The organism is Mesorhizobium sp. M0166 (assembly GCF_040322255.1).
GTDB lineage: Bacteria > Pseudomonadota > Alphaproteobacteria > Rhizobiales > Rhizobiaceae > Mesorhizobium.
Window position 1 is genome coordinate 1 of record NZ_JAMYTD010000010.1, and the last position, 112,282, is coordinate 112,282.

At 63.2% G+C, this 112,282-nt stretch carries 106 protein-coding genes and 3 tRNA genes; 55 read left to right on the forward strand and 54 right to left on the reverse strand.

All coding sequences use genetic code 11. The annotated features are described in order from the left end of the window. Window positions 1-103: 103 nt before the first annotated feature. Window positions 104-859, reverse strand: a complete 756-nt coding sequence (locus tag NKJ46_RS13640; protein ID WP_352665487.1) for an SDR family oxidoreductase — start codon at window positions 857-859, stop codon at window positions 104-106. Between the two features lie 211 nt (window positions 860-1,070). Beyond that, entirely contained in the window at window positions 1,071-1,823 is a 753-nt protein-coding gene (locus NKJ46_RS13645; protein ID WP_352665488.1) for a tellurite resistance TerB family protein, read from the reverse strand. 276 nt (window positions 1,824-2,099) lie between these two features. Between NKJ46_RS13645 and NKJ46_RS13650 the strand changes: the two genes are divergently transcribed. Further along, window positions 2,100-2,459, forward strand: coding sequence for a YybH family protein (locus NKJ46_RS13650; protein WP_352665489.1), 360 nt, complete (start codon window positions 2,100-2,102; stop codon window positions 2,457-2,459). 21 nt (window positions 2,460-2,480) lie between these two features. Here NKJ46_RS13650 and trhO read toward each other — a convergent pair whose 3' ends face one another. Then, on the reverse strand, window positions 2,481-3,401 hold the full coding sequence (gene trhO / locus NKJ46_RS13655; RefSeq protein WP_502903399.1) for an oxygen-dependent tRNA uridine(34) hydroxylase TrhO: 921 nt from the start codon (window positions 3,399-3,401) through the stop codon (window positions 2,481-2,483). Window positions 3,402-3,571: 170 nt separating this feature from the next. On the opposite strand from trhO, the gene NKJ46_RS13660 reads away from it, so the two are divergent. Further along, the gene (locus NKJ46_RS13660) at window positions 3,572-4,210 is read left to right on the forward strand and encodes a 2-dehydro-3-deoxy-phosphogluconate aldolase (protein WP_352665491.1); all 639 of its coding nucleotides are present in this window, start codon (window positions 3,572-3,574) and stop codon (window positions 4,208-4,210) included. 42 nt (window positions 4,211-4,252) lie between these two features. Here NKJ46_RS13660 and NKJ46_RS13665 read toward each other — a convergent pair. From NKJ46_RS13665 to NKJ46_RS13675, 3 genes are all read right to left on the reverse strand, one after another. Next, window positions 4,253-4,326 (reverse strand) — tRNA-Gln (locus NKJ46_RS13665). Between the two features lie 82 nt (window positions 4,327-4,408). Next, window positions 4,409-6,262 (reverse strand): peptidoglycan L,D-endopeptidase MepK, encoded by a 1,854-nt coding sequence (mepK, locus tag NKJ46_RS13670; protein ID WP_352665494.1) that lies wholly within the window; start codon window positions 6,260-6,262, stop codon window positions 4,409-4,411. A gap of 360 nt (window positions 6,263-6,622) precedes the next feature. Next, the gene (locus NKJ46_RS13675) at window positions 6,623-8,200 is read right to left on the reverse strand and encodes a sigma-54-dependent transcriptional regulator (RefSeq protein ID WP_352665496.1); all 1,578 of its coding nucleotides are present in this window, start codon (window positions 8,198-8,200) and stop codon (window positions 6,623-6,625) included. A gap of 152 nt (window positions 8,201-8,352) precedes the next feature. Here NKJ46_RS13675 and NKJ46_RS13680 point away from each other — a divergent pair, with 152 nt between their 5' ends. Further along, window positions 8,353-10,188, forward strand: coding sequence for a M3 family oligoendopeptidase (locus tag NKJ46_RS13680; protein WP_352665497.1), 1,836 nt, complete (start codon window positions 8,353-8,355; stop codon window positions 10,186-10,188). 81 nt (window positions 10,189-10,269) lie between these two features. Here the strand turns inward: NKJ46_RS13680 and NKJ46_RS13685 are convergent, their stop codons facing one another. Further along, window positions 10,270-10,509 carry a hypothetical protein gene (locus NKJ46_RS13685; protein WP_352665499.1) on the reverse strand — a complete coding sequence of 80 codons (240 nt, stop codon included), beginning with the start codon at window positions 10,507-10,509 and terminating at the stop codon, window positions 10,270-10,272. 71 nt (window positions 10,510-10,580) lie between these two features. Here NKJ46_RS13685 and NKJ46_RS13690 point away from each other — a divergent pair, with 71 nt between their 5' ends. From NKJ46_RS13690 to NKJ46_RS13745, 12 genes are all read left to right on the forward strand, one after another. After that, on the forward strand, window positions 10,581-11,390 hold the full coding sequence (locus tag NKJ46_RS13690) for a helix-hairpin-helix domain-containing protein (protein WP_352665500.1): 810 nt from the start codon (window positions 10,581-10,583) through the stop codon (window positions 11,388-11,390). A 157-nt stretch (window positions 11,391-11,547) separates the two neighbouring features. Beyond that, the gene (locus NKJ46_RS13695) at window positions 11,548-12,699 is read left to right on the forward strand and encodes an aminodeoxychorismate synthase component I (RefSeq protein ID WP_352665502.1); all 1,152 of its coding nucleotides are present in this window, start codon (window positions 11,548-11,550) and stop codon (window positions 12,697-12,699) included. Beyond that, window positions 12,648-13,310: an aminotransferase class IV family protein gene (locus tag NKJ46_RS13700; protein WP_352665503.1), complete on the forward strand. Its 663-nt coding sequence runs from the start codon at window positions 12,648-12,650 to the stop codon at window positions 13,308-13,310. The genes NKJ46_RS13695 and NKJ46_RS13700 overlap by 52 nt, the downstream gene beginning before the upstream one ends. A 16-nt stretch (window positions 13,311-13,326) precedes the next feature. Continuing rightward, window positions 13,327-13,614 carry a YciI family protein gene (locus NKJ46_RS13705; RefSeq protein WP_352665505.1) on the forward strand — a complete coding sequence of 96 codons (288 nt, stop codon included), beginning with the start codon at window positions 13,327-13,329 and terminating at the stop codon, window positions 13,612-13,614. Further along, window positions 13,611-14,567: a heme-dependent oxidative N-demethylase family protein gene (locus NKJ46_RS13710; protein WP_352665507.1), complete on the forward strand. Its 957-nt coding sequence runs from the start codon at window positions 13,611-13,613 to the stop codon at window positions 14,565-14,567. The genes NKJ46_RS13705 and NKJ46_RS13710 overlap by 4 nt, the downstream gene beginning before the upstream one ends. Next, complete coding sequence (locus tag NKJ46_RS13715; RefSeq protein ID WP_352665509.1) at window positions 14,551-15,789, forward strand: hypothetical protein; 1,239 nt, start codon at window positions 14,551-14,553, stop codon at window positions 15,787-15,789. The genes NKJ46_RS13710 and NKJ46_RS13715 overlap by 17 nt, the downstream gene beginning before the upstream one ends. A 122-nt stretch (window positions 15,790-15,911) precedes the next feature. Then, window positions 15,912-17,357: a homospermidine synthase gene (locus tag NKJ46_RS13720; RefSeq protein ID WP_352665511.1), complete on the forward strand. Its 1,446-nt coding sequence runs from the start codon at window positions 15,912-15,914 to the stop codon at window positions 17,355-17,357. Window positions 17,358-17,442: 85 nt separating this feature from the next. Continuing rightward, a complete protein-coding gene (gene omp10, locus NKJ46_RS13725; protein WP_352665656.1) occupies window positions 17,443-17,817 on the forward strand; it encodes an outer membrane lipoprotein Omp10 in 375 nt (124 codons plus the stop codon). A gap of 189 nt (window positions 17,818-18,006) precedes the next feature. Continuing rightward, window positions 18,007-20,118 carry a 5'-nucleotidase C-terminal domain-containing protein gene (locus NKJ46_RS13730; RefSeq protein ID WP_352665512.1) on the forward strand — a complete coding sequence of 704 codons (2,112 nt, stop codon included), beginning with the start codon at window positions 18,007-18,009 and terminating at the stop codon, window positions 20,116-20,118. A gap of 150 nt (window positions 20,119-20,268) precedes the next feature. Continuing rightward, the gene (gene hemH / locus NKJ46_RS13735) at window positions 20,269-21,333 is read left to right on the forward strand and encodes a ferrochelatase (RefSeq protein ID WP_352665513.1); all 1,065 of its coding nucleotides are present in this window, start codon (window positions 20,269-20,271) and stop codon (window positions 21,331-21,333) included. Between the two features lie 130 nt (window positions 21,334-21,463). Then, window positions 21,464-22,414, forward strand: coding sequence for an SPFH domain-containing protein (locus NKJ46_RS13740; RefSeq protein ID WP_352665515.1), 951 nt, complete (start codon window positions 21,464-21,466; stop codon window positions 22,412-22,414). Between the two features lie 10 nt (window positions 22,415-22,424). Continuing rightward, window positions 22,425-22,889, forward strand: a complete 465-nt coding sequence (locus NKJ46_RS13745; RefSeq protein ID WP_352454064.1) for an NfeD family protein — start codon at window positions 22,425-22,427, stop codon at window positions 22,887-22,889. 7 nt (window positions 22,890-22,896) lie between these two features. Here NKJ46_RS13745 and NKJ46_RS13750 read toward each other — a convergent pair whose 3' ends face one another. Continuing rightward, complete coding sequence (locus NKJ46_RS13750; RefSeq protein WP_292664673.1) at window positions 22,897-23,898, reverse strand: KpsF/GutQ family sugar-phosphate isomerase; 1,002 nt, start codon at window positions 23,896-23,898, stop codon at window positions 22,897-22,899. Window positions 23,899-24,075: 177 nt separating this feature from the next. Here NKJ46_RS13750 and NKJ46_RS13755 point away from each other — a divergent pair, with 177 nt between their 5' ends. Next, window positions 24,076-25,815, forward strand: a complete 1,740-nt coding sequence (locus NKJ46_RS13755) for an outer membrane beta-barrel protein (protein WP_502903400.1) — start codon at window positions 24,076-24,078, stop codon at window positions 25,813-25,815. Window positions 25,816-25,947: 132 nt separating this feature from the next. Here NKJ46_RS13755 and galU read toward each other — a convergent pair whose 3' ends face one another. Further along, entirely contained in the window at window positions 25,948-26,853 is a 906-nt protein-coding gene (gene galU / locus NKJ46_RS13760) for a UTP--glucose-1-phosphate uridylyltransferase GalU (RefSeq protein WP_352665519.1), read from the reverse strand. Window positions 26,854-27,060: 207 nt separating this feature from the next. Here galU and NKJ46_RS13765 point away from each other — a divergent pair, with 207 nt between their 5' ends. Together NKJ46_RS13765 and NKJ46_RS13770 are read left to right on the forward strand one after the other, a co-directional pair. Then, window positions 27,061-28,287, forward strand: coding sequence for a lytic murein transglycosylase (locus tag NKJ46_RS13765; RefSeq protein WP_352665520.1), 1,227 nt, complete (start codon window positions 27,061-27,063; stop codon window positions 28,285-28,287). A 26-nt stretch (window positions 28,288-28,313) separates the two neighbouring features. Next, entirely contained in the window at window positions 28,314-29,561 is a 1,248-nt protein-coding gene (locus NKJ46_RS13770) for an SGNH/GDSL hydrolase family protein (protein ID WP_352665522.1), read from the forward strand. A gap of 22 nt (window positions 29,562-29,583) precedes the next feature. Here the strand turns inward: NKJ46_RS13770 and NKJ46_RS13775 are convergent, their stop codons facing one another. Then, window positions 29,584-31,038 (reverse strand): glutamate synthase subunit beta, encoded by a 1,455-nt coding sequence (locus tag NKJ46_RS13775; protein WP_352665524.1) that lies wholly within the window; start codon window positions 31,036-31,038, stop codon window positions 29,584-29,586. 143 nt (window positions 31,039-31,181) lie between these two features. Next, entirely contained in the window at window positions 31,182-35,912 is a 4,731-nt protein-coding gene (gene gltB, locus NKJ46_RS13780; protein WP_352665525.1) for a glutamate synthase large subunit, read from the reverse strand. Window positions 35,913-36,387: 475 nt separating this feature from the next. Here gltB and NKJ46_RS13785 point away from each other — a divergent pair, with 475 nt between their 5' ends. Next, a complete protein-coding gene (locus NKJ46_RS13785) occupies window positions 36,388-37,440 on the forward strand; it encodes a threonine aldolase family protein (protein ID WP_352665526.1) in 1,053 nt (350 codons plus the stop codon). Between the two features lie 92 nt (window positions 37,441-37,532). Here the strand turns inward: NKJ46_RS13785 and NKJ46_RS13790 are convergent, their stop codons facing one another. Further along, window positions 37,533-37,997: an Hsp20 family protein gene (locus NKJ46_RS13790; RefSeq protein ID WP_023675381.1), complete on the reverse strand. Its 465-nt coding sequence runs from the start codon at window positions 37,995-37,997 to the stop codon at window positions 37,533-37,535. Between the two features lie 473 nt (window positions 37,998-38,470). On the opposite strand from NKJ46_RS13790, the gene NKJ46_RS13795 reads away from it, so the two are divergent. After that, a complete protein-coding gene (locus NKJ46_RS13795) occupies window positions 38,471-39,445 on the forward strand; it encodes an alpha/beta fold hydrolase (RefSeq protein WP_352665527.1) in 975 nt (324 codons plus the stop codon). 130 nt (window positions 39,446-39,575) lie between these two features. Further along, complete coding sequence (locus NKJ46_RS13800; RefSeq protein ID WP_352665528.1) at window positions 39,576-40,034, forward strand: styrene oxide isomerase; 459 nt, start codon at window positions 39,576-39,578, stop codon at window positions 40,032-40,034. A 64-nt stretch (window positions 40,035-40,098) separates the two neighbouring features. On the opposite strand, the gene hisN is transcribed toward NKJ46_RS13800, so the two are convergent. Both hisN and NKJ46_RS13810 read right to left on the reverse strand, forming a co-directional pair. Next, complete coding sequence (hisN, locus tag NKJ46_RS13805) at window positions 40,099-40,872, reverse strand: histidinol-phosphatase (protein ID WP_352665529.1); 774 nt, start codon at window positions 40,870-40,872, stop codon at window positions 40,099-40,101. Between the two features lie 347 nt (window positions 40,873-41,219). Continuing rightward, window positions 41,220-42,161 (reverse strand): N-formylglutamate amidohydrolase, encoded by a 942-nt coding sequence (locus NKJ46_RS13810; protein WP_352665531.1) that lies wholly within the window; start codon window positions 42,159-42,161, stop codon window positions 41,220-41,222. 153 nt (window positions 42,162-42,314) lie between these two features. Between NKJ46_RS13810 and cpdR the strand changes: the two genes are divergently transcribed. Together cpdR and NKJ46_RS13820 are read left to right on the forward strand one after the other, a co-directional pair. Continuing rightward, window positions 42,315-42,677 carry a cell cycle two-component system response regulator CpdR gene (gene cpdR / locus NKJ46_RS13815; RefSeq protein ID WP_006199474.1) on the forward strand — a complete coding sequence of 121 codons (363 nt, stop codon included), beginning with the start codon at window positions 42,315-42,317 and terminating at the stop codon, window positions 42,675-42,677. Between the two features lie 162 nt (window positions 42,678-42,839). Further along, a tRNA-Val gene (locus tag NKJ46_RS13820) sits at window positions 42,840-42,914 on the forward strand. 66 nt (window positions 42,915-42,980) lie between these two features. Here the strand turns inward: NKJ46_RS13820 and fcl are convergent. Then, window positions 42,981-43,943, reverse strand: a complete 963-nt coding sequence (gene fcl / locus NKJ46_RS13825; protein ID WP_352665657.1) for a GDP-L-fucose synthase — start codon at window positions 43,941-43,943, stop codon at window positions 42,981-42,983. A 158-nt stretch (window positions 43,944-44,101) separates the two neighbouring features. Next, complete coding sequence (locus tag NKJ46_RS13830; RefSeq protein WP_352665532.1) at window positions 44,102-45,256, reverse strand: dihydrodipicolinate synthase family protein; 1,155 nt, start codon at window positions 45,254-45,256, stop codon at window positions 44,102-44,104. Window positions 45,257-45,498: 242 nt separating this feature from the next. On the opposite strand from NKJ46_RS13830, the gene NKJ46_RS13835 reads away from it, so the two are divergent. From NKJ46_RS13835 to NKJ46_RS13895, 13 genes are all read left to right on the forward strand, one after another. Continuing rightward, window positions 45,499-46,554 (forward strand): LacI family DNA-binding transcriptional regulator, encoded by a 1,056-nt coding sequence (locus NKJ46_RS13835; RefSeq protein WP_352665534.1) that lies wholly within the window; start codon window positions 45,499-45,501, stop codon window positions 46,552-46,554. Continuing rightward, complete coding sequence (locus NKJ46_RS13840) at window positions 46,551-47,567, forward strand: Gfo/Idh/MocA family protein (protein WP_352665535.1); 1,017 nt, start codon at window positions 46,551-46,553, stop codon at window positions 47,565-47,567. The genes NKJ46_RS13835 and NKJ46_RS13840 overlap by 4 nt, the downstream gene beginning before the upstream one ends. Continuing rightward, entirely contained in the window at window positions 47,564-49,165 is a 1,602-nt protein-coding gene (locus tag NKJ46_RS13845) for an acyl CoA:acetate/3-ketoacid CoA transferase (RefSeq protein WP_352665536.1), read from the forward strand. The genes NKJ46_RS13840 and NKJ46_RS13845 overlap by 4 nt, the downstream gene beginning before the upstream one ends. Then, window positions 49,158-49,934: an enoyl-CoA hydratase/isomerase family protein gene (locus tag NKJ46_RS13850; RefSeq protein ID WP_352665537.1), complete on the forward strand. Its 777-nt coding sequence runs from the start codon at window positions 49,158-49,160 to the stop codon at window positions 49,932-49,934. Before NKJ46_RS13845 ends, NKJ46_RS13850 begins: the two co-directional genes overlap by 8 nt. A 15-nt stretch (window positions 49,935-49,949) precedes the next feature. Then, window positions 49,950-51,461, forward strand: coding sequence for an aldehyde dehydrogenase family protein (locus tag NKJ46_RS13855; protein ID WP_352665538.1), 1,512 nt, complete (start codon window positions 49,950-49,952; stop codon window positions 51,459-51,461). 59 nt (window positions 51,462-51,520) lie between these two features. Continuing rightward, window positions 51,521-52,774, forward strand: a complete 1,254-nt coding sequence (locus NKJ46_RS13860; RefSeq protein ID WP_352665540.1) for an ABC transporter substrate-binding protein — start codon at window positions 51,521-51,523, stop codon at window positions 52,772-52,774. A gap of 143 nt (window positions 52,775-52,917) precedes the next feature. Then, on the forward strand, window positions 52,918-53,877 hold the full coding sequence (locus NKJ46_RS13865) for a carbohydrate ABC transporter permease (RefSeq protein ID WP_352665541.1): 960 nt from the start codon (window positions 52,918-52,920) through the stop codon (window positions 53,875-53,877). Further along, window positions 53,874-54,818 (forward strand): carbohydrate ABC transporter permease, encoded by a 945-nt coding sequence (locus NKJ46_RS13870; RefSeq protein ID WP_352665542.1) that lies wholly within the window; start codon window positions 53,874-53,876, stop codon window positions 54,816-54,818. The genes NKJ46_RS13865 and NKJ46_RS13870 overlap by 4 nt, the downstream gene beginning before the upstream one ends. A 4-nt stretch (window positions 54,819-54,822) precedes the next feature. After that, window positions 54,823-55,938, forward strand: a complete 1,116-nt coding sequence (locus NKJ46_RS13875) for an ABC transporter ATP-binding protein (protein WP_023675366.1) — start codon at window positions 54,823-54,825, stop codon at window positions 55,936-55,938. 5 nt (window positions 55,939-55,943) lie between these two features. After that, window positions 55,944-57,458, forward strand: coding sequence for a GMC oxidoreductase (locus NKJ46_RS13880; RefSeq protein WP_352665544.1), 1,515 nt, complete (start codon window positions 55,944-55,946; stop codon window positions 57,456-57,458). Beyond that, window positions 57,455-58,216, forward strand: a complete 762-nt coding sequence (locus NKJ46_RS13885) for a 3-ketoacyl-ACP reductase (RefSeq protein ID WP_352665545.1) — start codon at window positions 57,455-57,457, stop codon at window positions 58,214-58,216. Before NKJ46_RS13880 ends, NKJ46_RS13885 begins: the two co-directional genes overlap by 4 nt. Before the next feature lie 29 nt (window positions 58,217-58,245). Continuing rightward, window positions 58,246-59,874 (forward strand): GMC family oxidoreductase, encoded by a 1,629-nt coding sequence (locus NKJ46_RS13890; protein WP_352665546.1) that lies wholly within the window; start codon window positions 58,246-58,248, stop codon window positions 59,872-59,874. Between the two features lie 10 nt (window positions 59,875-59,884). Continuing rightward, window positions 59,885-60,196 (forward strand): Dabb family protein, encoded by a 312-nt coding sequence (locus NKJ46_RS13895; RefSeq protein ID WP_352665548.1) that lies wholly within the window; start codon window positions 59,885-59,887, stop codon window positions 60,194-60,196. Here NKJ46_RS13895 and NKJ46_RS13900 read toward each other — a convergent pair whose 3' ends face one another. The 14 genes from NKJ46_RS13900 to NKJ46_RS13965 all read right to left on the reverse strand — a co-directional run bounded on the left by NKJ46_RS13900 (window position 60,197) and on the right by NKJ46_RS13965 (window position 75,435). Further along, entirely contained in the window at window positions 60,197-61,042 is an 846-nt protein-coding gene (locus tag NKJ46_RS13900) for an EamA family transporter (protein ID WP_352665549.1), read from the reverse strand. 7 nt (window positions 61,043-61,049) lie between these two features. Beyond that, on the reverse strand, window positions 61,050-61,964 hold the full coding sequence (locus NKJ46_RS13905) for an endonuclease/exonuclease/phosphatase family protein (RefSeq protein WP_352665551.1): 915 nt from the start codon (window positions 61,962-61,964) through the stop codon (window positions 61,050-61,052). 193 nt (window positions 61,965-62,157) lie between these two features. Beyond that, complete coding sequence (locus tag NKJ46_RS13910) at window positions 62,158-63,708, reverse strand: cation:proton antiporter (protein WP_352665552.1); 1,551 nt, start codon at window positions 63,706-63,708, stop codon at window positions 62,158-62,160. Between the two features lie 146 nt (window positions 63,709-63,854). Beyond that, window positions 63,855-64,919 (reverse strand): ABC transporter ATP-binding protein, encoded by a 1,065-nt coding sequence (locus NKJ46_RS13915; RefSeq protein WP_352665553.1) that lies wholly within the window; start codon window positions 64,917-64,919, stop codon window positions 63,855-63,857. A gap of 16 nt (window positions 64,920-64,935) precedes the next feature. Further along, window positions 64,936-65,727 (reverse strand): ABC transporter permease, encoded by a 792-nt coding sequence (locus NKJ46_RS13920; protein ID WP_352665554.1) that lies wholly within the window; start codon window positions 65,725-65,727, stop codon window positions 64,936-64,938. Beyond that, window positions 65,724-66,638, reverse strand: a complete 915-nt coding sequence (locus tag NKJ46_RS13925; RefSeq protein ID WP_352665555.1) for an ABC transporter permease — start codon at window positions 66,636-66,638, stop codon at window positions 65,724-65,726. Before NKJ46_RS13925 ends, NKJ46_RS13920 begins: the two co-directional genes overlap by 4 nt. 64 nt (window positions 66,639-66,702) lie before the next feature. Next, entirely contained in the window at window positions 66,703-67,809 is a 1,107-nt protein-coding gene (locus tag NKJ46_RS13930) for an ABC transporter substrate-binding protein (RefSeq protein WP_352665556.1), read from the reverse strand. Between the two features lie 242 nt (window positions 67,810-68,051). After that, window positions 68,052-69,224 (reverse strand): iron-containing alcohol dehydrogenase, encoded by a 1,173-nt coding sequence (locus NKJ46_RS13935; RefSeq protein WP_352665557.1) that lies wholly within the window; start codon window positions 69,222-69,224, stop codon window positions 68,052-68,054. 18 nt (window positions 69,225-69,242) lie between these two features. Then, window positions 69,243-70,664, reverse strand: coding sequence for an aldehyde dehydrogenase family protein (locus tag NKJ46_RS13940; protein ID WP_352665559.1), 1,422 nt, complete (start codon window positions 70,662-70,664; stop codon window positions 69,243-69,245). Beyond that, window positions 70,642-71,067 (reverse strand): type II toxin-antitoxin system VapC family toxin, encoded by a 426-nt coding sequence (locus tag NKJ46_RS13945; protein ID WP_352665560.1) that lies wholly within the window; start codon window positions 71,065-71,067, stop codon window positions 70,642-70,644. The genes NKJ46_RS13940 and NKJ46_RS13945 overlap by 23 nt, the downstream gene beginning before the upstream one ends. Then, window positions 71,051-71,455, reverse strand: coding sequence for a helix-turn-helix domain-containing protein (locus NKJ46_RS13950; protein ID WP_352665561.1), 405 nt, complete (start codon window positions 71,453-71,455; stop codon window positions 71,051-71,053). Before NKJ46_RS13950 ends, NKJ46_RS13945 begins: the two co-directional genes overlap by 17 nt. A gap of 100 nt (window positions 71,456-71,555) precedes the next feature. Next, window positions 71,556-72,926, reverse strand: a complete 1,371-nt coding sequence (locus tag NKJ46_RS13955) for a glutamine synthetase family protein (protein ID WP_352665563.1) — start codon at window positions 72,924-72,926, stop codon at window positions 71,556-71,558. A 105-nt stretch (window positions 72,927-73,031) separates the two neighbouring features. Then, window positions 73,032-74,588, reverse strand: coding sequence for an amino acid permease (locus tag NKJ46_RS13960; RefSeq protein WP_352665564.1), 1,557 nt, complete (start codon window positions 74,586-74,588; stop codon window positions 73,032-73,034). A gap of 22 nt (window positions 74,589-74,610) precedes the next feature. Then, window positions 74,611-75,435, reverse strand: a complete 825-nt coding sequence (locus NKJ46_RS13965) for an N-formylglutamate amidohydrolase (protein WP_352665566.1) — start codon at window positions 75,433-75,435, stop codon at window positions 74,611-74,613. 145 nt (window positions 75,436-75,580) lie between these two features. Between NKJ46_RS13965 and NKJ46_RS13970 the strand changes: the two genes are divergently transcribed. Further along, window positions 75,581-76,408 (forward strand): MurR/RpiR family transcriptional regulator, encoded by an 828-nt coding sequence (locus NKJ46_RS13970; RefSeq protein ID WP_352665568.1) that lies wholly within the window; start codon window positions 75,581-75,583, stop codon window positions 76,406-76,408. A 35-nt stretch (window positions 76,409-76,443) separates the two neighbouring features. Here NKJ46_RS13970 and NKJ46_RS13975 read toward each other — a convergent pair whose 3' ends face one another. Then, window positions 76,444-76,584, reverse strand: coding sequence for a hypothetical protein (locus NKJ46_RS13975; RefSeq protein WP_352665570.1), 141 nt, complete (start codon window positions 76,582-76,584; stop codon window positions 76,444-76,446). Window positions 76,585-76,930: 346 nt separating this feature from the next. Here NKJ46_RS13975 and NKJ46_RS13980 point away from each other — a divergent pair, with 346 nt between their 5' ends. The 4 genes from NKJ46_RS13980 (at window position 76,931) to NKJ46_RS13995 (ending at window position 79,563) form a co-directional block, all read left to right on the forward strand. Continuing rightward, window positions 76,931-77,746, forward strand: coding sequence for an SDR family oxidoreductase (locus NKJ46_RS13980; RefSeq protein ID WP_352665571.1), 816 nt, complete (start codon window positions 76,931-76,933; stop codon window positions 77,744-77,746). 40 nt (window positions 77,747-77,786) lie between these two features. Then, window positions 77,787-78,281, forward strand: coding sequence for a MaoC family dehydratase (locus NKJ46_RS13985; protein WP_031211357.1), 495 nt, complete (start codon window positions 77,787-77,789; stop codon window positions 78,279-78,281). 211 nt (window positions 78,282-78,492) lie between these two features. Continuing rightward, window positions 78,493-79,134 carry a TetR/AcrR family transcriptional regulator gene (locus tag NKJ46_RS13990; protein ID WP_352665572.1) on the forward strand — a complete coding sequence of 214 codons (642 nt, stop codon included), beginning with the start codon at window positions 78,493-78,495 and terminating at the stop codon, window positions 79,132-79,134. A 189-nt stretch (window positions 79,135-79,323) separates the two neighbouring features. Further along, a complete protein-coding gene (locus tag NKJ46_RS13995; RefSeq protein WP_352665573.1) occupies window positions 79,324-79,563 on the forward strand; it encodes a DUF680 domain-containing protein in 240 nt (79 codons plus the stop codon). Between the two features lie 157 nt (window positions 79,564-79,720). Here NKJ46_RS13995 and NKJ46_RS14000 read toward each other — a convergent pair whose 3' ends face one another. Genes NKJ46_RS14000 through NKJ46_RS14025 form a run of 6 tightly spaced genes read right to left on the reverse strand, consistent with a single transcriptional unit; the run spans window position 79,721 to window position 85,540 of the window. Next, window positions 79,721-79,945 (reverse strand): hypothetical protein, encoded by a 225-nt coding sequence (locus tag NKJ46_RS14000; RefSeq protein WP_352665575.1) that lies wholly within the window; start codon window positions 79,943-79,945, stop codon window positions 79,721-79,723. Window positions 79,946-79,998: 53 nt separating this feature from the next. After that, a complete protein-coding gene (locus NKJ46_RS14005) occupies window positions 79,999-80,577 on the reverse strand; it encodes a sarcosine oxidase subunit gamma (RefSeq protein WP_352665576.1) in 579 nt (192 codons plus the stop codon). Then, complete coding sequence (locus NKJ46_RS14010; RefSeq protein WP_352665578.1) at window positions 80,570-83,563, reverse strand: sarcosine oxidase subunit alpha; 2,994 nt, start codon at window positions 83,561-83,563, stop codon at window positions 80,570-80,572. The genes NKJ46_RS14005 and NKJ46_RS14010 overlap by 8 nt, the downstream gene beginning before the upstream one ends. Continuing rightward, entirely contained in the window at window positions 83,560-83,856 is a 297-nt protein-coding gene (locus NKJ46_RS14015) for a sarcosine oxidase subunit delta (RefSeq protein ID WP_023719025.1), read from the reverse strand. The genes NKJ46_RS14010 and NKJ46_RS14015 overlap by 4 nt, the downstream gene beginning before the upstream one ends. An 8-nt stretch (window positions 83,857-83,864) precedes the next feature. Further along, a complete protein-coding gene (locus NKJ46_RS14020) occupies window positions 83,865-84,287 on the reverse strand; it encodes a hypothetical protein (RefSeq protein ID WP_023675337.1) in 423 nt (140 codons plus the stop codon). Next, a complete protein-coding gene (locus tag NKJ46_RS14025; protein ID WP_352665579.1) occupies window positions 84,287-85,540 on the reverse strand; it encodes a sarcosine oxidase subunit beta in 1,254 nt (417 codons plus the stop codon). The genes NKJ46_RS14020 and NKJ46_RS14025 overlap by 1 nt, the downstream gene beginning before the upstream one ends. A gap of 266 nt (window positions 85,541-85,806) precedes the next feature. Here NKJ46_RS14025 and NKJ46_RS14030 point away from each other — a divergent pair, with 266 nt between their 5' ends. The 6 genes from NKJ46_RS14030 (at window position 85,807) to NKJ46_RS14055 (ending at window position 91,089) form a co-directional block, all read left to right on the forward strand. Continuing rightward, on the forward strand, window positions 85,807-86,565 hold the full coding sequence (locus NKJ46_RS14030; RefSeq protein ID WP_352665581.1) for an SDR family oxidoreductase: 759 nt from the start codon (window positions 85,807-85,809) through the stop codon (window positions 86,563-86,565). A gap of 109 nt (window positions 86,566-86,674) precedes the next feature. Beyond that, a complete protein-coding gene (locus NKJ46_RS14035; protein ID WP_352665582.1) occupies window positions 86,675-87,061 on the forward strand; it encodes an SET domain-containing protein in 387 nt (128 codons plus the stop codon). Between the two features lie 265 nt (window positions 87,062-87,326). Next, complete coding sequence (rpsU, locus tag NKJ46_RS14040; protein ID WP_023675331.1) at window positions 87,327-87,599, forward strand: 30S ribosomal protein S21; 273 nt, start codon at window positions 87,327-87,329, stop codon at window positions 87,597-87,599. Between the two features lie 161 nt (window positions 87,600-87,760). Further along, a complete protein-coding gene (locus tag NKJ46_RS14045) occupies window positions 87,761-88,606 on the forward strand; it encodes a tetratricopeptide repeat protein (protein ID WP_352665583.1) in 846 nt (281 codons plus the stop codon). A gap of 137 nt (window positions 88,607-88,743) precedes the next feature. Further along, a complete protein-coding gene (locus NKJ46_RS14050) occupies window positions 88,744-89,217 on the forward strand; it encodes a DUF992 domain-containing protein (protein ID WP_352665584.1) in 474 nt (157 codons plus the stop codon). A 414-nt stretch (window positions 89,218-89,631) separates the two neighbouring features. Then, window positions 89,632-91,089 carry an MFS transporter gene (locus tag NKJ46_RS14055; protein WP_352665585.1) on the forward strand — a complete coding sequence of 486 codons (1,458 nt, stop codon included), beginning with the start codon at window positions 89,632-89,634 and terminating at the stop codon, window positions 91,087-91,089. Here NKJ46_RS14055 and coaBC read toward each other — a convergent pair. From coaBC to ubiE, 3 genes are all read right to left on the reverse strand, one after another. Continuing rightward, the gene (gene coaBC, locus NKJ46_RS14060; RefSeq protein ID WP_352665586.1) at window positions 91,086-92,549 is read right to left on the reverse strand and encodes a bifunctional phosphopantothenoylcysteine decarboxylase/phosphopantothenate--cysteine ligase CoaBC; all 1,464 of its coding nucleotides are present in this window, start codon (window positions 92,547-92,549) and stop codon (window positions 91,086-91,088) included. The genes NKJ46_RS14055 and coaBC overlap by 4 nt on opposite strands. Before the next feature lie 66 nt (window positions 92,550-92,615). Further along, a complete protein-coding gene (ubiB, locus tag NKJ46_RS14065) occupies window positions 92,616-94,190 on the reverse strand; it encodes a 2-polyprenylphenol 6-hydroxylase (protein ID WP_352665587.1) in 1,575 nt (524 codons plus the stop codon). 70 nt (window positions 94,191-94,260) lie between these two features. Beyond that, window positions 94,261-95,037 (reverse strand): bifunctional demethylmenaquinone methyltransferase/2-methoxy-6-polyprenyl-1,4-benzoquinol methylase UbiE, encoded by a 777-nt coding sequence (gene ubiE / locus NKJ46_RS14070; RefSeq protein ID WP_352665588.1) that lies wholly within the window; start codon window positions 95,035-95,037, stop codon window positions 94,261-94,263. A gap of 167 nt (window positions 95,038-95,204) precedes the next feature. Here ubiE and NKJ46_RS14075 point away from each other — a divergent pair, with 167 nt between their 5' ends. The 3 genes from NKJ46_RS14075 to NKJ46_RS14085 all read left to right on the forward strand — a co-directional run bounded on the left by NKJ46_RS14075 (window position 95,205) and on the right by NKJ46_RS14085 (window position 97,597). Next, a complete protein-coding gene (locus NKJ46_RS14075; RefSeq protein WP_352665589.1) occupies window positions 95,205-96,179 on the forward strand; it encodes an adenosine deaminase in 975 nt (324 codons plus the stop codon). Window positions 96,180-96,306: 127 nt separating this feature from the next. Then, window positions 96,307-96,936: a uracil phosphoribosyltransferase gene (gene upp, locus NKJ46_RS14080; protein WP_023675320.1), complete on the forward strand. Its 630-nt coding sequence runs from the start codon at window positions 96,307-96,309 to the stop codon at window positions 96,934-96,936. A gap of 100 nt (window positions 96,937-97,036) precedes the next feature. Further along, on the forward strand, window positions 97,037-97,597 hold the full coding sequence (locus NKJ46_RS14085) for a TIGR02281 family clan AA aspartic protease (RefSeq protein ID WP_352665590.1): 561 nt from the start codon (window positions 97,037-97,039) through the stop codon (window positions 97,595-97,597). 68 nt (window positions 97,598-97,665) lie between these two features. On the opposite strand, the gene deoA is transcribed toward NKJ46_RS14085, so the two are convergent. The 6 genes from deoA to NKJ46_RS14115 are packed head-to-tail and all read right to left on the reverse strand — an operon-like array spanning window position 97,666 to window position 103,840. Then, window positions 97,666-98,985 (reverse strand): thymidine phosphorylase, encoded by a 1,320-nt coding sequence (gene deoA, locus NKJ46_RS14090; RefSeq protein WP_352665591.1) that lies wholly within the window; start codon window positions 98,983-98,985, stop codon window positions 97,666-97,668. Then, window positions 98,985-99,803 carry a purine-nucleoside phosphorylase gene (locus NKJ46_RS14095; RefSeq protein ID WP_352665593.1) on the reverse strand — a complete coding sequence of 273 codons (819 nt, stop codon included), beginning with the start codon at window positions 99,801-99,803 and terminating at the stop codon, window positions 98,985-98,987. Before NKJ46_RS14095 ends, deoA begins: the two co-directional genes overlap by 1 nt. Beyond that, a complete protein-coding gene (gene cdd / locus NKJ46_RS14100; RefSeq protein ID WP_352488680.1) occupies window positions 99,800-100,192 on the reverse strand; it encodes a cytidine deaminase in 393 nt (130 codons plus the stop codon). Before cdd ends, NKJ46_RS14095 begins: the two co-directional genes overlap by 4 nt. A 6-nt stretch (window positions 100,193-100,198) precedes the next feature. Further along, window positions 100,199-101,170 (reverse strand): ABC transporter permease, encoded by a 972-nt coding sequence (locus NKJ46_RS14105; protein ID WP_352516902.1) that lies wholly within the window; start codon window positions 101,168-101,170, stop codon window positions 100,199-100,201. 1 nt (window position 101,171) lies between these two features. Next, window positions 101,172-102,311 carry an ABC transporter permease gene (locus NKJ46_RS14110; protein WP_352665594.1) on the reverse strand — a complete coding sequence of 380 codons (1,140 nt, stop codon included), beginning with the start codon at window positions 102,309-102,311 and terminating at the stop codon, window positions 101,172-101,174. After that, window positions 102,308-103,840 carry an ABC transporter ATP-binding protein gene (locus tag NKJ46_RS14115; RefSeq protein WP_352665595.1) on the reverse strand — a complete coding sequence of 511 codons (1,533 nt, stop codon included), beginning with the start codon at window positions 103,838-103,840 and terminating at the stop codon, window positions 102,308-102,310. The genes NKJ46_RS14110 and NKJ46_RS14115 overlap by 4 nt, the downstream gene beginning before the upstream one ends. Window positions 103,841-104,021: 181 nt before the next feature. On the opposite strand from NKJ46_RS14115, the gene NKJ46_RS14120 reads away from it, so the two are divergent. Beyond that, a complete protein-coding gene (locus NKJ46_RS14120) occupies window positions 104,022-104,231 on the forward strand; it encodes a SlyX family protein (protein ID WP_352665596.1) in 210 nt (69 codons plus the stop codon). 65 nt (window positions 104,232-104,296) lie between these two features. On the opposite strand, the gene NKJ46_RS14125 is transcribed toward NKJ46_RS14120, so the two are convergent. The 3 genes from NKJ46_RS14125 to NKJ46_RS14135 all read right to left on the reverse strand — a co-directional run bounded on the left by NKJ46_RS14125 (window position 104,297) and on the right by NKJ46_RS14135 (window position 106,553). Next, window positions 104,297-105,286, reverse strand: a complete 990-nt coding sequence (locus NKJ46_RS14125; RefSeq protein WP_352488676.1) for a BMP family lipoprotein — start codon at window positions 105,284-105,286, stop codon at window positions 104,297-104,299. A gap of 214 nt (window positions 105,287-105,500) precedes the next feature. After that, the gene (msrA, locus tag NKJ46_RS14130) at window positions 105,501-106,163 is read right to left on the reverse strand and encodes a peptide-methionine (S)-S-oxide reductase MsrA (protein WP_352665597.1); all 663 of its coding nucleotides are present in this window, start codon (window positions 106,161-106,163) and stop codon (window positions 105,501-105,503) included. Between the two features lie 66 nt (window positions 106,164-106,229). After that, a complete protein-coding gene (locus NKJ46_RS14135; protein ID WP_352665598.1) occupies window positions 106,230-106,553 on the reverse strand; it encodes a hypothetical protein in 324 nt (107 codons plus the stop codon). A gap of 424 nt (window positions 106,554-106,977) precedes the next feature. On the opposite strand from NKJ46_RS14135, the gene NKJ46_RS14140 reads away from it, so the two are divergent. After that, window positions 106,978-107,067 (forward strand) — tRNA-Ser (locus tag NKJ46_RS14140). A 185-nt stretch (window positions 107,068-107,252) separates the two neighbouring features. Continuing rightward, entirely contained in the window at window positions 107,253-107,741 is a 489-nt protein-coding gene (locus NKJ46_RS14145) for a GNAT family N-acetyltransferase (protein ID WP_352665599.1), read from the forward strand. A 361-nt stretch (window positions 107,742-108,102) separates the two neighbouring features. On the opposite strand, the gene NKJ46_RS14150 is transcribed toward NKJ46_RS14145, so the two are convergent. After that, window positions 108,103-108,267: a hypothetical protein gene (locus NKJ46_RS14150; RefSeq protein ID WP_352665600.1), complete on the reverse strand. Its 165-nt coding sequence runs from the start codon at window positions 108,265-108,267 to the stop codon at window positions 108,103-108,105. 78 nt (window positions 108,268-108,345) lie between these two features. Continuing rightward, window positions 108,346-109,062, reverse strand: coding sequence for a pentapeptide repeat-containing protein (locus NKJ46_RS14155; protein WP_352588401.1), 717 nt, complete (start codon window positions 109,060-109,062; stop codon window positions 108,346-108,348). A gap of 365 nt (window positions 109,063-109,427) precedes the next feature. On the opposite strand from NKJ46_RS14155, the gene NKJ46_RS14160 reads away from it, so the two are divergent. After that, entirely contained in the window at window positions 109,428-109,634 is a 207-nt protein-coding gene (locus tag NKJ46_RS14160; RefSeq protein ID WP_352665601.1) for a hypothetical protein, read from the forward strand. Window positions 109,635-109,637: 3 nt separating this feature from the next. Next, window positions 109,638-109,829: a hypothetical protein gene (locus tag NKJ46_RS14165; RefSeq protein ID WP_254816854.1), complete on the forward strand. Its 192-nt coding sequence runs from the start codon at window positions 109,638-109,640 to the stop codon at window positions 109,827-109,829. 345 nt (window positions 109,830-110,174) lie between these two features. Here NKJ46_RS14165 and NKJ46_RS14170 read toward each other — a convergent pair whose 3' ends face one another. From NKJ46_RS14170 to NKJ46_RS14180, 3 genes are all read right to left on the reverse strand, one after another. After that, the gene (locus NKJ46_RS14170) at window positions 110,175-110,582 is read right to left on the reverse strand and encodes a hypothetical protein (RefSeq protein WP_352665602.1); all 408 of its coding nucleotides are present in this window, start codon (window positions 110,580-110,582) and stop codon (window positions 110,175-110,177) included. A 271-nt stretch (window positions 110,583-110,853) separates the two neighbouring features. Then, a complete protein-coding gene (locus NKJ46_RS14175) occupies window positions 110,854-111,126 on the reverse strand; it encodes a hypothetical protein (RefSeq protein ID WP_352665603.1) in 273 nt (90 codons plus the stop codon). 462 nt (window positions 111,127-111,588) lie between these two features. Beyond that, window positions 111,589-112,197 (reverse strand): YdeI/OmpD-associated family protein, encoded by a 609-nt coding sequence (locus NKJ46_RS14180; protein WP_352665604.1) that lies wholly within the window; start codon window positions 112,195-112,197, stop codon window positions 111,589-111,591. Window positions 112,198-112,282 lie beyond the last annotated feature (85 nt).

Genomic DNA, 112,282 nt, shown 5'->3' on the forward strand with positions numbered 1-112,282 from the left:
GCTCCCATGCAGAACCTGGCCCATAGTGCATCCTTTGATTCGGACGACAATGATGAACCATCAAAGCCTGGGATCAAACATCTAGGACCCGGTTGAGACTAATTTAGCCTCGCCCGACAAACGGCATCTTCGTCGCCATCACGGTCATGAACAGCACGTTGGCGTCGAGCGGCAGGCTGGCCATATGGAGGACGGCGTCGGCGACGCGCTCGACATCCATCACCGCTTCGGCGGCAATGGTGCCGTTGGCTTGCGGCACGCCGACCGTCATCGCTTGCGCCATGTCGGTCAGTGCGTTGCCGATGTCGATCTGGCCGCAAGCAATGTCGAAGGGCCTGCCGTCCAGCGCCAGCGTCTTGGTCAGCCCGGTGATGGCGTGCTTGGTCGCCGTATAGGGCACCGAGCCCGGCCGTGGCGCATAGGCCGATACCGAGCCGTTGTTGATGATGCGGCCGCCCATCGGCTGCTGCCTGCGCATGGCGCCGAAGGCGGCGCGAGCACACAGGAACGAGCCGGTGAGATTGACCCCGACGATGTCGTTCCATACCTCGACCGGGATGTCGTCGATCAATGTCGATTTGTAGCTCGTGCCGGCATTGTTGAAGAGCAGGTCGACGCGCCCGAAAGCTGCAGCCACCGTCTCGAACAGATCGTCGACCTGATCGGCCTTGCTGATGTCGCAGGCGAAGGCCAATGCCTTGGCCTGCGTCGGCCCGGCCGCGGCAATCGCCTCATCCAGCACCGGCTTGCGGCGGCCGCAGAAGACCGTGTTCCAGCCGGCCTTGAGCAGGGCCGTGGCGACGCTTTTGCCGATGCCCGTGCCGGCGCCGGTGACGATGGCGGTTTTATAGTCGGTCATGGCTGTACTCCCTGAAAGGGATGAGCCATCGCAAATGACGGGAAGCATGGCAAGCCGGGCCAAAGCCTGTGCTCACAAAAAGGGCGGCCATTGGCGACCGCCCCTGTCCGAACCGGGCTTGGGAGGAGGAAAGCCGATCCGACTATGTAAAATCATGCGCTTCCTCGGTTAACGAGAAGCTAACGTCGGACGGCCGTGTCGCAGCCCGCTTTTACCAGCGCGAATTGACGGCCGGCTTGGCTGCCTCGCCCGTGGATGCCGCCGGTACCTTCGCCGCCGTCACCGTCGCTTCGACATGGTCGACCAGCGCGTCCGGCAGGCCGAGGCGGCCGGCAAGCAGGTCGAGATAGCCGCGTTCGGCCCGCGTGTCCGGATCGATGGCAAGACGCGAGGCGGTGTAGAGTTCCAGCTTTTGCGCATCGGTCTTGGCGCCGGCGATCAGCACATCCAGATCGAGCGGCGCCTCCAGTTCCGACATCAGGAATTTCTCCGCTTCGGCGCCGACGCCGGCGAGGCTGAGCTTGCCGGCGATCTTCTGCCGCTCTTCGTCATCGACATGACCGTCGGCCTTCGCCGCCGAGATCATCGCCCTGACCAGCGTCAGCGTGAATTCGTCTTCGCCCTGCGGCGCTTGCGACGGATGGAAGGCGGTATCGGCCGGCGGCGGCAGCAATTCCGGTTCGCCTGCAACTTGCGTCTCGGCCGGCGCGTTGCCGTTCTTGTAGTTCTGGTAGGCCTTGTAGGCGAGGCCGCCGATCGCAGCCAACCCACCAAGCTTCACCGCCGCACCGGTGACCTGACGGCCTGGGCCGGTTCCGAGCAGCACCGCGGCCAGCGCACCGGCGGCAAGCGGATTGTCCTTGGCCATCTGCACCGCCTGCCCGGCCTTGTCGCGGACGGTCGATCCGGTACCGGGAACTTGCGAGCCGAGCAGATCGTCGAGGAGCTTCTTGGGATCGAACATCTATGCCTCCAGAATTGGCCCGGCCGAAGGTGCGCGGGCAGGTTTGGACGTCGAAGACCTAGGTCCCGCAGTTTGACATTACAATGACGGGGTGCATCCTTTTGCCCGCTGCCACGCATGACCTCGCACCGACATCTGCTGGGATTTCACGCGAAATCAAAGTGCTGCAGCCTCCTTCCGCGCCCGAACAACACGCGGCGCTGTGGACATTGGATGTGTCGAAACCGCCCTCGACTTCGACTAATGTCGCGGCATGTCGCTTGGGAGGAGCCTGGCATGACCGATGAGACAGACCGCCAGCCGGCACGCGATCCCCAGGAGCTGGAGCGCCTGCTGATTTCGCGGCAATGGGTCGGAGACATTGATGGCATGGCGGCGCTTTTTGAGCCGCATGCAGTCATCGACAGCGGTGGCGGACAACTGACGCTCGGGCGCGAAGCCATCCGAACGCTGTTCGCGGAGATCACCGCAACCGGCCGAAAATTTCAGTCCGGAGATCAGCGTCCGGCTGTCATCAATGGCGACCTGGCGCTCACCTCGACCCGGCTTCCCGACGGCACGATTACCACCGAGGTCGCGCGCCGGCAGAACGACGGGACATGGATGTGGGTCATCGATCGCTTCTCTGTTGCCTGACGTGAAGTTGCTTCACGTCAGCTAACTTCCGATGTGGCGGTCGCCGCGTGCCTGCGCCAGCTCGACCTGTCGCTGGCGCTCGGCATAACGGGAGCGATCTTCATCCGAGCGGGCATCGAAGCAATGCGGGCATGAAACGCCGGTAGCATATTTCGGCGACAGCCGGTCTTCTGCCGCCAGCGGATGCCGGCAGGCGCGGCAGAGTTCCGCCTCGCCTGCGACCAGCCCGTGCGATACCGAAACGCGCTCGTCGAAGACGAAGCATTCGCCTTGCCACAGGCTCTGTTCGGCGGGGACGTCCTCGAGATATTTCAGAATGCCGCCCTTGAGATGGAACACAGCCTCGAAGCCGAGCGACTTCACATAGGCCGTCGCCTTCTCGCAGCGTATGCCGCCGGTGCAGAACATCGCGACCTTTCGCCCCTCGAGCTCATGCCGATACTGCTCGACCCAGGCCGGGAATTCGCGGAAGCTGGTGGTGGCGGGATCGACAGCGCCCTTAAAGGTGCCGAGCGACACCTCGTAGGCGTTACGCGTGTCGATGACGATGGTGCCTGTATCCGAGATCAGTGCGTTCCAGTCGGCTGGCGCAACATAGGTGCCTGCACCTGCCGCCGGATCGATATTGTCCACGCCCATGGTGACGATCTCGCGCTTCAACCGCACCTTCATGCGGTGGAACGGCATCGCTGCGGCGCTGCTGTATTTGATCTCGAGGCCGGCGAGACCGTCGATGGATTCGAGATGACCGATGAGCGCCGTGATTGCCGCTTCACTGCCGGCGACCGTGCCGTTGATGCCCTCACGCGCCAGCAGCAGCGTGCCCTTGATGCCGCGTGCGCGGCAGAAGGCGGCGAGCGGCGCGCGCAGCGCCTCGAAGGTGTCGAGCCGGGCGAAGCGGTAAAGCGCGGCAACGCGGAAGCCTTGGCTGGGCAGTGTCATCACCAAGCCACTAAACGCTCACGACAGCCGGATCAAGGCAGAGCCGGGAGCGGTCTGACCGCGGGTGCGTTTCGAACACCACGCGTGACATCGCGACACGCCGCGTTTCGTGGACAGAAAAACCGCCTTCTGCTAACCGGTCGACTTGATCAACAGAGGAGAGACGACGAATGCCCAGCACGACCGAAAAGCTCCTGTCGCTCCTCAACGGCCAGCCGGTCATACCGGTGCTGAAGATCGCCAATCCCGCCGATGCGGCGCCGCTGGCCCGGGCGCTGGCCCGCGGTGGCCTGCCGGCGATCGAAATCACGCTGCGCACCGCCGACGCGCTGGAGGCGATCCGCCGGGTGGCAGGCGAGGTCGAAGACGCCGTCGTCGGCGCCGGCACCATCCTGGACGCCCGCCAGTTCGGCGAGGCGGCGGCCGCCGGCTCGAAGTTCATCGTCAGCCCCGGCATCACCCGCGAGCTTCTCGCGGCAGCCAGGGACAGCGATGTGCCGTTGCTGCCTGGCGCCATCACGCCGGGAGAGGTCATGGCCGCGCGCGAAGCCGGCCTGCGCTTTCTGAAATTCTTCCCGGCCGAACAGTCGGGCGGCATCGCCTCGCTCAAGGCTTTCGCCTCGCCGCTTGCCGACGTGAAATTCTGCCCGACCGGCGGTATCACCGGCAAGAACGCCGCCGACTACCTCAGCCTGCCCAACGTCATCTGCGTCGGCGGTTCCTGGGTGGCGCCGGACGATCTGGTCAAGGCCGGCAGATGGGACGAGATCGAAGCCTTGGCGCGCGCTGCAAGCAAGCTCGGGCGCTAACATCGCCGCCGATCTGGCCTGCCGCCGATCTGGTTCGCCGGCTGGTTCCCGCTCATGGGCTCGAACCACGATTCACGCCTTCAAAGGGCGCTGTCCTACCATTAGACGAAGCGGGAGAATGCCGACCATTGGTTAGCATCCCGGGATGAAGGAAGCCAGTGCCGGCGGTGAAGGCCGCGCGGGGATGCCGAGCGCGGCCTACTCGGTCTTGAAGCGGGCCACTGACATGAACTTGACGGCCTTACCGGTGAACCGGTTGGCGTCGGCCATTTCGTTGCCCGGCTGGAAGCCCACGGTATAGACCTCGCTCGGTGCCGTACGGACGAAGTCGTAGGCGTAGCGCGGCGCCGTTGTCGCATCCGAAACGGTTGCGACATACTCACCGCTGTGCAGCGCCCAGCGGGCGGCCTGCGGCGCGGCGGCGACCACCACCGGCTTGGGGCCGGGCTTCAGGTCGCGGGCGGTGGCCCTGGGTTCCTTGCGTGTGGTCTTCACGCCTGCTCCGATGACGGCAGCCGGATCGGAGCCGGCCGGGCGGGCAACGATGGCGTCTCGCGGCGATGCGCCGTCGTCGTTCGCCGGTTCCTCGAACACCGATGCTTGCTCGGAAAGCGACGCGACCTTGTATTCGTCGGTCGCGCTGACCCGTTCCAGAACGGCCTTGACCTCGTCGGGCTGCGAACTGTCTGGCCGCGCCGACGGCAATACGGAGAATGCGTCGGTGGCGGTATTGCTCCTCTCGGCTGCACTCGCCAGCGCCAGCAACACTTGCTTGTCCTGCGGTGCAAGACCCGCCTGCGAAAGATCGGCCGGCAGCGAATGATCGGGCCGCCAGCTCGGCACGGGAATGGTATTGGCCGCGGCCTGCACCGGGCCGGCTGCGGCAGACGGGTCTGCCACGCCGAACGGAACGTTTTCAGGTGCCACGCTTGCCGGCGCCGCACTTGCCGACGCTTGCGCGGTCGCCACCGCCTGTTCGGTCGATCCAGCCGCATCCGCCACGCCGAACGGAACATTTTCAGGCGGCTGGGCGCCGACGTCGGTCTTCGGGCGCGGAGCAAAATCCGGCAGCGGGATACTGCGCGCCGGCAATGCCGCGATGATCGTCTCCGGCGTGTCATTCTCCGGTTCAGGCGCAGGCGCCGGAGCATCGGCGACTTCCGGAATCTCGGCGCGCTTGGCATCCTGAGGCGCCACGATGGCAATGCCAGGCAGGTTGCTGCTCTTGGCGGACGGCGCCGGCTTCACGTTACGGGGCTTTGGCGCTGGCTCGGCCATCGCCACATCGGCGCTGTCGTCCGCCTCGTCGTCGCCGCCGCCGAAGAGGGCTGCCAGGAACCCGCGGGATTTTTTTGCACCGCCGCTTGCGCTGGCCAGTTCGATGGCCGGCGCGCCGGCGCCCTTGCGGGCCTTATAGGAGGCGAGCGCCTGTTGATAACCAGGCAGCGGCTTGCCGTCGCTCGGTACATGCAGCGTCTTGCCGTTGGGGAACACGCGCGCCAGTTCCTGGCGGCTGATGCCGGGCCAGTGGCGCACATTGCCGACATCCATATGCACGAAGGGCGAGCCGGAACTGGGATAGTAGCCGACGCCGCCGCCCTGCATCCTGAGGCCGATGTCACGCAGCTTCTTCAGCGGCACGCCGGGAATGTAGAAATCCATCGCCCTGCCGAGCATGTGCTGGCTCTTCTCGGCGACGCCCCTGCTGCGGCTGCGCAGCATCGAATTCGTGGCCGGCGAACGATAGCCGCAGACGACCTGGATGTAATCGGTGGCGCCGCTCTCCCGATACGCCTCCCAGACCAGGTCCAGCAGGCGCGGATCCATCTTGGTCGGCTCGTTGCGGCGCCAGTCGCGCAGGATGATGTTGATCTTTCGCAAGCCCGCCTGGTCGTAGCGGCCATTGCGCTTGTAGACGATCTCCGCCTTTTCATGCGTGTGGAGATGATAGAGCTTCAGCGAACGTGTCTCGGCATTGGCGCCGGTTGCCGCCGCTGCAAGGAACCCGACGGCAACAATCACCGCTGCCAGCCATCTCGGCCAGACGCTCATGTGATAATGCCGCCCGTTTTTGTGTCGTTCGATTCTGTTCAAATCAAAAGGCCTTGCAGGCTGCCGTTTTGTCCCCGGATTTGACCAAACGGATGCGTGGTGTATGCATCCGAATATCGATCCTAATGGTTAATCATCGCTTATTGAAGCCGAAATGCGGTAACACGGTGGCGATATCCCGCCAAAAATATTGCGCAGGATATCGTGGTAAACCGCTGGTTTAGATCATGTTTTGGCGCCAGCTCGAAACACGATCTGTTACCGTCCGCCTTAATACGTGAACACTGCGGCGGATACCTCGTTTCGAGGCGTGCTTGCTTCGAATGGATGCCCGGATGAGAACCAGCTTGGCCCTGTGACTCAGGAAGCGAGCCGTTCGACGCGGCCGGTTTCCGGGTCGATGCCGTATTCCTTGAGCTTGCGGTAGAGCGTCGACCGGCCGATGCCGAGGCGGCGGGCGACTTCGCTCATCTGGCCGTTGTAGTGGTCGATGGCGAGCTTGATCATTTCGAGTTCGACGTCGGCCAGAGCACGCACATTGCCGCGCTCGTCGAGCGCCCGCAGTGTGCCGAAGCGAGGCCTGGCCGGCGCGTCGGGATCGGCGGTTGCTATGCCGCCAGCGGCCGGCAAGTTGTCGCGCGGCTGGCTGCCCGAAGCCAAGCCGGAAGCTGGCCACCCTGGGGCTGCCCCCCCCGAAGCTGGCCCCCCTGAATCTGGCAAGGCAATACCCGAATCGAGATTGACCGTGCCCTCGACCTGCGCCCGGATCTGCGGGAATTCTTCTTCGGTCAGCATGTCGCCGTCGGCAAGCACCGAAGCCCGGAAGACGGCGTTTTCGAGCTGCCTTATGTTGCCCGGCCAGTCATAGGCCTGCAGCATGGCAACCGCCGCAGCCGAGATGCCTCGCAGGCGATGGCGCGGATCGTTGGGCGCCACCTTCTCCATGAAGTGCTCGACCAGATAGGGGATGTCGTCGCGACGGTCGCGCAATGGCGGCACGAAGATCGGATAGACGTTCAGCCGATAGAACAGGTCCTCGCGGAACTTGCCGTCTTTGACCTGCTGCAGCAGGTTGCGATGGGTTGCCGAGATCAGCCTGATGTCGACCCTGACGGTCGAGCGCCCGCCAACCGGATCGACTTCGCCATCCTGCACGGCGCGCAACAGCTTGACCTGCGCGTCGAGCGGCAGGTCGCCGATTTCGTCAAGGAACAGCGTGCCGGTATGCGCTTCGACGAACTTGCCGGTATGTTTTTCGGTGGCGCCGGTGAACGAGCCCTTCTCGTGCCCGAACAGGATCGATTCGACCAGATTGTCGGGGATGGCGCCGCAATTCACGGTGACGAACGGTTTCGAGCGGCGGTCGCCGCTGCCCTGGATGGCGCGCGCCACCAGTTCCTTGCCGACGCCGGATTCACCCTCGATCAGGATCGGAATGTTGGACGCCGCAGCCTTGCGGCCGAGCCGGATCACCCGATCCATCGCCGGACTTTGGGTGATCATGTCCTTGAACGTCAGATGGCCGCCGCGCTGCCGTGACGAGCGCTTCACTTCGCCTTCGAGCGCTTCGACCTTGAGGGCGTTGCCGATCGACGCCTGCAGCCTGTCGGGAGAGGCCGGCTTGACGACGAAATCGAAGGCGCCGTGACGCATTGCCGAAACGACGGTTTCGATGCCGCCCTGCGCGGTCTGCACGATGACGGGAATGTGGATGCCACGCTCGCGCATCGCCTTCAGCACGCCGATGCCGTCGAGGCCGGGCATCATCAGATCGAGGATGACCACCGACACGTCGCGCGCATTGGGTCCGTCGACGAGATCAAGACCGGCCTCGCCGCCATCGGCGACGATCGCGGTGTGGCCGAATTTCGTCACCGCCGCCTCGAGCAGCCGGCGCTGCACGGGATCGTCATCGACTATGAGTATGGAAGCTGCCATGACTGATCCGCCCGTGCCCGCCCGAGAATGCGCCCTATGGATCATCTTGGCACAGGGTTCTAAATAAGCTTTCAAAAAACCCGGTGAATGAATTCCTTAGGATTTGACCGGCTTCTCGTTTCCTCGAATTTTCGTATCTGGAAGGATCGGCAATGCGCATGGTTTTTGCTCGAAAGCTGGCGGCAGCGCCCGGTCAGGGCGTGGCGGAGCTTGGCGACCTGCCGGAATGGAATCTGGCCGATCTCTATTCGGGCATGGAAGCGCCCGAGCTGAAGCGCGACATCGTCCAGGCCGCCGCCGATGCCATCGCCTTCGAAAGCCGTTGGAAAGGCACGCTCGCCGCCGAGGCAGGGCGTGGCAGCGCCGGCAGGCTGGGCGAGGTGCTTCAGGCCTATGAAGCGCTGGAGGAGTTGATCGGCCGCATCGTCTCCTATGCCGGGCTTGTCTATGCCGGCAACACGTCGGATCCGCAGCGCGCCAAGCTCTATGGCGACATCCAGGAAAAGATGGCCGATGCCAGCGCGCACCTGCTATTTTTCGCGCTCGAGCTGAACCTCATCGACGATGGCGCGATCGAAAATGCGCTCGCCGCCGATTCGGCCTTCGCCCATTACCGGCCCTGGGTGCTCGATCTGCGCAAGGACAAGCCCTATCAGCTCGAAGACCGCATCGAGCAGCTCTTCCATGAAAAGTCGATCACCGGGCGCGGGGCCTGGAACCGCCTGTTCGACGAGACGATGACCGATTTGCGCTTCGACGTCGACGGCGAGGAGCTGACGCTGGAGCCGGCGCTCAATCGCCTGCAGGACGCCGATGGCGAGGTGCGCCGCCGGGCGTCCGAGGCGCTGGCCACGACCTTCCGCAAGAATTTGCGCGTCTTTACGCTGGTCACCAACACGCTGGCCAAGGACAAGGAGATCTCCGACCGCTGGCGCGGCTTCGAGGACATTGCCGATTCCCGTCATCTCGCCAACCGCGTCGAACGCAGCGTAGTGGATGCGCTCGCCGCCGCAGTCCGTGACGCCTATCCGCGCCTGTCGCATCGCTATTATGCGATGAAGGCGCGCTGGCTCGGCATGCAGGTGATGAACCACTGGGACCGAAACGCGCCATTGCCCGAGACCCCACAGGCGGTCATCGGCTGGGACGAGGCCAAGAACACCGTGCTTTCCGCCTACCAGCGCTTTTCGCCCGACATGGCGGAGATCGCCAGAACCTTCTTCGACCGCAACTGGATCGATGCACCGGTGAGACCCGGCAAGTCGCCTGGTGCCTTCGCGCATCCGACCGTGCCTTCGGCGCATCCCTATGTGCTGCTCAACTACATGGGCAAGCCGCGCGACGTGATGACGCTGGCGCACGAGCTCGGCCACGGCGTGCACCAGGTGCTGGCCGGCGGCCAGGGCGCCTTGATGGCATCGACGCCACTGACGCTGGCCGAAACCGCATCGGTGTTCGGCGAGATGCTGACGTTCCGCTCGCTGCTCGAGCAGACCACCGACAAGCGCGAACGCAAGGCCATGCTCGCCCAGAAGGTCGAGGACATGATCAACACGGTCGTGCGCCAGATCGCCTTCTACGAGTTCGAGCGCAAGGTGCATGCCGAGCGCAAGAGCGGCGAATTGACCTCCGACAGGCTCGGCCAGTTCTGGTTGGAAGTGCAGGCGGAAAGCCTCGGGCCGGCGATCAAGCTGCGCGACGGGTACGAGGTTTTCTGGACCTATATCCCGCACTTCATCCACTCGCCTTTCTATGTCTATGCCTATGCATTCGGCGATTGCCTGGTGAACTCGCTCTACGCGGTCTACCAGAACGCCGAGCGCGGTTTTCAGGAGAAATATTTTGCCATGCTGCGCGCCGGCGGCACCAAGCATCATTCCGAGCTTCTGGCGCCGTTCGGCCTCGACGCGGCCGACCCTGCCTTCTGGCAGATCGGGCTTGGTGTGATCAGCGGACTGATCGACGAGCTGGAAGCACTGGACAATTGATGCGCAACACTGGGCGATGCGCAACGCGGGGTGACCGGGTTTTCCAGAACAGTTTAGCTGCAATGCATATTGGCGACGATTCTATTCTTGTCTTGGATATTTGTTCTTAAATAACTTTCCATGGAAGTTTTCCGTTAGATTCCCGTAAGCTGTATGATAGCGTCCGCCCTCAAGCTCAGCCGGGCACGAATGGGTCTGGTCGGAAAGTCCCGACCCGTTCGTGGCGTGCCGGCGGATGCGACAACGGTTGTTGGCCAGGGGCAAACCGGTCGCCGACAGCTCGATCGAAGCCGGCTGTTCTGCAAATTGCGGAATCACCATCGAATGATCCTTCGCCGAGGTCATGGCTCCACAGGCCAGGGCGGACGGATCGGACTGGAGAGAGAAAGACAATGGGCACTTTTTTCTACATGCTCCTGGCGTTCTTGGTAGGTGTGTTGGTTGGCTGGTTCATTTGGGGACGCCTGCGTGGCGAACTCGATAGTTTGCGCGGCGATCTCGACCGCACGCGCAGCGAACGAGACAGGTTGCGGGCCGATAGCGACCGTCTGACCGGTGAGTTGGATGCATGCGGCCGGGCCCGCGCCGATCTCGAACGCCGGCTGGGCGAGGCGAAAACCACCCAGGCGCCAACCGCGAAGGCGGCAACAGCCAAGGCGCCAGCCGCCAAGGCCGGCGCGACCAAGGCGGCGATGCAGGCGCCGTCAACCCTGATGTCGACATCCGCACCAGCCAAACCGGCGCCGAAGAAATCTCCGACGGCAAAGGCCGTGACCGCGCCACGCGCAAGTGCCGCGAAAACGGCAACGCCGAAACCGCCTGCATCGAAAGCGAGCGCCGCACCCAGGAGCGCGCCAGCGGCAAGCAAGGCTGCGCCGGCGGCGAGCAAGGCCGCGCCAGCTGCAAAGAAAGCCGCGAGCGGCAAGGCAACAGCCACTGCTCCAGGCAAAGCCAATGATCTGCGTCGCCTGATCGGCATCGGCCCGACCAACGAGCGGCTGCTCAAAGGGCTTGGGGTCACGACCTATGCCCAGATCGCCGCCTGGACGCCCGACGATGTCAAGCGGATCGAGGCGACATTGAATTTCGACGGCCGCATCGAACGTGAACGCTGGATCGAGCAGGCGAAACTGCTTGCCGCCGGTGACGAGAAGGAATTTGCGCGCCGCTTCCCGACTGCGGGAGAAGCCAGCAATACCTGAGCCATTGCAAGGCGGCATCTGGAACAAGGCGGCGCCCTCTGGCGCCGCTTTTGTTTTTGCCCCCCGCGCCTTTGCGTCTTGAGACGCCGTTCCCTCGATTGCGCACGGTCGAGCCCCCATATAGATCGATCGCTGGTGACCGCAGCATCCGAGCCTTATGTCCCTGCCCCTGCCCTTTGCAATTTTCCGGAACGACGAGACCGCGCGTCAGCTCGTTTTCGACCGGCCGGCCGAGGTCATCGCAGTGCATGGCGAGGCGGATTTTTTGCCGGCGCTGGAAGCCGCGCAGGCTGCACATGACGGCGGCAAATGGCTGGCCGGTTATTTCTCCTACGAGGCCGGTTACCTGCTCGAACCCAAGCTCGTTCCGCTGCTGCCGGCCGGCCGCCGCGCCCCGCTTTTCTGCCTCGGCGTGTTCGACGCGCCGGTCGAGGAGACGGTCGCGCCAGGCGATCTGCCGGCTAGCAACGGCCCGATCTTCGACGCCAAGGCAGCCTGGTCTTCGGACGACTACGCCAAACGCTTTGCCAGGCTGCATGACCACATCCGCAAGGGCGACTGCTACCAGGGCAATCTGACCTTTCCGGTCCATGCGCAATGGTCGGGCGATCCGCTGGTCGCCTTCAACGCGCTGACCGAACGCCAGCCGGTGAAGTATGGCGCGCTGGTCGCGCTTGGCGATCCAATCGTCTTGTCGCGATCGCCGGAACTGTTCTTCGAGGTCGACGCGGAAGGCATGATCGAGACGCATCCGATGAAGGGCACCGCGCCGCGCGGCGCAACAAAAGCCGAGGACGATCGCCTGAAAGCGTTCTTGCGCAACGACGAGAAGAACCAGGCCGAGAACCGGATGATCGTCGATCTCCTGCGCAACGACATCTCACTGATCAGCGAGATTGGCACGCTCGATGTGCCGGAGCTTTTCCGCATCGAGAGCTACCCGACCGTCCACCAGATGGTGAGCCGCGTGCGGGCAAAACTTTTGCCCGGCCTCTCCATCCGCCAGATTTTCGCCGCGCTATTCCCCTGCGGCTCGATCACCGGCGCGCCGAAGATCCGCGCCATGGAAATCCTGCGCGAGCTGGAAAGTGGTCCGCGCGATGTCTATTGCGGCGCCATAGGCTGGATCGCGCCCGGCGGCCGGATGCGTTTTTCCGTGGCGATCCGCACCATCTCGCTCTTTGCCAATGGCGAGGCGGTCTACAATGTCGGCGGCGGTGTCGTCTTCGATTCGACAGCCGAAGAGGAGTACCAGGAGTGTCTGCTGAAAGCCCGTTTCGCGACGGGAACAGTGCCGATTTCGAACTGATCGAAACAATGCGCTGGGAACCCGGCTCGGGTTTCCTTCGTTTCGACCGCCATCTCGCGCGGCTTTACGGCTCGGCAAACGAACTCGGCTTCGCCTGCGACCCGCAAAGGGTCGGCGAAGCACTGATGAATGCGGTTGGTCACCAACAGATCGCGTTGCGCACACGCCTCGTCCTGTCGCGCAATGGCGAAGTCGCGGTTTCGGTGCAGCCCTACGAGCCGCTTGCCGCCGACAAGGTCTGGACACTGCAGCTGGCACGGGTGCGGCTTGATTCGAGCGACACGCTGCTGCGCCACAAGACCAGCCGCCGCCAAACCTTTACGCGCGCCCGCGCCGAATATCTTGCCGGCCGGGCCGACGAGGTGCTGCTCGCCAATGAGCGCGGCGAAATCTGCGAGGGCACGATCACCAACGTCTTTGCCGATTTCGGCGAGGGCGTGCTGGCCACGCCCCGGCTCGATTGCGGCCTGCTGCCTGGCGTCCTGCGCGGTGAACTGCTGGATCAAGGCCGCGCCGGTGAAGCGGTCTACACGTGGAACGAACTGAAATCGGCCAAGGCGCTGTTCGTCGGCAACTCGCTGCGCGGATTGATCCCGGCGCGGCTGGGCTGAAGCATCGGAGACAACAATGTTCGTGGTTTCGCTGAACTACAAGGTGCCGCTGACCGAGATCGACCGCCTGCAGCAAGCGCATGTCGAGTGGCTGAAGGCCTGCTACGCGCAAGGTATCTTTGTCGCCTCGGGGCCAAAGCGGCCAAGGACCGGCGGCATCATCATCGCGCACGGTCCACGCGAAGTGCTCGATGCCAGACTGGCTGACGATCCCTTCGCCAAGGCAGGTGCCGCCGATTACGAAATCACCGAATTCACGGCGAGAATGGCCACTGCCGCACTGGAAGCCTACAAAGAAGCATGAGTTTCCGCCCACCGACCCACACACCCTATGACGGCTCGTCGAAACTGTTCACCATCGGGCTGAAACCGCTCAATCTCGATAGCTGGATCGAGGTCGACGAATATCTGCTGCCCTATCTTGCCGAGAAACGCCGGCTTTACGCGGAAATTCCCGGCAAGGTTTTTGTCGAGGAGCAAACAACGCGCGAGGCCCAGCGCGAAGTGCTCGATCTGCTCGGTGCGCATTTGGCGGCGAACTTTCCTGAGACCCACAGGCGTACCGACAACGCGATCGAGGTGATCGGCGGCACCGACAATCTCGAGGGCTCAGGCACCTCAGCTCCTTTCAGCGATGCGCCGCTTGTCGCGGCCTCGTTACTCGTCCAGGAGGATTTGATCCTGATGCGCCGCGACGAGAGCGGCTGGCGCCTGGCGGCCGGCTCGCTCTGCTTCCCCTCGTCATGGTCGCTGATCGAAAAATTCGGCAAGCCGCTGCAGCAGATCCACGCGCCGGTACCGGGTTTCGGTCCTGGCACACGGCCGGCCGATCTCATCAACCGCATGTTCGACGGCCTCCAGGGCCAAGCCGTCGAGCGCTACAACTGGTCGATCCAGGCGGGCAATGCGCTCTACCATCCGCTCTCCAACCTCGAGCGCATCGACCGTGCCAGCAGTCGCCCGTCGAGATTCCCGGACGGCGACATCGACGCCCATGCCTTTATTCGCGTCGAGCGGCAGACCCTGAGAAAGCTCCCCGTTTCGGGCGACATACTCTTCACCATTCGCATCCATCTCGATCCGCTCGCCGTGCTGGAACGCCATCGCGACCGCGCGGCGCTCTCAGCGTCCTTGGCCGAACAACTTCTGGCGCTGGACGAGGCACAGCTCGACTACAAGGGGATGACCGCCGACCGTGACCGGCTGACGGAACGACTGAAAGTCATGGCTTGGGGGAACAATGATCCAGCATCTTAGCAGTCCGGTCACGTTCATGGCCGCGATCCTGGTACTGTCGACAGCAGCCGAAGCGGAGCCGGTGACTTATGCCGGCAAGCTTGGAAAAAGCGATATCGTCGTCGAATTCACCGGCGATCCGGCGGCCACCGACGGCCCGCTGGCCGGCCGCTACTTCTACCGCTCGAAGGGCGTCGACATCCCGCTGCAAGCCAGGTCGCAGAAGGGCAGCAAGTTCGAACTGGCCGAGGAGGAGGCATGCGGCGCCGATAATTGCGATGACGGAAAGGCCGCGCCGATCGCCGCTGTGTGGCGCCTGGCCTCATCCAGTAACGGCAAGACCCTTGAAGGCAGCTGGAACGGAAAGAAGGCGCTGCCGCTCAGATTGGAACGGGTCGCAAGTCGGCAGGTGACTGGGAGCGAGCCCAGCACCCCGCTCGATCTCTACGATTTCAGCTTCATGAAGTTCTTCGGCAATGACACGCCGCTCACCATGGAAACGTCCCCCTATGACTATCTGCGGATGGACACTCAGCTCGATAACGGCAAGACCACTGGTTGGCCGGACGCGACCTACCGCTACGTCGTCGACCCCCGCACCAAATTCGCCACGCCGCGCATTGTCGAACTGTCCGGCAACGTTTCGGTCGAGGCCGCGAATGCTCTGCTGCAAGACAGGCACTGGCGCGCAAACATCGGCGCACTGGGCTGCGTGGCTGCGCAATACGCCGGTTTCAACGAAGGCGGGCCGATTGACGGTGTGAACGACGGCACGCTCGGCGGCTATGAGGACAGCACATTCGAAGTGAGCTCGCTGACGCCGCGGCTGATGAGCTGGCGGGAGTCCGGCAGCATCTTCTGCGGCGGAGCGCATCCGACCAACTATTCGGACGCCTACATCATGGATGTGCGGCGCGGCGTCCTGCTTGGCCTTCAGGACATTTTCTCGGATACGGTGGATGGCAAGCCCGGTCCTTCCCTCGCCTCCTTGGTCAAGCAGCGGCGCAAGAAACCGACCGATCAGACCGACATCCATCACGAAGCCGAATGCGGCATGGACGATCTCATCGGCGAATATCTGGCGGTCAGCCTCTGGCGGGAGGGCGACAAGCAGGTTCTGGTGTTCGGGCTCCAGACCCTTCCGCATGCCATCCAGGCCTGCGCCGACGATCTGCTGGAACTACCGGTCTCCGAGGCACGTGACCTCTTCAAGCCTGAATTCGCAAGACTGGTCGAGCCGTAGCCGGGATGGCGCGGCGTGAGGCCGGCCGTCCGCTTTTCGCTTTATTGTGACAATGATCTATGGTTTGTCGCGCCGCGGCCAAGCCGCTGTTCCGAAGCGTTTTTTGAGGGAGTAATCGATAAATGGCGAATGAAAACTGGCCCGTTTACGGTGAGATCACCGGCCCTGTCGTGATGATCGGCTTCGGCTCGATCGGACGGGGAACGCTGCCGCTGATCGAGCGCCATTTCAAATTCGACAAGTCGCGCATGACGGTCATCGACCCGCGCGACGCCGACCGCAAATTGCTCGACGAGCGCGGCATCACCTTCATGCAGGATGCGGTGACCAAAAAGAACTACAAGAAGCTGCTGACACCGCTTTTGACCAATGGCGGCGGCCAGGGCTTTTGCGTCAACCTGTCGGTCGACACTTCCTCGCTCGAGCTGATGAAGCTCTGCCGCAAGCTTGGCGTCCTCTACGTCGACACGGTGGTCGAGCCTTGGCTCGGCTTCTATTTCGACGAAAAGGCCGACAATGCCTCACGCACCAACTATGCGCTGCGCGAGACGGTGCGTACTGAAATCGCGAAGAACCCGGGCGGCACCACGGCGATCTCGTGCTGCGGCGCCAATCCCGGCATGGTCTCGTGGTTCGTCAAGCAGGCACTGGTCAACCTCGCCACAGATCTTGGCCTCGACTTCTCGGAACCCGCGCAGCACGATCGCGAAGGCTGGGCCAGGCTGATGAAGAAGGCCGGCGTCAAGGGCATCCATATCGCCGAGCGCGACACCCAGCGCACCAAGAAACCCAAGCCGATGAACGTGTTCTGGAACACCTGGTCGGTCGAAGGCTTCATTTCGGAAGGCCTGCAGCCGGCCGAGCTCGGTTGGGGCACGCATGAGACGTGGATGCCGAAGAACGCCAAAAAGCACAAGAACGGCTCGAAGGCCGCGATCTTTCTGGAGCAGCCCGGCGCCAACACGCGCGTGCGCACATGGTGCCCGACGTCCGGTCCGCAATACGGCTTCCTGGTGACGCATAATGAGGCGATTTCGATTGCCGATTTCTTCACTTTGTACAGCAAGAAGGGCAAGGTGCAGTACCGGCCGACCTGCCATTACGCCTATCATCCCTGCAACGACGCCGTGCTGTCACTGCACGAGATGTTCGGTGCCGCCGGCGAGGCTCAGCCCGTACATCACGTGCTCGACGAAAACGAACTGGTCGATGGCATCGACGAACTCGGCGTGCTGCTCTACGGCCACGCCAAGAACGCCTACTGGTACGGCTCGCAGCTGTCGCTGGCCGAGGCGCGCAAGCTGGCGCCCTACCAGAACGCCACCGGCATGCAGGTCACGTCGGCGGTGCTGGCCGGCATGGTCTGGGCGCTGGAAAATCCCGAGGCCGGCATCGTCGAAGCCGACGAGATGGATTACAAGCGCTGCCTCGACGTGCAGAACCCATATCTCGGGCCGGTCAGGAGCTATTATACGGACTGGACACCGCTCGACAATCGGCCTGGTCTGTTTTCCGAGGACCTCGACACCAAAGACCCGTGGCAATTCCGCAACATCCTCGTTCGATAGCAGCGTTGCCTCGACACTCCGCCAGCTTGCAATCGCCCGGAAATCGGGCGATTGAAGAGGGCGGACCGAGGAGAGGAATTTGATGATGACGATTGTGCAAAGGTTGCTTTCGGCTGGCGTTGCCGCAGCCGCTGCCGTCACGTTGGCGGCCTGCACCACCACCGGCCCAGGCGAGCCGCCGGTGATCACGGCCAAAGGGGTCGAAGGCTCCTGGATCGACGCGCAGGGCACGGGCTTGTCCACCTTCAGGGGCGGCAGCTTCGCGACCGTCGCCACCGATACCGGCCAGAAGCTTGCCGATGGCAGCTACACCATGACCGGCGGCACCTCAGTCGAGATCCATGGCACTTCGCTGATCCGCCAGACGCCGATCAGCTTCAACTGCTTGATGGTCTCCACCAGCCAGCTCAATTGCACCAGCGCGAGCGGGCAGAATTTTGTGCTGACCAGGCGCACCTGAAATTCGATTCCGACTTGACTTTGCAAAGGGCGGCGGCTTCAAGCCGCCGTCTTCTTGCGCCGGCAAAGCTGATGCCGATTTCCGCTTGCATCGACTGAAACGCGATGTGAACATGGCCCGAGAGGGCTGTTACATCCCAGTCAAACAAGAGCGTTAAACGCGTCTGGTCCAGTTATCCGGGAGACGAGAATGAAGAAGATCGCTGCCATCGCCGCGCTGTCGGCATCGGCGCTTGGCCTGTCGGCAGGGGTATCCTTTGCCGACTACACGCTGAACATCCTGCACATCAACGACTGGCACAGCCGCATCGAGAGCAACAACAAGTATGAATCGACCTGCTCGGCCGAGGAGGAGACCAAGGGCGAATGCGTCGGCGGCGCCGGCCGCCTGGTCACCGCGATCGCCCAGGAGCGCAAGAAGCTGCAAGGCCAGAACGTGCTGCTGCTCAGCGCCGGCGACAATTTCCAGGGCTCGCTCTTCTACACGACCTACAAGGGTAAGACCGAAGGCGAATTCCTCAACCAGATGAAATTCGATGCCGAGGTGGTCGGCAACCATGAGTTCGACGATGGCGAGTCGGCGCTGGCGCCGTTTCTCGACATGATCCAGTTTCCGGTGCTCGGCGCCAACGTGAAGGCCAATGCGCAATCCAAGCTCGGCGACCGCGTCAAGCCGTCGATCGTGGTCGAGGTCGGCGGCCAGAAGATCGGCATCGTCGGCGCGGTCACCAACGACACGCCGGAGCTTGCCTCCCCTGGCCCGAACATCGCCATTGAAGACGACGTCAAGTCGATCACCGCTGAGGTCGAGAAACTGAAGGGAGAGGGCGTCAACAAAATCATCGCGGTCACCCATATCGGCTACAAGCGCGAGCGCGACGTGATCGCCAAGATCCCGGGCGTCGACGTGGTGGTCGGCGGCCACAGCCATTCGCTGCTTTCCAACACCGACCCCAAGGCGGAAGGCCCTTATCCGACGATGGTCGACAATCCGGACGGCTACAAAGTGCCGGTCGTGCAGGCGGCGTCCTATTCGAAATATCTCGGCGAGTTCAAGGTCGTGTTCGACGACAACGGCGTCGTCAAGGAGGCCAGCGGCGATCCTATCCATCTCGACAAATCGATCATTCCCGACCCCGCCGTGCTTGCCCGTATCAAGGAACTCGGCGCGCCGATCGAGGCTTTGAAGAACAAGGAAGTCGCCGAGACCACCAAGGCGATCGACGGCAGCCGCGAAAACTGCCGCGCCCGCGAATGCGAGATGGGCAATCTGGTCTCCGACGCCGTCCTCGACCGGGTCAAGGGCCAGGGTGTAGAGATCGTCATCTCGAATGGTGGCGGCTTGCGCGCCTCGATCGACCAGGGCACGGTCACCATGGGCGAGGTTCTCACCGTCCTGCCGTTTCAGAACACGCTGGCGACCTTCCAGATCTCCGGTAAGGATCTGGTTGCCGGCCTCGAAAGCGGCCTCAGCCAGGTCGAGGACGGCGCCGGGCGCTTCCCGCAGGTTGCCGGCCTGAAATATGCGTTCGACAAATCGGCGCCGCCTAACGGACGCGTCAAATCGGTCGAGGTGATGGAAGGCGGCGCCTGGACGCCGATCAAACCGGAGAAGGACTACCTGGTCGCCACCAACAACTATGTCCGCCAGGGCGGCGACGGCTACAAGGTGTTCGCCGAGAAGGCCAAGAACGCCTATGATTACGGCCCGGGGCTGGAACAGGTCGTTGCCGATTACCTCGGCGCGCACCGGCCCTATACGCCGAAGCTCGATGGCCGCATCACCGAGATCGCCGCGACCGGAGCCCCGACCGCAGAACCTGCCAACCCGGCCGAACCGCCAAAACCTGCTGAGGCAGCGCCGATAAAGCCTGCTGAGCCGGCAATGCCCGAAATGCCGGCCGGCTCCGGCGACATTTCCAAAACGCCGCCGGCCGTCCCGGCGGAAACCGCGCCGGCAACACCCGCACCCGCCGAGCCGGCCCAGCCGGCGGCACCTGCGGCTCCGGCCACACCGGCTCCGGCGACCCCTGCTCCGGCCGAACCGGCCAAGCCCGCCGAGACAGCGCCTGCCCCGAGTCAGCCAGCCCCAAGTGAGCCGGCAAAACCTGCCGAGCCGGCTGCGACGGCACCAGCCGAAAGCAGCCATGTAATCGTCGCCGGCGATACCTATTGGGATCTCGCGGTGAAGGCCTATGGCGACGGCACCAAATGGAAAATGATCTACGATGCCAACAAAGCCTACGAGCCACGCCGGCTGCCGGTCGGCGCAACCTTGACTATCCCGGCGGCCTCGAAGTAATCCGGCCGCATGAACGCAATGCACCCGCCCGGCAAACCGGGCGGGTGCTGCATTTCTGGGATAAGGTGCGGCCAGACGCTGCATTTGAAAACCGGCGCGGCATCGCTACTTTCGCCGCGGCACCGTTGGTTCGCGGTGTTGGAGAACCTCATGACGCGTGCCAGCCCTGCTGAAATCAAAGCCGAGAGGACCACCGCCTCGCCGTCGGCAGGGCGCCCTCTGGTCAGGACCGGCAAGGTCGGTGTCATGCTGATCAATCTCGGCACCCCGGACGGCACCGGCTTCAAGCCGATGTGGCGCTACCTCCGGGAGTTCCTGTCCGATCCGCGCGTCATCGAGCTCAACAAGGCGATCTGGTATCCGATCCTCTATGGCGTGGTCCTCACCACCCGGCCGAAGAAATCGGGCGCCAACTATGCCAGGATATGGAACCGGGAGCGCAACGAGTCGCCGCTGCGAACCTACACCCGTGCCCAGGCCGAGAAGCTCGGGCTTGCGCTCGGCGATTTACCCAACGTCGTCGTCGACTGGGCGATGCGCTACGGCAACCCTTCGACCGAGAGCGTGGCCAACAGACTGGTCGAGCAAGGCTGCGACCGCGTCCTGTCTTTCCCGCTCTATCCGCAATATTCGGCGACGACGACTGCGACTGCCAACGACCAACTGTTTCGCGCGCTGATGAAGATGCGCCGCGCCCCGGCCATTCGCAGCGTGCCGCCCTATTACAACGAGCCGGCCTATATCGAGGCGCTCGCCCGTTCGATCGAAAAGCATCTGGCGAGCCTCGACTTCGAACCGGAAATTGTCATCGCTTCCTATCACGGCATTCCGAAACCCTATTCCGACAAGGGCGACCCCTACCAAGCCCATTGCCTCGAGACGACGCGGCTGCTGCGCGAAAAGCTCGGCTGGGATGAAAAGAAGCTGATCACAACCTTTCAGTCGCGCTTCGGCGCGCAGGAATGGCTGCAGCCCTACACCGACAAGACGGTCGAAAGACTAGGGCGCGAAGGCGTGAAATCGATCGCCATCGTCAATCCGGGATTTTCCGTCGACTGCATCGAGACGCTGGACGAAATCGGCAGGGAAGCGGCCGAGACCTTCCACCATGCCGGCGGTGAAAAGTTCGCACACATCCCTTGCCTCAACGACAGTGCCGAGGGCATGGCGGTGATCGAGGCGATGGTGCGGCGCGAGTTGTCCGGCTGGGCCTGAACAGATCACCCGTCCATGCACCGGCAATCCGTGATCACCTGATTGTAACGTTGCTGAAACACACTTAAGTGTTTGGTCAAGTCGGCCGCGTGGAATGTCCAACATGGCCGGCTTTTGAGGGGAGAGCCAAATGGGTTTCAGTGGTTTTGATATCGCGCTTCTTGTTCTTGTCGCCCTTGTCGTCCTGGTGCTTTTCAAGGGCATCCGGACAATTCCGCAAGGCTATAATTATACCGTCGAACGCTTTGGCCGTTACACCAGGACATTGAACCCAGGCCTAAATCTGATCGTGCCTTTCGTCGACCGTGTCGGCGCCAAGATGAACATGATGGAGCAGGTTCTCGACGTTCCGAGGCAGGAGATCATCACCCGCGACAATGCCACCGTTGCCGTCGATGGTATCGCCTTCTATCAGGTGCTCAACGCGGCGCAGGCCGCCTACCAGGTCTCCGGCCTGCAGAATGCGATTCTCAATCTCACGATGACCAACATCCGCACCGTGATGGGCTCGATGGACCTCGACGAACTTTTGTCGAACCGCGACGCCATCAACGAGCGCCTGCTGCGGGTCGTTGACGAGGCGGCGCATCCCTGGGGCATCAAGATTACTCGTGTCGAGATCAAGGACATCAACCCACCGGCCAATCTCGTCGAATCGATGGGCCGCCAGATGATGGCCGAGCGCAATAAGCGCGCCCAGATCCTCGCCGCCGAAGGCCTCAAGCAATCGCAGATTCTGGAGGCCGAGGGCCGCAAGGAAGCCGCCTTCCGCGACGCCGAGGCGCGCGAGCGCTCGGCCGAGGCTGAAGCACGCGCCACGCAGGTGGTGTCGGAGGCGATCTCCAAGGGCGACGTGCAGGCGCTCAACTACTTCGTCGCGCTGAAATACACCGAAGCGCTGACCAAGATCGGCTCGGCGACAAACAGCAAGCTCGTTCTGATGCCGATAGAGGCCTCATCGCTGATCGGCACGCTCGGCGGCATTGGCGAAATCGCCAAGGAGGTTTTCCGGAGCGAAGGCACCGCCGGCGCCGCACGACAGGCCGCCCGCCCGCCGGTGGTTCGCCCGAGCGAAACCTGAGGCCGCCGCCATGCTCGACCGCATTGTTTCCGAACTCGGCCCGTGGAGCTGGATGGTCCTCGGCTTCGTCCTGCTGGTTATGGAGGTTATCGCGCCGGGTATTTTCATGCTGTGGATCGGCATTGCCGCGCTGTTGATCGGCGTCGTCTCACTTCTCATCTGGGATGCCGGTTTCTGGACCTGGCAGGTCCAGGTCCTCGCCTTCCTCGCGCTGTCGCTGGTCTCGGCCTATGTCGGCAAGCGGCTGGTGGGCGGGCGCCATGATGAAACCGACCAGCCGCTGCTCAACCGTCGCGGCGCACAGATGGTCGGCCGGACGGCGACCCTTGCCGAGCCGATCAAGGACGGGCGCGGCCGCATCAAGCTGGGCGACACGTTGTGGCGCGTCTCCGGCCCTGACCTGCCGGCCGGCACGCAGGTGCGCGTGACGGGCGCCGCTGATACCGACCTGGAACTGACGGTCGAGGCGGTCTAGAAGCCCGCTAGGCAGCACCGATGCGCAGCAGGTCGTGCAGATGGACGAGCCCGATCGGCCGCCTGCCTTCGACCACCATTAGGCTGGTGATGGCCGAGTCGTTGATCGTCTGCAGCGCCGTCGCAACAAGCGTGTCGGGCGCGGCCATTTTTGGCTCTCTGGTCATCACCTGATCGACGCTCATCGCCAGGAGATCGCTGCCGATATGGCGCCTGATGTCACCGTCGGTGATGATGCCGATCAGCTTGCCGTCCGCGCCAGTCACCGCCACGCAGCCAAACCCCTTGCGCGACAATTCCAGGATCGCTTCGCGCATGCCGGTACCTGACGACACCAGCGGCAGCCTGTCGCCGACATGCATGATCTCGCGGATCTGCGTCAGGTTGGCTCCGAGCTGGCCGCCGGGATGGAACGTGCGGAAATGGTCCGGGGTGAAGCCGCGTGCCTCGAGCAGCGCGATGGCCAGCGCATCGCCCATCACCATTTGCAGCAGCGTCGAGGTCGTCGGCGCAAGGCCGTGCGGACAGGCTTCCGGGGCTCGCGGCAGCAGAAGCACCACGTCCGCTGCGCGCGCCAGAGCCGATTTTTCGCCCGCAGTGACCGCGACCAGCGGGATCGAGAAGCGCCTCGAATAGGCGATGATGCCTTTGAGCTCGAGGCTTTCCCCCGACCACGACAGGGCGACGATAGCGTCGTTCCTGGCGATCATGCCGAGGTCGCCGTGATTGGCTTCGGCAGGGTGGACGAAGAAGGCCGGCGTGCCGGTCGAGGCGAGCGTCGCGGCGATCTTCGAGCCGATATGGCCGCTTTTGCCGACCCCGGTGACGATGACGCGGCCATCGATCTGCGACACCATGTCGACGGCCCGTGCGAACGGCTCGGCCAGCCCGTTTTCGAGAGCGTCTGCCAGTGCCGCGACGCCGGCCTGCTCCGTCGCCACCGTTCTCAGCGCCGAGGCAATCGCGGCCTGCCCGTCGTGCCGCTTCCTGTCTGGGGATTTCACGTCCATGGACGATGCGATTAGCGCTTCGGCGCGCGCCTGTCCAACGGAATTGCCGCCCCGAACACCTTGACGGCCCATCCCTCAACGCTCCGTTAACCATCCCCATTTACGGTTTCGTAAGTATGGCGCGCGTGCGCCGCGCAAGCAGTGGTGCCGATGTCCGGGTTTCAGCCTCAAAGCAAAATGGGACGAAAGGGCAAGGCGATCTGCGCTTTGCTGCTGGCAACCAGTGTCCTTGCGTTGTCGCGGCCGGCGCTGCTTTGCGCCCAGGAAACCGAGCTGCGCGGCGAGGTTTCGGAATCGACAATCCTGGACGACCAGCAGTACAAGATCAGGCAATCGAGCATGGCTGGAACCCAGGCCGCGCAGGCTGCTGCAACCGCCAACGACAATACGCCGCTGCCTACCTATCGTCCGGCCAGTCCGGGGGCCTTGCCTGACGACGGCACGGGCGAAGCGGCCACAACCGGCGGCACTTTCGATCCGCCAGAGGCCAGCGGCGACCCATTTCCCGACAACCCTGCTCCGCCGCCGCGACGGCGGCCAAGCGCAACGCAACGCGCCACCAATGCGGCCAACGCCGAAGACGAGACCGCGGACAGTACGAAGAGCAAGGGAACCGCGACTGCAGGCGCGGCGACGACCGATGACACCGATACAGCTGCCATAGACGAGCAGGATACGGTCAACCGCCGTGCCGTCACCGTCGATTCCGCCGAAAGGCTCAAGCTCGACCCCGGCGCCGAACGCATCGAAGCCATCGAAGGCCAGAACAAAAAGAACGAGGACGACCCGTTCGCCGCCACCGGCATCAAGCTCGGCTCCTTCGTGATCCGGCCGACGCTCGAGCAAGGCCTGACGTCTTCGACAAACGCCGATTCGAGCAGCCTCGGAAAGCCGGCCTTGCTGTCGGAAACGACGCTGCGCTTCAACGCCGTCTCCGATTGGCGGGAGAATTCGGCGACGGTTGAGGGCTATGGCATCTTCCGCGAAACCTTGTCCGGCTATGACATTCACGAGGCGCAAGGCCGCGTCGACGGCACGCTCAACATCGATCTCGACAATGATCTGCGCGCCATCGCCAAGCTGGGCTATGAGGCCGTGCCCGAATCGGCCTCGGCGCCGGACGCAGTCGTCGGCGCCGTTGGCCAGCCGGTGCGCCAGACCGTGAACGGCAGTCTCGCCGTCGAGAAGGATGCCGGCAAGATGCGCTTCGCGCTGACCGGCGCGGTCGAGCACGACATCTTTGGCGACGCCAAGCTTTCGTCGGGCGGATCGCTGTCGCAGAAGGGCCGCGACTCGACGCTCTACACGGCCATTTTGCGCACCGGTTACGAGATCTCGCCTGCCATCACCCCGTTCACCGAAATCGAGATCGGCCGGCGCGCTTATGATTTGCGCGTCGATCCAAACGGTTTCCAGCGCTCCTCGACCAGGCTTGGCGCACGGGCCGGCGTCGAGCTCGATCTCCGCGAGAAGCTTAAAGGCGAGTTCTCGGTCGGCTGGCTACGCGAAGCCATCGACGACGACGCCCTGCCGGCTATTTCGGGCGCGACGGTCAATGCCGATCTCAAATGGTCGCCGGAACGTGGCACCACGATCGGGCTCACCGCACAGACGACCGCCGAGAACACGACGAACGCGGGCGAAAGCGGCGACATGCTCTATTCCGGCAGCCTCACCGGCGAGCGGCAGATCCGCGCCAACCTGACCGGAAATGCAGCTCTCGGCCTTGAATGGCGCGACTATACTGGCTCCGACGATCATGATTTGACGCTGAGCGCCGAGGCTGGGCTGACGTGGTGGCTGAACCGCTACACCGGGCTCACCACCCGCGCCAGGACTGAAAAACTGACCAGCAACCTGGTCGGGCGCGACTACACGGCCAACAGTATCTTCGTCGGCTTGAAGTTGCAGCGCTAAATGCATGTCGCGCAAAAGCGTGCAGCGGTTTTGCGATAACGACTTGCATAAAACAAGAACCTGAAGCGCGTCGCATGAGGCCGGTCGAACGCGGCGCGCTTTAGCCGATCAGCGCGGCAACCGGTGTTGAAACTACAAGGCTACGCCGCGGCGTTCTGACGGCGCGAGTTCGTCGAGAAGCGTGCGAATGACGCCGGCCATGCTGGCATTCATATCTCTGCGCCACAGTGCGAAGGCAACGTTGGCCTCGACGAAGCCTTCGGGCGAGCCGCAGTCGAACGTCCGCCCGCGGTAGTGGTAGCCGTAGAAGGGCTGTTGCTTCTGCAGCTTCAGCATTGCATCGGTGAGCTGGATCTCGTTGCCGGCGCCTTTTTCCTGACCTTCGAGTATCTTGAATATCTCCGGCTGCAGGATATAGCGCCCGTTGATGTAGAGGTTCGAGGGCGCCGTGCCGGTCTTCGGCTTTTCCACCATGCCGGTGATGCGGAAACCGTGATGCGCGTCCTCGCCGCGGCCGACAATGCCGTATTTATGCGCCTCGGCCGGATCGCATTCCTGCACGGCGACGATGTTGTTGCCAGTCTCCGCGTAAAGCTCGACCATATCCTTCATGCAGCTTTTTTCCGACTGCATGATCATGTCGGGCAACAGCAGCGCAAAGGGCTCGTCGCCGACGAGCTCGCGCGCGCACCAGACGGCGTGACCAAGGCCGAGCGGTACCTGCTGGCGGGTGAAGCTGGTCTGCCCCGGCGCCGGCTGCAGCCGCTGCAGGCGGGCGAGCTGGTCGTCCTTGCCGCGCTGCGCAAGCGTGTCGTAGAGCTCGAACTGGACATCGAAGTGATCCTCGATGACCGCCTTGTTGCGGCCGGTCACGAAGATGAAATGCTCGATCCCGGCTTCGCGCGCCTCATCGACCACATACTGGATGACCGGCCTGTCGACGACCGTCAGCATTTCCTTGGGAATGGCCTTGGTGGCGGGGAGAAAGCGCGTGCCGAGACCGGCAACCGGGAACACTGCCTTGCGAACTCTCTTCATGTGCCAATTATCCATTTGCATGCCTGTTCGGCAATCCCGATTCGAGACATTTTCATGCCGAAATCGAGGATTACTGAACGGCGGGTCAGAAATCTCAGCTGGTAAAGCATTGACGCATCTTTTCACCCCGGACGCCACCTATGGTAAACCAAATGCTAACCGGGTTCGGCGATGAATAGTCTTCCTGAGATGAAGAAGGAGGAAAAGATGTCCGTTCGCAACGCCGCAAGGCGCTTCACCAGCGTCCTGACGGCCGCCAGCCTCTCGCTTGCCTTGCTCATGCCCAGCGGGCCGGCTTTTGCCGATGCCGGCTTCCGCCAATGGGTCGCCAGCTTCCGTGCTACCGCCGTGGCGAGCGGCGTTTCCGGCTCCGTCTACGACCAGGCATTCAAGGGCATCAGCGATGCTGACCCGGTGGTGCTGGAAAAGGCCCGTACTCAACCCGAATTCACCGCACCCGCCTGGGATTATTTCGACAACCGCGTCCATGACCAGTCGGTCGCCGTCGGCCAGCAGATGGCAAGGAAATGGAAGCCTTGGCTGGACAGGATCGAGGCAAGGTACGGCGTCGACCGCTACATCCTGCTGGCCATATGGTCGATGGAATCGAACTACGGCGAAACCCTCAAGCGCGACGATATCATGCGCAATGTCGTGCGCTCGCTGGCGACGCTTGGTTATGCCGACCCGAAGCGTGCGAAATTTGCCCGCACCCAGCTGATCGCGGCGCTGAAGATCCTGCAGACCGGCGACATCGACGAAAGCCATCTCAGCGGCTCATGGGCCGGTGCAATGGGCCACACCCAGTTCATCCCTACCAGCTACCTGTCCTATGCGGTCGATATGGACGGCAACGGCAAGCGCGACATCTGGAATTCGATTCCCGACGCACTGGCGACAGCCGCCAATTTGCTGCGGAAGAACGGCTGGCAGGCAGGCAAGACCTGGGGTTATGAGGTCAGCCTTCCGGACGGCAAGAAGCTGCCCGGAGGCTCGAAGTCGCTGTCGCAATGGCAGGCGCTGGGCGTCAGCCGTGCCAACGGCAAGCCGTTCAAGAACGGTGCAGACAAAGCGACGTTGAAGCTGCCCGGCGGCCGCGGCGGGCCAGCCTTCCTGATGATCAAGAATTTCTCGGTCATCAAGCGTTACAACAATGCCGATAAATATGCGCTCGCCGTGGGTCTTCTTGCCGACGAAATCGCCGGCTATGGCGGGCTTGTGCAGGACTGGAAGCGACCGTTTACCAAGCTCTCCTTCGAGGAAAGGCAGGAGCTTCAGAAGCGACTTTCCGAGCACGGCTATTACGACGGCAAGTTCGACGGCAAGATCGGTGACGGATCGAAAACCGCCATCATGGCCTTCCAGGCAAAGGCCGGCTTGACCCAGGACGGGTATCCGAGCAAGGAAGTGCTCAAATGGCTCAGGCAGAACTAGAGCCGGTTACGGGATGGAGAGGGTGATTGGTTTCGGCTGCGCGCATCCGGTTAATCGTTCGTCGCGTGCCGATCCTCGTTCTGGCGATCGCCGTTCTGGCAGTCGGCGCCGCCAGTGCCTTTCATACCTCGGCCATGGCGCAGGAGCCGGAAAGTCGTGGCTGGTCGCTGCGCGACCTGTTGTTTCCGCGCAGAAGCGAGCGGTTTGAGCAGCCGCCGCCCGAATTCCAGAGAGAATTCCAGAGAACGAAGCCCAGGGCCAAGCTGAGAAAGCCCCGGTCAGTTCGCCGGCCGCCGCCGGCCGAACAGACAACCCCGGTGGCCGAGAAGGCGCCGGATGCACGCGTCGTTCTGGTGGTCGGCGATTTCATGGCATCTGGGCTGGCTGAGGGGCTCGACGCCGCCTTTGCCGAAAACACCGGCGTCAGGATTGTCGTCCGTGCCAACGGATCGTCCGGCTTCGTGCGTGATGATGTCTACAACTGGCCAGAACAGGTCAAGTCGCTGATCGCTGCCGAAAAACCGGCAGCCGTCGTCGTCATGCTCGGATCCAACGACCGGCAGCAGATGCGCGTCGGCGATGTGCGCGAGCAGCCGCGATCCGAGAACTGGACCAAGGAATACGAGCGCCGGACAGAAGCGTTCGGCAAGGCCATCGCGGCAACCAAGGTGCCGTATCTGTGGGTTGGCATGCCGGCTATCCGGGTCTCGAAAATGACCTCCGACATGCTGGCCTTCAACGACATCTTCCGCTCGTCCGCCGAAAGCCACGGCGGCGAATTCGTCGACGTCTGGGACGGGTTTGTCGACGAGAACGGCGCCTTCATCACCAGCGGTCCGGACATCAACGGCCAATCGGTGCGCCTGCGCTCCGACGACGGCATCAACATGTCGAAGGCCGGCAAGCGCAAGCTCGCCTTCTATACCGAAAAGCCGCTGATGAAGATCGTTGGGCTGGCCGCGCCGGGAAGCGTGGTGACTGCTTCTGCCCCGGCCGGCGCTCCCGTCGAGGCGCCGGCACCTGCTGCCGCACCGATAGCCGTCGATCGCACCGTGCCGATGCTGCTCAGCGATCCGGCGCTGGACGGCGGCTCGGAACTTCTCGGCGCCGCCCCGCCGGCAAAAGCGGACAAGCATTTGCCGGGCGAAAGGCTTGTCGTCGAGGGCAAGGCGCCCGACGCCTCACCGGGCCGCGCCGACGATTTCTCGTGGCCACCCAAGACACAGCCTGCAACGGCGGCCGGATCCGACACGACGACGGCGATCCGGCAGTAAGCAGAACCTCTTCGGAACGGACTCAGCGCGGCAGCACGCTCGATCCCATCAGCGCCTCGTCGATGGCGCGCGCCGCCTGGCGGCCCTCGCGGATCGCCCAGACGACCAGCGACTGGCCGCGCCGCACGTCGCCCGCCGCATAGAGCTTTTCGACGCTGGTCCTGTAGTCCCGGTCATTGGCCTCGACGTTCTTCGAGCGGCGGCTGTCGGTGACGATCGTCATCTGCCCGTCGAGTTCCGACACCGGCCCGCGAGCGGCTGGCCCGGCAAAGCCGATGGCGATGAACGCGAGATCGGCGCGGATGACGAATTCCGTGCCCGCGATCGGCTTGCGCTTTTCGTCGACCTCGCAGCATTTTACCCCGGTCAGTTGGCCGTCCTCGCCGATGAATTCAAGCGTCGCCACCTGGAATTCGCGCTCGGCGCCTTCGGCCTGCGAGGATGACGTGCGCATCTTGGTCGCCCAGTAGGGCCAGACCGACAGCTTGTCTTCCTTTTCCGGCGGCTGCGGGCGGATGTCGAGCTGGGTTACGCGCACCGCGCCCTGGCGGAAGGCGGTGCCGACGCAGTCGGAGGCAGTGTCGCCGCCGCCGACGACGACAACGTGCTGGCCGCCGGCAACGATCGGGCGCGACGGCCATGCGACCGACTGGATCGGCTCGCCGCCGATACGCTTGTTCTGCTGCACCAGATAGGGCATGGCGTCGTGCACGCCGTCGAGATCGTCGCCCGGGATGTTGGCCGGACGCGGCGTTTCGGAACCGCCGCAATAGAGCACCGCGTCACATTCGGCGAGCAGTTCGGCGACCGGCTTGTCGACGCCGACATTGACGCCGCAATGGAAGCTGACACCCTCGCCCTGCATCTGCTCGATGCGTCGGTCGATATAATGCTTCTCGATCTTGAAGTCGGGGATGCCGTAGCGCATCAGCCCGCCCGGCCGGCTCTCGCGCTCATAGACGTGAACGTCATGGCCGGCGCGGCCGAGTTGCTGGGCAGCGGCCATTCCTGCCGGCCCCGAGCCGATGATCGCGACGCGCTTGCCGGTCTTCCGTTCCGGCGGATAGGGCCGGATATGGCCGGTTTCATAGGCCTTGTCGGCAATCGCCTGCTCGATCGTCTTGATGGCGACCGGAATGTCCTCGAGATTCAGCGTGCAGGCTTCCTCGCAAGGTGCCGGACAGATGCGGCCGGTGAATTCCGGAAAATTGTTGGTCGAATGCAGGTTGCGGATCGCGTTTTCCCAGTCGCCATTGTAGACAAGGTCGTTCCAGTCCGGGATCTGGTTATGGATCGGGCAGCCGTTCGGTCCATGGCAATACGGAATGCCGCAATCCATGCACCGCGCGGCCTGTTTCTCGACCTCCTTGTCCGACATCGGCAGCGTGAACTCGCGGAAATGCCGGATGCGGTCGGAAGCCGGCTGGTACTTGTGCACCTGCCGGTCGATCTCGAGAAACCCTGTTACCTTGCCCATAGTCCAGTCCCTGCTGTCCGGAAGGCACGCCTGGCGACGCACCCGTTAACCTCATAAGGCAGCCGTGGCAACCTTCAGTCCGAGGTCAGGATTGCTGATGAAGATGGTTGCCGGGGCGCACGGCCTCCCGGCAATTTCCAAATCTATTCCGCCGCCACGTTCATGCGCATACGTTCCATCTCGATCAGCGCGCGGCGGTATTCGACCGGCATGATCTTCCGGAATTTCGGCCGGAAAGTCGCCCAATCGTCGAGGATTTCGCGACCTCGTACCGAGCCCGTGTAGTGGACGTGGTTGGAGATCAGCTGGTAGAGCCGCTCCTCGTCATGGCTGGTCATATCGCCGGATACGTCGACACGGCCCTTATGGTCGAGATCGCCGCCATGGTGAAGCAGCTTTTCCATCAGATCGTCCTCTTCCGGAACGGGCTCCAGCTCGACCATCGCCATGTTGCAGCGCTCGGCGAAATCGCCCGCCTCGTCGAGCACATAGGCGACGCCGCCCGACATGCCGGCGGCGAAGTTGCGGCCGGTCTGGCCGATGACGACGACGATCCCGCCGGTCATGTATTCGCAGCCATGGTCGCCGACGCCTTCAACGACGGCGGCGACACCCGAATTGCGCACGGCAAAACGCTCGCCGGCAACGCCGCAGAAATAGGCCTCGCCCTCGGTTGCGCCGTAGAGCACGGTATTGCCGACGATAATGGACTCGGCAGCAACGATTTTCGTGTTCTCCGGCGGACGGATGACAATGCGGCCGCCCGAAAGGCCCTTGCCGACATAGTCATTGGCAGCGCCCACCAGTTCGAACGAGACGCCGCGCGCCAGGAAGGCGCCAAAGGACTGGCCGGCCGTGCCGGTGAGCTTGACCGAGATCGTGTCCTCGCGCAGGCCTTTGTGCTTGAAGCGCTTTGCCACCTCGCCCGACAGCATGGCGCCCGTCGAACGGTCGACGTTGCGGATCGGCAGTTCGATGCTGACCGGCTGCCTGTCTTCGAGCGCCGGCTTTGCCAGTTCGATCAGCTTGCGGTCGAGCACGTCGTCGATCGGATGCTTCTGCCGCTCGGTCCAGTGCACCGCCTCGTGCGGGGCATCGGGCTTGTAGAACATCTTGCTGAAGTCGAGCCCGCGCGCTTTCCAGTGCTGGATCAGCTCGCGCTTTTCCAGAAGGTCGGTGTCGCCGATGATCTGGTCGAGATGGGTGCAGCCCATCTCGGCAAGCAGCGCCCGCACCTCTTCCGCCACATAGAAGAAGAAGTTGATGACGTGCTCGGGCGTGCCCTTGAAGCGCTTGCGCAGCACCGGGTCCTGCGTCGCGACGCCGACCGGGCAGGTGTTGAGATGGCACTTGCGCATCATAATGCAGCCGGCCGCGATCAACGGCGCGGTCGAGAAGCCGAACTCGTCGGCGCCGAGCAGTGCGCCGATGATGACGTCACGTCCGGTGCGCAGGCCGCCATCGACCTGCAGCGCGACGCGTGACCTGAGGCCGTTGAGCACCAGCGTCTGGTGCGTCTCGGCAAGGCCCATTTCCCACGGGCTGCCGGCATGCTTGAGCGAGGTCAGCGGCGAAGCGCCGGTGCCGCCGTCGTAGCCTGATATGGTGATGTGGTCGGCACGCGCCTTGGCGACGCCGGCCGCAACTGTGCCGACGCCGACTTCCGAGACCAGCTTGACCGATACGTCGGCCGCCGGATTGACGTTCTTCAGATCGTAGATGAGCTGCGCCAGATCCTCGATCGAATAGATGTCATGATGCGGCGGCGGCGAGATCAGACCGACGCCCGGCGTCGAATGCCTGACCTTGGCTATGGTCGCATCGACCTTGTGGCCCGGCAGCTGGCCGCCCTCGCCGGGCTTCGCCCCTTGCGCGACCTTGATCTGCATCATGTCGGAATTGACCAGATATTCCGCAGTCACGCCGAACCGGCCGGAGGCGACCTGCTTGATCGCCGAGCGTTCGGGGTTCTTGCCGCCGCCCGGCAGTGGCAGATAGCGATCGGCCTCTTCGCCGCCCTCGCCGGTGTTCGACTTGCCGCCGATCGCGTTCATGGCGCGCGCCAGCGTCGTGTGCGCTTCCCTTGAGATCGAGCCGAAGGACATCGCCCCGGTCGAGAAGCGCTTGACGATATCGGCGGCCGGCATCACCTCGTCGAGCTTGACCTTCTTGCGCCCGGTCTCTTGCGCCAGCCTGATCTTGAACAGGCCGCGAATGGTCTGCGCCTGTGCGGTCTCGCTGTCGATCTGGGCGGAATAGTCCTTGAACGTCTCCCACGAGCCCTGGCGCACGGCGTGCTGCAAGGTCGCCACTGCGTCGGGCGACCAGATATGGGCCTCGCCGCGCATGCGGAACATGTATTCGCCGCCGACCTCGAGGCTGTTGCGCAGCACCGGGTCGTTGCCGAAGCCGTCGGTGTGGCGGCTGACCGTTTCGGCGGCGATCTCGTCCAGCCCGACACCTTCGATCAGCGTCGCCGTGCCGGTGAAGTACTTCTGCACGAAGTCCGACTTCAGCCCGATGGCATCAAAGATCTGCGCACCGCAATAGGACTGGTAGGTGGAGATGCCCATCTTGGACATCACCTTCAGGATGCCCTTGCCGATCGACTTGATGTAGCGAGAGACGACCTCGTAGGCATCGACCTCCGCCGGCAATTCGCCACGCTTGTGCATGTCGAGCAGCGTGTCGAAAGCGAGATAGGGATTGATCGCCTCGGCGCCGTAGCCGGCGAGACAGCAGAAATGATGCACCTCGCGCGGCTCGCCGGATTCCACGACGAGCCCAACCGAGGTGCGCAATCCCTTGCGGATCAAATGATGGTGCACGGCCGCAGTCGCCAGCAGTGCCGGAATGGCGATGCGGTCCGGGCCGAGCTGACGGTCCGACAGGATGATGATGTTGTAGCCGCCGGCGACCGCCGCCTCGGCGCGCTCGCACAGCCGGTCGATGGCGCCCTGCATGCCGGCCGCGCCTTCATTCGAACCGTAAGTGATGTCGATAGTCTTGGTGTCGAAACGGTCTTCGGTGTGGCCGACGGAGCGCAGCTTCTCCAGATCGCCATTGGTCAGGATCGGTTGGCGCACTTCGAGCCGCTTGCGGCGCGAATTGCCGACAAGATCGAAGATATTGGGCCGCGGCCCGATGAAGGACACCAGGCTCATCACCAGTTCCTCGCGGATCGGGTCGATCGGCGGGTTGGTGACCTGTGCGAAATTCTGCTTGAAATAGGTGTAGAGCAGCTTCGATCTGTCCGACATTGCCGAAATCGGCGTGTCGGTACCCATCGAGCCGACCGCTTCCTGGCCGGTGGTCGCCATCGGCGACATCAACAGCTTGGTGTCTTCCTGGGTGTAACCAAACGCCTGCTGGCGGTCGAGCAGTGAGACATCCCTGCGCAGGGCGCGCGGCTCGACCGGGTTCAGATCCTCGAGGATGAGCTGGGTGTTGGCGAGCCAGCTCTTGTAGGGGTGCCTGGTCGCGATCTCCGACTTGATCTCCTCGTCGGAAACGATGCGGCCCTTGTCCAGGTCGATCAGCAGCATGCGGCCGGGCTGCAGCCGCCACTTCTTGACGATCCTTTCCTCCGGCACCGGCAGCACGCCGGCTTCCGAAGCCATGATGACGCGGTCGTCATCGGTGACGATGTAGCGCGCCGGCCGCAGCCCATTGCGGTCGAGCGTGGCGCCGATCTGGCGGCCGTCGGTGAAGGCAACCGCCGCCGGCCCGTCCCACGGCTCCATCAGCGCTGCGTGATACTCGTAGAAGGCCTTGCGGTCCTGCCCCATCAGCTTGTTGCCGGCCCAGGCTTCCGGGATCAGCATCATCATGGCGTGGGCGAGCGAATAGCCGCCCTGCGTCAGGAATTCGAGCGCATTGTCGAAGCAGGCGGTGTCCGACTGCCCCTCATAGGAGATCGGCCACAGCTTCGAGATGTCGTTGCCGAACAGTTCGGAATCGACCGAGGCCTGCCGTGCCGCCATCCAGTTGACGTTGCCGCGCAGCGTGTTGATCTCGCCATTATGGGCGACCATGCGGTAGGGATGCGCCAGCTTCCACGACGGGAACGTATTGGTCGAGAAGCGCTGGTGGACCAGGATCAGCGCCGTCTCGAAACGCGGGTCGGTGAGGTCCTTGTAGTAAGCGCCGACCTGATAGGCCAGGAACATGCCCTTGTAGACGATGGTCCGCGACGACATCGAGACGACATAGAAGCCGTTGTCGACGCCTTTGGTCTCTTCGTGGATACGGCCGGAAATGACCTTGCGCAGGATGTAGAGCCGCCGCTCGTAATCGTCGTCATTCTCGATCTCGGCGCCGCGGCCCAGGAACACCTGCCGGTGCACTGGCTCGGAAGCGGCGATGTCAGGCGCCTTTGAGAGCGACGAATTATCGACCGGCACGTCGCGAAAGCCGAGCAGCGGCTGGCCCTCGAGTTGCGCCACCTCGGCGATGATGCCTTCGATATGCGCCTGCAGCTCCGGGTCGCGCGGCATGAACACGTGGCCGACGGCATAGTGGCCAGGCTTCGGCAGTTCGACCCCTTGCTTGGCCATCTCCTCGCGGAAGAAGCGGTCCGGCAGTTGCACCAGCACGCCGGCGCCGTCGCCCATCAGCGGATCGGCGCCGACGGCGCCGCGATGCGTCAGGTTTTCGAGAACGGCAAGGCCGTCCTCGACGATCTGGTGCGACTTTACGCCCTTCATGTTGACGATGAAGCCGACGCCGCAGGCATCATGCTCGTTGCGCGGATCGTAGAGGCCGTGCGCGGCATAGCCGGTGCTGGTTCGCCCAATATTGGTCAGGGACGGATTTTTGACGGCTGCCGCTTTCGTCTGCGCGGCCTTCGTCGCAGATGGCGTCATATCCGTCATCGTCCTGTCCTCCGTTCCGTCCCCTTCGGGCGCTGGTTTCCGTCGGGAAGCGCGTGGCTCCCCTTTCACTCTTGCGGCACGTCTTGCGAAATTCTTGCCGACCGTGCGGCTTTCCGCATCGTTCGCATATGGTATTCGTACAGGCTGGAGCCAGGCTGTCTAGCTGTCGCTCGCGGCAATGCCGCAGAGGCGCAATCATATGCCAATGCGGCCAGTTTTGTGCGACAAAATAAGACAGCACTACTGTCCTAAATTTTTATGACAGAAATTTTGGGTGCACACAAGACCGATTCACAAAATTCTTGAACCTTACGCGACAGAAAATTGCGCGGAACGCCGTGCCAGCGTAACCTTCACTCGCGGCATGTACGCTCATGCCTTTCGCTGGCTTTAGCGGATTTTCGGTATCTGCCCCTTGCGGCCGGCATGCGAAAGCGGCCAAGCTCGCACCGATTTCCCCAGCATAGGCAGACGCATGATTTTCGCTTCCGACAATTGGGCAGGCGCCCATCCCCGTATCGCTGCCGGCCTGTCGGCCCATGCCGACGGCTTCTCCACCGCCTATGGCGACGGCGCCCTCGACAAGGCCGTTTACCAGCGCTTCAATGAAATCTTCGAATGCGAGGTCGCGGTGTTTTTCGTGGCCACCGGCACCGCCGCCAATTCGCTGTCGCTGACCACCTATAACAAGCCAGGCGGCATTTCCTTCTGCCATCGCGAATCGCACGTCATCGAGGATGAATGCGGTGCACCGGAATATTTTACCGGCGGTTCGCGGCTTTATACAGTCGAAGGCGCACTCGGCAAGATCGATGCCGGCAATCTGGAACGGGCGGTGGACCGTTTCGCACCCGAAAACGTCCATTCCGGGCGGCCGGTTGCCGTTTCGATCACTCAGTCGACCGAGGTCGGCACGGTCTACTCGCTGAACGAAATCGCCAGGATTTCGGCGATCGCAAAGCAGCGTGGACTGCCGCTGCACATGGACGGGGCTCGCTTTGCCAATGCGCTCGTCGCGCTGGAAACGACGCCGGCCGAAATGACCTGGAAGCACGGCGTCGACATCCTCTCCTTCGGCGGCACCAAGAATGGCTGCTGGTGCGCCGAGGCGGTCGTGCTGTTCGACCTCGAGCGAGCCGAGGAATTGGCCTTTTTGCGCAAGCGCGCGGCCCAGCTGTTCTCGAAATCGCGCTTCATCGCCGCGCAATTCGATGCTTATTTCAGGGGTGGGCTATGGCTCGACACGGCACGGCACGCTAATGCGATGGCGGCACGGCTTGCCGCGGCGATCGAAGATTCCCCTTCGGCCCGGCTGGCCTGGCTGCCGCAGGCGAACGAGGTCTTCGCGGTCATGAAAAAGGCCGAGGCCGAAAGCATGCAGGCGGCAGGCGCGGCCTTCCATGACTGGCACAGGCCGCTCGGCTATGACGGCCACATCGGCGAGGACGAAGCGCTCTATCGCTTCGTCACCAGCTTCGCGACCACGCCCGACGAGGTCGACCGTTTCGGCTACCTGCTCGCCGGATAGCAAGCCTTACTCGCCAGCAAAAAAAGCGGCGCATTGCTGCACCGCCCTTTCTTCCCGGGGAGTTGGCATCCCGGGAGAATTAGCTGCCTGGCTTAGGCGGCAGTCTTGGCCTCGATCTGCTTGGCCTTGGCCGGAGCCGAGGTGATCGCGATCTTGCGCGGCTTCAACTCTTCGGGGATGTTGCGCTTGAGGTCGACGAAGAGCAGGCCGTTCTTCAGCGCAGCGCCGACAACCTCGACGTGATCGGCAAGCTGGAAGCGGCGCTCGAAGGCTCGGCTGGCGATACCGCGATAGAGCAGTTCGGAGCCTTCGCCATTGCCTTCCTCCTTGCGCTCACCCTTGACGGTCAGCACATTGCGGTGAGCTTCGATCGAAATCTCATCTTCCGAGAAGCCGGCCACAGCCATCGAGATGCGATAGGCATCCTCACCCGTGCGCTCGATGTTGTAAGGCGGGTAAGTCTGGCCTTCCGGCTGCGCAAGCGAATCGAGCATGGTGAACAGCCGGTCGAAACCGACGGTCGAACGGTAGAGCGGGGAAAAATCAACGTGACGCATGGTGTGTTCTCCTGTTGAGCAACAAGGTTGCGTATGGCCGGTGCGAAACCCGTAACGGCGTTCCGGATGGGCCAGCGGCCCCGACATTGGCGGCCGCATGACAAATTTGGGAAGCGGACGACGGCATTTCAAGATTTTCCCGCGTCCGAACGGGACCGGCCCCGGCCCACGTCCCGATGCCGATGAACGGCAGATGAACCGTGGCTTCGGCGAGCGTTCAGCCAGGCGGCATTAAAACTGTTCTCGAGATCACGAACAGGTCGCCGGAAAAGGCGACACGACGAGGCCGAACCGGGTGTAACGTCCCTTCCTCCCGGGTCGACAGAGGCCGGAAGCACGCCCAAGGCTGCTTCCGGCCTTGCTTGTTTACTACCTCGGTCGACCTCCCCCGCGTCCCGAATTGCTTTGCTTTTGGCGCATGGGCGTTTATGCCTGACTTGCGCCCGTCGGCACCGACACCAACCAAACACCGCATGACCGATCTTATCCACCAGCTCCCCCTCTTCCACGAAACTCCGGGCAATCCGCTGCCGGAAAACGCAGCCGGCGGCTTCTTCACCACGCGCGACGGCAAGAAAATCCGCTATGGGCTGTTTGCCGCGGTTTCCCGCCCGCTGAAGGGCACCGTCGTCGTCCTGACCGGCCGCAACGAGTGCATCGAGAAGTACTTCGAGACCATTCGCAACCTTGCCGACCGGGGTTTTGGCGTGGCAACGCTCGACTGGCGAGGCCAGGGCGCTTCCGACCGGCTGATCGGCGACCGACAGCGCGGCTTCGTCCGGAGCTTCTTCGACTACACCGGCGATCTGGAGCAGTTCTTCGAGGAGATCGTGCTGCCCGATTGCCGAGGCCCCTACTACATACTGGCCCACTCGGCCGGTGCGGTGATTGCGCTGCTCGCCGCGCCCGCAATGGCGAACCGCGTGCGCCGCATGGTGCTGATCGCACCGTTCTTCACCGTGCCCGACCTGCCGGTTTCGGTAAAAAACGTCCGCCGCATCTGTTCACTGTTCTGCCTTCTCGGCCTTGGCCGGCTCTATGCCGCATGGGGGCCGCGGCCGAAGGAATCGGTGCCCTTCGCCATGAACAAGCTGACCAGCGACCCGGCGCGCTATCGGCGCAACACGCTGATCTACGAAACCTATCCGCAGCTGGCGCTCGGCGGACCGACGATCCGCTGGCTGAAGGCGGCCACGGAGGCGTCCTTGATCGTCAGCGACCCGGATTTCATGGCCAAGATCCAGGTGCCCTTGCTGATGATCGCCGCCGGCGCCGACCAGGTCGTCTCGACCAGGGCAGTCGAAGCCTATGCGAGACGTCTGCGTGTCGGCTCGCTAGTGATGATCGACGGCGCCCGCCATGAGATCCTGCAGGAAGCCGACCTCTATCGCGAGCAACTGCTTGCGGCATTCGACGCCTTCATCCCCGGAACCGGCGACGCTGTTTGACCGCTTCGCCGGCGTCCGGCAACAAAGCCTGCGCGGGTCGCTTGCCCGGCACAGCTCGCCCCCTTATTCCCGTTCAGGCATCGCGCGCTAGGTTGGAGGTCATTCGGCAGAGACCGGGAGAAAAACGACCATGAACGCATCGAACACGCTGTCACGTCAGGGGCATCGGCTGCTGCAGATTGGCGTCGCGCTGCTGCTGTTTTCGTCATTCGAAGGGTTTGCAATACCGTACCTCGCCGCACCGCGGCTCGGACTGTCCGCGCACACGCTCAGCGCCCTGGAGGGCGTTCTCTTGCTGGCGCTAGGCCTCACATGGTCTAGGCTCAATCTCGGCGCCGCGATGTCGCGGATTGCGTTCTGGCTCCTGATCTATTCGGCTTTGGCGATCCTGGCCGCCTACGTGATCGCCAGCGCCTGGGGAGCCGGCAACGAGACAATGCCGTTGGCGGCCGGAGCCTTCCACGGAAGCGCCTTTGAGGAAAACCTCATCAAAGGCGTCGCGTATTCGTCCGCGCCGACCGGCCTCATCTCTTTCGTGCTCATTTTGTGGGGCCTGCGTCTCTCAGACGCTTGGCCTGCCGACAGCTAATTTAGAACCGTACCACGGTTTCCGTCGGATTTGCGCAAAACAGACGCTTGGGTGCACCGGATGCTCAGCCGCGCAGCGCCGCCATCGCTGCTGCGTGCAGCTCCGGTGTCGCCGCCGCCAGGATGTCGCCGCCCTTTTCCGCCGGTCCGCCCTCGAAAGTGGTGACGACGCCGCCTGCCTTCTCGATGATCGGGATCAGCGCGACGATGTCGTAGGGTTTCAATCCGGGATCGGCAACGATATCGACGCTGCCCGCCGCCACCATGGCGAAGGCATAGCAGTCGGTGCCGTAGCGGGCGAGTTGGACCTGTTGCTCGAACAGGTCGTAGCGCAGGCGCGCGTCTCCCTTGAACAGCGCCGGCGTGGTGGTGAACAGCGTCGCGTCGGCGAGATTTGTGGTCTTGCGCGTCGTGAGTTTTCGCGGGCCACCAGGACCTTCATAATGCGAGCCGGAAGCGTTGGCGTAGAACAGCTCGCCGGTGAAGGGCTGCGACATCATGCCGGCGACGGCATCGCCGTCGACCGTCAGCCCGACCAGCGTGCCCCATACCGGCAGGCCGGAAATGAAGGCGCGCGTGCCGTCGATCGGATCGATCACCCAGACATGCCGGCTGGAGATGTTTTCGCTGCCATGCTCCTCGCCGAGGATGCCGTGATCGGGGTATTGCGCGCTGATCACCGCCCGGATGGCGCGCTCGGCCTCGCGGTCGGCCTCGGTGACCGGGTCGAAGCTGCCGCGCTCCTTGTTGGTGACCGCGCCCTGATTGCGGAAGCGCGGCAAGGTCTCGGCCGCGGCGGCATGCGCAATGCGCCGCATGAACTCGATGCTGATGTCCAACTGATTCTCCCGCTCCAGCATGTTTGAGATACCCGTTTGCCTACGGATTTATGCCGAAACAAGGGCGTTCGTGCCGAAACAACGGCGTTTGGAGCCTTTCGCATGATGCCAACTGTTGCTCGAATGCAACGCAGTCGTCGTGGAAATGCAATTTCCACTTCACAGTGAATTAAAAAAGCCGAAACGCGCCTTGACATTTGTGCAGCGCACAATACGTTTGTTCTCGGACAGGGGTTCCTGTCCATGCCCTCCTTGGGCGTTTCCTCCCTAGACTTCGACCGTGTCGTGCAAACGATGCGGTCTTTTTTTACGCTGCCGCATGAGTGGCGAGTACCGCGATTCCTCCGCTATTCGGCGGCCAGCGGCAGATCCATGAAATTGTGATCGGGCATCGCCATCAGTTCGGCCGAAAACCGCGCCAGATCGCCGGCCAGCGCGTCGAAACCAGCCGACCTCTGGAACGTCCGCTCATTCATGTAGAGCCCGCGATTGACCTCGATCTGCAGCGCATGCAGATGGCGCACGGGGCGGCCATAGTGCTCGGTAATGAAGCCTCCGGCATAGGGCTTGTTGTGGGCGACGCTGTAGCCCATGCCGGTGAGCAGGCCGATCGCCGTCTCGGTCAACGCCGCCGCGGCGGAAATGCCGAACCGATCGCCGACGATGAAATCCGGCCGCAATCCGCTGTCGCCTACCCTTATGCTTGCCGGCATCGAGTGGCAGTCAATCAGGACGGCGTAGCCGAAGCGCGCATGGGTTCTGGTCAAAAGCCGTTTCAGCGTCTCGTGATAGGGCTTGTAGACCGCCTCGATGCGCGCCACGGCTTCGGCCAGCGGCAAGCGGCCGGAATAGATGTCGAGCCCCTCGCCGACCAGCTTGGGCACGGTGCCGAGCCCGCCGGCCACACGCGCCGAGCGGATGTTGCAGAATGACGGTACCGGTTCGGCAAACATGCGCGGGTCGAGTTCCCACGGCTCCCGGTTGACATCGAGATAGGCGCGCGGGAAGTTTGCCGCCAGCATCGGCGCGCCGAGCGCGACGGCACCGCCGAACAATTCCTCGACATAGCAGTCCTCGGAGCGGCGGATGGCGTTGCGGTCCAGCTTGGCCATCGCCATGAACCGGTCCGGATAGTAGCGGCCGCTATGCGGCGAGTTGAAGAGGAAGGGAACGCGCTGTTCGGCGCCCGATCGGATTTCGAAGGGTGGAACGACCGAAAAATCCTCGGCTGCCGTTTTCAATTTGAACGAACCCGGAAATACCAATGCATCATGATAGGAAAGTGCCACCTCGCCGCCCGCATGTCCAGCCGCCGAAGTGCCAGCCAAATCAGGATTGTGCGGCCAACGTTCACTTGATGTTTACCGTCACCTCCTCATATACAGCATGGTTAACGGGCTTGCCGCACGGCATTGTCGGTTGGGTGATTCGGACGGGACAAGATGGCACGCATTCTGCTGGCGGAAGACGACGACGACATGCGCCGGTTCCTCGTCAAGGCGCTGGAACGCGCCGGTTATCAGGTCAGCGATTTCGACAATGGCGCCAGTGCCTATGAGCGGCTGCGCGAGGAACCTTTTTCGCTGCTTTTGACCGACATCGTCATGCCCGAGATGGATGGCATCGAGCTTGCCCGCCGCGCCACCGAAATCGATCCCGACCTCAAGGTGATGTTCATCACCGGCTTCGCCGCCGTCGCGCTGAACCCTGATTCCAAAGCGCCGAAAGACGCCAAGGTACTATCGAAGCCGTTCCATTTGCGCGACCTCGTCAACGAGGTCGAAAAGATGCTGCAGGCCGCCTGACGCTCTTTTGTCGCGTCTTGATCGACTAGAGCAATTCCAGGAAAAGTGTGAGGCGGTTTTCCGTCCGGAATTGCGTCAAAACAAAGAGACAAGCCAGCCATTCTTTCCCTTTTCCCGCTATTGACGTGCCGAACCAAAAATGGTGTATGCGCGGCTTCGGATGGGCGTGTAGCTCAGCGGGAGAGCACTGCATTGACATTGCAGGGGTCACAGGTTCAATCCCTGTCACGCCCACCATCCAGATAATCCTCAATTGGCCGTCGGTATTTTTTCGTCGACTGACGTTCCCGGCCAATACCAGCCTCAGGCCGCGCCGAGGCGCAGATCGCCGGTCTCGACGTGCTCCAGAAACCAGGCATAGGTCTGTTCCAAGCCGCTGCGCAGCGAGTAGCGCGGGCGCCAGCCGGTGGCGAACAGGCGCGATACGTCCATCAGCTTGCGCGGCGTGCCGTCCGGCTTCGTCGCATCGAATGTGATCGTCGCATCGGCGCCGGCGACCGACACGATGGTGCGGGCAAGGTCGGCAATCGTGATGTCTTCCCCAGAGCCGACATTGATGTGGCTGTCGCCCGAATAATTCTTCAGCAGCCAGACCAGCGCGTCGGCGGCGTCGTCGACATGCAGGAATTCGCGCATCGGCGTGCCCGATCCCCACACCTCCAGGCTCTTGCGGCCGGCGCGCCTGGCCTCGTGCGCCTTGCGCATCAGGGCGGGCACGACATGGCTTGAATTGAGGTCGAAATTGTCGCCCGGACCGTAGAGATTGGTCGGCATCGCCGAGATGTAGTCGACGCCGTACTGGCGCCGATAGGCTTGGCACAGTTTCAGTCCGGCGATCTTGGCGATCGCATACCATTCGTTGGTGGGTTCGAGCGGCCCGGTCAGCAAGGCGTCTTCGGAGATCGGCTGCGCCGCGAATTTGGGATAGATGCAGGATGAACCGAGAAACAGCAGCTTCTGCACCTCGTTGCGGAAGGCGCTGTCGATGACATTGTTCTGCATGACGAGGTTGTCCTGCAGAAAATCGACGGGAAGCCTGTTGTTGGCCAGGATACCGCCGACCTTGGCCGCCGCCATCACCACTGCATCCGGCTTGCGGTCGGCCATCCAGCGCCGCACGCCGGCTTGGTCGAGAAGATCGAGCTCGGCGCGCGAGGCGGTCAGGACCTCGCAATCCTCGTCGGCCAATCTGCGCAGGATTGCCGAGCCGACCATGCCGCGATGTCCGGCCACGAAAACGCGCTTGCCCTGAAGGTCGAAGGTCATCAGCTTACCCCAATGCGGAACGGCAGCTTTGCCGGTTGGCCGGCTGAGCGCCGGATCGGCTTCTCTGTTGGACGCATACCGCATACAGATTTGCCCAGACAAGGCAAATCGCAAAGCTACCGAACCTGGGCTTGGATCGGACGCTGCAGCGTTTGCGATCAGACGCCCGCTACCGCGCAGAGGCTTGTCATTCTGGCAATGGCAAGCTCCGGCTCGGCCAGCAATCCTGCCTGATCGGCAAGGCGAAAGACATCGGCATAGTGACGGATGCCGCGCGCCGATTGCATGCCGCCGATCATCGAAAAATGCTCCTGATGGCCGTTCAGCCATGCCATGAAGACGATGCCGGCCTTGTAGTATTCGGTCGGCGCCTCGAAGATCTTGCGCGACAGCGGCACTGTCGGGGCCATCAGCGCGTCATAGCCGGCGCGGTCGCCGTCGGCCAGCTTTGCCAGTGCCGCATTGGCGACCGGCGCGATGGCATCGAAAATGCCGAGCAGCGCGTGCGAATGTCTGTCGCCGTCGCCGGCGATCAGCTCGGGGTAATTGAAGTCGTCGCCGGTGAACATCACCACGCCCTCGGGCAGCCGGTCCCTGAGGGCAATCTCCTTGCCGGCATCGAGCAGCGATATCTTTATGCCCTCGACCTTGCCGGCATGGCGTTCGATGATCGCGATCACCGTCTCCAGCGCGGTTTCGAAATCGCTGCTGCCCCAGTAGCCTTTCAGCGCCGGGTCGAACATGTCGCCCAGCCAGTGCAGGATGACCTTGCCGGAGGCCTGGGACAGGATGCGGTCGTAGACGCCAATATAGTCGTCGGGGCCTTTGGCGACCGCCGCCAGCGCGCGGCTGGCCATCATGATCGCCTTGCCGCCAAGCCCTTCGATGAAGCCGAGCTGTTCTTCATAGGCCGCGATGACATCGTCGAGCGTACTGGCGGCACCCGGCGCCAGATGGTCGGTGCCGGCGCCTGACGCGAGATCGGCCCCCTCGACGCTGCGCGCCTCGATAATGGAGCGGCGGATCAATTCCCTGGCATTTGCCCAATCGAAACCCATGCCGCGCTGAGAGGTGTCCATCGCTTCGGCGACACGGAAGCCAAGCCGCCAAAGGTGATGGCGAAACGCCATCGTCTTGTCCCAATCGATCGCGGGCCTCGACCACGGATCGGTCATGGCGAGGGGATCGGCAACGACATGGGCGGCGGCGTAGGCGATGCGCGAGAAGCGAGCGCCGGCCACAGGCTGCACCGGCTGGCCGACAAGCCGGTAGCGGACACGGCCGCCGCCTTCCCCGGGCAAGGTGATGTCCATGGCTCTCTCCCTTCCCAGCGCCTAATAAATGGAACGTTCCAATAAATCAAGATATTTTGCCCCCTGCCCCGCGCAGCTCAAATTGCTGCATCGCAGCAGGTGAAAGCCATACTTGCTGGAGGATTGCGCCCACTGAGCCGCATTGTTTCCGGGTTCGCAAAAACGCGATTGACTCAAATGCGTCGCAGGGTTTAGATCGTTCCAATAAATCGCATAAGAAACCACCGGGAGGACAGATCTGGATGGCCAGCCGGGCCAAGGCAACGATACTCGACATCGCCCGTGAGGCGGGCGTGTCCAAATCGACGGTATCGCTGGTGCTGCAAGGCAGCGGGCTGATCCGGCCTGAAACCGCGCTGAAGGTGCGCAAGGCGATCGAGGACGTCGGCTATGTCTACAACCGCGGCGCCGCCAATCTGCGCAAGGCCCATTCCAATGTCATCGGCATGGTCATCAACGATCTCACCAATCCGTTTTTCGCCGAACTGGCGGTCGGCATGGAGCGCGTCTTCCAGTCGGCCGGCGTCGTGCCTTTCATCGCCAATACGGCTGAAAACCCGGTGCGCCAGGAAGAGGTTTTGAAATCGCTGATGGAGCAGGGTGTCGCCGGGCTCGTCGTGTCGCCGGCGCGTGGCACCACGCCCGGCGCGTTCCGCCGCCTTGAGACCGCAGGCGTTCCGGTCGTCTTCGTCATGCGCCGGCTTCCCGAAAGCCGTATCCCGGTGATCACGCCCGACAATCATCGCGGCGCCTATCTCGCCACCGCCCATCTGATCGGCAAGGGCCATCGCCGGCTGGCCTTCTTCGGCGGCTCGTCCGACCTTGTCGTCTATCACGAGCGCCTGGGCGGCTTTCGCGAGGCCTGTGAAGCGCTCGGCATCGCACCGGCCGACAGGCTGGTCTTCGAGGGCGAAACCAGCCGCAAGGGCGGCATTGCCTGCCTGGAAACCGCGCTCGCCATGGCCGCGCCGCCGACTGCAGCACTTTGCTTCAACGACGCGGTCGCCTTCGGCGTCTTGCTGGCGCTGCGCAAGCGCGGCCTGGAACCCGGTTTGGATTTTGCCGTCGTCGGCTTCGACGACGTCGCCGAGGCCGAGCACTATATGCCGGCACTGACCAGCGTCGCGGTGAACACCGCCGGCCTCGGCGAGCGCGCCGCCCATGTCGTGCTGAAGATGATCCAGTCGCGCACCACGCGCGCCGAGGATCATATCGGCGCCGTCAACCTCGTGGTCAGGGAAAGCTGCGGCCCCGATCGCAAGGAGCATGGCTGTGCAGGAATGGGAGACGCGGCATGACCGTCAGTTGGGGGCTGATCGGCGCCAGCACGATCGCAAGACAGTTCATGATCGGCGCCATCCGCGCGCAGCCGGACGGCGAGATCGCTGCGGTGATGAGCTCCAGCCCGGAGCGGGCCACCGCCTATGCCAGTGAAAACCGCATTCCGGCGGCGGTCTCGACGCTCGACGCCCTGCTCAAATCAGATATCGACGCCGTCTACATCTCGACCACCAACGAATTGCATCTCGAACAGGCACTCGCCGCCATCGAGGCGGGAAAGCATGTGCTGTGCGAAAAACCACTGGCGCTGACCAGCACCGACGCCCGCAAGATGGTCGCGGCGGCCAGGGCCGCCGGCGTCGTGCTCGGCACCAATCACCATCTGCGCAATGCCGGCTCGCATCGGGCGATGCGCGAAGCGATCGCTGCCGGCCGCATCGGCAGGCCGATCGCCGCGCGCGTCTTCCACTCCGTCTATCTGCCGGAAAACCTGCAGGGCTGGCGCATCACCAGGCCGGACGCCGGCGGCGGCGTGGTGCTCGACATCACCGTGCACGATGCCGATACGCTGCGCTTCGTGCTCGGCGACGATCCGGTAGAGATCTCGGCCTTCACGCAATCGGCCGGCATGGCCGCCGGCGGACTGGAAGACGGCGCCATGTGCCTCTGGCGCTTCAGATCGGGCGTCATCGCCCAGTCGCATGAGGGCTTCACGACAAAATTCGCCGGCACCGGCTTCGAGGTGCATGGCAGCGAAGGCTCGCTGATCGCCAGGGACGTGATGACGCAGAAGCCGGTCGGCTCGGTGTTGCTGCGCACGGCACAGGGCGAGGAGGAATTGAGCTTCGACCGCGAAGACCTCTATGCCCGTTCGCTGCGCGAATTCCACGCGGCGATCCGTGGCGAGGGCCAGCCTTCCGCCACCGGCGAGGACGGCGTCTGGTCACTGACCGCAGCCGAGGCGGCATTGCAATCGGCCAGGTCCGGCAACGCCGTTACCATCGACCCGAAGCTCGGGAGCGCCGCGTGAGCAAGCTCGTTTCAGCGGCTGAGGCTGCCGGCCTGATCAGGGATGGCATGGTCGTTTCCGTGTCATCGTCGAGCGGCCTCGGCTGTCCGGACGCGGTGCTGGCCGCCATCGGCGAGCGCTTCGACGCCGAAGGCCATCCCAGGGACATAACGACGCTGCACCCGATCGCCGCTGGTGACATGTACGGCATCAAGGGCATCGATCACTTAGCCAAGCCCGGCCTGTTGAAGCGCACTTTGTGCGGTTCGTATCCCTCCGGCCCGTCATCTTCCGAGCCACCGCAGATCTGGAAGATGATCGGCGACAATTCGGTCGCCGCCTACAACGTGCCGTCCGGCATCCTGTTCGACATGCATCGCGAGGCCGCCGCCAAGCGTCCCGGCGTGCTGACCAAGGTCGGGCTCGATACCTTTGCCGACCCGCGCCACCAGGGCTGCGCGATGAATGCTGCCGCCAGCGAGCCGATCGTTTCGGTGCAGCAGTTCGACGGCGAGGAATGGCTCTATTTCCGCCCGATCGTACCGCAGGTCGCGATCATCCGCGCCACCACGGCGGACGAGCGCGGCAACCTTACCTATGAGCATGAGGGTGCCTATCTCGGCGGCCTCGAACAGGCGCTGGCCGCCCACAACAATGGCGGCATCGTCATCGCGCAGGTCAAGCGCGTCGTCGAGAACGGCACGCTGAAGCCGCACGACGTGCGCGTGCCCGGCGTGCTGGTCGACCATATCGTGGTGGCGCCCGACCAGTTGCAGACGACGCTGACGCCTTACGATCCGGCCATCTCCGGCGAGATCTTCCGGCCGCTGTCGAGCTTCCGCAACGCCGAGATGAACGTCCAGAAGGTCATTGCGCGCCGCGTCGCCATGGAGCTTGCCGACGGCATGACGGTCAATATCGGCTTCGGCATCTCGGCCAATGTGCCGCGCATCCTGCTCGAGGAAGGTCAGCACGGCAAGGTCACCTGGGTCATCGAACAGGGCGCGGTCGGCGGCGTGCCGCTGCTCGACTTCAAGTTCGGCTGCTCGTCGAACGCCGACGCCTTCATGCCCTCGCCGCACCAGTTCATCTATTTCCAGGCTGGCGGCTTCGACGCCTCGCTGCTGTCCTTCCTGCAGATCGACCGCCACGGCTCTGTCAATGTGTCCAGGCTCTCAGCGCGGCCCCACGTCACAGCCGGCGCCGGCGGCTTCGTCGACATCACCGCGCGGGCGAAGAAGATCGTCTTTTCCGGTTTCTTCAATGCCGGCGCCAAGCTGTCGCTTGCTGATGGCGGCATCCGCATCGACCAGGAGGGCAAGGTCAAGAAAGTCGTCGGCGAGGTCGAGCATATCTCCTTCTCGGGCAAGCGTGCCGTCGCGCAGGGACAGGACATCACTTATGTCACCGAGCGCTGCGTGATGAAGCTGACGCCAGCAGGGCTGATGGTGACCGAGCTGGCGCCGGGCATCGACCTCGAGCGCGATGTGCTGGCGCAGGCCGAGATCCCGCTCGCCGTAGCCAACGATCTCAAAGTGACGCCGGATGCGCTCTACCGGGACCGGCCGATCGGCCTGTCGCTCAACGGTGGCGCCTCGCTTGGAGGCGCCCATGGCTGAGCGCCTCGTCACCTTTGACACCGACGGCGCCATCGGCCTTGTCACGCTGCGCCGGCCGGAGAAATTCAACGCCCTCGACGTCCCAATGCTGCGGGCGCTGGAAGCAGCACTCGACGAAGCCGAGGCGGCGGACAGCGTCCGCGTCGTGCTGGTCTGTGGCGAAGGCAAGGGCTTTTGCGCCGGCGGCGACGTCGAGGCGTGGGCGGAAATGAGCGCCGCCGATTTCCAGGTGCAATGGGTTCGCTACGGCCACCGCGTCTTTGATCGGCTGGCGCGGCTGCGGCAGCCGACGATCGCCGTTCTTGCCGGCCATGCGCTGGGCGGTGGGCTGGAACTGGCGGCGGCTTGCGACTTTCGCGTGGCGGAAACACAGGTGAAGCTGGGTTTCCCCGAGACCTCGATCGGTGTCGTTCCCGGCTGGTCCGGCACACAGCGCGCCGTGCGCCGCTTCGGTGCGCAGGCGGTGCGGCGGATGGCGCTCGGCGGCGAGGTGTTTCTGGCGGCCGAGGCTCTTGCTCTGGGGATTGTCGACCGGGTGGTCGAGACCGGTAGGGCGTTCGCCGAAGCCAAGGCCTGGGCCGGCAAGATCGCCGAGCGCGGGCCGCTCGCGACCGAAGCCGCCAAGCTGATGATTGCCATCGCCGAGGGCGAAGAGAGTGCTGCCGCGACCGAAGCGCTGGCCAGCGGCTTCATCGCGCTGACAAGCGATCTCAGGGCCGGCATCAAGGCTTTCAAAGCCAAGCAGAAACCGGCGTTCTCAAGATCTTAGGAACCTGAAACTCACATGAACGCGCCTCTCAACATCGCCATGCCCGCCGAGGCAGCCGCAGCGCCGAAAAGCTATCGGCTGCTGATCGCCGGCAAGTTCGTCGATGCCCAGGACGGCCGCACACTGGAGCGCAGCAGCCCCGGCCACGGCTTCACCGTCTCGCGCTATGCACAGGCCGGCGCGGCGGATGTAGAGGCGGCAGTACAGGCCGCGCACAAGGCCTTCGAGACCGGCCCGTGGCCGCGCATGAAGGCAGCCGAACGCGCCACGATCCTGCTCAAGGCGGCTGACCTGATCGAGGCGCGGCTGGACGAGATTGCCCGGCTCGACGCACTGGAATCCGGCAAGCCGATTGCCCAGGCGCGCGGCGAGATCGGCGGCGCCGTCGATATCTGGCGCTATGCCGCCGCACTCGCCCGCACGCTTCACGGCGAAAGCTACGCCAATCTCGGCGACGCCATGCTCGGTGTCGTGCTGCGCGAACCGATCGGCGTCGTCTCGATCATCACGCCATGGAATTTTCCGTTCCTTATCGTCAGCCAGAAACTGCCCTTCGCGCTCGCCGCCGGCTGCACGGCGGTGGTCAAGCCGAGCGAGATGACCTCGGCCTCGACTTTCGTACTCGGCGAGATCCTGATGCAGGCCGGCCTGCCGGACGGCGTCGTCAACATCCTTGCCGGGTTGGGCGCTGATGTCGGCGCACCGATGGTCAGCCATCCGCTGGTCGAGATGGTGTCGTTCACCGGCTCCACCCGCGTCGGCAGGATGACCATGGCGTCTGCCGCCAACTCGCTGAAGAAAGTCTCGATGGAGCTCGGCGGCAAGAACGGCCAGATCGTCTTTCCCGATGCCGACCTTGAGGCGGCCGCCGACGCGGCGGTATTCGGTGGCTTCTTCAATGCCGGCGAGTGCTGCAATGCCGGCAGCCGGCTGATCGTTCATGAGGCGATCGCCGACGAGTTCCTCGGCGCCGTCAAAGCACTCACCGCCAAGGTGATTGTTGGCGACCCGCTCGACGACCGCACCAAGGTCGGCGCGATGATCTCCGCCGACCATGTGGCCAAGGTCACCGGCTACGTGACGGCCGCGGAAAACGACGGCAGCCGGATCTATTGCGGCGGCAAGCAGCTTGCTTCGAGCGGCGGCCAGTATCTTGATCCGACCATCGTTGGCGACGTCACCGAAGACATGGCCATTGCGCGCGAGGAAGTGTTCGGTCCGGTGCTCTCGGTGCTGACTTTTGGATCGATTGAAAGGGCGTTGCACATCGCCAACAACACGCCCTATGGTCTGTCGGCGGGCGTGTGGAGCGCCAGTATTGATACCTGCATGTCGGTGGCGCGGAATGTTCGTTCGGGAACCGTTTGGGTGAACACGTTCATGGAGGGTTACCCCGAACTGCCTTTCGGCGGCTACAAGCAGTCCGGTCTCGGACGCGAACTCGGCAAGCGCGCCGTCGAGGATTATACAGAAGAAAAGACAATCCAGTTTCATCGCGGCCAGCGCACCGGATGGTGGGTCGGCTGAGTTGGGAAGAACCCGGTGGGCATCCGCCGGTCGTGTAAGTTCAACAAGGGAGGAAGTACATGTTGCGCAAACTGCTAATCGGGACGGCTCTCGCATCGGGCGTTGCGTTCGCGGCCCATGCCGAGGACGTCAAGGAAGTCCAGATGCTGCATTGGTGGACGTCGGGCGGCGAAGCTGCCGCGCTGAACGTGCTCAAGCAGGATCTGGCCAAGGAAGGCTTTGCCTGGAAGGACGTGCCGGTGGCCGGCGGCGGCGGCGACGCCGCCATGACCGCGCTGAAGGCGATGGTGGCAGCGGGCAACTACCCGACCGCCTCGCAGATGCTCGGCTACACCGTGCTCGACTATGCCGCCGCCGGCGTCATGGGCGACCTGACCGAGACGGCGAAGAAGGAAGGCTGGGACAAGTCCGTTCCAACGGCCTTGCAGAAATTTGCAGTCTATGACGGCAAGTGGGTCGCGGCCCCTGTCAACGTCCACTCGGTCAACTGGCTGTGGATCAACAAGGCGGTGATGGACAAGATCGGCGGCACCGAGCCCAAGACCTTCGACGACTTCATCGCGCTGCTCGACAAGGCCAAGGCGGCGGGCGTCATCCCGCTGGCGCTGGGCGGCCAGAACTGGCAGGAAGCCACCATGTTCGACTCGGTCGTGCTGTCGACCGGCGGGCCCGAGTTCTACAAGAAGGCCTTCAACGACCTCGACGAGGAGTCGCTGAAGTCCGATACGATGAAGAAGTCGTTCGACAACCTCGCCAAGCTCGTCACCTATGTCGACCCGAACTTCTCGGGCCGGGACTGGAACCTCGCCACCGCCATGGTCATCAAGGGCGATGCGCTGGTGCAGGTGATGGGTGACTGGGCCAAGGGCGAATTCAACGCCGCCAAGAAGGTCCCGGGCACCGACTTCCTGTGCTACCGCTTCCCGGGCACCGACGGCAGCGTCGTCTACAACTCCGACATGTTCGGCATGTTCAACGTTCCGGAGGACCGCAAGGCCGCCCAGATCGCCCTGGCCACCGCCACGCTGTCGAAGAGCTTCCAGTCGGCCTTCAACGTCGTCAAGGGCTCTGTTCCGGCCCGCACCGACGTGCCGGACACCGATTTCGACGCTTGCGGCAAGAAGGGCATGGCCGACCTGAAGGCCGCCAATGAAGGCGGCACGCTGTTCGGTTCGCTGGCGCAGGGCTATGGCGCGCCTCCGGCGGTTGCCAACGCCTACAAGGATGTCGTCTCGAAATTCGTGCACGGCCAGATCAAGACCTCGGACGAGGCCGTGACCCAACTGGTCAGCGCGATCGAAGACGCCAAGTAAGCGCCCGCCCATGTGAATGATCTCCCCGGCGCAAGCCGGGGAGAGTCCTCTGCGGCGAGGTTTTGCGGTGCGCCGACCGGCACGCTTTCGTGCCGCAGAGGCCGCGACAGCAGAATTCCGGACCCGCGATACGGAATGGACAGATGAGCACAGTTGCTGAAACCAGTATCACGCTGACGCCGGAGCACGATGCCCGTCCGGGCGCCACGGTGCGCTCACGCCTTCAGGACGCGCTGCCGAAGCTCGTGCTGGCGCCGAGCTTTGCCGCCACCGTCGTCTTCGTCTACGGCTTCATCCTGTGGACGATCTATCTGTCCTTCACCAACTCCAAGACCTTTCCCTCCTACGCCATTACCGGGCCACGCGCCTATCAGCGGCTATGGCGCTGGACCTTCGAAAGCGATCCGCCGTCCTCCTGGTACACATCGATCACCAATATGGGGATTTTCGGCTTCCTCTACATTTCCATCTGCCTGGCGCTCGGCCTGTTGCTGGCGATCCTGCTCGACCAGAAGATCCGCGGCGAAGGTGTGCTGCGGCCGATCTATCTCTACCCGATGGCACTGTCATTCATCGTCACCGGCGTTGCCTGGAAATGGTTTCTCGACCCCGGCCTCGGCCTCGAGCAGACGCTGCACCAATGGGGCTGGACGAGCTTCCATTTCGACTGGATCAAAAACAAGGATTTCGTCATCTACACGGTGGTCATCGCCGGTGTCTGGCAGGCGTCAGGCTTCATCATGGCGATGTTCCTGGCCGGCCTGCGCGGCATTGACGGCGAGATCCTTAAGGCGGCGCAGATCGACGGCGCCACCACCTTCCAGCTCTACCGCCGCATCGTTATCCCGCTGCTGCGGCCGATCTTCCTGTCGGCCTTGATCGTGCTCGCGCACCTCGCCATCAAGTCCTACGATCTGGTCGTCGCGCTGACCAGCGGCGGGCCGGGCGGTTCGGCCTGGCTGCCGTCCAATTTCATGTATGAGTACACCTTCAAGCGCAACGAAATGGCCGTCGGCTCGGCCAGCGCCGTGATCATGCTGATGACCATCACCGCGATCATCGTTCCCTATCTCTATTCCGAGCTTCGGGAGAAGCCGCGATGAACGCCATAGCCACTCCTGCCCGCCAGAGCACTGGCGGCATCAGCGCCAGGACGGTCAACCGTATCGTCATTTACGGGCTGCTGGCGCTGTTCGCGCTGTTCTACCTGATGCCGCTATTCGTCATGCTGGTGACCTCGTTCAAGACCATGGACGAGATACAGAACGGCAACATGCTGGCGCTGCCGCAGGCGCCGACCTTCGCACCCTGGATAAGGGCGTGGAGCGAGGTTTGCTCGGGTCTCACCTGCGTTGGCATGAAGGGTTATTTCTGGAACTCGATCAAGATGGTGGTTCCGGCCGTCGTCATCTCGACCCTGCTCGGCGCACTCAACGGCTATGTGCTGACGAAGTGGCGCTTCCGCGGGGCGACGCTGGTGTTCGGGCTGATGCTTTTTGCCTGCTTTATCCCGTTCCAGTCCGTCCTCCTGCCCATGGCAACGATCCTCGGCAGCCTCGGCCGGTTCGGCGTCAAGCTGCAGAACGCGACCGGCCTCACCTTCGGCTTCGGCAATCCGACGGTGAACCTGGTATTCGTCCACGTCGTCTACGGCATCGGCTTCACCACCCTGTTCTTCCGCAATTATTACGAGGCGTTTCCGAACGAACTGGTGAAGGCGGCGCAGATCGACGGCGCCAGCTTCTTCCAGATCTTCCGGCGCATCATGCTGCCCAATTCGCTGCCGATCATCGTGGTGACGGTGATCTACCAGTTCACCAACATCTGGAACGATTTCCTCTTCGCCTCCGCCTATGCCGGTTCAGGCGACGTGATGCCGATGACGGTGGCGCTGAACAACGTCGTCAACACCTCGACCGGCGTCGTCGAATACAACGTCAACATGGCGGCGGCGATGATCGCCGCGCTGCCGACGCTCCTCGTCTATGTGCTCGCCGGCCGCTATTTCGTGCGCGGCCTGATGGCCGGCGCCGTCAAAGGATAATCGCATGGCTTTTCTGGAAATTGACGGGCTGAAGAAGCGTTTCGGAGCGGTCGAGATCCTGAAAGGCATCGACCTCGACCTGGAAAAGGGCGGCTTCCTCGTGCTGGTCGGGCCTTCCGGTTGCGGCAAGTCCACGCTGCTCAACACCATTGCCGGCCTGGAGACCATCACCGAAGGCGAAATCCGCGTCGACGGACGCACGATCAACGATCTCCACCCCTCCAAGCGCGACATCGCCATGGTCTTCCAGAGCTACGCGCTCTATCCGAACATGACGGTTGCCGGCAATATCGCCTTCGGCATGGAGATGCGCGGCGTGCCGGCCGGCGAGCGCCAGAAGGCCATCGACAAGGTGGCGAAAGTCCTGCAGATCGGCCATTTGCTTAAGCGCAAGCCAAGCCAGCTTTCCGGCGGCCAGCGCCAGCGCGTCGCCATGGGCCGGGCGCTGGTGCGCGATCCAAAGCTGTTCCTGTTCGACGAGCCTTTGTCCAATCTCGATGCCAAGCTGCGCGTCGACATGCGCATCGAGATCAAGCGCCTGCACGCCACCACCGGCACCACGATCGTCTACGTCACGCACGACCAGATCGAGGCGATGACGCTGGCCACCAAGATCGCGGTGATGCGCGACGGCGAGGTGCAGCAGTTCGGTACGCCGGCCGAAATCTATAACAATCCGGTCAACCTGTTTGTTGCCGACTTCATGGGCTCGCCGGCGATGAACCTGATCCCGGCGACGATCGGCAGCAACGGCAGCGGCTTCTCCGTCGTCATGGAGCGCGAGGCGCGCCAGCCGATCTCGCTGCCGCTGGGCAATGCGCCGGCCGGTCTTTCGGCATTCCAGGGCAAACCGATCATCTTCGGCGTCCGCCCGGAAGCACTGACCGATCCCGAGGGTGCCGAACGCAACGCCTCGAACATCGCCCGCGCCGACTGTCACATCGAGGTCATCGAGCCGGCCGGCTCGGATACGTTCGCGGTCACCAATCTCGGCGGCAAGGCGGTGGTGGCGCGGCTGCGCGCCGATGCCAAAATCCAGCCCGGCACGGTCACGCCGCTCGCCTTCAACCTGACCAAGGCGGTGTTCTTCGATCCGGCGACCGAGAAACGCATCGTCTGACCGCCATGACAAATCCCGACATCGTCATCATCGGCTCCGGCATAGGCGGCGCCACGATCGCCTCCGGCCTTGCCGGCAGCGGCGCCTCGATCCTGATGCTGGAGCGCGGCGAACCACTGCCGGCGACGCCGCACACACGCGACACCCGCGCCATCTTCGTCGACGGCCATTATCGGCCTAAGGAGATGTGGCTCGAGGCCGGCGGAGCGCCTTTCAATCCCGGCAATTACTATTATGTCGGCGGCAATTCGAAATTCTACGGCGCGGTGCTGATCCGCTACCGCAGGCAAGACTTTTCAGAGATGGAGCACTATGGCGGCATCTCGCCGGCCTGGCCGTTTTCCTATGAGGAATTCGAACCTTGGTATTCCCGGGCCGAGCAGCTGTTCCGCGTGCGCGGTGCGCTCGGCGAAGACCCGACCGAGCCGTTCCACTCGATGCCCTACCCTTTCGGGCCGGTACCCGACGAGCCGCCGATCGCGCGCGCCCGCGCCGAGCTCAGGAGCCTGGGTCTGCACCCGGCATCGCTGCCGCTCGGCGTCGACATCGAAGCCTGGCTGAAAGACGGCAGCACGCCGTGGGATGCGTTTCCCAACACCGGTGCCGGCAAGGTCGACGCCCAAACGGGGCCGCTGGCGTCGGCCCTTGCCGACCAGAACATCAAGCTCGAGACCGGCGCCCATGTCGAACATCTCGAGGCATCGCCGGATGCGAGGACAATCGCCGCCGTCCATTATCGACAGAACGGTACGCTGAAGAAAGTCGCGCCGAAGCTGGTCATCCTATCGGCCGGCGCCGTCAATTCCGCCGCCATCCTGCTGCGCTCGCCCACCCCTGAGGGCAAAGGCGGCGGCAAAGGCCTGGCCAACCGCTCCGACCAGGTCGGCCGCAACTTCATGAACCACAATTCGAGCGCCATGCTGGCGATCGATCCACGCCGCCGGAACAAATCCGTCTACCAGAAGACGCTGATGCTGAACGATTATTATCTGTCCGACGGCAAGGGCGGCAAGCCGCTCGGCAATGTCCAGCTCCTCGGCAAGATCGACGGCAACATCCTCAAGGCCAACGTCAGGCGCGCGCCCAAATTCGCGCTCGATTTCATGGCCGGCCACGCCGTCGACTGGTATCTGATGTGCGAGGACCTGCCTGATCCCGAGAGCCGCATCATGGTCGACGGCAAGGACATCGTCATGCAGTGGCGGCGCTCCAACATGCAGTCGCTCGACGGGCTGACCAAGGTAATGCGCGAGAATTTCCGCGCCTGCGGCTATCCGATCGTGCTGTCGCGACCGTTTGACAAGCGCACGCCCTCGCATCAGTGCGGCACGGTGAAGATGGGCAACGATCCAGCGACCTCGCCGCTGGATCCGTTCTGCCGCTCCTTCGACCACAGCAATTTGTTCGTCGTCGACGCCGGCTTCCTGCCGAATTCGGCCGCCGTCAATCCGGCGCTATCGATCGCAGCACAGGCGCTGCGCGTCGCCGATCATATCCGCAAGACGGAGCTTGCAGCATGAGCCGCCCGGCAGCGATCGTCACCGGCGGCGCGCGCGGCATCGGCCTTGCCTGCGCCGAAGCGCTCGCAGATTCCGGCTTCGACATCCTCGTCGCCGACCTTGCCGACGAAGCCGCCGACGGGCTCGCCGCGGACATTACAGCGCGCGGCGCGGCATTCGCATACCATCGCTGCGACATCGCCGATCTCGGTGGCCATGTGGCACTTATCGATGCTGCATTGAATGCCTTCGGCCGCATCGACTGCCTGGTCAACAATGCCGGCATCGGCGCTGTCCTGCGCGGCGACCTGCTCGAGCTCAAGCCGGAAAATTTCGACCGGGTGCTCGGCATCAATCTGCGCGGCACCGTATTCCTCAGCCAGGCCGTTGCCAAAGCGATGCTCGGCCTGCCGAGCGATGGTGCGAGATCGATCATCACCATCACCTCGGTCAGCGCCGCCATGGCCTCGCCGGAACGTGCCGATTACTGCATCTCCAAGGCCGGGCTTTCGATGTGGGTGAAGAACCTGGCGCTGCGGCTTGCCAGCGAAAACATAGCCGTGTTCGAGGTGCGCCCGGGCATCATCCGCACCGACATGACAGCCGGTGTCACCGCCAAATATGACGGGCTGATCGACGGCGGGCTGGTGCCGGCAATGCGCTGGGGCGAGAGCGAAGATATCGGTGCCGCCGTGGCAGCACTCGCCGGCGGCAAGCTCGGCTTTTCGACCGGCTCGGTCATCAATGTCGACGGCGCGCTGTCGGTGCCGAGGCTATGAACAGGTGACGCCATGATCGACTACATCCCATGACCGACTACATAATCGTCGGCGCCGGCCCGGCCGGCTGCGTACTCGCCAACCGGCTGAGCGAAGATCCGTCGCATCAGGTACTGCTGCTCGAAGCCGGCGGCAAGGACTGGCATCCGCTGATCCACATGCCGGCCGGTTTTGCCAAGATGACCAAGGGCATCGCCGCCTGGGGCTGGTCGACGGTGCCGCAAAAGCACATGAACGACCGCGTCTTCCGATACACGCAGGCCAAGGTGATCGGTGGCGGCTCTTCGATCAACGCCCAGATCTACACGCGCGGCAACGCCCGCGACTACGACGCCTGGGAGAAGGAGGAAGGCCTTGCCGGCTGGGGCTATCGCGACGTGCTGCCCTATTTCAAGCGCGCCGAGAACAACCAACGCTATGCCAACGATTTTCACGGCGACCAGGGCCCGCTCGGCGTGTCGAACCCGATCGCGCCGCTGCCGATCTGCGAGGCCTATTTCCGTGCCGGACAGGAGATGGGCATCCCCTTCAATCCCGACTTCAACGGCACCAGCCAGGAGGGCGTCGGTTACTATCAGCTGACGCAGAAGGACGCCAAGCGCTCCTCCGCGTCGGTCGCCTATCTCAGGCCGATCCGCGATCGCAAGAACCTCACCGTCAGGACCGGTGTTCTGGTGACGCGCATCGTCGTCGACAAGGGCCGCGCCGTCGGCGTCGAGATCGTCGACCGGCCGGGCGGCCAGCCTGCGATCCTGCGCGCCGAACGCGAGGTCATCGTCTCGTCCGGCGCCATCGGCTCGCCGAAGCTTTTGATGCAGTCGGGCATCGGCCCGGCCGACCACCTCAAGGCGGTCGGCGTGACGCCTGTGCACGATCTGCCTGGCGTCGGCTCCAACCTGCAAGATCATCTCGATCTGTTCGTCATCGCCGAATGCACCGGCGACCACACCTACGACAACTACGCCAAGCTGCACTGGACGGCGTGGGCCGGCCTGCAATATCTGCTCCTGAAGAAAGGCCCGGTAGCCTCCAGCCTGTTCGAGACCGGCGGCTTCTGGTACGCCGATCCGACCGCCGCCTCTCCCGATATCCAGCTGCATCTCGGCCTCGGCTCCGGCATCGAGGCCGGCGTCGAGAAGCTGAACAATCCGGGCGTGACATTGAACTCGGCCTTCCTGCGCCCGCGTTCGCGCGGCACGGTGCGGCTGAACAGTGCCGACCCGGCCGACCACCCGCTGATCGATCCGAACTATTGGGCCGATCCCTATGACCGCGACATGTCGATCAAGGGGCTGAGGCTGGCGCGCGAAATCATGCGGCAGAGGGCGCTGCAGCCCTATGTACTGCGCGAGGTACTGCCGGGACCCGACCTGCAGAGCGGCGACGAGTTGTTCGACTACGCCTGCCGCAGTTCCAAGACCGACCACCACCCGGTCGGCACCTGCCGCATGGGCCACGATGCGATGAGCGTGGTGACGCCCGATCTCAGGCTGCGCGGTATCGAGGGTCTGCGCGTCTGCGACGCCTCGGTAATGCCGCGCATCCCCTCCTCCAACACCAATGCCCCGACGATCATGGTTGGCGAAAAGGGCGCCGATCTGATCCTTGGCCGCGAGGCGCTGCCGCCGGCGGTGTTTTCCACCAACCGAGCGGCATGAGGGACAAAGAATGATCAGGCACTGTGTTTTCGTCAGATTTCGCAACGATGTCGCCAACGCCGAGCGCGCGACAATCCATGCCGATCTCGAGGCGTTGCGGACGGTGATCGACGGCATGGGCAAGGTCGAATTCAGCGCCAATACCAGCCCGGAACCCTTCGCCCGCGGCTTCACGCACGGCTTCACCATCGACTTTCGCGATGCCGCGGCACGCGACGGCTATCTCGAGCATGAAGCGCATCAGCGAGCCGGCGCAAGACTGGTCGCGGCGCTCGAAGGCGGCACCGACGGGCTGATGGTTTTTGACCTGGAGATCGCCTGACTATCCCATTCTCAGTGCAACGACGCCGGCGACGATGCTAAGCACCGCGGCACCTCGCCATGCCGTCATCTTCTCGCCGAGCGCGAACACCGAGATCATCATGGCGAACAGGATCGATGTTTCGCGCAGCGACGCCACCGAGGCGATCGGCGCCTTGGTCATCGCCCACATCACGATCCAGTAGGCGCCGCCGCTGAGCACGCCGGTATAGATTCCTGCCTTCCAGTCGCGCGCCAGCACCGGCAGCGCCTGTGGGCCGCGAAAGACGACGCACAGCACCAGCGCCCACAGCGCATCGCAGACGAACAGCCAGGCCGCATAACTCGACGCGGTGGCGGCCAGCCGCGCGCCGCTGCCGTCCGACAGCGTATAGCTGGCGATGAAGATCGATGTGCCCAGCGCGAAACCGACGGCGCGCAGGTTCAATTTCTCCAGATGCGCGCCACCGCGAAACGACAGCACCAGCGTGCCCGCCGACAACAAGAGGATGCCGAGAATGGCGAGCGGCGCCGGCATCTCGGCAACGACGACAATGCCCCCCAAAGCGGCCAGCAACGGCGCGGTGCCGCGCGCCAGCGGATAGGTCTGGGCGAAATCGCCGGCCTTGTAGGCGCCGATCAGGAACGTCCTGTAGCCCATGTGGAAGACAACCGAGGCGAGGATGTATGGCCACACGTCCGGCTTCGGCACCTCGACAAAGGGCAACGTCACCAGCGCAGCGGCACCCATGCCGAGCGTCATCAGCGTGATCGACAGGAAACGGTCGAGATGGACCTTGACCAGCGCATTCCAGATCGCATGCATGGAAGCGGCGGCAAGCACCGCGAAAAAGACAAACAGGCTCATCGGCGGTTCATCCGCCGCCGATCGCGGTGGCGATCGGCGTCTCCAGGTCGACATCAACCCAGAGCGGAAAATGGTCGGAGGCGGTTTGGCCGATATCGGCGCTGACCGAGCGCACGCGCCCGGCAAACATGCCGCCGACGAAGCAATGGTCAAGCCGGCGCTTTGCGATCCTGCCGTCGATGGTCTTCACATGGGTGTGGAAATCCGCTGTCGGTTCGCTGGCGACGGCGGCTGCGTCGACAAAACCGTCGAGATAGGCGGCACCGCGATGATAGGGCGTGCTGCCGACGATGCGCCGGTACTCGGCGCTATCCGGCTCCATGTTGAAGTCGCCCATCCAGATCGCCGCCACGGGGTTTTCCGGCTCCTGTTCGCCATTGCTCCAGTTGCGCGCCGGCTCGTCATCGGCGCCGCTCCATGGGCCGCCCTCGGAGGGCGCACGGCGATGCTCGGCGAGCAAATAGTCGATCTGCTCCAGCCGCTCCTCGGCCGCGATATGCGCCAGATGCAACGACAGCACCCGCACCGGACCGGCGGGGGTGCGGACCATGCATTCGAGTGCCGTATTGCGGGTGTTGAGCGGCCGCAGCGTGCGCCTGAGCGGCAGCGTATGCAGCCGCGACCAGACGATCGGCAGCTTCGACAGAACCATGGTGCCGAATTGCCGCCGCCGGTTGGCGACGCGGCCGTCACGCCGCTCGCTGGCATCCATGTCGAAGGCCGGGCCATAGGCCCAATAATAGTCGGGCAGCAATTGCGAAAGAAGTTCCGGCTGGTCGTCCTCGTTGCTGCGCCGCCAGTGCCGCTCCACTTCCTGCAAGGCGATAATGTCGGCACCGGCCACGACATTGGCACAGCGCGCCAGGTCGTAGCGGCCATCGCTGCCGAAGCCGTACTGGATGTTATAGCTGACCAGCTTCATTGCTTATCCGGCTCAATTTCTTGCTGGCAGTAGCCGTTCGCTGGATTGGTTGCAATGTGCAGCCGGGCGGAGGGAGCTTGGGCCAGATGCTAATGCTTGTCGCCCAAAAGTGCGCAGCGGTTTTGGGATAACGACATGCATAAAGACAAAAACTTAAAGCGCGTCGCAAGAGGCTGTTCAAGCGCGACGCGCTTTAAGTGGTCAGCGGCTGGAACCGACCGGGCGGGGATGCTGCCAGTTCCGACCAGTCGATCTCTTCCTCGAGGCGGTGGTAGGCCTCGTCGCCGATCGTTCCGTCGATGCGCAAGCGCTCCAGCGCATCGCGCTGGCTCTTGATGGCATAAAGACGTAATCTGTCATACTCGGTCGCCGCCTGGGCATCCTCCGGGTTTTCGGCGATGGCGCGCTGGGCGGCATATTGCTCTCGCACCGCCCCTGCCGCGCTCGATGTCTTGCCGCTGAGCACGTCCAGCGCCGCCTGCATGATGGCGACGCGCGCCTGCGCCACCTCCCGGTCGACCGTCCGGTCGAGGTCGAGATTGAGCAGAAGCAGCAACGGTTTCAGGCTGACGCCTTGCAGCACCAATGTGCCGAGCACGACCGTGAAAGCGGCGAGCACGATCGGATCACGGCCCGGAAAGTCGGCCGGCAGGGCGAAGGCTGCCGCAAGCGTCACCAGGCCGCGCATGCCGCACCAGCCGATGAGCACGCCGCCGCGGAATGTCGGTGCGTCCTTCCGCCTGTCTTCGTCGCCCAGACGTGCCAGCCCTCTGAGGATCGCGCCGCAGCCCAGCACCCAGACGAGCCGCGATACGATGACGACGGCCAGTACAGCCAGGGCAAAGACGAATGCCTCGCTTTGGCCTTGCTCGGCAAGTCGGCCCACGATCGATCGCGCTTGCAGGCCCATCAGAACGAAGGCCAGAACATTGAGCACGAACACTGCCGTCTCCCAGACCGAGTAGGAGCTGACACGATTCCTTGCCGGCATGCGGCGCGGCGACGTACGTGCGATCGTCATGGCATAGACGACGATCGTGATGATGGCGGAAAGCCCTATCCTGTCGGCCAGGATCCAGACGCCGAAGGTTGAGGCGAATTGGACCACTGTGCCGCTCGCCGGGTCGTCGATGCGGCCGAGTATCGCGAGAGACAACCGGCCGAGCACATAGCCTGCGGCAAGGCTGCCGACCGTCGACAGCAGGATCATTGGTACGGCACTGCTCAACAGGATGGAGCCGGCGGCTGCGGAAACCGACATCCTGTAGATCAACAGCGCGGTGGCGTCGTTGAGCAGGCTCTCGCCTTCCAGGATGGCGGTGATGCGGTGCGGCACCTTGAACTGTCCGAGCACGGCCGCCGCTGCCACGGCATCGGGCGGCGCCACGATCGCGCCAAGCGCTATGGCGGCGGCGATGGGCAGGCCTGCCATCGTCCAGCCGACCAGCGCGACCGTCACCGTGGTAAAGATGACGGCGCCAAGCGCCAGCAGGATGAGCGAAACCTTGTAGCGGTTGAGATCGCGCAGCGACGTGTCATAGGCCGCATCGAGCAGAACCGGCGCGATGAACAGAGCGAGCGCCAGCTCCGGGTCAATCTCGATGGTCGGTGCAAACGGCAGGAAGGCGATGCCGGCGCCGGCCAGCGCCAGCAATGACGGATAAGGAATCTGCAGACGCCGCGACAGCGCGGTCAGGGCGACCGCGATGAGAAGCAGAACAAGGGTGAGTTCAAAAAGCGCCATGCCCTATCGTAGCGGTGAAGCCGGGCGATTGGCACTGCAAAAACGGCCACGGCCTTGGCTGCTGGTGAATGGTGAATGGTGAATGGTTGCTTGCAGAGTAATTTCGGCGCGTAAAGTGCCCTCTCACTATTCACTATTCACTATTCCTAATGCAGCACGAGCATGTCGCCCGACGAGAACGAAATCTCGGCCTTTTCGCCGACGGCCGGCGGCGGCGTGGCCGGACTGTTGAACGTGTCGAGCGAGACCGTGCTGCCGCCGATGCCGACGCGCACCCGGATGACCGAGCCGAGGAAATGCACCTCCGCGATTTCACCCGAAAGGCTGGAATCGCGGCCGGGGTGTCGGCCGAGCGAGATCGCCTCGGGCCGCAGCGCCAGCGACAACGTGTCGCCGGATTTCGAGCCGTTGAGCTTGCCCTTGAGCGAGACCTCTTGCGAATTGACGCGCACCTTGCCTGATGCCGCGTCGGTGACTGTGCCTTCGAGCACGTTCAGCGTGCCGACGAAATTGGCGACGAATTTGGATGCCGGCCGGTTGTAGATCTCGAACGGCGTGCCAACTTGCTCGGCCTTGCCGCCATGCATGACAGCAATGCGGTCGGAGATCGACAGCGCCTCTTCCTGGTCGTGGGTGACGAAGATGGTGGTAATGCCGAGCTTCTTCTGGATCGAGCGGATTTCCTCGCGCAGTGATACGCGCACCTTGGCGTCGAGCGCCGACAGCGGCTCGTCGAGCAGCAGCAGCTTCGGCTTGGGCGCAATCGCCCGCGCCAGCGCGATGCGCTGCTGCTGGCCTCCGGAGAGCTGGTAGGGATAGCGGTCGCCCATCTGCGGCAGCTTGATGATGTCGAGCATTTCGGCAACGCGCCTGTCGGCATCGGCCTTCGGCATACCGGCGACCTTCAGCCCGAAGCCGATATTCTGCGCCACGGTGAGGTTCGGAAACAACGCATAGGCCTGGAACACCATGCCGACATTGCGCTGATTGGGCTTGAGCCGGGTGATGTCCTTGCCGGCCACGACGATCTTGCCGGCGGACGGCTCCTCGAAACCGGCGACCATGCGCAGCACCGTCGTCTTGCCGCAGCCCGACGGGCCGAGGAAGGAGACGAATTCGCCCGGCTCGACGTCGAGGTTGAAATCCTGCACCACCGTGGCGGCGCCGAAGGATTTTCGCACATGCTGGATTGAGAGGAATGGCTCGGTCATGGCTTTTTCCTTCGGGTCAGTTCGGACGGTTCGCCGATCGCGGCGCGAAGCGCGACAGGATCTGGATCAGCGACATGCAGCCCCAGGTGATGGCGAAGGCGATGATGGCAAGCGCCGCCGGCTCGTAGGCGCGGTTGGCGCCAACGTTCTGCAGATAGGGTCCGAAGGCAGGCCGGTTCAGCAGGCTGGCCATGGTAAATTCACCGATGACGATGGCGAAGGTCAGGAAGGCGCCCGACAGCACCGCGATCAGCACGTTGGGCAGGATGACCCGGGTGATGATCGTGCCCCAGCCGGCGCCGAGGATCTGCGCCGCCTCGGTTAGTGTCCGCACATCGATCGTGCGAAGCCCGGTGTCGACGGCGCGATACATATAGGGCAGCGCCAGTGTCGCATAACCGATGACCAGCAAGGCATTGGCTCCTGTCTCGCTGGCCAGGAACGGCAGCGGTGATTTAGACCCGTACATTCTGATGTAGCCGAAGACGATAACGATTGCCGGGATGACCAGCGGCAGCAGCGTGATGAACTCGACGACGGGCCTTAGCTGCGGCAGCCGCAGACGAATCCAGTACGCCGCCGGCACCACCACCAGCACGCCAAGGACGATGGTGAAGATGGCGGCGACCACCGAATAGATAAAGGTCGCCTGGAAGCGGGGATCGCCGAGCACGACCTGATAGGCATCAAAGGAATAGGCGCCGCGCCGCATGCGCATGGAGAATTCTACGGTCGCGATAAGCGGAATGAAGAAATAGGCCGCGCCCAGCGCGAAGACGATCCAGGCCCAGAATCTGCCGGACTTCATTTGAGCCACCTCTCAGAGCGCGTCCGGAACCAGATGTAGAAGACATTGGCCAGCCCGGTGATGACGATCATGCCGAAGGCGATGGCGTAGCCGAGATGGGCATTGTGCAGCACGTCACCGCGGATCTGCGCGTAGAGCAGGATAGGGACGATGTTAAGCGAGGAGCCGGTCAGAGCGTAAGCGGTGGCGATGGCACCGAAGGCGTTGGCGAATAAGAGGATGACGGTGCCGAGGAAGCTTGGCCAGATCACCGGAATGACGACCATGCGCCAGAACTGCGCCTGGGTCGCGCCAAGCGTTGCCGCCGCTTCGCCCCATTCCTTCTTCAGCCCGTCGATCGCCGGCACGATGATCACCACCATCAGCGGGATCTGGAAATAGACATAGGTCAGCGTCAGGCCCCAGAACGACAGGATGTTGAAACCATGGGCATAAATGTTGAAGCCGACCAAGACGTTGAGCAGCACCGTGGCGAGCCCGAGCCGGCCGAGCGTCGCGAGAAAGGCGAAGGCCAGCGGCACGCCGGCAAAATTGGAGGCCACGCCGGAGAAGGTCAGTGTCGCCGAGCGTATCCACTCCGGCAGCCCGCCGCGCACGATGGCAACGGCAATGGCAAGCCCGGCGAACGCACCGATCAGCGACGAGGCGAGGCTGACCTTGATTGAGATCCAGTAGGCGGCAACGATCGACGGCTGCGCCAAGGCCGCTATGTTTTCGAAAGTGAATTCGCCGGCATCGTTCCGGAATGCGCCCAGCATCAGATAGAGCGTCGGCAGGATCAGGAACATGATGGCGAAGATGAAGAAAGGCGCAACGCCAAGCCATTGCGTCGGCAGCCTCATGCTGCGGGCGTCGGCGGGAGGCGCGGTCTTCCCGGCAACAGCGTGATCGGACAACGAGATATCGGTCATGCGCCGGCTACCGTCCTGGAGGTATGCCGGGCGGCGATCTAAGCCGCCCGGCTGATCTCAAGTCTTACTTGACGTTGGCGCCGACGACGGCGTCCCAGTTCTTTGTGATGGCTTCCTTGGCCTTGCCCTGCTCGTCGAGCGTCGGGAACACCGCGGCTGCATAGGACTCGGCCGGCGGCAGCTTGGCCATCACGTCAGCCGGGAGCTTGCCGTTCTTGGCAAGGTCGTTGAAGCGGATCGGGTGGCAATAACCCTTCAGCCAGCCGATCTGGCCTTCGTCGGAATAGAGATATTCCAGCCATAGCTTGGCAGCATTCGGGTGCGGCGCGTAGGCGCTGATCGCCTGGACATAGACGCCGGCGACGACGCCGGTCTTCGGCACGACGACGTCGACCGGCGGATTGCCTTTCAGCGTGTCGCGGCCGGCAAGCGCGTTGTAATCCCAGGTCACCAGGATTGGCGTCTGGCCTTGGGCAAGCGTCGCGGGCTTGCCAATGACCGGCACGAAATTGCCGGCGGCGTTGAGCTTCTTGAAGAAGTCGAGACCAGCCGTGCCGGCAGCTTCGCCGGCAGCCGCACCGCCGGAAAGGCCGGCGGCATAGACGGCCTGGATGGCCTGGTTCGAAGCGCGCGGGTCACCGGCGAGCGCCACGGTATTGGCGAACTCCGGCTTCAGCAAGTCGGCCCAGTCGGCCGGCGCTTCCTTGACCAGGTCCTTGTTCACCAGGAACGAAAGCACGCCGTAATAGTCGCCGGTCCAAAAGCCTTCGGCATCCTTGGCGCTGTCCGGGATCGAGTCCCAGGTTGATACTTTATAAGCCTGGATCAGGCCATCCTTCTTTGCGGTCGGACCGAAGCTCAGGCCGACGTCGATGACGTCGGGCGCCTGCGGGCCCTTGTTGTCCTTGTTGGCCTTGATCGCCTCGACCTCGTCGCCTGAGCCGGCATCGGGGTTGAGTTCGTTGATGGTGATTTCCGGATATTTCGCCTTGAAGCCGTCGATGACCGTGCCGTAGCCGCACCAGTCATGCGGCAGCGCGATGGTGGTGAGCTGGCCTTCAGCTTTGGCTGCGGCGACCAGTTCATCCATGGACTGGGCCGACGAGATGGCAGAGGTCGCCATCAGGGCGACGGCCGAAAGGGAAAGCAGTTTTCCCGTGAATTTGAACATGTGTTCTCTCCGTTGAACTGACGCCGTTGGACGCCTGCGATGCGGTATCGTTTTCGTGTGACAGCCAGATGAAAGCTTTGTGAAAGCGACGCCCTGCAGTACGAAAAAGTAAACTCTTTTTAACCGGCTGTAGCAATCGCTACGCCGTTATTTTTCCGGCTAACTAGTCTCGGCCTTGCCTTTCATCCTTTCCCCCTTTCTTCGCCTCTTTTCCAAAGTGGATTTGCAATGCTGAGCTTGTCTCAGACGGCGCCGGCGATGGCGTTTTCGAGCAGCGTCAGCGCCGCCTTCTTGGTCAGCTTGATCGGGTTGCCGCCGGCGGTCGGGTCGACCACCGCCATGTCGGCGATCAGGCCCTTGCGCTTCTTGTCCATGTCGAGCCCCTTGATCAGGCCGGGTAGTGCATGCGGCACCTTGAGCTCCTTGCGCAGCTTGACAATCGCCTTGGCAAAGCCGTCGAAGCCGCCCTTGATGCCGCAATAGGCGGCGAGCCGGGCTATGCGCGGCTCGATCGCCTCGCGGTTGAAGGCCAGCACGTAGGGCATGAACACGGCGTTGGTCATGCCATGGTGGGTGTCGTAGAGCGCGCCGATCGGATGCGACAGCGAATGAATCGCGCCAAGCCCTTTCTGGAAGGCGGCCGCTCCCATGGCAGCGGCGCTCATCATGTTGGCGCGGGCGACCAGATCCTTGCCGTTGGCATAGGCTTTCGGCAGGTTTTCGAAGACCAGCCTTATGCCTTCCACCGCGATGCCGTCGGCCATCGGGTGATAGCCCGGCGCGCAATAGGCTTCGAGGCAATGGGCAAGCGCATCCATGCCGGTGCCGGCTGTGATGAAGCCGGGCATGCCGACCGACAGCTCCGGATCGGCAATGACGATTGCCGGCAAAAGCTTCGGATGGAAGATGACCTTCTTGGTGTGGGTCGCTTCATTGGTGATGACACCGGCGCGGCCGACTTCCGAACCGGTGCCGGCCGTGGTCGGCACGGCGATGATCGGCGCGATCGCATCGGCATCGGCGCGCGTCCACCAGTCGCCGACATCCTCGAAATCCCAGACCGGACGTGTCTGCCCGGCCTGGAAGGCGATCAGCTTGCCGAGGTCGAGCGCCGAGCCGCCGCCAAAGGCGATGACGCCGTCATGCTTGCCCTTCTTGAACACGGCAATGCCGGCGGTCAGGTTGGAATCCACCGGGTTCGGCTTGACCTCGGAAAACACGCCATACGGCACCTTGGCGTCGTCGAGGATCTTCAGCGTCGAGGCCACCACCGGCAGCTTGGCCAGTCCCGGATCGGTGACGAACAGCGGCCGCTTGATGCCGGTCGCCGCCAGCACCTCCGGCAATTCCTTGATGCGCCCCGCGCCGAAGCGGACGGTCGTCGGGTAATTCCATTTGGAAACGAGTTTTGTCATTTGTTGTCTTTCAGAAAATCAGATGGCTTCGCGCAGATGGTATGATTTCGGCCTGGTCAGATTGTCGTAGCCGGTGGCCGACAGTGCCGCGCCCTTGCCGGTGTCCTTGACGCCGGTCCAGACCAGCGCCGGGTCGAGATAGTCGCAGCGGTTCATGAACACGGTGCCGGTCTCGACGCGATCGCCGATCGCCGCCGCATGGTCGGTGTCGCGCGTCCAGATCGAGGCCGTCAGCCCATAGGGGCTGTCGTTCATCAGCGCGATCGCTTCCTCGTCGTTGCGCACCTTCATGATGCCGACGATCGGGCCAAAGCTTTCCTCGCGCATGACGCTCATCTGGTGGTCGACCTGGGTCAGCACTTCCGGCGCCAGATAGGGCGAACCTTGCCTGTCGTTGGCCACCTTCATATTGATATGCGCCCTGGCGCCTTTGCGCAGCGCCTCGGCCTTCTGCTCGCGGATCAGGTCGGCGAAGCGCGCCTGCGCCATCGGCCCCATGGTGGTCGCCTGGTCGAGTGGATTGCCGACGACGTAGTTCCTGGTCTCGGCAATGAAGCCTTCGACGAATTCGTCGTAGACCTTCTCGTGGACATAGACGCGCTCGATGCCGCAGCAGCACTGGCCGGAATTGAAGAAGGCGCCGTCGACCAGATTGGCAACGGCATGGTCCATCTTGGCGTCGGGCAGCACATAGGCGGGATCCTTGCCGCCGAGTTCGAGGCCAAGCGTCATGAAGGTGCCCGCCGCCGCCTTTTCGATGGCGCGGCCGCCGGCGACCGAGCCGGTGAAGTTGACATGGTCGATCTTGCCGGAGCCGAGCAGCCTTTCGGTCTGCGCGTGGTTCATGACGAGGTTCTGGAACAGCCCCTTGGGCAGGCCGACCTCATCGAACGCCTGCTGAAACCGTTCGCCGACCAACAATGTCTGCGCCGCGTGCTTGAGGATGACGGCGCTGCCCGCCATCAGCGCCGGCACGATGGTGTTGACGGCAGTGAGATAGGGATAGTTCCACGGTGCGATCACCATGACCACGCCGAGTGGCACCTTCTTCACATAACGACGAAAGCCGTCCTTCGGGTTGGAAGCCATGACCGGCTTCAGTGCCGCCTCGGCGATCTCGACCATGTAGCTGACGCGTTCCCTGACGCCGCCGAACTCGCCGCCATAGCGCACCGGCCTGCCCATCTGCCAGGCGATCTCCGGCACGATCTCGTCGGTCATGGCGACCAGCGCTTCCAGCATGGCAAGCATGTACTTGCCGCGCTCGACGACTGGCGTCTGCGCCCACTTCTCCTGCGCCGCCTTGGCACGTTCGACCGCGGCACCGATCGCCTGATCCGTCGCCAGAGGCCGTTCGGCATAGATCGAACCGTCGACGGGGGATTTTATTTTCACGGTTTCCAAAGAGGTCTCCAAATCAACAAGGAATTGTTTTGACATAGCCGGCCGCGCCATAGGCAAGGATTGCGCGATCGCGGGTGATGATCTCGAGGTTTTTCGAACGCGCCGTGGCTATGATGATCCGATCCGTCGGATCATTGTGAACGACGCCGGGCAGGAACGAAGACTCGACCAAAAGCTCACTGTCGATCCCCTCGACGCTCGCTGCCCCGGTCTGCACGAACCGTTCGAACCATGCGAGCGGCGACTTGATGAATGGCAACCGGCCCTTGGCTACAAGCACGCCGATTTCCCAGGCGGACATCACGGAAACGGCGATCACGCTGCCATTTTTGCGTGCGCTGGTCACCTTCTCGACCGCAGTCCTCGTGACCGGCTGCTCCGTTGACAGCCACAGCATGAAGCATGTGTCGAGCAGAACCCCCTCACTCGTCATAGACATTGCCCCAATCCGGATCGGCGGGCGCGGTATAGTCGACATCCGGAAGCAGAGTGAGCGTCCCGGCCATGCATCCAAACAACGGATCGGCACCCCGAGGCGGCACGATGTACTCTTCCTTGTTGCCGTTCATGTCGTCCACGGAATCCACTTGCCCCTCCTTGAAACCAGACCGGCGATCAGGCTCCGGTGGCCTCGTCGCATCACTGGAACTTCCGAGGTGCACCAATATCTCGCTTTCCTGCCGGTCGAGAATTTCAGCTATCTTGCGTATCTCGTCGACCTGCATGCGCCGCTCGCCGTTCAGTGTCCGCGACAAGGCGCTGTAGTGTATGTTCATGCGGCCGGCCATGCTGCGTACCGTGAGCTTGCGCTCGTTCATTCGACTCATGAACCACGCCTTGTCGACATGGGCTCTACCTTTGGGCAACGCTGCCTCCAGGGTGTTGCGGTGCGATAACCGCAACAATATTGCGTAAAGTGCAACGCCGTCAATACCGCTCGAACCCCCTGTGCAGTTCCCAGTCCGTAATCCGGCGGTCGTACTCGAACTGTTCCCAGTGTGCCGTGTGGACGTAATGTTCCAGCACATCGTCACCGAGCGCCTGCCTCAGCATTTTCGATTCCGCCAGCGTCGCGGTGGCGTCGCGCAATGTCTTTGGAATTTCAGGCAGCTGCGAGGCCTGGTAGGCATCACCGACGAAGGGCTTCTGCAGTTCAAGCTTTTCATCGATGCCGGCAAGCCCGGCCGCGATCAGCGCGGCGAAAGCCAGATAGGGGTTCAAATCGGCGCCGCCGATGCGGCATTCCATACGGATGCCCTTGGTGCCCTCGCCGCAAAGACGGAAACCGGCGGTACGGTTGTCCTCGCTCCACATGATCTTGGTCGGCGCAAAGGTGCCGGCCTGGAAGCGCTTGTAGGAGTTGACGTAGGGCGCCAGGAACCAGGTGAATTCCTTGGCATATTTGAGCTGGCCGGCCGCCCATTGCTGGCCGAGTGTCGACAGCGTCCACTCGGCATTTTTGTCGTAGAATAATGGCGTCTTGCCGTCGGCGCTCCACAGCGAATTATGGATGTGGCTGGAATTGCCGGCGAGCCCGTAATTGTACTTGGCCATGAACGAGATCGCCTTGCCTTCGGACTCGGCGATTTCCTTGGCGCCGTTCTTCAGGATGACGTGGCGGTCGGCCATGTCGAGCGCCTCGGCATAGCGGACATTGATCTCCTCCTGGCCGGGACCCCACTCGCCCTTCGAATTCTCGATCGGGATGCCGGCCGCCTCCATCTCGTTGCGCAGCCGGCGCATGACGCCTTCTTCCTTGGTGGTGATGCCGATCTGGTAGTCGCCGATGTAGGGCGATGCCGTCTCGAGGCCCTGCCAGTGCTTCTTGCGGGCGGAATCGTAGGTTTCGCTGAACAGATAGAATTCGAGCTCGGAAGCGAAATAGCCGATATAGCCGCGATCCTGCAGCCGCTTGACCTGCTTCTTCAGCATGGCGCGCGGCGAATGCGCCAGGTCGTCATGGGTATGGTGGTCGAGCACGTCGCAAATCACCAGCGCCGTCTTCTCCAGCCACGGAACGCGCCGCAGCGTCGCAAGGTCCGGCTTCATGACGAAATCGCCATAACCCTTCGACCAGCTCGCCGCCTTGTAGCCCGGCACCGGTTCCATATCGATGTCGGCGGCCAAGAGATAGTTGCAGCCATGCGTCTCGTCATGCGCGGAATCGACGAAATAGCGGGCCAGGAACCGCTTTCCCGCGAGCCGCCCCTGCATGTCGACGATGCAGGCCAGCACCGTGTCGACCTCGCCGCTGGAGACCGCTTGCTTCAACTGGTCGAACGAGAAATTTCCGGCCATTCCTTTGGTACTCCAGCGCTTGTCGTTTCGGGCTTGTAAAAAGCCACTTTGAAGATGTGGGAAGCTATGGCCGGCAAAGCGCCGGCCATAGTTGGAGGACTTGCCTCAGTGGCCGGTCTCGCCGACGGCCTGTTCCGCAGCCTTGATCGCTGCCTGGCGCGCCGCGATGATGTCGCCGAGCGGCGGGCCCTGGAAGCGGTTGCGCTCGAAGGCAAACCAAACGATCGCCGTCAGGATGAAGAAACCGACGGTGATGTAGAGCGCCCAGTCGTTCGGCGGCTGGATGCCGATGACGAAGATCAGGAGCATCGACAGGATCGAAAGCACGCCGAACAGCATGAAGATGGCGCGCCCCATGTTCCACGGTCCCATCTTGTCCCATTTCGGCGTTCCCCAGGCCAGCATGCCGAGCACGATCGGCACGGTGAAGGAGAGGAACAGGAAGATGACGGTGCACGACACGACGATGGTGTAGGCCGAGGTGCCTGCGACTGAAACCAGCGTCGAGCCCCAGACGAACAGGACGGACAGGATCGACGCCGTCCAGATCGCCGCCACCGGCGTGCGGTAGGTCGGGCTGACCTTGGCCAGCGCCGAGGAACCCGGCAGGCCGCCGTCACGCGAGAAGGCGAAGATCATACGCGAGGCGGAGGTGACGGTGGCGAGGCCGCAAAGCAGCTGTGCCAGGAAGACGACGAGGTAGACGAACTCCTTGATGCCGGGGCTGACGCGCTGGTCGAAGGCCCAGAAGAACACGTTCCAGCCCTGCTTGGCCGCATCGTCCATATTCGGGATCATCAGCACGAAGGCTGCGAGGAAGAGATAGCCGAAGACGGCCGACCAGATCACCGACATGACCATGGCGCGGGGCACGGAGCTCGCCGCCTTGATGGTTTCCTCGGAAGTATGCGCCGACGCGTCGTAGCCGGTGATCGTGTAGATCGGCAGCAGCAGGCCAAGTGCGAACACCCAGGCATTGGATACCGACGGCCAGACACCGGCGCCGGCATCGCCGGAATAATTGTGGAAGGTGAACAGCCGGCTGAAATCCCAGGTTTCGGCCGAGATCAGGCAGACGACCGCGATGAGGATCGAGCCGAAGAAGATGAGGTAGCCCGAGAAGTCGGTCAGCTTGGCGGTCAGCTTGATGCCGAGATGGTTGATCAGTGCCTGGGCGCCGGTGATGACGACCAGGAAGATCATCTGGTTGGTCAGCGTACCCTCGATGCCGAGCGCCGGTCCGAAGGCGCCAAGGAAAAACGTCCAGGTGCCGACATTGATGGCGCCGAGCACGGTGATCAGGCCGAGCAGGTTGAGCCAGGCAGTCACCCAGCCGGTGCCGCGATTGCCGAGGATCGAGCCCCAATGATAGAGGCCGCCGGCGGTCGGGTAGGCCGAGCTGATCTGCGACATCGCTACAGCGAAGGTCAGCGAAACGAAACAGCCGACCAGCCAGCCAATGCCGATACCGATGCCGCCGGAGCCGGAGGTTGCCTGCGCCAGCGAGTTGATGCCGCCGGACAGGATGCAGATGATCGAGAAGGAAACCGCGAAATTCGAAAAGCGACTGAGGCGCCGCTCCAGTTCCTGGGCGTAGCCCATGTTGTGGAGGACCTTTACGTCCTCTGCCTTGTCAACTTCAGTGTAGCCCGGTGCTGCCATTTTTTAGTCCCCTGTTGGTTTCTTAGCTGGCCGATTGAACTGACTTTCCGACTGCGCTTGGTCTGGGACCCTTGGCCGCCTCGGGCTCCAGATTGAGAAAAATACCCGTGAGCAGATCCGCCCATTTCCGCTGCCCGGCTGCGCCGGCGATCTCGTCGTTGCGGATTTCAATCATTGCGCAGGGCAGCCCGCGCGAGCGGGCATGGCGTTCCAGTGTGAAATAGACGCGGTCGGCCGGCGAATAGGGTTCATTGACGCCGACGGCGATGCCCGCAAGCTGCTGGAGCGCCGCGATCAGCGGCGCCGCCAGCCGGCGGTCCTCGTCATGGATGATGCCGATGTGCCAGGGCCGGCTCTTGCCCTTGTACACCGGCGTGAAGGAATGGACGGATACCAGCCGCGTCTCCCGCCCGGCCGCCAGACGCTCGTCGATGATCGTCGCGATCCGGTCGTGGAACGGCCGCCAAGCCAGCGCAATGCGCGCCTGCCGCTCGTCGGCGGAAAGCCCCTGGTTTGCCGGGATCACGGTTTTTTCGCTGGCGCTGACCGTCACTATCAGGTCCGGCGCGTCGAGCGGCCGGTTGCAGTCGATGACGAGCCGCGAGATGCAGGTCTCGACCAGCGTCGCATCGAGCACCTCGGCCATGCGGCGCGCTACCGGCAAGGCGCCGGGATCCCAAGCGATGTGGCGGGAAAGCTCCTCGGCGGCAAGTCCGAGCGTTCCGAATTCAGGCGGCAGGAAATTTGAGGCGTGGTCGCAGGTCAGCACGAAAGGGCTTGATCCGCCGGGGTTCGTCACCCTTACGGTCTCAGGCGATGCAAGGCTGGCGGGCCGTGCTGTCTCCATTGTCTGCTGTCCCCGGGGAGCGCTGTATCGTATGTTACGTATTTTGCCTCATTGCGTCCCTGCGGATGATTTCATACAGTTTGGTCGGCTTTGTCAAACGCGATTTCGATAACGCGGTAACGGCCCGGCCAGGGTGGGGAAAAACATGGTTTCGAGCATTGCCGAACTGATCTCCGACCGCATCGGCACCATGCCGGCCGGCGAGCGACGCGCAGCGCAAACGCTGATCGCCAGCTATCCGCTGATCGGGCTGAAGACGGTCGCCGAATTCTCGGCCACGGCCGGCGTATCGTCGCCGACGATCCTGCGTTTCGTCGCCCGGCTCGGCTTCCAGAACTATCCGGAATTCCAGTCGACGCTGCAAGACGAGTTGGCGGCGCAATTGCAGTCGCCGGCCTCGCGCACGCTCAATCCCTCCTCGCAGGGCAGCAGCGCCGTTTCGCCGATGCTGGAGGCGACGCTCGACAATATGCGCGAGACCTTCCGGCACCTTTCGGACAAGCAGCTTGCCGATATCGTCGCTAAGCTGGCCGACCGGCGCGGCAAGACATTCCTGATCGGCGGCCGCTTCACCGACCCGCTGGCGCGCTACATGGCCGCCCACCTTGCTATCATCCAGCCCAACGTGTTCCATCTCGCCGGCCAGGAAAGCGTCTGGCGTGACCGTCTGATCGACATGGGCAAGCGCGACGTGCTGGTGATCTTCGACATCAGGCGCTACCAGGACAGCCTGATCCGTTTCGCCGAGACCGCCAACCAGCGCGGCGTGCAGATCGTGCTGTTTACCGACCAGTGGCTGTCGCCGATCGCCCGCTTCGCCCGCCACGTCATTGCCGGGCGCACCGCCGTGCCTTCGGCCTGGGACTCATCCGCCGCACTTTTCGTCGTTGCCGAAACGCTGATCGGCGCCGTCACAAGGCAGCTCGAGGCCGACGGCGCCAAACGCATCCGCGAACTGGAAAGCCTGCGGTAGCGCAGCACTTCGGAAAGGGACGCTGCTGGCCGTGCCTAGTCAACCAAAAAACTGACCATCTGCAGGATCAGGATCAGCAAAAAAATGCCAAAGACAGACGCAAAGACCGCTGCCAGCAGGACCGTGCGTTGTTTCTTACCCATAACTTTCGCCTTGAAAGCATAGTCCACGTCCACGAATACGAACGTCAGTCTCGCCCCACTGCTCGGCCACCTCCCAACTCCTCAAGACCCGCCGGCGGCTTGGGCGGAGGAGTAATGACGACTGGTTCACACGCGAAATGAACAGCTTACCAAGGTGCTCGCTAACGGGGATGGCCGCATCATTCATCCGACCCATGTCACGGCCGAATGACCGCCTTGCCGCTGGCGCCTAACCAATTCAGCCGCAAACCGTGCCATCGCCCCAGTCCGGGTACTTTAGCCGTGGCAAGGATGATCGTAGTTCGGCTAGCCTTGTCTACGTGAAGCCGCTTCTTTGAACCACCAGTCAAAAGCGCGGTGAACTGCGCGGAGGAATTCGATGAGCTATCTGGACGAGCTGTTCTCAGTCGCCGGCAAGACGGCGCTGGTCACCGGCGCCGCGACTGGCATCGGCCGCATGGCGGCGACCGCGCTGGTCAGGGCCGGCGCCTCGGTGATGATTGCCTCGCGCAAGGGCGAGGATTGCGTCAGGGTTGCCGGCGAACTGAACGGGCTTGGCGCCTCCGGCCGGGCTGAGGGTTTCGCCGCCGACGTCTCCAGCGAGGCCGGCATCGCGGCGCTCGTTGCCGAGGTCAGGGTGAGGACCGAGCGGCTGCATATCCTGGTCAACAATGCCGGCATCTCCTGGGGCGCGCCGCTGGAAAGTTTTCCCTACCATGCCTGGGCCAAGGTGTTCGGCGTCAACGTCACCGCGGTCTTCCACCTGACGCGCGAATTGCTGCCTCTGCTCGAGGCCGCCGCCAGCGATGCCGACCCGGCCCGGGTGATCAACCTCGGATCGGTGATGGGCACGCAGCCTTTGGCCGAAGACGCCTACTCCTACTCGGCCTCGAAAGCTGCGGTTCACCACCTGACGCGCATCCTGGCGATCGAGTTCGCCGCCCGCCGCATCACCGTCAACGCCTTTGCGCCTGGCCCTTTCCAGAGCCGGATGACGGCCTTCGCCACTGGCACCGAGGACCAGGCAAGACATGTCGGCAACCACGTTCCGATCGGCCGCATCGGCGCACCGGATGACATTGCCGGCGCAACGCTCTATTTGTGCAGCCGTGCCGGCAGCTATGTCACCGGCGCCATCCTGCCGATCGATGGCGGGCAGTCGGTGCAACACGGGCTGACATTGTTCAAAGAATGAGACGCACGCCGTCCGGCGAGTGAAATGCCCGGGGGTGAAGATGGAGGACATCAGCGTGGAACCTATCAGTCTCGATGTGCTTCTGGCCAACGTCGGCAAGGAAGTCGGCGTGTCGCCATGGCGTGTCGTCACCCAGCGCATGATCGACCAGTTCGCCGATGCCACCGACGACCATCAGTTCATCCATTGCGATCCGGAACGCGCCAGCCGCGAGACGCCGTTCGGTGGCACCATCGCGCACGGCTTCCTGTCGCTTTCGCTGTTGTCGGCGATGACCTTCGAAACCATGCCGCCGCTCGAAAACAGCAAGATGGGCGTCAATCACGGCTTCGATTCGCTGCGCTTCCTGGCGCCGGTGAAGACCGGCTCGCGCATCCGCACCCGCTTCGTGCTGGCCGACGTCAAGGTCAGGCCGTCGGGCTGGGTGCAGACTGCCCACGACGTGACGATCGAGATCGAGGGCTCGAAAAAACCGGCGCTGACTGCGCGCTGGCTGACGCTGACGCTGATCGAACGCCAGCCGGAAGCGGTTTGACTGTTCGTCAGGCAGAGAAGCCCAAATCTATCTGTGCCAAATCTATTTGGCTTCGGCCGCGACGTACTTCATGTGACGACTGACCTGCAGCGCAATGTTGCCGGGCTATATCGTTTTGTGACAGTCAAGCTTCTGCTTCGTGCCACCCTTGCCCGACGCCGTACAGCGTATATATGCTGCATCCAGCCATCAGTCATAAGGCAGTAGAAAGTTGCAGCTAAGCGTCCAGGAGCGCCGCGAAAAACAAAAGGCCGAACTGCGTTCCGAACTTGTCGATGCCGCGCACAAGCTTGTCCAGGAAGAAGGCTATGACGGCCTCACCATCCGTAAGCTCGCCAAGCGCGTCGGCTATGCGCCGATGTCGGTCTATTCCTATTTCGCCGACAAGCAGGACATCCTGTTCGCCTTAGCCGAGGACGCGTTCGAGACCTTGGCCAGGCGCATCGCAAATCATACGGCCGACGACCCGATCGAGGCGCTCAAGGCCGTGCTGGTCGAATACGCCGCCTTCGGGCTGGAAAATCCCAACGAGTACCGCACCGTCTTCATGACCGAAAAAGTCAGGCCGCCAGCCGGCAAGACCTTCGCCGAAATGGAGAGCGGCAACCCGGCGATGAAAGTGCTGATCGAGAGGGTCGAAGCCTGCGTTGCCGCGGGCAGGCTCAGAGGCGATCCACGCGCCATCGCCACCATGCTGTGGGCAGTTGGCCACGGCGCCATCTCGTTGTTGATCACCTTCCCGTTCTACCCGTTCGGCGACCAGACGACGTTCATCACACGGATCGGCGACATCATGCTTGAAGCCATCGCCGCGCACGAGATCGCGCCGCTCACGCCGCCGGTCAATTGCTGAAGAGCGGCCCTTCTCCCGATCTGTAGGATCTTCTCCGAACGATCCGCGCTCCGGCACCGAGCGTTCGGCAATTCCTGCGCTCAACTTCTCTGTACATGTACGATTTTGCTTGAACTCCGTAAGTCATAGCCGTATCTGTACGCAATACCGTACATGTACGAGTCGAATAACTGGAACCGGAGACTGACCATGAAGAAGGCAATCCTCACGCTCGCCGCCCTGCTGGCGCTCTCTGGCGCCGCATTTGCCGGCAGCAGTCAGCCAGCCAAGCAAGAAGGGGCCTGCGTCGACACCAAGACCGATGTGAAGCTCGATTGCGCGCCGACCGGATCGCTTGAAAAGGCGGATGCCGCGACCCACAAGGCCGGCAGCAAAGGCCCGAGGCTCGGCATCGGCATCGACCCGTGGATCGTGCCAAGCAGCTTCTGAGGACTTCGAGCCATCGGCGAAACTGCCAATCTCCCCCCTTGCGGGGGAGATCGCCCTCGTTCGGGCTTTCGCCAATCATCGACGCTGGAACGCAAAACCGCGCAAACCTGAAGGGTTGCCCTCGCCAACCGAACCGGCCCCGCCGGGCCGATAGAAATTATCTCTTGCGCTTCTGTCCTGCCACGCTTTTGGGCTTGCCAGGTCTTGCCGGTGCGCCGGGAATGGCCGTTCCGGTGATCGACACCGGATCGCTGGCCGGGAATGTATCCTCGAGGCCTTCCTCGAGTTCCTCTTCAATATCCGTCTCAGTGCGCTGCTCGTTTTCGAAAGAGCGCACAGCCGGCGTCTTGGCCGGCGACTTCGGCGCGGAGTTCGACGGCATTTGCATTCTCCCTCGGCTCGCTGTCGCAGAACGGTCGGGCGCGGCGAACATGCCTATGCTGCCGCGTCGCGCGCTGCCTCCGACAGAAACGTAAAGACATAATCGGAAAAGGAACGCCAGCATTCGACGCGGAACGTGTCGGCCGCGGTGCGCAGCAGCACGATTTCGACCTTGCCGAGAATGGTACGCGACGCCGCCCCGACCGGAAAGGCGTCGAGCGACAAATCCTGCGGGCAGCCGGCATTGACCGTCGCCGCGGCAGCCGGACCGGTAACGGATATGGCGACGTTGCGGTGCGAGATGCCGACCGCCGAATGCAGCGCGGGAATGCTGGCGCAATCGGCGAGCGGATCTTTTCCGCTCTCGTCGATGACCAGCCATTCGTCCGGCCCCAGCCACAAGGCCGTGCGTCCGGCCTTTGCCGCCGAGGTTTTCGGCCTTTGCGGCAGGACGACGCCGAGCGCTTTCGAAAGTGCCGCGATCGAGGCGTCCGGCGCGCGCAGCGATATGCGCTCGGCCGGCGGTAGTACGGCAAGTGTGACGCCGGTGGCGGAAAGCGACTGGCTGGCCAGAGCCGGACGGCGTTCGACCGACGGCCCGGCGGCGGCGGTTTTCAAAGCGGCCTTAGCCATTGAGGCGCTCTCCCTTCTCGTCGAAGAACACCATACCGGTGACCTCCACCTCGATCACCCCGTTCGGCATCGGCACATAGAGCGTCTCGCCCATGCGATCGCGGCCGCCGGCGACCAGCCCCAGCGCGATCGAGCGGCCGCAATTTTGCGACCAATAGCTTGAGGTGACATGGCCGATCATCTTCATCGGGATTGCCTGCTTCGGGTCAGCGACGATCTGCGCGCCCTCCTCCAGCACCACCTTGGGATCCCTGGTCTTCAGGCCGACAAGCTGCTTGCGGCCCTTGGCGACCAAGTCCGGCCGCGCCATGCCGCGAATGCCGACGAAGTCGGTCTTCTTCTTGCCGACCGCCCAGTCGAGCCCGGCGTCGTTCGGCGTTACCGTGCCGTCGGTATCCTGGCCGACGATGATGTAGCCCTTTTCGGCGCGCAGCACATGCATCGACTCGGTGCCGTAGGCACAGGCGCCGTGTTTCTGGCCCTCGGCCCATAGCGCTTCCCAGACCGCCTCGCCGTAATCGGCCGGCACGTTGACCTCGAAGCCGCGCTCGCCGCTGAACGACATGCGAAACAGCCTGGTCGGGACGCCGCAGATCTGGCCTTCGCGCACCGACATATGCGGCAGCGCCTCATCCGACATGTCGATGCCCTCGACCAGCGGCGCGATGATGTCGCGAGACTTGGGCCCCTGCACGGCGATGACCGCCCACTGCTCGGTGATCGAGGTCAGCCAAACGTTGAGATGCGGGAACTCGGTCTGGAGATAGTCTTCCATATGGTTCATGACGCGCGGCGCGCCGCCGGTCGTCGTCGTCACATGGAAACGGTCGGGTGCAAGCCTGCCGACGACACCGTCGTCATAGATGAAGCCGTCCTCGCGCAGCATGATGCCGTAGCGGCAGCGGCCGGGCTCGAGCTTCTCCCATGGATTGGTGTAGAGCAGTTCCATGAATTTGGCCGCATCCGGCCCGACCACCTCGATCTTGCCCAGCGTCGAGGCGTCAAACAGGCCGGCCGTCTTGCGCACCGTGACGCATTCGCGGTCGACGGCCGCATGTATGTCCTCGCCTGGCTTCGGGAAATACCAGGCGCGCTTCCACTGGCCGACATCCTCGAACATCGCGCCTTGACGCTCTGCCCAGGGATGGATCGCCGTCTTGCGGGTCGGGTCGAACAGGGGACCCCGCGCGTGCCCGACGATCGAGCCGAACGTCACCGGCGTATACGGCGCGCGGAACGTCGTCAGCCCGACCTGCGGGATCGGCTTGCCCAGCGTCTCGGCGGCAATCGCCAGGCCGTGCATGTTGGAGGTCTTGCCCTGATCGGTCGCCATGCCGTTGGTGGTGAAGCGCTTGACGTGCTCGATCGAGCGCATGCCTTCATGCACCGCCTGGCGAATGTCCTTGGCGGTGACGTCGTTCTGGAAATCGACGAACGCCTTTACCGTCGTATCCGCCCCGGCGCCGGGCGCCGCACCCAGCATGCCGCGCGACCAGCTCTCGCCGGCATCGACCTTCGGCTTGGTGCCCCTGGCCGGCTTGCTGCCGGCGTCCTTGGCCGCCTTGGTGCCCGCAGCATAGGCCTCGTCGATCGTCGCCGACAGCCCGTCGGTGCCGTTGCAGGCGCCGACCGAGACGCAGTCCTGCGCATAAATTCCGGGCACGAAGCGCTTGGTCTCGTCATTGAAGGCGACCTTGCCGCGCGATTGCGAGAACAGATGCACCGACGGTGTCCAGCCGGCCGACATCAAGATCGCGTCAACCGGCATGGTGCGTTCGCCGCCGCCATTCTTCGGCTGCACGGTCATCGACGACACCCGCAGCTTGCCGCCGGCGCGGATCACGGCGCGGCCGAAATTGACCTCTATGCCGAGCGCCCTCGCCTCGTCGATCACCGGCCCGGCCGGGTTGTCGCGCAGATCGACGATCGCCGCCACGTTGATGCCGGCCTTCTTCAGGTCGATCGCCGCCGCATAGGCGGAATCGTTTGCCGTATAGACGCCAACATTCCTGCCGACGGCGACGCCGTAATGGTTGAGATAGGTGCGCGCCGCCGACGCCAGCATGATGCCGGGGCGGTCGTTGTCGGCAAACACCATGTGGCGCTCGATGGCGCCGGTCGCCAGCACCAAGCGTTTGGCGCGAACCTGCCACAGCCGCTCGCGCGGCAGGTCGCGGTCGGGGCTCTGCAGATGGTCGCTGACGCGCTCGACCAGCCCGACGAAATTCTGCGCGTAATAGCCGAAGGCCGTGGTGCGCGGCAGCACGCGGACATTGTCCATCGCGCTCAACTTGGCGACGGCGGATTGCGCCCAGGAAAAGCCGTCCTGGCCTTCAATCTTCGCGCCGCTCTCGAAGCACAGGCTGCCGCCGAATTTCACCTGCTCGTCGGCAAGGATGACGCGCGCGCCGGTCTCGGCCGCAGCCAATGCCGCGGCGATGCCCGCGGCACCGCCGCCAAGCACCAGCACCTCGCAATGGGCGAAGCGCGCCGAATAGTGGTCGGGGTCCGGCTGGTCGGGGGCGACGCCGAGACCGGCGGCGGCCCGGATCTTGGGCTCGTAGAGGTTTTTCCACGCCGCCTTCGGCCACATGAAGGTCTTGTAGTAGAAGCCGGCCGAAAGCATCGGCGAGGCAATGCTGCTGACCGCACCGATGTCGAAGGCCAGCGACGGCCAGCGGTTCTGCGACTGTGCGGTCAGCCCGTCATAGAGCTCCTGTACGGTGGCGCGGACGTTCGGCGTCCTGCGTGCCGCGTCGCGCTTGATCTCGACCAGCGCGTTCGGCTCTTCGGCGCCGGCCGACAGAAAACCGCGCGGCCGGTGGTACTTGAACGAGCGGCCGACGAGATGGACGCCGTTGGCAAGCAGCGCCGAGGCCAGCGTGTCGCCCTCGATGCCGGTATAGGGGCGGCCGTCAAAGCTGAAGCCGGCGATCTTTGCCTGCTTGAGCCGCCCGGCGCCGGCAATGCGGAACGTTGCGCTCATTTGGCGGCTCCCGGCAGCTTCGCGGGCTTCGGCTCGCCGGCCTTGTAGGTCATCAGGAACCTGTCGCTGACGGTGTCGCGCACGGCGTTGAAGAACCGCGCACAGCCATGCATGTGCCGCCAGCGCTCATAGATGATCCCCTTGGGATTGGAGCGGATGAAGAAGAACTTTTCGAAATCGTCGTCGCTCTCGCCGGCGATGTTTGGGGAACGCGCAATATGCGCCTCGCCGGCGTTGCGGAATTCGAGCTCGGGACGCTCTTCCTCGCAATAGGGGCAGCGGATGAGAAGCATGGTTGGTCCTACAGTTCGCCGTGGCCGACGCGAGCGCCGGCAGGTTGGTCGCAAAGCCTCTGGCCCATCGTCACGAAAGGCGCGACCAGCCGGATGCGCTCCTCGATGCTGGCTACCGGGCGGAAAAGGTCGCGATACGCCATATTGCCGACCGAAAGCGTCATCGGTTCGGTCGTCACGATGACGTAGCGCCGCTCGAATTTTTCGCCTTCCTCGAGATCGGCTGGCCGGTTCTCCATAAAGGTGACCACTCTCTGACCCGCGCTCCAGGCGCAGGCGAGTACACCCTCGTCGACGGAAAACGGCCAATCCGCTTCATTGCCGGCGCGGCTGATGGGCTGCAGGCGCACCTCCTCTGGCGTGGGGATATGGAACAGGCCTTGCTCGCCGGCGAGCATCAGCGGCATGGCGACGGCCATCTCGGTCATCATCAGTGCGCCACCGCTGCCGCCGCCGCCTCATCGATGAGGCGGCCGGTGCGGAAGCGCTCTATGGTGAAGGGCGCGTTGATCGGGTGCGGATCGTCCTTGGCGATCGTATGGGCAAAGACGTGGCCCGAACCCGGCGTCGCCTTGAAGCCGCCCGTACCCCAGCCGCAATTGACATAGAGGCCGGGCACCGGCGTCTTGGCCAGGATCGGCGAACGGTCGGGCGTCACGTCGACGATGCCGCCCCACGAGCGCAGCATCTTCATGCGCGTGAAGATCGGGAACATCTCGCAGATAGCGTCGAGCGTATGCTGCAATATGTGCAACCCGCCGGTCTGCGAATAGGAGACATATTGGTCGGTGCCGGCGCCGATGACCAGCTCACCCTTGTCGGACTGCGAGATATAGGCATGCACGGTGTTCGACATCACCACGCAAGGCACCACCGGCTTGACCGGCTCCGACACCAGCGCCTGCAGCGGGTAGCTTTCCAGCGGCATGCGCACGCCGGCCATGTTCATGATCACCGATGAGTGCCCGGCGGCAACCACGCCGACCTTCCTGGCGCCGATGAAGCCGCGCGTCGTCTCGACACCGGTGACCGCGCCGTTCGGCGCCCGCTTGAGGCCGGTGACCTCGCAATTCTGGATGATGTGGACGCCGCGCGCTGAAGCGCCGCGCGCATAGCCCCAGGCGACCGCATCGTGGCGCGCCGTGCCGCCGCGGCGCTGCAGGGCGGCACCCATCACGGGATAACGCGCATCGCGCGAAATGTTGAGCGGCGGGCAGAATTCCTTGGCCTGTTCCGGCGTCAGCCATTCATTGTCGATGCCGTTCAGCCGATTGGCGTGGACGTGCCGCTTCAGCACCTGGATGTCGTGGATGTTGTGGGCGAGCATCATGACGCCGCGCGGCGAATACATGACGTTGTAGTTGAGCTCCTGGCTAAGCCCGTCCCACAGCTTCAGCGCATGCTCGTAGATGCCGGCGCTCTCGTCGTAGAGATAGTTCGAGCGGATGATGGTGGTGTTGCGCCCGGTATTGCCGCCGCCGAGCCAGCCTTTTTCCAATACCGCTACGTTGGTGATGCCGTGCACGGTGGCGAGATAATAGGCGGTGGCCAGGCCGTGGCCGCCGGCGCCGACGATGATGACGTCGTACTCCTTCTTCGGCTCCGGCGAGGACCACTGTTCCTCCCAGCCTCTATGACCGCGCATGGCCTCGCGGGCGATGGCGAATACCGAGTATTTCTTCAACGTCGCAGGCCTCGCAAATGGCGGCCGGGCAGATCAGCCAACCCCGGCGCGCGAGCTGTATCACTAGCGAAACCGTGCTGCCAGCCTTGCACTGTTTGCGACGGCGCTTGCCGTTTTGCGCCGTGGTGAAAAAGAGGCATGCGACGTGATGGGCGATCAAACCACATCCGAAGCACCTCGCAGGTATCGGGTGGTTCGCACCGCCCCGATTTGCGACCAAGCATCCCGATTGCCGGCAAGGGCCGGCGCGAAAAAGGATGCAAAAAATGCTCGCACTTGCCAACAAAGTTGCCATCGTCACCGGCGCCAGCTCCGGCATCGGCCGCGCCACGGCCAAGCTGTTTGCGGAGGAAGGCGCCAAGGTGGTCGTCGCAGCCCGCCGCCAGGCGGAGCTCGATGCACTGGTTGCCGAAATCGAAGACGCCGACGGCACCGCCATCGCTCTTCCCGGTGACGTACGCGACGAAGCCTACGCCAAAGCCCTCGTCGACCTGGCGGTCGGGAAATTCGGCGGGCTCGACATCGCCTTCAACAATGCCGGCTCGGTCGGTAGGATGGGGCCGGTTTCGGAGCTGTCGCTGGAGGGCTGGCGCGAGACGCTCGATACCAATCTGACCAGCGCCTTTCTCGGCGCGAAATACCAAGTGCCGGCGATGATCGATCGCGGCGGCGGCTCGCTTATCTTCACCTCCACCTTCGTCGGCTACACGGTCGGCATGCCCGGCATGACCAGCTACGCGGCGAGCAAGGCCGGACTGATCGGATTGACGCAGGTGCTGGCGGCCGAATTTGGCGCCAAGGGCATTCGAGTCAACGCGCTGCTGCCGGGCGGCACCGACACGCCCTCGGCAACGTTCAAGACACCTGAATCGCGAGCCTTCGTCGAAAACCTGCATGCCTTGAAGCGCGTCGCCGAGCCTGAGGAGATCGCCCGCTCGGCGCTTTACCTGGCTTCCGATGCATCGAGCTTCACCACCGGCACGGCACTGTTCGCCGATGGCGGCGTCTCGATCACCCGGACGTGAAGCGTTTCGCGGTTGGCGCATCGGCGCGCAAGCCAACGTCAGAAAAACCGGTCTTGCTTTTTCCGGCGATTTGACGATTTCGTCTTCTCCTCAAAGACGGATTGGAAACATGCTGCTGATCAGAACCTATATCGCTGCAAGCGCAATCGAAGGCGTCGGCGTGTTCGCCGCCGAGCCGGTCCGCAAAGGCGCGCAGATCTGGCGTCTCGATCCGGACTTTGACCGGCTGATCCCGGTGGAAAGATACGAGACGGCGCCGCCGCACCTCAAGGAGTTGCTCGACAGATATGCCTATCCCAGTCCGGATCGGCCGGGCTTCATGGTCTATGAGGTCGACAATGGCCGCTTCATGAACCACGCCGACGAGCCGAACACCGACTTTTCGCAATATGGCGGGGCCACCGCGACCCGCGACATCGCCGCCGGCGAGGAGATAACCTGCGACTACGGCGAGTTCTTCGAGGGTTTCGAGCAGCTCCACCTGGCTACGGCGTAGCGGCGCCTATCTGGCCCAAGGCGAATTTTGTTCTTGCTTTGTGCCGGCAGCTATGCTACTAATTTCTGTATGGTGCTGATTCACACCGAAGACCCGCCGCCGAGGCGGGTTTTTCGTTTCGGGATCGGCACCGCCTCTCAATCGGCTGTGGACAGCGCCCCTTGATTCTGCTATCAGCCGCCCCAATTCGTGGTGTAACGCGCCGCGGAGGCTTGTGGCTATGGCCGCTTGCCTGTTGATTTCAAACCGAAAGACAGGATTGCACGTGCAGGTACTCGTCCGCGACAACAATGTTGATCAGGCGCTTCGCGCGCTCAAGAAAAAGATGCAGCGCGAAGGCATCTTCCGCGAAATGAAGATGCGCGGACATTACGAGAAGCCGTCCGAGAAGCGCGCCCGTGAAAAGGCGGAAGCCGTGCGGCGCGCCCGCAAGCTGGCCCGCAAGCGCGCCCAGCGCGAAGGCCTGCTGCCGATGACGCCACGTCCGGTCGCGGCCGGTGCTGCCGGTGCCGGTGCTCCGCGTCCGCCGCGGTTCTGACGTCAATTTTTCGTCCTTTTCCAAGGATATCCAAGGTGGCGCGATGCGGAATCGCCGCCACCTTTTTGTTGTGAGTTCGACCCGGTCCGAGAGGACCGGTTGGGAGAGATGCCGGTTCGGAGGGGGAACGGACCAGACGGCGCAGTAAGGACAGGGCAGATATGGACGCAATCACCGTAGAGCGCAGAACCGCGTGGCGCGGCCTCGCCCTGACGGCAGCCCTGCTTTCCGGGATGGCGCTTGCCGGCTGCCAGAGCGTTCCGACCGGCGAGTTCAACAACATCGACAAGGCGCAAGCCTCGAGCGAGAACATCTCCTCGCTGTCGGCGGTGATCCAGCGCAACCCTCAGGATCCGGAAGCCTACAATGTGCGCGGCTCGGCCTATGGCCGCGGCGGCCAGTACCAGGCGGCGCTGAAGGACTTCGACACCGCCATCCAGCTCAATCCGAATTTCTACCAGGCCTATTCGAACCGGGCGCTCATCCAGCGCTTCCTCGGTGACCAGGCAAGCGCGCTGGCCGACTACAACCGCTCGATCCAGATCAATTCCAATTATGACGCCGCCTATATCGGCCGCGGCAATCTCTACCGCAGGGCGGGCCGGGTCCAGGAAGCCTTCAACGATTTCCAGAAGGCCATTCAGCTCGACACGACCGACGCGCGCGCCTATCACAATCGCGGCCTGATCTACCAGAGTCAGGGCCAGCACGCCTTTGCTATCGAGGACTTCTCGACTGCCATTTCGCTGGCGCCGGACGCCTCCGAGCCTTACAACGGACGCGGCCTCTCCTACCTTGCCATGAACGACGAGGACAATGCCTTCGCCGACTTCAATATGGCCATCAAGCTCGACGGCAAGAACGCCGAGGCGTGGTCCAACCAGGCGCTGATCTACGAGCGGCGCGGCGACAAGGTCAGGGCCGCGAAATCCTACCGCGAGGCCGTGCACCTCAATCCGACCTACCAGCCGGCCAAGGACGGCCTGGCCCGCACCAGCGCCGGCTGATCGGGCCGGTTTATCGGGCGGCCCTTTCCACACCCCGACAACCCTGCGTTTACCCTTACCTTGCTGGCGCCAAGTTTTCGGCGGAACGCTCGGCGTGCTCAGCCGTTTGTACAAAGCCATTTGGAAAGGACCCTGCCATGATCAAGAAACTCGCCTGTGCCGCCGCTCTCGCGACGACCGCCGTTGTCGCTCCCGCCAGCGCCAGCAAGCTCCAGCTCGGTGTGCTCGACTGCACCATCGACGGCGGCACGGCCTATCTCGTCACCTCCAACAAGGGTGTTTCATGTGTCTTTCGTCCGCATCGTGGCGGCCCCTCCGAAGTCTATACCGGGGTGATTTCCAAGCTCGGCGTCGATGTCGGCCGGACGCATCAGGGCCAGCTGGTCTGGGCGGTTCTGGCGGCGACCCGCAACCACGATGAAGGCGACCTTGCCGGCAGCTACTATGGCGTGAATGCCGAGGCCAGCGTGGTCACCGGTGGCGGCGCCAATCTCCTGGTCGGCGGCCTCGACAGCGCCTTTTCGCTGCAGCCGCTCAGCGTCCAGGCACAGACCGGCGTCAACCTGGCGGTCGCCGTCACGTCGCTGGACCTGATCCACTCGTTCAAATAGCGGCGTAGCGCGGCTCCCGAGCGGCGGGGCAGCGTAGGTGTCGACCTGCGAATAGCTGCCGAAAGTTCATGGATTCCGGCAGGCCCACTCCGCAGAGAATGGGCCGCCCTGATGTTCAAAGTTGCAGCGCTCCAAGGTAACGGCATGGATCCCAGGATCCATGCAGTTACTGTGACCGAAGATTGCGACGATCCAATTTTGCTTGTCTTCGGTCCAACCAGAAATCTCAACGCCTCGTGATTGTCCCCCATCGCACAAATTTGACATCCGCCCCACCAACGGCGATCAAAACCGCTTGATCTCAACTACGGTTGAGGTTCTAGAAGTCCTCCCCATACTGCGGCATGCGCTCATTTGGATGTGAAGAACGCTCGAATCCTTTAGACCAGCGTCTAAGAAAGCTTGGGGGACTGGATGATCAAAACAAGCACAAACAGGGTCGATTGGCGCGCGCTGTGGGCGAGCGGCGACCTCGCGCGCTTCTGCTTTATCAGCCTCGGCATCCTGCTGCACGCTACCAACGAAACCATGGTGGCAACGGTCATGCCGGCCATGGTCGGCGATCTCGCCGGCGTGCAGCTGGTCGGCTGGTCGCTGGCGATCTACGAGCTCGGCGCCATCGTTGCCGGTGCGGCCGCCGGACGGCTGGTGAGCTATGTCGCGCTGCGCACCAACATGATGGTCGCAGCAATGCTCTATGCCGCCGGCGCGCTGGTCTGCGCCACCGCGCCTTCGATGCCGCTGTTCCTCTGCGGCCGCCTGATCGAAGGGCTCGGCGGTGGCGCGCTGGTGTCGCTGGCCTTCGTCTCGGTCGAGCGGCTGTTTGCCCGCGCGATCTGGCCGCAGCTTTTCGGCGTCATGTCGGCGATCTGGGGTGTCGCCGCCTTCAGCGGGCCGGTGCTCGGCGCGGTCATGACCGAATTGCTGTCCTGGCGCTGGGCCTTCGGCGTCTTCACCCTCGGCGGCACGGCCATGGCGCTGGCAAGCTTCCTCGTGCTCGATACACCTGAAGCAACAAGGCCGCAGGCGACCGGCGGCTCGGCGCCGCCCTTCCCCTTTGCAGCACTTGGCTGCCTTGCCGTCAGCGTCGTGCTGATCGCCACCGCCGGCGTCGACATCGCCCTGCTGCGCTCGTCGCTGCTGCTCACCCTCGGCCTGATCGGCCTGGCGCTGTTTATCTATATCGACGCACTGAAGCCGCGCTCGCGCCTGTTCCCGTCGCGGCTGTTTTCATGGCGCTCGCCGGTCGGCGCGGGCATGACCATGGTTGCGGCGTTCTCGATGGCGACCTGTTCGTTCGCGGTCTACGGACCGCTGCTCCTGACCAGCCTGCACGGTATTCCGATCCTCACCACCGGCTACATCATCGCCGCCGAATCGATCGCCTGGTCGATCCTGTCGATCCTCGTCGCCAATGCGCCGCCGGAGCGCGAACGGCTGATTATCGTCGGCGGCGCGCTGATGATCGCCACTGGCGTCGCCGGTTTCGCCTATACGGTGCCGGCGGGCTCGATCCCGTTGATCCTGCTTTGCGCCTTGCTGCAAGGCGGCGGTTTCGGCATTGCCTGGCCGTTCGTCACGCGTGTCGTCGTGGCATCGGCGCGGGAAGGCGAGCAGACAATCGCCTCGGCCGCTGTGCCGACCATGCAGCGCATCGGTTATGCCGTGGGTGCGGCACTGACGGGCATCGTCGCCAACGCCAGCGGCTTTTCCGAAGGCCTGAACCGCGAGGCCGCGGCAAATGTTGCTACCTGGCTGTTCCTCGCGTTCGTGCCACTCGGCATCCTGGGATGCCTCGCCGCCTTGCGGATTTCGGGGGCGAGCGACACGAAGCCGGCGAAGCTGCCAATCTCCGTGGGGAAGATTGACTAAACCACCACCGTCTTCAGCCGGCCGGCGATCAGTGCGGCGAGCCGCGTCGCCACCTCGTCCTTGCTCATCTCCGGCCATTCCTCGACGCCGGCCTTCGAGACGATCCGCACCTTGTTGCGGTCGCCGCCCATCACGCCCGGAGAACCGCCTTCATGCGAGACGTCATTGGCAACGATAAGATCGGCACCCTTTTTCGTAAGCTTGGCCTGGGCGTTCCTGACCAGGTCCTGCGTCTCCGCGGCGAAACCGACCACCAGCATCGGCCGCTTTTTGTGATGCCCGACACCGGCAAGAATATCGGGATTTTCCACCATTTGCAGCGCCGGAGGTCCCTCGCCCGCCACCTTCTTGATCTTTTCCCCGGCCGAACTTTGAGTACGCCAGTCGGCAACAGCCGCGACGAACACTGCCGCGTCGGCCGGCAGCAGCTGCTCGACCGCGTCCTTCATCTCGACGGCGGTTTCGACGTGCAGCGTGGCGACGCCGGCCGGATCGGCAATGCCGACCGGACCGGAGACGAGACGCACGTCGGCGCCGAGCCTGGCCAGCGCCGCCGCGATGGCGTGACCCTGCTTGCCCGACGAGCGGTTGGCGATGTAGCGCACCGGATCGATCGGTTCATGCGTCGGTCCGGAAGTGACGATGATCTTTCTTCCCGCCAGGGGCTTTGGCCGGCTGTCCAGCAGCGCCTCGACCGCGGTGACAATCTCCAGCGGCTCGGCCATGCGGCCCTCGCCCGCCTCGTTGCTTTCGGCCATCTCGCCTTTCGCCGGGCCGACGAATGCGACGCCGTCCTTACCCAGCGTCGCACGGTTGCGGCGGACCGCCGGGTGTGTCCACATTTTCGGATTCATCGCCGGCGCCATCAACACCTGCTTGTCAGTGGCGATGAGCACCGTCGAGGCAAGGTCGTTGGCGTGGCCGTTGGCGAGCTTTGCCATCAGGTCGGCGGTGGCCGGCGCCACGACCACAAGGTCGGCCTCGCGCGACAGCCGGATATGGCCGATGTCGTGCTCGTCCTGCCGGTCGAACAGCTCGGTGAAGACGTGGTCGGCGGACAGTGCTCCGGCCGCCAGCGCGGTGACGAATTCCTGCGCCGCGGCTGTCATCACCACGCGCACCGAAGCACCGCGCTCGCGCAGCCGGCGGATCAGGTCGAGCGCCTTGTAGGCAGCGATGCCTCCGCCGATGATCAGCAGGATGCGCTTGCCGGAGAGGACACCTCGCACGACCTGGCTGGGGACCGCGACCACCGGAGCTGCAGGATTCTGCAAGCTTGTCAGTTCGCGCAACGTTTTCTCGATCTGGTCGATGCGGTCGGACGAGCCGAGTTGACCTTCGACCGCTGCGCGGATCATGACCCGCGCCTGGTCTTCCATTGACCGGCCATTCTCTGCAGCCAATCGGCGCAGCATATCCTTGACCTCGTCATCAAGGTTGCGGATCGTGATGCTGGCCATGTGATTGCACTTTATCCAAAATCGCCGAAGGCAATGATAGCAATGCAATCAATCGACAACAAGGCGTTAAAGCAGCTTCCAGGCGATGTACACCAGCGTCAATGCGATTACCCACAGCGCCAGCCGGCCGGAGCGGGTGTAGCGCGCCTCGGCCTTGCCGATCGCGTGCGCGGTCCTTTCGTCGAAGCGCAGGCCGTGTTCGGCCATCAGGTCGATCTCACGCGACAGCCGCTCGGTGCGGGCGGCGAGGTCCGGCGCCTGGCGGGCCAGCGCCAGCAGCGCGTTGGCGCCGTCGCGCGCATCGGCCAGCAAAGCGCGCGGGCCGAGATTGCGCGCAATCCAGCCGCTGACCACAGGTTCCGACGTCTTCCACATGTTGAAGGCCGGGTCGAGGGTGCGGGCGACGCCCTCGACAACGACCATGGTCTTCTGCAGCAGCACCAGCTCGGATCGCGTCGCCATGTCGAAGAGGTCGGTCACCTCGAACAGCAGCGTCAGCAGCTTGGCCATCGAGATGGTCTCGGCCGGCTGGCCGTGGATCGGTTCGCCGATCGCCCGGATCGCCTGGGCGAAAGCTGCGACATTGTGCTGGCGCGGCACGTAGCCGGCCTCGAAATGCACCTCGGCGACGCGCTGGTAATCGCGCGTGATGAAGCCATAGAGGATTTCGGCGAGGAAGCGGCGCTCCTTCCTGCCGAGCCGGCCGGCAATGCCGAGATCGACGGCGACGATGGTGCCATCGGCCTCGACGAACAGGTTGCCCGGATGCATGTCGGCATGGAAGAAACCGTCACGCAGCGTATGGCGCAGGAACGACTGGACCAGGTTGGCGGCAATCGCCTTCAGGTCGTGGCCGGCGGCGGCGAGGCCGGCAATATCGTTCAACTTGATGCCGTCGACCCATTCCATGGTCAGCACGTCACGACCGGTGCGCTCCCAGTCGACCGACGGCACGCGAAAGCCGGGATCGTCCTTGGTATTCTCGCCGAGCTCGGAAAAAGCCGCCGCCTCCAGCCTCAAATCCATTTCGATCTTGGTAGTTTGGGCCAGCGTCTCCGTCACCTCCACCGGCCGCAGCCGGCGCGACGACGGGATGTACTTTTCCTGCAGCCGGGCGGCGAGGAAATAGCTCTCGAGATCGCGAAAGAAGCGGCGGCGCACGCCCGGCCGGATGACCTTCACCGCCACTCGCCTAGCGACGCCGTCCTGCAGCGTTTCGGCGGTATGGACCTGGGCGATCGAGGCGGCGGCGACGGCCTCGCCAAAACTGGCATAGAGCTCACCGACCTTGCGTCCGAGCGATGCTTCTATCGCCGCTATGGCCTCGGCCTTGGGAAAGGTCTGCATCTTGTCCTGCAGCATGGCGAGATCAAGCGCGATATCGTTGCCGACGACGTCTGGCCGTGTCGCCAGAAACTGGCCGAGCTTGACGTAGGACGGGCCGAGCCGCACGACCGCCTTGGCCAGCCGGTCGCCGCGCTCATAGGCAAGCGCGCGACGGCGGGTGAATAGCCGGGCCATGCGCCAGCCGAATTTCGGCAGGCCGAAGAGCTCGTCACCGGGCAAGGCCGCGATGACGCCCTCGCGCACAAGCACCCAGCCGGCCCGCACGAGCCTGAAACCAGCGCCGATGCTGCTCATGGCTGGCTGTGCCCTGCCGGTTGCCTGAACTGGCGAAAGGTACGTCGCGTTATGGAAATGCGGGCCAGCCTCAAAGCTTCCAGCCCGAATGAAGCGCGGCGATGCCGCCGGAATAATTGCGAAATGAGGCGCGCTCGAAGCCCGCGCGCGAGATCATCGCCGCGAAATTCTGCTGATTGGGAAATTTGCGGATCGATTCGACCAGATAGGAATATGGCTCGCCATCGCCGGTCACCGCCTTGCCGATCCGCGGGATGGCGTTGAACGACCATGCTTCATAAACCTTGTCGAGCAGCGGCATCTCGACCTCGGAAAATTCAAGGCAGAGAAAGCGCCCGCCAGGCTTCAGCACGCGATAGGCCTCGGCAAGCGCCACATCGATGCGCGGCACGTTGCGGATGCCGAAAGCGATGGTGTAGGCATCGAAAGTAGCGTCGGCAAAAGGCAGTTCCTCGGCATTGGCTTCGACGAAATCGGTATTTGCCGACAGGCCCTTTTTCTCGGCCCGGTCGCGGCCGACGGCGAGCATCGAGCCATTGATATCGAGAACCGTTGCATGAGCGTGCCTGCCGCTCGCCTCGACGATGCGGAAGGCGACATCGCCGGTGCCGCCGGCAACGTCGAGAACGCTCCAGCCCGGCCGCTTCGGTGGATTGAGCCAGGCGACCATGGCGTCCTTCCACAACCGATGCAGCCCGGCCGATATCAGATCGTTCATCAGGTCGTAGCGGTTCGCCACCTTGTGGAAAACATCATTGACCAGGGACTGTTTGTCGCCTGGTCCTACCCGCTTGAAACCATAGGAGGTTTCCATACCGCCCGCAGCAGTGGTTCTTTCAACCGACATCGTTTTGATCCGCCATAAAATCGGCGGGACCATAGCCGATCGATGGTGCGGGCGCTATTGTTTAAGGCGCGGTGTTCGGCCGCGCTTCGAAGCAGGTTCCGGAAAAGTGTCACACGGTTTTCCGACGGGAACTTGCGTCATAAGAAAAAGCCTGACGGGATAATCGAATGCCTTTGAAAGCAGAACTGCACTGCCACATCGAAGGGGCAGCGGCGCCTGAACTCGTCCTGCGCCAGGCTGAGAAATACGGCAAGGATGCCTCGCCCTACATCCAGGACGGCTCCTTCGTCTGGCACGATTTCACCTCTTTCCTCGCCGCCTACGACTTCTCCTCCGACCTGTTCCGCACCGAAGAAGACTATGCGCGGCTGGCCGATCACTACCTGACCAGCCTTGCCCGCGACGGCGCCATCTATTCCGAGGTTTTCACCTCGCCCGATCATGCCAGTAAGGCCGGGCTGTCGCCAAAGGCCTATACCGGCGCGCTCGGCGAAGGCATGGCCCGCGCCAAGGCGAAGACCGGCATCGAAGGCCGCATGATCGTCACCGGCGTGCGCAATTTCGGCGTCGAATCGATCGAGCGGGCGGCGCGTTTCGCCGCCCGCAGCGGGCATCCGCTGGTCACTGGCTTCGGCGTCGCCGGCGACGAGCGGATAGGCGATCTGGAAGATTATGTCAGGGCCTTCGAGATCGCCCGCGAGGCCGGCCTCGGCATCACCGTCCATGCCGGCGAATTGATGGGCTGGGAGAGCGTCGAGGCGGCACTCGACCACATCCGCCCATCTCGCATCGGCCATGGCGTGCGCGCCATCGAGAACCCCGATCTCGTGCGGCGCATCGCCGACGAAGGCGTCGTGCTCGAATGCTGCCCCGGCTCCAACATCGCCCTGAAAGTCTTCGACAGCTTCGCCGACCATCCCTTTCCTGCATTGCGGGCGGCGGGCTGCAAGGTGACGCTCAACTCCGATGACCCGCCCTATTTCTGGACCTCGCTGAAACGCGAATACGACATCGCCGCCGAGCATTTTGCGATGGACGACAAGGCGCTCACCGCCGTCACCAGGACGGCCATCGAGGCAGCCTTCGTCGACAGGAAGACCAGGGCGGCGCTGCTGGGCAGGCTCGGCGCCAAGGGCAGGTGAGTGGTGAATGGATCGCCCGCGCTTCGGTTCGTCAACCGCGAGTTTTTCCGCGCAACCAAGGACTCGCAAACCAGTTCACTATTCACTATTCACCATTCACTATTCACCTGCGCAGTTGGAGAACACCATGAAGGGCGTCACCGTCGTCGACCATCCGCTTGTCCAGCACAAGCTGACCATCATGCGCAAGAAGGAAACCTCGACGGCCGGCTTCCGGCGGCTGCTACGCGAGATCTCGCTGCTGCTCGGTTACGAGGTCACCCGCAATCTGGAACTGACGACGACGACGATCGAGACGCCGATCGAGACGATGGAGGCGCCGACGCTGGAGGGCAAGAAACTGGTCTTCGCCTCGGTGCTGCGCGCCGGCAACGGCCTGCTCGAAGGGCTGCTCGATCTGGTGCCAGCGGCGCGTGTCGCCCATATCGGCCTCTACCGCGACCATGAAACGCTGGAAGCGGTCGAGTATTTCTTCAAGGCGCCGGGCGACCTCGCCGACCGGCTGGTGATCGTCGTCGACCCGATGCTGGCGACCGCCAATTCGGCGATCGCGGCGATCGACAAGCTGAAAGGCCGCGGCGCCACCAACATCCGCTTCCTCTGCCTGTTGGCGGCACCAGAGGGCCTCGAGCGGTTTACCCAGGCGCATCCCGATGTTCCGGTCTTCACCGCTTCCATCGACCGCCAACTCAACGAGAAGGGCTACATCATGCCGGGTCTCGGCGATGCCGGCGACCGCATGTACGGCACCAAATAGGTCCGTTTACCGACTGTTTACGCAAACGGCTGGTTTCCGCATTCGTTAAAGCGGCAAACACCATATCGGACTAAGGATCGGCAACCACAAAGGCCGGTCCATGCTGCGCAAGCTTCTCATCCTTGGCGTGTTTGCCGGAACGTCGGCATCGCTGCCGATCGTCTATCAGTCGAATCCACAGGTAATCGAGCGGCTGTTGAAATCCGCCATCGGAGCCAAGCCGGCCGACACCCAAACCGACCTGAACCTCGCCGCCGTTCCGGACAGGCCGGCGACGCCGCAGCCGCTCGGCCGCAAGGTCGTCGTCACCGCGGACGCGCGCGGGCATTTCATGTCGGCCTTCAAGTTGAACGGCCGCCAGATCGACGGCATGATCGATACCGGCGCGACGCTCGTCGCCATCAACAGCTCGACCGCACGCAGGATCGGCATCTCGCTCAATTCGGCGGACTTCAGCCATCAGGTCAACACCGCCAACGGTGCGATCAAGGCCGCCGTGGTGACGATCGACCGCCTGCAGATCGGCAGGATCACCGTCGAGGGCGTCGAGGCCGTCGTGCTCGACGACAGGGCGCTGCACACCAACCTGATCGGCATGAGCTTTCTGCAGCGGCTCGAAAAATACCAGGTCGAAGACGGCACGCTGCTGCTGGTTCAGTAGACCGTGATCCCGAAAAAGTGGGGACCGGTTTTCGGAGATAGAGCTCATCCGATACCATCGGAATGGCTCTACCCGCGCGGCAGAATCCGCCGGATGACGGTTTTCTCCGTGGCCGGTTTGGAAGTCCCGATCGTATAGGCCGCGACCACGGCGGCCGCGGCCGCTTCGGCATCCCCGGTATTGCGGGCATGGACCAGCGCCAGCGCTTCGCAGGCCCGCACTTCCGCGCCGACCGGCAACAGCCTGGTGATGCCGACCGCGTGATCGATCTTGTCGTCCGGCCGCGTCCGCCCGCCGCCAAGCCCGACCACCGCAAGCCCGATCTCGCGGGTCGCGATGCCGGTGACAAAGCCGTTGGCGCTCGCTTTGACCGCGAATTCCGTTGCCGCCTTCGGCAGATATTTTTCGGGATTGTCGACAAAGTCGGCCGGACCGCCAAGTGCCGCCACCATGCGCGCGAAGATGGCAGCGGCGCGGCCGCCGGCCAGCGTCTCGGCGGCGCGGCGCAAGCCGTCCTGGTTGGACGACACCAGGCCTGCCGATTGCAGCATCTCGGCGGCCAGCGCCAGCGTCACGTCCTCAAGCCGCCCGTCGCGAAAGCGGCCGGTGAGAAAATCGACGGCGTTGCGCACCTCGACCGCATTGCCGGCGGCGGACGCCAGCGGCTCGTTCATGCCGGTGACCAACGCCGAGGCCTTCAGGCCGGCGCCATTAGCGACCTCGACCAGGCTATTGGCCAGGGTGGTTGCGTCGCGCGATTTCTCCATGAAGGCGCCGTTGCCGACCTTGACGTCAAGCACCAGCGAATTGAGGCCGGCGGCCAGCTTCTTCGACAGGATCGAGGCCGTGATCAGCGGCACCGATTCCACCGTTCCCGTCACATCGCGGATGGCGTAGAGCCTGGCGTCGGCGGGTGCCAGATCAGCGGTCTGGCCGATGATGGCGCAGCCAGTTTCGAGCACGGTCTTGCGGAAGCGCGCAACATCCGGCTGGCTGATATAACCGGGGATCGCATCCATCTTGTCCAGTGTGCCGCCGGTATGGCCCAGACCCCTGCCGGAAATCATCGGCACATAGGCGCCGCAGGCAGCGACGATCGGCGCCAGCATCAAGGAGACATTGTCGCCGACGCCGCCCGTCGAATGCTTGTCGGTGACCGGGCCGGGCAGATCCGACCAGTCGAGCACATCGCCGGAATCGCGCATCGCCATTGTCAGCGCCACCGCCTCGTCGCGGCTCATGCCATTGAAGAATACCGCCATGGCGAAAGCGCCGACCTGCGCGTCGGTGACGGTGCCGGCGGTCAGGCCCTCGATGAAGAACGCTGTCTCCTCAGCCGAGAGCTTCTGGCCATCGCGCTTGCGGCGGATGATTTCCTGGGGAAGCATCAGGCTTCGATCCTGTGCTCCGGAAGCCCGTCCTGAAAAACACGCTGCAGGATGGTCGCCAGCCGCGCGCCGCCGACCGGCGCCATGTCCTTGGTCTCCTGATGCGACAGCTCGGCTCCGGTCATGCCGGCGGCAAGGTTGGTCACGACCGAACAGGCGGCGACGCGCAGCCCGAGGAAGCGGGCGAGAATGACCTCCGGCACCGTCGACATGCCGACCGCGTTGGCGCCCATGACGCGCGCCATGCGGATCTCGGCGGGCGTCTCGAAGCATGGGCCGGAGAACCACATATAGACGCCCTTGTGCAGCGTGGTACCGGTGGCCTTCGCCGCCTGCTCGATGGCGGAGCGGAGACCGGCGTCGTAGGCTTCGGTCAGGCCGACGAAACGGCGGTCGCTCGGTTCGCCGATCAGCGGGTTGGAGCCCGAGAAATTGATGTGGTCGGTGATCAGCATCACCGAGCCCGGACCCATCCCGGGATCGACCGAACCGGCGGCGTTGGTGAGGATCAGCCTGGAGATGCCGAGGCCGGCGAGCACCTCGAGTGCCGGCCGCATCGCGGCCGCGTTGCCGTGCTCGTAATAATGCGCCCGGCCGGACAGCATCAGCACCGGCGTGCCGGCAAAGAGCCCGGCCACCACCTCGCCGGCATGGCCGCTGACGCCGCTTCGGGGAAACCCCGGCAAGTCGGCGTAGGAGATGCGCACCGCATCCTGGACCTGGTCGACAAGCCCGCCAAGCCCTGACCCCAGCACCAAGGCGGTGGTCGGCGCCAGCCCGTCCAGCCTTTCGACCAGGTGATCGAGCGCTTCCTTCATTTCAGCACATCGCCTTCAAACCCGTATGGCAGCAACTCGCCCATGGTCACGGTCTCGACCACACCGCTATCATCGCAAAGATAGAACTTCGTTTCCGGCCGGCAAAATTCGGCCAGCCGCTGCCGGCAGCCGCCGCAGGGCGAGCATTTTGCCACGCGTTCGGCGATCACGGCGATTTCCGTGATTTTGCCGCCGCCGCCCATGATGTAGTTGGCAAGTGCGGTGGTTTCAGCGCACCAGCCCTCCGGATAGGACGCGATCTCGACATTGGCGCCGGTGAAGACACGGCCGTCCTCGGTGCGCAACGCCGCGCCGACCGGAAATTTCGAATAGGGCGCATAGGCCTTGGCCATGGCGGCTTTCGCCGCTTCGAACAGATCATGAGCCATGATAAATCAGCGTTCCTTGACATAAGGCACGCCGCCGGCGCGCGGCGGGATTGCCTTGCCGATGAAGCCTGCAAGCAGGATGACGGTCAGCACATAGGGCAGCGCCTGCATGAATTGCACCGGCACCTTGCCGATCAGCGGCAGCGGCGTGCCTTGCAGGCGGATCGACGCCGCGTCGAGGAAGCCGAACAGCAGGCAGGCGAACATGGCATTGACCGGCTTCCATTTGGCGAAGATCAGCGCGGCCAGCGCGATGTAACCCTTGCCGGCGGTCATGTCCTTCACGAAGCCGCCATTCTGCACCATCGACAGATAGGCGCCGGCAATGCCGGTGAGCACGCCGGTGCAGATCAGCGCCCGGTAGCGCAGCCAGGCGACGGATATGCCGGCGGTATCGACCGCGGCCGGGTTCTCGCCGACGGCGCGCAGGCGCAAGCCGAAGCGGGTGCGAAACAGCACCCACCAGGTGAACGGCACGGCCAGGAAGGCGAGATAGACCAGCACGGAGTGGCCGGAGATGAGTTCCGAATAGATTGGCCCGAGGATCGGCACGCTCCTGAGCGCATCCGCGCCAGGCCAGATGATTGCTTCGAAGCGCTCGCCGGCGGCCAGCGCCGGCGTGCGCCCGCCTTGCTGGAACCAGGCCTGGCCGAGCATGATCGTCGATCCGGCGGCAATGAAATTGATCGCGACACCAGAGACGATCTGGTTGCCGCGATGGGTGATCGAGGCAAAGCCGTGGATCAGCGCGAAGGCAACCGAGATGAGGATGGCCATGCCGAGGCCGAGATAAGCCGAGTGGAAGACCGAGGCGGCGGCCGCACCGGCGAAGGCGCCGACCAGCATCTTGCCCTCGAGCCCAATATCGAAGACGCCGGCGCGCTCCGAATAGAGGCCGGCGAGGCAGGCGAGCAGCAAAGGGACCGACAGGCGGATGGTCGAGTCCAGGACCTGTACGATGGCGTTGAAGAAATCCATCTCAGGCGCCCTTCCCCTTGACCGCTTCCATGCCGACCGATCTCGGGCTGAGCGAGGCGAACAGCGCCTGGACATAGGGCCGGAACATATGCTCGAGCGCGCCGGCGAACAGGATGACCAGGCCCTGGATGATAACGATCATGTCGCGGCTGATCGCCGGCATCTCGAAGGCGAGCTCGGCGCCGCCCTGGTAGAGCATGCCGAACAATATTGCGGCAAGCACGATGCCGACCGGGTGCAGGCGTCCCATCAGTGCCACCGCAATGCCGACGAAACCGGCGCCCGAAACGAATTCGAGCGCGACATTGTGCTGGTCGCCCATCGTCGGGCTGAGCGCCATCATGCCGGCCAGTGCGCCCGAGATCATCATGGCGATGATGATGATACGTATCTCCGAAATGCCGGCATAACGCGCCGCTTTCGGGCTGTGGCCATAGGTGCGCATCTCATAGCCCAGCTTGGTGCGCCAGATCAGGGCCCACACCAGAAAGGCCATGGCCAGCGCCAGCAGCGAGCTGACATTGAATGGCGCCGAACGGATCTTGGCGCCGAACAATTCGATGACCCAGTTGAGCTTCGGCAATTGTGCGCCTTCGAGGAAGGTACGCGTCTGCGGCGCCATCGAGCCGGGCGGCTTCAGCATGCCCACCAGAGCATAGACCATGACACTAGCGGCGATGAAATTGAACATGATGGTGGTGATGACGATGTGCGAGCCGCGCTTGGCCTGCAGATAGGCCGGGATCAGCGCCCACAGCGCGCCCATCGCCGCGGCGGCGACAATGGCAATCGGGAAGGTCAGCCACCAGGGCAGCACGCTGTCGAAGGTCAGGCAAACGATGCCGATGCCGAGACCGGCGATATAGCCCTGGCCCTCGCCACCGATGTTGAACAGGCCGCAATGCGCCGCAACCGCCACCGAAAGCCCGCTGAAGATGAAGGTGGTGGCATAGAAAAGCGTGAACGCGATGCCTTGGCCGCGACCGAATGCACCCTCGACCAGGACGACGGCTGCGCGCAGCGGGTTCTCGCCGACCAATATGACGACGAAGCCGGCAACGACGAAGGCGACGAATAGATTGATCAGCGGGATCAGCACGTAATCGGCCCAGGCCGGCAGCTTGGCATAGGGAGTGCTCACTCGGCGGCCTCCCGATGCTCGACGCCGGCCATCAGCAGACCGAGCTCACCCTCGGTCGCCTCCGGGCCGCGCTCGCCGACGATGCGGCCGGCGAACATGACCAGGATGCGGTCGGAAAGCGAGCGGATCTCGTCGAGCTCGACCGAAACCACCAGCACCGCCTTGCCCTGGTCGCGCATGGCGATGAGGCGCTTGTGGATGAATTCGATGGCGCCGACATCGACGCCGCGCGTCGGCTGACCGACGATCAACACGCCGGGATCTTGTTCCATTTCCCGCGCCAGCACGATCTTCTGCTGGTTGCCGCCGGAGAAATTGGCGGTCTTGAGGCGGCAGTCGGCCGGTCGGATGTCGTATTTGACGATCTTGTCCCTGGCATCGTTACGGATGGCGTCGATGTCGAGGAACGGCCCCTTCAGATAGCGCTCGTCGTCCTGGTAGCCGAGAATCGAATTCTCGTTCTCCTCGAAGGCCAGCACCAGGCCGACATGATGGCGGTCCTCCGGCACATGGGCAAGGCCGCGCTCGCGCAACTCACCGGGATCGGCGGCGCCGGTCAGGTCGATCGGCTTTCCGTCGAGCATAACGGAGCCCGAAACGGCGTGCCTGATGCCGGAAATCGCCTCGAGCAGTTCGGACTGCCCGTTGCCGGCGACGCCGGCAATGCCGACGATCTCGCCGGCATGGACGTCGAAGGAGACGTCGTCGACCATGGTGACGCCGCGGGAATCCTTCACCGTCAGGTTCTTGACCGCGAGCTTGACGCCGCCGGCCTTCGCCTCGCCCTTCTCGACGCGCAGCAGCACGCGCCGGCCGACCATCAGCTCGGCCAGCTCCTCGACCGTGGTCTTCCTGGTTTCGCGCGTCGCCACCATCGTGCCCCGGCGCATCACCGAGACCGTGTCGGTGATCGCCATGATCTCGCGCAGCTTATGGGTGATCAGCACGATCGTCTTGCCCTGCTCCTTCAACTGCCTGAGGATGCGGAACAGATGGTCGGCCTCGGCCGGCGTCAGCACGCCTGTCGGCTCGTCGAGAATCAGGATCTCGGCGCCGCGATAGAGCGCTTTGAGGATTTCGACGCGTTGCTGCAGGCCGACCGGCAACTCCTCGATGATCGCGTCCGGATCGACTTCGAGCCCGTATTCGCGCTCGAGCCGCTCCAGCTCGGAACGCGCCTTGGCGATGCTCTTCTTCAGCAGCGCATCGCTTTCGGCGCCGAGAATGACGTTTTCCAGCACCGAGAAATTGTCGACCAGCATGAAGTGCTGATGCACCATGCCGATGCCGAGCGCGATCGCATCGTTCGGCGTCTTGATCGATGCCGGCTGGCCGCCGACACGGATTTCGCCGGAATCGGCCTGGTAGAAACCATAGAGGATCGACATCAGCGTCGACTTGCCAGCGCCGTTTTCGCCGACGATGCCATGGATGGTGCCGCGCATAATCTCCAGATTGATGTCGCGGTTGGCGCGCACGGCGCCAAAGCTCTTGTCGATGCCGATCAGCTCGATTGCGGCTTGCGCCATGCAGCCTGTTCCCACTGTTATTTTTTTACCGCTTGGTCAAACGCCTAGCATGACGCCCAGTCTGTGCCAATTGGGTCCGTACCGATTGGCCGGAGCAGGGTTCACTCTCGACAAATCCCGCCATGCTTGTCAATTTCCAACGTGGCCGCAGCCTGCACAATCGCCTGATCGAGGATTTCAAATGACCATGCCCGAGGATCGGCTGACGACGCTGGAAATCCGCGCCGCCGAGCAGGAGAAGACGGTCGAGGAACTGTCCGGCCAGATCGCCGAGCAGTGGAAGGTGATCGAGCGCATGCAGCGCAAGCTCGACGCGCTGGCCGAGCGCTTCCTGGCGCTGGAGGAACAGGCCGCACCCGACGTGCCGGTGACCAAGCCGCCGCACTGGTGAGCGGCTGACAATGCAAAACCGCCGGGCTTTCACCCGGCGGCTCGTCAGTCTGCAATGTCGATCAATCAATACGGGCAGGCATTGTCCGACATGTAGTCGTGCACCTTGATGGTGCCGGCAATGATGTCGGCCTTGGCTTTTTCGACCGCCGCTTTCATCGCATCGTCGACAAGCGCCTTGTTGTTGTCGTCCATGGCGTAGTCGACGCCGCCTTCCTTGAGGCCGAGATCGTTGACGCCTGCCGTGAACTTGCCGTTCTTGGCATCCATGAAGGTGTTGTAGACGGCAACGTCGACGCGCTTGACCATGGAGGTCAGCACCTTGCCGGGCTGCAGGCCGTTCTGGTTGGAATCGACGCCGATGCCGAGCTTGCCGGCGTCGGCCGCTGCCTGCAGCACACCGACACCGGTGCCGCCTGCCGCTGCGTAGACCACGTCGGCGCCCTGGTCGATCTGCGTCTTGGCGATCTCGCCGCCCTTGGCCGGATCGTTCCAGGCTGCCGGCGTATCGCCGGTCATGTTCTGGATGACGTCGGTGGCGCCGGCCGCCTTGGCGCCGCCGACATAGCCGCAGCCAAACCTGCGGATCAGCGGAATGTCCATGCCGCCGACGAAGCCGACCTTCTTGGTCTTGGAAGCCATCGCCGCCATCACGCCGACGAGGTACGAGCCTTCCTGCTCCTTATAGACCAGGGAGCGGACATTGGGCTTGTCGACGACCATGTCGATGATGGCGAATTTGGTATCGGGGAACTCGGTGGCGATCTTGTCGAGCGCGTCAGCCCAGGAGAAGCCCGCCATGACGATCGGGTTGCGGCCGTCCTCGGCGAAGCGGCGCAGCGCCTGCTCGCGCTGGGTGGCGTTGCTGACCTCGAATTCCACATAGGGGATGCCGGTCTCGGTCTTGAACTTTTCAGCGCCGTGGAAGGACGCCTCGTTGAACGACTTGTCGAACTTGCCGCCGAGATCGTAGAGGATCGCGGGTTGAATATCCGCGGCGAAGGCCGGAAGAACCATTGCAGCTGCGGCCATGAGGCCAAGTACGATACGTTTCATGTGATCCACACCCCTGTCGGTTATTTGTCCATTATGCACCGCATGCCGGCCCGGTTCTCCGGCAGGCATGCGGCGTCAGGCAGGAGTGTCTTCCTCCCGCTTCGGGTCAATTTGGCACGGCCCGAAACAAAATTCACGTGGAATTTTGACCCTTTGGAAAAGCATGGCGCCGCATCGCGGCGCCACAGCATATTCATTGCGTCAGGGCGTAAGATCAGGCGGAGGCGGCGGCCGGAATGGCGCAGGAGACGCCGGTTCCCTGCAGGCCGCAATAGCCGTAGGGGTTCTTCGCCAGATATTGCTGGTGGTCTTCCTCGGCGAAGTAGAATTCCGGCGCCGGCGCGATCTCGGTGGTGATCTTGCCGCGGCCGGCGCCGCGCAGCGAAGCCTCGTAGGCATCGCGCGAGGCGATCGCAGCCTGGTACTGCGCGTCGCTGAACGTATAGATCGCCGAGCGGTAGGTGGTGCCGACATCATTGCCCTGGCGCATGCCTTGCGTCGGGTCGTGACTTTCCCAGAACAGCTTCAAAAGCTCGGCATAGGACACGATCTTCGGATCGTAGACGACGAGCACGACTTCGGCATGGCCGGTGAGCCCGGTGCAGGTTTCCTGATAGGTCGGATTGGGCGTCACGCCGCCCGCATAGCCGGCCGCCGTGACCCAGACGCCCTCGACCTGCCAGAACAGGCGCTCGGCGCCCCAGAAGCAACCCAGCCCGAACATCGCCGTTTCCATCCCTTCGGGATAAGGACCCTTGAGCGGCCTGTTCGAGACAAAGTGCTTCGACGCCGTCGGGATCGGCCGGTCGCGGCCCGGCAACGCCTCGGAGGGCTTCGGCAGGTTGAGCTTCTTGTTCAGCATGTCGCTGAGAAACATGTGCGGGTTCCTTTTCTTCTTGGTTGAGCTTTTCCCGCGACGCAGGGGCCGGGAAAGCTGGAAATTTCAGGTTGCGGCGAACCGCCCGCTGGGGCGCTGCCGCCTGTAGCCGATGGCATAAAGAATAAACGCCAGCACCGCGAACACGGCGAAGCCGGGCTGGCTGAGCACCCAGGCGATGGCACCGTCCCACAGCAACGGATTGACCTTGTCGCGGACGAAGCTTTCGAAGGCGCTGCGCGTATCCGGCGAGACCGCGAGCCAGCTGGTATTGAGCGGGGTCATCACCAGCGCCGAAGCCGCCACCGAGCGGGTCGCGTCGAGCACGGCCATGATGACCGAAACCGAAAGCGAGACCATTGCAGCGAGACGAAAGACGAAGCGGAACATCCGGACCCTTCCTCCCCAGGAGTTTATCAGAATGTCGTATCGGACTGTTAGATAGGATCTACTTGCTTGGCCTGCAATCGCGACACGCGAAGTTGAACCCGCGACCGCCGGTTCGCCGGAACCGGTGGCCCGCCGGACGGCAAGCACACCTCCACCAATCGTTTCGATGCGCTCCCAATGGGTGCTCCGATAACATGGACTGAGCATCCCTATCCGGCAAAGCGAATAGACTGCCGTTATGTCTTGGCATTCGGCACCGGATCGACTAGATGAGCCCCGCGCCTGTTGCTTTAACGGCTCAGGTGCGGGAAAGGGTATCCGCTGGTTGACGGCGCCCACGGCCGGAATCCGGTCCGGACTCCCAAGGGAGATGCATCTCCCCAACCCGCGCGGCGAAACCGGCCGCAGCGAAAATGCTAAAGACGGAGAGGTGGCCGAGTGGTTGAAGGCGCACGCCTGGAAAGTGTGTTTACGGGAGACCGTAACGCGGGTTCGAATCCCGCTCTCTCCGCCAGATAATCCCAAGAAACCCTTTATTTTCGGGGCGTTTGGTAAGGTTCGATTAGTAGCCTACTAATCACTAGGGTCAAATCTCCATCAACTGGCTGCCGCCAATGGCCGAGATGGGCGGAAGACCGACATTCGTTGACAGAAAGACATCACCGTCGCAGCGTTGTCTAAAAACGGGGAGGTTTCTCGATGTCAGTGGAAGTTCGGGCTGCCTCGGAGGCAGACTTTGACGCGCTCGTTCGGCTCAATCAGGTGGTTCAGAGTCTCCATGCTGAATTGCATCCAGACGTTTTCAAACAGGCAGCCGATCCGTCTGCGGTGAGGACATTCTTAGCAGCGCGGCTGGCTGATCCGAGGAGCTCGATCGCGATTGCTGAGATTGATCGTGCTCCAGTCGGCTACGTCTGGTTTGAAATTCAGTCGCTGCCAGAAACGCCGTTTATTTTCCCTCGGCCCCGGATCTATGTGCACCACATCTCGGTTATGCCGGAAGCTCGTCGTCGTGGAGTTGCCACAGCTTTGATGTGCCATGTTGAACAGCGAGCTGCTTGCGCAGGTATTGACGAAATTGCGATGGGCATCTGGGCAGCCAATCTCGACGCGCGGCATTTCTTTGGGTCGCAAGGATGCGTTCCGTACAACATTGCACTTCGCAAGAAGCTTGCGAGAGTCAGCTAAGGGTCAGCAAGCGGACCTTTTTCTTCAGCGATGGCACGACTTGCAACAAAATTGGCAATTCTGTCTTCTGCAACTAACGGCAGTATCCTGCCCACCTAGCGCAGCCATAAGTTTGCGTCGTTTCTCCAACGTGTTCCCGCGCCGGTAAGCCGCCTCAGGACCTCAGATGCGACATGTGCCAAGGCGCTTAGTTCGTTATGGTTCGCGGCATGCGGACCACCGCTCTCTCCGCTAGCAAATCACAAATCCAGAACCGTGACAGCGACGACAGTTCGCTCCAACTGTAGATCAGCCCGCACCCAACCGGCCCGCGCTCCACCAGAGCACGGGCTTTGATAGGCTCTGCACTGTCGCTACGCGTCTAGCGCGGAACCGCTTGTATTCCCGCGACTGAGCGCTCTGTTTCGGTGGAGAAAACCACGAAGGCAAAGATCAGCACGGCGACAGCGACAATCATCGAGCCGGTGGCGACGATCGGCTCGAGCGCCGGATTTCCCTGCAGCATCAGGTAAAGAGCCGGCAGCATCACCACCAGGCCGAGATTACAAAGTTACAGGTTCGCATCCTGTCGGGTGCAGCATTGCCGCAGTTCGCTAGCCGACAACTATTCCTGCTGGAATTGACAGGGCCAATCTTCAGGCCTCGTCAAGCCAGAAGGCAACTCGGTCCGGGCGTCTCCGCAAGCCATGTTGAGCTGCCACTGGGACAGACCCGCCGAATTGGAAAGGTCGACGCCCTCGATACGGGTCAGAAAGAAAAAGGCGCGGTCAAAGTCTATCGGCGCGGTGAACCTCGCTCCTCGGAAGTCCGCCCGTGCGAGATTGGCAAACGAGAAGCGGCTGCCGCTGATATCGGCGTCATGGAACTGCGCACGCCCCAGTTCTGCCTTTGTGAAATCAACATTGGTCAGATTGGCGTCCTGGAAATTCGAGCGCTGCATTTCCGCGCTCGCAAACACAGCGCCCTGCGCGTCCATACGGCTGAAGTCGGTCCTGTAGCCCTCGATTCTGTCAAACCGGGCGCCTTTGGCGGTCGAGTCGGCCAGGGAAGCACGCACAAGCGTTGCCTTCTCAAGATTTGCCGCACGGAGATTGGTGTTCCTGAGGTCGGTCGAAGTGAAATCAACACCGAACAGATTCGCCCCGCTCAGGTCCTGTCCATCTAGGATGAGAAGCTTCTTGTCACACTCTTGCCAATTGACGCCAGGCGTCGCGGCTGCGTCGCAATTTTGAGCGGCAGCGGCGTTCTGCCAAGCAAACACAGTGCAAACCGCTAGAACCAAGCCGGATGTGCCGTAAGCTCTGGTTCGCCTCAAAGTCATTGTTGCTGGACCCCTGCTACTCGCCGACACTCACCCTTACCACATCTGCTGACACTCGAGCCACGGTGACCACATGGCTGTGCTCGCGGCGCAGTGGGTCAAGCCTGGTGTGAAGCTCCGCGTCAAACACCTTCGCGGCGAATTCTAGGCGGCCAGCTTACATTAGCCAGAGTGAACAGAACGTGGTTACGGGCCAGGCCTTCACACCTTCGCCTTGCACCAGCCCGCCCACCTAGCATGCCCCGCCATCGCGAACGGCCCAGCACGGGCAAAAGACAAGCTCCTTCCTGGCGCTGCGCCGCGTGCAGTCGGAACAAATGGGATCGACGCCGGTTAACAATCGAAGGGACCGCAAACGAAGCGGTATGATGATGATTGATATTTTTAGCTTCGAACTGGCCAATGCCAGGCTGCGCGTTAAACGGGCCGAGCGCTCGCTGAAGCGTGCGAATGAACTGTTGTTGAACGATGGCTGTGTCGCCGTCAATCTCGCGTTGTGCGACCGCATACGGTCTGAGCAAAAACGCGTCATTGAGGCCCGGGAACGCATGACGAAGATCGATCGGAATTGACCCATGATGCTCGCGACCCTCCACCTTGAAACTGCGAGATACGGCGACGAATATCGCGTCGCAAGGCTCGCGCTGCTGAGGCAGCAAATGATACGGCACATCAAGCGCACAGACGCCTCGGCGCAGAAAGTCGAACAATCGCTGGCAAGATTGGCCGAAGCAAACACGCTCGGGGACCGGCTCGCGCAACAGTAGGTCCGCGCGCTACCGTCGTTTGACGATGACCCCGTCATGCTGCGTCGCCAACAACAAGGCTGCATCAACGTCGCACCTGCGCTCGCTGGGCGTCGCGCCCCAAAAGCACAAGGCAGTCGTTTCGGCGAAGATCCAAGAAGTGTCGATGTTTTCACCTTCCTAGGGACGCAGGCACAACGCCAGAATGAAGGCCGCGACAAGCAGCATGGCAGGCAGAGGGGCGCGCGAAGGCTACTGCGCGGCTTTCATCTCGCCGCACCCTTGCCTCAGATCAGCCTACAACCAATCGGCCCGCGCTTCACCAGAAGCACGGGCATTGATAGCTCGGCACCATCGCTGCCTCGTCTAGCGCGGGACCGCTTGTACTCCCGAGACCGAGCGCTCTGTTTCGGTGGAGAAAACCACGAAGGCAAAGATCAGCACGGCGGCAGCGACAATCATTGAGCCGGTGGCGACGATCGGCTCGAGTGCCGGATTTCCCTGCAGCATCAGGTAAAGCGCCGGCAGCATCACGACCAGGCCGAGATTATAGACGCCATAGTGGATCATCGCGCTCCTGCGGGCAGCCTTCGCCGGGTTCAGCGCATAATAGCCGCCGAATATTGCACTGGTGACCCAACCCAGCAGGTTGATGTGCGCGTGAGCCGGAAACGCGCCGTGATCGCCTGAAATTGCCATCTGCAGGCCAGCGGCAATTCCCAGAATAAGAAAGACGATGGCTGTCTTGAAAAAGAGTTCCGAAACCTTAGGCATGTCATTCTCCCAAACCCGTTTTGCCGCCGCATCATGCTTTGTTTCCGGCGACCTTGCCAAGGGGACCGTCGGGCCTGCCGAACCATTTGTTGGCAGCCTGACGGCCCGTTGGCGGCCGGCCACCGGGTCTGGCCGGTTTGCGAGGCCAGCCGGCAAAAAATATGCGCTCACGCTAATTTGATTGCAATATCACCCGCCAGGCTTCCATGTCGTTCTCACAAGGGAAGTGTCCTGCACGATGGTGGTGCCATACGCGCCAAAGGTCTGCCCTTCAGTGTTGCAGCAAGGCCTCGCCAAACCTCTCCCACAGCTGTGCGCAATCTGTTGCTCTGAGGCTGGGGGTTCCGAGTGGGCCATATCTGATGACGGCGGCGTGAACATCATAGCCAACGATAGGTGCATTGGCGACAAAGTGGATAGCCTCGCCCAATCGGCGAGAGCCAATTGGCGCATCGGTTTTGTTGGTGATGTCGAAGACACCACAAATATCCACTTCCTGATTTCTGGCTGCCAACGCAGCTTCCATTACCTGTTCGTGCATCATCGAAATCTCTCCTAACGGTCTAAGTCTAAGAACCGCGGCTTGTGCTGGCCCGGCAACTGACAACCGGCAAATCGAAGTGCCTTTTGCAGCATCTCGATTGGCTCTTGCTGCGAGCCACTCCGCCCGCTCCCGCGGCAGGCCTATAAGGCAACTGCCAGCGAAATCCGCAGGCACGTCCACGGTCGCATCAAACACGGCCCACGTGCCAGTCGGCTCCTGAACGGGCAAAAACCTCATAACAGCGCCTGCTAATATACTATACCGACTGTGAGGACGGGACTTTTTTCCTGCATCAACTAAACGAATGAGAGCTGGTGTCGAAGTGCCGGGCGACGCTCGTCGAAAACAAGTCGTCGGCGACATCGCCAGGATCGAAGGTGCGCCTGAGCTGCGATCCGGCCGCATTCGGGGCTCGCCGACAGGGACAAGCACAAGATGCCGGAGACAAGCGCGGCCAAATGTTCAACCAGAATCGCGATTTCGTTGCGGATAGATGGTCTCGCCGCGCTTCAGCATCTCCACGAACGCCGCGATCTTCTTCTTGCGTCCCGCTTCGGTCTTCATGTTGTGGGTGCGGAAGGCGAGCGCGAAGCGGTTTTGCCCGCTGAGCTTTGCCAGCATCTCTTTCGCCCTGGGCTCGGCGTCTATTGCCGCCTGCAGATCGTCGGGGATCTTCATCTCCTTACCGCTCTTGTAAGCGCGCGCCCAGCGGCCATCGGCCTTGGCTGCCTCGACTTGCTTCAGCCCGTGCTCGGTCATCCGGCCCCCCTCAATCAGCCGGGCGACATTGTCGACATTGATCTGGCTCCAGGTGCTCTTCTTGCCGCGCGGGGTGTAGCGCTGCAGGTAGCTTTTGCCGTCCAACGCCTTTCGCACCGCATCGATCCAGCCCCAGCACAACGCCACATCGATGGCTTGCTTCGGCGTGATCGACGGCAGCCCCGAATCGAGCTTATGGATCTTGATCCAGACTTCGTCCTCGCTGTCGTGATGCTCGCCAAGCCAGGCATGGAAGCTTTCGGCATCCCTGAACTCGCGCACCTTGGTGGGGTCGACCTTGACGGGCGCCATCAGCCGGTCCGCCCGTGACACAGGTGCGTAACGACGCCCAACCCCTTGCCAGCCGCGCGCGCGCCCATATCAGTTCCAAGTCCGC

Bases quoted from the DNA above. Each gene is read 5' to 3' on its own strand.
- NKJ46_RS13690 (WP_352665500.1), top strand. From the start codon at position 10,581: ATGGGCACTTTTTTCTACATGCTCCTGGCGTTCTTGGTAGGTGTGTTG.
- NKJ46_RS13890 (WP_352665546.1), top strand. From the start codon at position 58,246: ATGACCGACTACATAATCGTCGGCGCCGGCCCGGCCGGCTGCGTACTC.
- NKJ46_RS13905 (WP_352665551.1), bottom strand. From the start codon at position 61,964: ATGAAGCTGGTCAGCTATAACATCCAGTACGGCTTCGGCAGCGATGGC.
- NKJ46_RS13710 (WP_352665507.1), top strand. From the start codon at position 13,611: ATGAGTTTCCGCCCACCGACCCACACACCCTATGACGGCTCGTCGAAA.
- NKJ46_RS13965 (WP_352665566.1), bottom strand. From the start codon at position 75,435: ATGGAGACAGCACGGCCCGCCAGCCTTGCATCGCCTGAGACCGTAAGG.
- NKJ46_RS14175 (WP_352665603.1), bottom strand. From the start codon at position 111,126: ATGATGCACGAACAGGTAATGGAAGCTGCGTTGGCAGCCAGAAATCAG.
- NKJ46_RS14005 (WP_352665576.1), bottom strand. From the start codon at position 80,577: ATGGCTAAGGCCGCTTTGAAAACCGCCGCCGCCGGGCCGTCGGTCGAA.
- NKJ46_RS14030 (WP_352665581.1), top strand. From the start codon at position 85,807: ATGCTCGCACTTGCCAACAAAGTTGCCATCGTCACCGGCGCCAGCTCC.
- msrA (WP_352665597.1), bottom strand. From the start codon at position 106,163: ATGTTTCTCAGCGACATGCTGAACAAGAAGCTCAACCTGCCGAAGCCC.
- mepK (WP_352665494.1), bottom strand. From the start codon at position 6,262: ATGAGCGTCTGGCCGAGATGGCTGGCAGCGGTGATTGTTGCCGTCGGG.
- NKJ46_RS13645 (WP_352665488.1), bottom strand. From the start codon at position 1,823: ATGTTCGATCCCAAGAAGCTCCTCGACGATCTGCTCGGCTCGCAAGTT.
- NKJ46_RS13985 (WP_031211357.1), top strand. From the start codon at position 77,787: ATGGAGGACATCAGCGTGGAACCTATCAGTCTCGATGTGCTTCTGGCC.
- NKJ46_RS14050 (WP_352665584.1), top strand. From the start codon at position 88,744: ATGATCAAGAAACTCGCCTGTGCCGCCGCTCTCGCGACGACCGCCGTT.
- cpdR (WP_006199474.1), top strand. From the start codon at position 42,315: ATGGCACGCATTCTGCTGGCGGAAGACGACGACGACATGCGCCGGTTC.
- NKJ46_RS13840 (WP_352665535.1), top strand. From the start codon at position 46,551: ATGACCGTCAGTTGGGGGCTGATCGGCGCCAGCACGATCGCAAGACAG.
- NKJ46_RS14150 (WP_352665600.1), bottom strand. From the start codon at position 108,267: ATGCTGCCGGCTCTTTACCTGATGCTGCAGGGAAATCCGGCGCTCGAG.
- NKJ46_RS13915 (WP_352665553.1), bottom strand. From the start codon at position 64,919: ATGACCGAGCCATTCCTCTCAATCCAGCATGTGCGAAAATCCTTCGGC.
- NKJ46_RS13855 (WP_352665538.1), top strand. From the start codon at position 49,950: ATGAACGCGCCTCTCAACATCGCCATGCCCGCCGAGGCAGCCGCAGCG.
- NKJ46_RS14180 (WP_352665604.1), bottom strand. From the start codon at position 112,197: ATGGCGCCCGTCAAGGTCGACCCCACCAAGGTGCGCGAGTTCAGGGAT.
- omp10 (WP_352665656.1), top strand. From the start codon at position 17,443: ATGACGATTGTGCAAAGGTTGCTTTCGGCTGGCGTTGCCGCAGCCGCT.
- NKJ46_RS13765 (WP_352665520.1), top strand. From the start codon at position 27,061: ATGTCCGTTCGCAACGCCGCAAGGCGCTTCACCAGCGTCCTGACGGCC.
- upp (WP_023675320.1), top strand. From the start codon at position 96,307: ATGAAGGGCGTCACCGTCGTCGACCATCCGCTTGTCCAGCACAAGCTG.
- gltB (WP_352665525.1), bottom strand. From the start codon at position 35,912: ATGACGGATATGACGCCATCTGCGACGAAGGCCGCGCAGACGAAAGCG.
- NKJ46_RS13640 (WP_352665487.1), bottom strand. From the start codon at position 859: ATGACCGACTATAAAACCGCCATCGTCACCGGCGCCGGCACGGGCATC.
- NKJ46_RS13795 (WP_352665527.1), top strand. From the start codon at position 38,471: ATGACCGATCTTATCCACCAGCTCCCCCTCTTCCACGAAACTCCGGGC.
- NKJ46_RS14120 (WP_352665596.1), top strand. From the start codon at position 104,022: ATGACCATGCCCGAGGATCGGCTGACGACGCTGGAAATCCGCGCCGCC.
- NKJ46_RS13835 (WP_352665534.1), top strand. From the start codon at position 45,499: ATGGCCAGCCGGGCCAAGGCAACGATACTCGACATCGCCCGTGAGGCG.
- NKJ46_RS14155 (WP_352588401.1), bottom strand. From the start codon at position 109,062: ATGACTTTGAGGCGAACCAGAGCTTACGGCACATCCGGCTTGGTTCTA.
- NKJ46_RS13785 (WP_352665526.1), top strand. From the start codon at position 36,388: ATGATTTTCGCTTCCGACAATTGGGCAGGCGCCCATCCCCGTATCGCT.
- NKJ46_RS13720 (WP_352665511.1), top strand. From the start codon at position 15,912: ATGGCGAATGAAAACTGGCCCGTTTACGGTGAGATCACCGGCCCTGTC.
- NKJ46_RS13715 (WP_352665509.1), top strand. From the start codon at position 14,551: ATGATCCAGCATCTTAGCAGTCCGGTCACGTTCATGGCCGCGATCCTG.
- ubiE (WP_352665588.1), bottom strand. From the start codon at position 95,037: ATGTCGGTTGAAAGAACCACTGCTGCGGGCGGTATGGAAACCTCCTAT.
- NKJ46_RS13790 (WP_023675381.1), bottom strand. From the start codon at position 37,997: ATGCGTCACGTTGATTTTTCCCCGCTCTACCGTTCGACCGTCGGTTTC.
- NKJ46_RS13880 (WP_352665544.1), top strand. From the start codon at position 55,944: ATGACAAATCCCGACATCGTCATCATCGGCTCCGGCATAGGCGGCGCC.
- trhO (WP_502903399.1), bottom strand. From the start codon at position 3,401: ATGACACTGCCCAGCCAAGGCTTCCGCGTTGCCGCGCTTTACCGCTTC.
- NKJ46_RS13885 (WP_352665545.1), top strand. From the start codon at position 57,455: ATGAGCCGCCCGGCAGCGATCGTCACCGGCGGCGCGCGCGGCATCGGC.
- NKJ46_RS13970 (WP_352665568.1), top strand. From the start codon at position 75,581: ATGGTTTCGAGCATTGCCGAACTGATCTCCGACCGCATCGGCACCATG.
- NKJ46_RS13910 (WP_352665552.1), bottom strand. From the start codon at position 63,708: ATGGCGCTTTTTGAACTCACCCTTGTTCTGCTTCTCATCGCGGTCGCC.
- NKJ46_RS14115 (WP_352665595.1), bottom strand. From the start codon at position 103,840: ATGGCGCAAGCCGCAATCGAGCTGATCGGCATCGACAAGAGCTTTGGC.
- NKJ46_RS13980 (WP_352665571.1), top strand. From the start codon at position 76,931: ATGAGCTATCTGGACGAGCTGTTCTCAGTCGCCGGCAAGACGGCGCTG.
- NKJ46_RS14170 (WP_352665602.1), bottom strand. From the start codon at position 110,582: ATGCCTAAGGTTTCGGAACTCTTTTTCAAGACAGCCATCGTCTTTCTT.
- NKJ46_RS13920 (WP_352665554.1), bottom strand. From the start codon at position 65,727: ATGAAGTCCGGCAGATTCTGGGCCTGGATCGTCTTCGCGCTGGGCGCG.
- NKJ46_RS13995 (WP_352665573.1), top strand. From the start codon at position 79,324: ATGAAGAAGGCAATCCTCACGCTCGCCGCCCTGCTGGCGCTCTCTGGC.
- NKJ46_RS13660 (WP_352665491.1), top strand. From the start codon at position 3,572: ATGCCCAGCACGACCGAAAAGCTCCTGTCGCTCCTCAACGGCCAGCCG.
- NKJ46_RS13865 (WP_352665541.1), top strand. From the start codon at position 52,918: ATGAGCACAGTTGCTGAAACCAGTATCACGCTGACGCCGGAGCACGAT.
- NKJ46_RS13900 (WP_352665549.1), bottom strand. From the start codon at position 61,042: ATGAGCCTGTTTGTCTTTTTCGCGGTGCTTGCCGCCGCTTCCATGCAT.
- NKJ46_RS14095 (WP_352665593.1), bottom strand. From the start codon at position 99,803: ATGAAGGAAGCGCTCGATCACCTGGTCGAAAGGCTGGACGGGCTGGCG.
- NKJ46_RS13800 (WP_352665528.1), top strand. From the start codon at position 39,576: ATGAACGCATCGAACACGCTGTCACGTCAGGGGCATCGGCTGCTGCAG.
- hemH (WP_352665513.1), top strand. From the start codon at position 20,269: ATGACGCGTGCCAGCCCTGCTGAAATCAAAGCCGAGAGGACCACCGCC.
- NKJ46_RS14055 (WP_352665585.1), top strand. From the start codon at position 89,632: ATGATCAAAACAAGCACAAACAGGGTCGATTGGCGCGCGCTGTGGGCG.
- NKJ46_RS14145 (WP_352665599.1), top strand. From the start codon at position 107,253: ATGTCAGTGGAAGTTCGGGCTGCCTCGGAGGCAGACTTTGACGCGCTC.
- NKJ46_RS13950 (WP_352665561.1), bottom strand. From the start codon at position 71,455: ATGAGTCGAATGAACGAGCGCAAGCTCACGGTACGCAGCATGGCCGGC.
- NKJ46_RS13925 (WP_352665555.1), bottom strand. From the start codon at position 66,638: ATGACCGATATCTCGTTGTCCGATCACGCTGTTGCCGGGAAGACCGCG.
- NKJ46_RS14075 (WP_352665589.1), top strand. From the start codon at position 95,205: ATGCCTTTGAAAGCAGAACTGCACTGCCACATCGAAGGGGCAGCGGCG.
- NKJ46_RS13680 (WP_352665497.1), top strand. From the start codon at position 8,353: ATGCGCATGGTTTTTGCTCGAAAGCTGGCGGCAGCGCCCGGTCAGGGC.
- NKJ46_RS13935 (WP_352665557.1), bottom strand. From the start codon at position 69,224: ATGACAAAACTCGTTTCCAAATGGAATTACCCGACGACCGTCCGCTTC.
- NKJ46_RS14085 (WP_352665590.1), top strand. From the start codon at position 97,037: ATGCTGCGCAAGCTTCTCATCCTTGGCGTGTTTGCCGGAACGTCGGCA.
- ubiB (WP_352665587.1), bottom strand. From the start codon at position 94,190: ATGAGCAGCATCGGCGCTGGTTTCAGGCTCGTGCGGGCCGGCTGGGTG.
- NKJ46_RS13870 (WP_352665542.1), top strand. From the start codon at position 53,874: ATGAACGCCATAGCCACTCCTGCCCGCCAGAGCACTGGCGGCATCAGC.
- NKJ46_RS14015 (WP_023719025.1), bottom strand. From the start codon at position 83,856: ATGCTTCTCATCCGCTGCCCCTATTGCGAGGAAGAGCGTCCCGAGCTC.
- NKJ46_RS13650 (WP_352665489.1), top strand. From the start codon at position 2,100: ATGACCGATGAGACAGACCGCCAGCCGGCACGCGATCCCCAGGAGCTG.
- NKJ46_RS14045 (WP_352665583.1), top strand. From the start codon at position 87,761: ATGGACGCAATCACCGTAGAGCGCAGAACCGCGTGGCGCGGCCTCGCC.
- NKJ46_RS13895 (WP_352665548.1), top strand. From the start codon at position 59,885: ATGATCAGGCACTGTGTTTTCGTCAGATTTCGCAACGATGTCGCCAAC.
- NKJ46_RS13860 (WP_352665540.1), top strand. From the start codon at position 51,521: ATGTTGCGCAAACTGCTAATCGGGACGGCTCTCGCATCGGGCGTTGCG.
- deoA (WP_352665591.1), bottom strand. From the start codon at position 98,985: ATGCTTCCCCAGGAAATCATCCGCCGCAAGCGCGATGGCCAGAAGCTC.
- NKJ46_RS13830 (WP_352665532.1), bottom strand. From the start codon at position 45,256: ATGGACATCACCTTGCCCGGGGAAGGCGGCGGCCGTGTCCGCTACCGG.
- NKJ46_RS13685 (WP_352665499.1), bottom strand. From the start codon at position 10,509: ATGGTGATTCCGCAATTTGCAGAACAGCCGGCTTCGATCGAGCTGTCG.
- NKJ46_RS14165 (WP_254816854.1), top strand. From the start codon at position 109,638: ATGATGCTCGCGACCCTCCACCTTGAAACTGCGAGATACGGCGACGAA.
- fcl (WP_352665657.1), bottom strand. From the start codon at position 43,943: ATGACCTTCGACCTTCAGGGCAAGCGCGTTTTCGTGGCCGGACATCGC.
- NKJ46_RS13750 (WP_292664673.1), bottom strand. From the start codon at position 23,898: ATGGACGTGAAATCCCCAGACAGGAAGCGGCACGACGGGCAGGCCGCG.
- NKJ46_RS14020 (WP_023675337.1), bottom strand. From the start codon at position 84,287: ATGATGACCGAGATGGCCGTCGCCATGCCGCTGATGCTCGCCGGCGAG.
- NKJ46_RS14035 (WP_352665582.1), top strand. From the start codon at position 86,675: ATGCTGCTGATCAGAACCTATATCGCTGCAAGCGCAATCGAAGGCGTC.
- NKJ46_RS13945 (WP_352665560.1), bottom strand. From the start codon at position 71,067: ATGTCTATGACGAGTGAGGGGGTTCTGCTCGACACATGCTTCATGCTG.
- NKJ46_RS13740 (WP_352665515.1), top strand. From the start codon at position 21,464: ATGGGTTTCAGTGGTTTTGATATCGCGCTTCTTGTTCTTGTCGCCCTT.
- coaBC (WP_352665586.1), bottom strand. From the start codon at position 92,549: ATGGCCAGCATCACGATCCGCAACCTTGATGACGAGGTCAAGGATATG.
- NKJ46_RS13940 (WP_352665559.1), bottom strand. From the start codon at position 70,664: ATGTCAAAACAATTCCTTGTTGATTTGGAGACCTCTTTGGAAACCGTG.
- NKJ46_RS13675 (WP_352665496.1), bottom strand. From the start codon at position 8,200: ATGGCAGCTTCCATACTCATAGTCGATGACGATCCCGTGCAGCGCCGG.
- cdd (WP_352488680.1), bottom strand. From the start codon at position 100,192: ATGGCTCATGATCTGTTCGAAGCGGCGAAAGCCGCCATGGCCAAGGCC.
- NKJ46_RS14000 (WP_352665575.1), bottom strand. From the start codon at position 79,945: ATGCCGTCGAACTCCGCGCCGAAGTCGCCGGCCAAGACGCCGGCTGTG.
- NKJ46_RS13705 (WP_352665505.1), top strand. From the start codon at position 13,327: ATGTTCGTGGTTTCGCTGAACTACAAGGTGCCGCTGACCGAGATCGAC.
- NKJ46_RS13960 (WP_352665564.1), bottom strand. From the start codon at position 74,588: ATGGCAGCACCGGGCTACACTGAAGTTGACAAGGCAGAGGACGTAAAG.
- NKJ46_RS14160 (WP_352665601.1), top strand. From the start codon at position 109,428: ATGATGATGATTGATATTTTTAGCTTCGAACTGGCCAATGCCAGGCTG.
- NKJ46_RS13730 (WP_352665512.1), top strand. From the start codon at position 18,007: ATGAAGAAGATCGCTGCCATCGCCGCGCTGTCGGCATCGGCGCTTGGC.
- NKJ46_RS14105 (WP_352516902.1), bottom strand. From the start codon at position 101,170: ATGGATTTCTTCAACGCCATCGTACAGGTCCTGGACTCGACCATCCGC.
- NKJ46_RS13745 (WP_352454064.1), top strand. From the start codon at position 22,425: ATGCTCGACCGCATTGTTTCCGAACTCGGCCCGTGGAGCTGGATGGTC.
- NKJ46_RS13695 (WP_352665502.1), top strand. From the start codon at position 11,548: ATGTCCCTGCCCCTGCCCTTTGCAATTTTCCGGAACGACGAGACCGCG.
- NKJ46_RS13775 (WP_352665524.1), bottom strand. From the start codon at position 31,038: ATGGGCAAGGTAACAGGGTTTCTCGAGATCGACCGGCAGGTGCACAAG.
- NKJ46_RS13955 (WP_352665563.1), bottom strand. From the start codon at position 72,926: ATGGCCGGAAATTTCTCGTTCGACCAGTTGAAGCAAGCGGTCTCCAGC.
- NKJ46_RS14125 (WP_352488676.1), bottom strand. From the start codon at position 105,286: ATGAAACGTATCGTACTTGGCCTCATGGCCGCAGCTGCAATGGTTCTT.
- NKJ46_RS14135 (WP_352665598.1), bottom strand. From the start codon at position 106,553: ATGTTCCGCTTCGTCTTTCGTCTCGCTGCAATGGTCTCGCTTTCGGTT.
- galU (WP_352665519.1), bottom strand. From the start codon at position 26,853: ATGAAGAGAGTTCGCAAGGCAGTGTTCCCGGTTGCCGGTCTCGGCACG.
- NKJ46_RS14010 (WP_352665578.1), bottom strand. From the start codon at position 83,563: ATGAGCGCAACGTTCCGCATTGCCGGCGCCGGGCGGCTCAAGCAGGCA.
- NKJ46_RS13875 (WP_023675366.1), top strand. From the start codon at position 54,823: ATGGCTTTTCTGGAAATTGACGGGCTGAAGAAGCGTTTCGGAGCGGTC.
- NKJ46_RS13930 (WP_352665556.1), bottom strand. From the start codon at position 67,809: ATGTTCAAATTCACGGGAAAACTGCTTTCCCTTTCGGCCGTCGCCCTG.
- NKJ46_RS13850 (WP_352665537.1), top strand. From the start codon at position 49,158: ATGGCTGAGCGCCTCGTCACCTTTGACACCGACGGCGCCATCGGCCTT.
- NKJ46_RS13755 (WP_502903400.1), top strand. From the start codon at position 24,076: ATGGGACGAAAGGGCAAGGCGATCTGCGCTTTGCTGCTGGCAACCAGT.